This is a genomic window from Nocardia sp. NPDC004151 (assembly GCF_042874235.1).
Classification (GTDB): domain Bacteria; phylum Actinomycetota; class Actinomycetes; order Mycobacteriales; family Mycobacteriaceae; genus Nocardia.
This window is the reverse complement of record NZ_JBIAMR010000022.1, coordinates 1-113,381: the sequence shown is the minus strand read 5'-3', so window position 1 is coordinate 113,381 and position 113,381 is coordinate 1. Positions and strand designations below refer to the sequence as shown.

Below are 113,381 nucleotides of genomic sequence, written 5' to 3'. Positions count from 1 at the left end.
GACCGCGACGGTGGATTCAACCGGGACCGCGGTGACCGCCGCGAGGGCGGTTTCAACCGTGGTGGGGAGCGCCGTGAGGGCGGCTTCGATCGCGGTGGCGAACGCCGTGAGGGCGGGTTCAACCGTGGCGGTGGCGAACGCCGTGAAGGCGGGTTCAACCGTGGCGGTGGTGACCGTCGCGAAGGTGGCTTCAACCGTGGTGGCGGCAGTGGTCGTCGCGAGGGTGGCTTCGATCGTGGTGGGGAGCGCCGCGAGGGCGGTTTCAGCCGCGGAGGAGATCGTCGTGAAGGCGGTTTCGATCGGGGCGGTGACCGCCGTGAGGGTGGTTTCAACCGTGGTGGCGGCGGCGATCGTCGCGAGGGCGGTTTCGATCGCGGTGGTGACCGCCGTGAAGGTGGGTTCAACCGTGGTGGGGAGCGCCGCGAGGGTGGCTTCAGCCGCGGCGGTGGTGACCGTCGTGAAGGTGGCTTCAGCCGTGGTGGCAGTGGTGACCGCCGTGAAGGCGGGTTCAACCGTGGTGGCGAGCGCCGTGAGGGCGGCTTCGATCGTGGTGGGGAGCGCCGTGAGGGTGGCTTCAGCCGTGGCGGTGACCGTCGTGAGGGTGGCTTCAACCGCGGCGAGCGTCGTGAAGGCGGATTCGACCGGGGTCGTGGGGATCGTCGCGAGGGCGGGTTCAACCGCGGCGGCGAGAACCGTGGTGGCGGACGGGGATTCGATCGCGACCGTGGTCCGCGTGAGGAGAAGCGGAGCTTCGCGCGCGACGAGGTCGACGCGACCGGTGGTGAGACCGCCCGCGAGGACAAGGATTTCGAGCAGGCCGGGAGCGGTTCGGGCGAGCGGTCGTTCGATCGCGGTGCGGACCGTCGCCGGGGCGGCGAAGGCGCGCGGGCCGGTGGCGGCCGGCCGGGCGAGCGGCGGTCGGGTCGTCCCGACGAGCCGGGCCTGCCGGACGACGTGCAGCCCTCCGATCTCGAGCCGGCGGTGCGGCGCGATCTGCTGAGCCTGGACAAGAGCAACGCCGAGACGGTCGCCCGGCACCTGGTGATGGTGGCGCAGCTGCTGGACGAGGATCCGGAGCTGGCGCTCGAGCACGCGCGGGCGGCCCGGCAGCGGGCCGGCCGGATCGCCGTGGTGCGCGAGACCGCCGGTGTCGCGGCCTATCACGCGGGTGAGTGGGCCGAGGCGCTGTCGGAGCTGCGGACCGCGCGGCGCATGTCGGGTGGTTCGGGCCTGCTGGCCGTCATGGCGGATTGCGAACGCGGTCTGGGCCGTCCGGAGCGCGCCATCGAGCTGGGCCGCAGTGATGAGGCCCGCGCCCTGCAGGGCGACGAGGCGACCGAGCTGCGCATCGTGGTGGCGGGCGCGCGCATGGACCTGGGGCAGTTCGACCAGGCCGTGGTGACGCTGCAGACCGCGGAGCTGGATCCGGCACGCTCGGGTTCGGCCGCCGCGCGGCTGTTCTACGCCTACGCCGAGGCGCTGCTGGCCGCCGGTCGCGAGGACGAGGCGCTGACCTGGTTCATGAACTCGGCGTCCGCGGACCACGACGGCGAGACCGACGCCGAGGAGCGTGCCGCCGAACTCTCCGGCGAGGGTGACGCCGACGGCGCGGACTGGACCGCGGCCTTCGACGAGGATGTCGAAGACGCCGAGGACGAAGCCGACGACGCCGAGGACGAATCGGATTCGGCTGCGGCGGAGCGGGATTCCGAAGACGATGGACCGGAGAAGTCGGCGAAGCCCGCCGAGGGCTCCGAGAACTAGGACCGGCAAGTGAACTCGACCGTGCGGCAGCGCCACAGCGCAGCCGCACGGTCGTTTCTGTTTCTGTGCACAGTGAGAGGGACGGCGTAATGCGATTGCGGGACCGGTTCGAGGCCTTGCTACTGGATCTGGACGGGACGCTGTTCCGCGGCCACGAGCGGATTCCCGGTGCGCCGGAAGCGCTGTCGGCGGGTGCGCCCGCGCAGCGGCTGATGTATGTCACCAACAATGCGAGCCGTTCGGCGGACGCGGTGGCGCTGCATCTGCGCGAACTGGGTTTCGACGCGCACGAGGACGAGGTGGTGACCAGCGCGCAGGCGGCCGCGCGGCTGCTGGCGCAGCGGATCCCGCCGGGGTCCACCGTGCTCGTGGTCGGCACCGACGACCTGATGTCGGAGGTGGAGAACGTGGGCCTGCAGGCGATCCGTCGCTTCGATGGCGCGTTGCCGAGCGCGGTGGTGCAGGGCCATTCGCCGCAGACGGGCTGGCCGGATCTGGCCGAGGCCGCCTACGCGCTGCGTCAGGGCGCATTATGGGTGGCCGCCAATACCGATGCCACGCTGCCCACCGAACGCGGTCTGGCGCCGGGCAACGGGTCCATGGTGGCGGCGTTGCGGCACGCGTCGGGACTGGAGCCGATTGTGGCGGGCAAACCGTACGCACCATTGATGGAGAACGCGCTGGAACGCGCGGGCACCCGTGATGCGCTGGTGGTCGGCGACCGCCTCGACACCGATATCGACGGCGCGCACACCACCGGGCTGGAGTCGTTCATGGTTCTCACGGGCGTGAGCACGCTGAAGGATCTGCGCACCCAGCCCGCCGATCGCATGCCGACCTATGTCGCCGAATCCCTGGACGCCCTGAACCATCCGGTGGCCGACCTCGAACCGGTGGTGCCGGGGGAGGGCGATATCGCCGAGGTGATCGCCGACCGTCTGGCCAAGGCGCCCGGCCGCGCGATCACCATCCGCTCCATCTAGCACGCCGCGAGGGATACAGCCTCACAACGGTTTTCGCGCCTCGAACAAGGTTCGTGCCGAATGCGCGACGAAGGGGCCGTCGTGCACGATCTGCCGATGCAGGTCGTGCAGACGGTCCCGATACTCGGCGACGGTGAACCCGGGCACCATCCAGATGACCTTGCGCAGGAAGTACACCACCGCGCCGATGTCGTTGAACTCCACGCGAAGTCGTTCCGGCCGGGCCTGCACGATCTCCAGCCCCGCGGCCCGCGCCTCGTCGGCCTCGGTGCCGGGATCACGGAGGCGGCGGGCGTCGGGCTGTGGTCCGAGGAAGTACTCGACGAGCTCGAACACACTCGCCGGGCCGACATGCTGCGCGAAGTAGGCGCCGCCGGGTTGGAGAACGCGCGCGATCTCGCTCCACCAGACGGTGGCGGGGTGCCTGCTCGTCACCAGATCGAAGGCCGCGTCGGCGAACGGCAGGGGCGGTTCGTCCGGGTCGGCGACCACCACCGCGCCGCGCGGATGCAGCAGCCGGGTCGCCCGGTCCAGATTCGGCGGCCACGATTCGGTGGCGACCATGGTCGGCGGGAAGACGGCGGCCTCGGCGAGCACCTCGCCGCCGCCGGTCTGGATATCGAGCGCGGCACGCGCGGCCGCCAGTCGCGTCGCCTGGTGCCGCTGGTATCCCCAGGAGGGCCGCTGTTCGGTGGCGCGCCCGTCGAGCCAGGAGAAATCCCACCCGTCCACCGGGGCCGCGTCGGCCTCGGCGATCAGTTCCTCGAAGTCGCTGTCCATTTGCCTCATCCTGTCAGCCGCCCCCGATGGTGGCCGGCGCGGCCGCCCCGGTCGGCGGTCGGATCGGGATGCGGCGGGGTACGTGTGTTCGAATGCGGGTTCGGGTAGCGTTATCGCCACGATGACTATGCCCACGCCTCGACCGCAGATTCCCGTGCCGGGACAACATCCCGGCACGCCCGGAGCGCACCCCGGTATGCCGGGTCCCCGCCCGGGCGCGCCGCTGCCGGGACAGCATCTGGCGGGCGCGAATCAGGAGTTCGCCGACCCGGATCGGGTCCGGACCGAGGTGGACGCGCTGCTGGCCGAATTGTCGGCGGGCGCGCCGAATCCGGGCTTCCCGGGCGCGCCGAGCGTGCACTCGGAGGGCACCGACATCGTGCGTCGAGCCAAGATTCTGGAGCAGGCGCACGAGGTGCTGGTGCAGGCGCTGGCCACGGTGGACAAGATCTGAGGTGGCCAGGCGCGCGCGGGTGGACGCGGAACTGGTTCGCCGCGGATTGGCGCGGTCGCGGGAACACGCGGTCGAGCTGATCAACGCGGGCCGCGTCCTGATCAATGGGTCGGTCGCCACCAAACCGGCGACCGGAGTCGAAACGAGCACCCCCCTGCTGGTGCGGGAGCAGCCCGACGAGGTGCAGTGGGCCTCGCGGGGTGCGCACAAATTGCTGGGCGCGCTCGAGGCGTTCGAGCCGCAGGGCGTGTCGGTGGACGGCAAGCGTTGTCTGGACGCGGGCGCGTCCACGGGCGGTTTCACCGATGTGCTGCTGTCGAAGGGCGCGAAAGAGGTGGTGGCCGCCGACGTCGGCTACGGCCAGCTGATCTGGCGGCTGCAGAACGACGACCGCGTCCAGGTGCACGATCGCACCAATGTGCGGGCGCTGACGCCCGAACTCATCGGCGGCACCGTCGATCTGGTGGTCACGGACCTGTCGTTCATCTCCCTGGGGCTGGTGCTGCCCGCGCTGGCCGCCTGCTGCGCGCCGGGCGCGGACCTGCTGCCGATGGTGAAGCCGCAGTTCGAGGTGGGCAAGGAACGGGTGGGTTCCGGTGGCGTGGTGCGGGATCCGGCGTTGCGCGCCGAGGTGGTGCGCGAAGTCGCCGCCGCGGCAGCGGCCCTCGGGCTGCGCACGCGCGGCGTGACGGCCAGCCCGCTGCCCGGTCCGTCGGGGAACGTCGAGTATTTCCTGTGGCTGCGCAAGGAGTCCGCGCCGGTCGAGCCGGATGCGGCCGAACCGGTGGCGACCGGCGCCGCCGCGGGCGTCGGAGCGGCCGCCTACGATGCTGACGAGGCGGCGCGTGTGGCGGCGCTGATCGAGCGTGCGGTGCAGGAGGGTCCACAGTGAACGCGGCGAGCCCGGCCAGGGAAGTGCTGCTGGTCGCGCATCCGGGACGCCCGGAGATCACCGATACCGCGCACCGGGTCGCGAAGATCCTGTGCGGGGCCGGGATCGGGCTGCGGGTGCTCGAGGACGAGGCCTACAGCACCCGCTTCGACCTCGACGACGACGGCACCTCCAACGGCTACCCGATGCGGGTGATGACGCACGACCTGGTCGCCGCGGTCGGCACCGAGATGGTGCTCGCGCTCGGCGGCGACGGCACGTTCCTGCGCGCGGCCGAACTCGCGCGCGCCGCATCGGTGCCCGTGCTCGGAATCAACCTGGGCCGCATCGGTTTTCTCACCGAAGCCGAGGCCGAACACCTCGACGAGGCGCTCTCGCAGGTGGTGCGGCGCGACTACACCGTCGAGGAACGGATGACCATCGACGTCTCCGTGCGCGTCGACGACACGGTCGTGGAACGCGGCTGGGCGCTGAACGAGGCCAGCATCGAGAACGCGGCCCGCATGGGCGTGCTCGAAGTGGTGCTCGAGGTCGACGGCCGCCCGGTGTCGGCGTTCGGTTGTGACGGTGTGCTCGTCGCCACGCCGACCGGGTCCACCGCATACGCGTTCTCAGCCGGCGGTCCGGTGGTGTGGCCGGAACTCGAAGCGCTGCTGGTGATTCCGTCCAATGCCCACGCCCTGTTCGCGCGACCCCTGGTGACCAGCCCGGATTCGCTGATCGCGGTGGAAACGGTGGCGACCGGACACGACGCGATTGTTTTTCTCGACGGCCGACGCACCCTCGCACTGCCGCGGGGCGGCCGGGTCGAGACGGTCCGCGGGACCGAACCGGTGCGGTGGGTTCGGCTCGATTCCGCGCCGTTCGCCGATCGGATGGTGCGCAAATTCCAGTTGCCCGTGACAGGCTGGAGAGGCCGACAGCGGACGGAGAGCACGAGTGCTGACAGAGATCAGGATTGACGGGCTGGGCGTAATTTCCACCGCCACCGCACAATTCCACGAAGGTCTGACCGTTTTGACGGGTGAGACGGGTGCGGGCAAGACGATGGTGGTGACTAGCCTGCATTTGCTCAGCGGCGCCCGCGCCGACGCGGGCCGGGTACGCCTGGGCGCGTCGCGAGCCGTGGTGGAGGGGCGTTTCACCGTCGACGAGGTGCACGACGGTGCACTCGGCGAGGTGGAGGAGGTGCTGGAATCCACCGGGGCCGAACGCGATGACGACGGCAGCATCATCGCCGTCCGCACCGTCGGCAGCGACGGCCGCTCCCGCGCCCACCTGGGCGGCCGGTCCGTCCCCGCCTCGGTGCTCTCGGATTTCACCGGTCCGCTGCTGACCGTGCACGGCCAGAACGACCAGCTGCGGTTGCAGCGCCCGGACCAGCAGTTGCACGCGCTGGACCAGTTCGCCTCCGACGCGGTGGCCCCGCTGCTGGCCAAGTACCAGAAGGCGCGAAAGGCCTGGCTGGACAAGCGCAATCAGCTGCTGGAGCGCACCGCGCGCAGCCGCGAGCTGGCGCTGGAAGCCGATCATCTGACCCAGTCGCTGGCCGAGATCGACGCCATCGCACCCGAACCCGGCGAGGACGAGCAACTCGTCGGCGAGGTGCGGCGGCTCTCGGATCTGGACTCGCTGCGCGAGGCCGGTTCCATCGCCCACGACGCGCTGGCCGGTCCGGCGGATTCGCCGGGCGAGGCGGCGGGCGCGCTGGATCTGCTCGGCACCGCCCGCGCGCGCATCGAATCCTCCGACGACCCGAAGCTGACGGCGCTGGCTCCCCGTCTGGGCGAGGCGATTTCGGTGGTGGTGGACCTGACCACCGAACTCAGCTCCTATCTCTCGGATCTGCCGTCGGATCCGGGCGCGCTGGAGTCCATGCTGACCCGGCAGGCCGAGCTCAAGACGCTGACCCGCAAGTACGCGCCCGATATCGACGGCGTCATCAAGTGGGCCGACGAGGCGCGCACCCGGCTGTCCTCATTGGACGTGTCCGAGGAGGCCCTGGCCGCGCTGGCCGCCGATGTGGAGACCGCCGCGGAGAAGGTGCGCGAGACCGCCCGCAAGCTGACCGCCGCGCGTGGCAAGGCCGCCGGCAAGCTGGCCAGTGCGGTGAGCACCGAACTGGGCGGACTCGCCATGGGCCGCGCCCGGCTCGAGGTCGGAGTCGGTCCGATCCTGGCGGGCGTACAGGATTCGGCGCCGCTGGTCATCGATGGCCAGGAACTGCACGCCGGATCGACCGGTGTCGACGAGGTGGAGTTCCGGCTGGCCGCGCACTCCGGTGCGCATCCGCTGCCGTTGAGCCGCAGCGCTTCCGGCGGTGAGCTGTCGCGCATCATGCTGGCGCTGGAAGTGGTGCTGGCCAGTTCCGAGCACGGCACCACCATGGTGTTCGACGAGGTCGACGCCGGTGTGGGTGGTCGTGCGGCGGTCGAGATCGGTCGTCGCCTGGCGCGTTTGGCGCGCACCCATCAGGTCATCGTCGTGACCCACCTGCCGCAGGTGGCGGCCTTCGCCGACACCCACCTGGTGGTCGACAAGCTCGATGACGGTCAGGCCGTGAAGTCGGGTGTGAAGGCGCTGACCCAGGACGAACGGGTCGTGGAGCTGGCTCGGATGCTGGCGGGCATGGGCGACACCGAGACCGGTCGCGCGCACGCGTGGGAGCTGCTGACCACCGCGCACTCCGAGAAGGTCGGCGCGGCCGCCTCCGGCGAATAGCGCGTCCCCGAACAGAAAACCGGCCGAGACCCGACAGGGTCCGGCCGGTTTTTCGTGCGTTCGTCGCGCCGGTCCTACTTCACGGCCTTGCGCACGCCGCCGATGAGGGCGTTGGTGAGGGCGCGCAGGCCGGGCTCGAGGATCTGGGCCGGAAGCGGGAGGCTCGGCTCGGATTCCATGGTGTAGACGACCCGGGTGCCGCCGGGAGCGTCGGAGAAGGCGATGGTGCCGACGTGCCGCTTGACCGGGGCGCCCGCGATGACGCGGTAGACCATGCGCTCACCGGGGACGAGCTCGGTGGTCTCCTCGGTCGGGCCTATGCCGGCGATGCCGAGCTGGTACTGGGCGCCGACGCCGGACGGGCTGCCGATGCCCGGCTTCTTCAGCGAGATCTTGATGGGCAGAAAGGGATTGAGGCTGTCGCGCTCGGAGAAGAGTTTGTACACGACGTCGCGGGGGGCGGGAATGACGGTGTCGACCGTGGTGCTGGCCATGACGGCATTGTCTCCTTTCGTGCCGGTGCTCGGAGCATATCCTTACCGGCCGGTAAGAAGATAGCCGCGAACCGGACAACCTGCGGCCGCCGGGACTCGAGCAACATTTCGGCGATCGAATGACGATGCTGACCGGCGCGCCTCCATCATTGGTTGAGGGTTTGGGGCGATCATCGGTCGCTATGAAGATGATGGGCCTGCTGTCGCGCAATACCGAAACGCTGCCGGGTCTGACCGGGATGGCCCGGGTGGACCGCAATACCAGGCGTTTGCTGCAGCGCGTGGGCCCGGGGGATGTGGTCGTCCTCGACGAGTGCGACCTCGACCGGCTCACCGCCGACCGCTTGGTAGAGGCCCAGGTCGCGGTGGTGGTCAACGCCTCACCCTCGATCTCCGGGAGATACCCGAACCTGGGACCGGAAGTGCTGGTGGCCAACGGCATTCAGTTGCTGGACGCGGTCAGCTCGGACGTGTTCAAGAAGATCAAGGACGGCACCAAGGTGCGCGTCGAGGGCGGTGTGGTCTACGCAGACAAGCTCGCCAAGAAGGAGCCCGAGGCCCTCGTGGAGGGCATCGAACTCACCGAGGCGACCATCGCCGAGCGCATGATCGAGGCCCGCAACGGGCTCGCCGACCACCTGGAAGCGTTCTCCGGCAACACCATAGAGTTCATCCGCACCGAGTCCTCCTTGCTCATCGACGGCATCGGCGTGCCCGATGTCGAGGTCGAGATGAAGAAGCGGCATGTCGTGGTGGTGGCCGACGGTCCCGAGCACATCGAGGACCTCAAGCGCATCAAGCCGTTCATCAAGGAGTACGCCCCGATCCTGATCGGCGTGGGCCGCGGCGCGGACACCCTGACCCGCCACGGGTATCGCCCCGACCTGATCGTCGGCGACCCGGAGGAGATCACCGCCACCACGCTCAAATCCGGCGCGGAGGTGATCCTGCCCGCCGACACCGACGGCCACGCCAAGGGGCTCGAGCGCATCCAGGATCTGGGCATCGGCGCGACCACCTTCCCGTCCTCGGGCGCGCCCTCGGATCTGGCGCTGCTGCTGGCCGACCACCACGGCGCGTCGCTGATCGTGACCGTCGGCGCGGCGGCCTCGCTGGACGACTTCTTCGACCGCGGTCGCCGCGACTCCAATCCGGCGACCTTCCTGACCCGTCTCAAGATGGGCACCAAGCTCATGGACGCCAAGGCCGTGGCCTCGCTGTACCGGCACCAGGGTTCCGGCTGGGCGATCGCGCTGGTGGTGCTGGCCGCGCTGGTTGCCCTGGTGGTCGCGGTGCTGGCCACGCACATGGGCGGCGAAGCGGTGACCTGGATTTCCGATACCTGGGATCGCGGATGGCACTGGGTGGAGCGGCTATTGGACCGGCAGAGGTAGAGGACCGAATGATTTCCTTTCGCCACCACGCGATGTCGATCGCCGCGGTATTCCTGGCCCTGGCGGTGGGCGTGGTGCTGGGCACCCGGGCGCAAGGCAACGGGTTGTTCTCCGGCACGGGCGAGCGGCAGCAGGTCGGCGACCTGCGAGCCGAGAACGGACGGCTGACCGAACAGGTGAAGGCGGCCGACGCCTTCCTGTCCGGCGCGTCCGGCAAGCTGCTGACCGGGGCTCTGGCCAATCGGTCGGTTCTGATCTTCACCACGCCCGACGCGGACAGCGGCGATGTCGACGCGGTCAGCGCGGCGCTCACCACCGCCGGGGCCGCGGTCACCGGGCGGGTCGGGCTCACCGGCGCGTTCACCGACTCCTCCGAAGGCGATCGGTTGCGCACCGCGCTGGTGAACATAGTGCCCGCGGGCGCGCAGCTCGAGGTCGACGCCGTCGACCAGGGCAGCCTCGCGGGCGATCTGCTCGGGCAGGTGCTGCTTCTCGATCCGGGGAGCGGGCAGCCGCGCGGCACCCAGCAGGAGCGCGGCCTCGCTGTGGAGACGCTGCGCGGCGGCGGCTTCCTGAACCCCGCCGGCGACGTGCAGCCCGCCCAGCTGGCCGTGGTGGTCACCGGGGACGGCGCGCGGGCCGAGGAGAACAACCGGGGCACGATCATCGCCCGCTTCGCGGGCGCGCTGCGGTCCCACGGTGGCGGTGTGGTGCTGGCGGGTCGCTACGGGGCCGCCGAGGGGCCGGGCGCGATCGCGGTGGCCCGTTCCGAGCTCGGGCTGGCGGCCGTCACCACCGTCGACAACGCCGATCGTGAGATCGGGCGGATCACCACCGTGCTCGGGCTCACCGAGCAGCTGAACGGCGGTACCGGTCGTTACGGCACGGGTGCGAAGGCGACCTCGCTCACAGTCGCCGCCATGCCGCACTGACCGCGGTGAACACAAAGCCAACGCCGAGCACCGGAAAGGTTGCCCGCGACACGCGGAACCGAGTCGATCGCGGGCAACCGAACACGCGTGGCATGCGATCAGCCTCCACAATCCGTGTTACCGTGAAGACCCGTGGGTAATTCACGGATTCCGGCGCGCGCGGCCACGAAACACATCTTCGTCAGCGGCGGTGTCGCCTCTTCACTCGGTAAGGGTTTGACCGCCTCCAGCCTCGGTCAGCTGCTGACGTCGCGCGGTCTGCGCGTCACGATGCAGAAGCTGGATCCGTACCTGAACGTCGATCCCGGCACCATGAACCCCTTCCAGCACGGTGAGGTGTTCGTGACCGAGGACGGCGCGGAGACGGACCTCGACGTCGGCCACTACGAACGGTTCCTGGACCGCGATCTGTCCGGGGACGCCAATGTCACCACCGGCCAGGTGTACTCGAAGGTGATCGCCAAGGAGCGTCGCGGCGAGTATCTCGGCGACACCGTGCAGGTGATCCCGCACATCACCGACGAGATCAAGAGCCGCATCCTCGCGATGACCGGTCCCGATCTGCACGGGCAGGCGCCCGATGTGGTGATCACCGAAATCGGTGGCACCGTCGGTGATATCGAGTCGCAGCCGTTCCTCGAGGCGGCGCGTCAGATCCGCCACGAGGTGGGTCGCGACAACTGCTTCTTCCTGCACGTCACGCTGGTGCCCTACCTGGGCCCGTCCGGTGAGCTCAAGACCAAGCCGACCCAGCACTCGGTGGCGGCGCTGCGCAATATCGGTATTCAGCCCGACGCGCTGATCCTGCGCTGCGACCGCGATGTGCCGCAGCCGCTGAAGAACAAGATCGCGCTCATGTGCGACGTGGATGTGGACGCCTGCATCTCGACGCCGGACGCGCCGTCGATCTACGACATTCCGAAGGTTCTGCACCGGGAGGGCTTGGACGCGTACGTGGTCCGCAAGCTCGGGCTGCCCTTCCGCGACGTGGACTGGACGGTTTGGGGCGATCTGCTGGACCGCGTGCACAACCCGCGCGAAGAGGTCACCGTCGCGCTGGTCGGCAAGTACGTGGACCTGCCCGACGCCTACCTGTCGGTCACCGAGGCGCTGCGCGCGGGCGGTTTCGCCTCGCGGGCCAAGGTGAACATCCGCTGGGTGCAGTCCGACGAGTGTGAGACCGAGGCCGGCGCCCGCTCGCACCTCGCCGATGTCGACGCGATCCTGATCCCCGGCGGCTTCGGCATCCGCGGCATCGAGGGCAAGGTGGGCGCCATCCGCTTCGCTCGCGAGCACAAGATTCCGCTGCTGGGCCTGTGCCTGGGCCTGCAGTGCGTGGTCATCGAGGCGGCGCGCTCGGTGGGCATGAAGGACGCCAACTCGGCGGAGTTCGAGCCCGACACCAAGTTCCCCGTCATCTCGACCATGGCCGATCAGGAGCAGATCGTGGCCGGTGAGGCCGACCTGGGCGGCACCATGCGTCTCGGCGCGTATCCGGCTGTGCTGCAGAAGGATTCGCTGGTCGCGCAGGCCTACGGTGAGACCGAGGTCTCCGAGCGGCACCGCCACCGTTACGAGGTCAACAACACCTACCGTGACAAGATCGCCAAGAGCGGCCTGAAGTTCAGCGGCACCTCCCCGAACGGCCACCTGGTCGAGTTCGTGGAATACCCGCAGAACCAGCACCCGTTCCTGGTCGCCACCCAGGCGCACCCGGAACTCAAGTCCCGCCCGACCCGCCCGCACCCGCTGTTCGCGGCGCTCATCTCGGCGGCGCTGGATTACAAGGCCGCCGAACGCCTCCCGGTCGAGATCCCGGCCGAGGCCCCCGCACCGGAAGCGGAGAAGGTCTCCAAGTAGTTCTCCGCCGAGGCTGAAAGCCCGAAACCGCCCGAGCGCCCAGCGCGCCGGGCGGTTTCGCATGTCGGCAGCTGCCCGAGATAGGGGAGCGCTGTCCGCCCTGGCACCGGCCCTCCTATTCGGCGTGGTGAGGGCTTGCCGCCTCGTGGACGGGCAGTCCCGCCCGAGAACGGCCGGTCGCACGGCCGCATCGACCTGGTCGGCCACGACTCGACGCCCGTTCGGCGGTGGCGTGCACCCGGCGTCGGGTGTGTGGCGCGCACTGGGGGTGGCGGCCGTCGCCGGGCGGGGTGTGTGGCATGCCGCGTCCGGGCGGTGGTAGTCGCCACGGGGTGGGGGTGTGGCAGGTACCACGGCCGCGTCGGCGGCAGGCCGGGTGTGTCCTGGCGGCACGGTGATTCGCGCTACGGTTCTCGGATGACGTCCTCCGGTCCGGTTCCCGGTTCACACGAATTCGATGTTCTGTCCAGTCGCACCGTGTATTCGGGAGCGATTCTCGCGCTGCGGCTGGACCAGGTGGTCATGCCCGGCGGCAAGGTGGCCGAGCGGGAGGTGATCGAGCACCACGGGGCGGTCGCGGTGGCGGCGCTCGACGAGGACGAGAATCTGGTGCTGATCAATCAGTATCGGCATCCGATCGGGCGGCGGTTGCTGGAATTGCCCGCCGGATTGCTGGACAAGCAGGGGGAGGATCCGCTGGAGGCGGCCAAGCGGGAGCTGGCCGAGGAGACGGGGCTGGCGGCGCGGGAGTGGGCGGTGCTGGTGGATGTGGCGCTGTCGCCGGGGTTCACCGATGAGGCGCTGCGGGTGTATCTCGCCACCGGGCTGTACGAAACCGACCGGCCTGACCCGGAAATGGAGGAGGCCGACCTCCAATTGCTGCGGATGCCCTTGGCGGAGGCCGTGCAGGCCGCGCTGGCGGGGGAGATCACCAATGCCACCGCGGTCGCCGGAGTCACCGCGCTGATGACGGCTCGGGCCACCGGGGCCGTGCTGCGCCCCGCGGACGCGCCGTGGCCCGGCATGCCGACCGCCTTCCTGGACCGTAAGGCACGGGGGCACGCGGAGTAGATCCCGATTAGGAAACTTGTTCTGTTTGCCGGGGTTTGGCTGGGGAGTTCGTCGGTGGCTGCTGCAATGATGTGACCCGTGCTGAAGCGGCAGATCGACGCGTACCTCGACCATCTGGCGGTCGAGCGCGGCGCCGCGCGCAATACGCTCAGCGCCTACCGCCGCGATCTGGGACGATACCGGCACTTCCTGTCCGAGCGCGGGGTGGAAACGCTTGCGCGCGTGGCTGAATCGGACATAGCCGACTACATGGTGTCGCTGCGGTCCGGCGACGCCGAGCATCCGGCGCTGGCGGCGTCCTCGGCGTCGCGGGCCCTGGTCGCGGTGCGTGGGCTGCACCGGTTCGCGACGGCGGAGGGGATCACCGACGCGGATGTGGCGCATCCGGTGAAGCCGCCGACGCCCGCCCGCAGGCTGCCGAAAGCCCTTCCTTACGAACAGATCTCGCGGCTGCTCGACGCGGCCGGCGGCGACATCGCCGACGGTCCGCGCGGGCTGCGGGACCGGGCCCTGCTGGAGTTGCTGTACTCCACGGGCGCGCGCATCTCCGAAATCGTCGGCCTGGACGTGGACGACATCGACACCGCCGAGCGCGCGGTCGTGCTGCGCGGCAAGGGCGGCAAACAGCGCATGGTCCCGATCGGCCGTCCCGCCCTGGCCGCCCTGGACAACTACCTGGTCCGCGGCCGCCCCGATCTCTCCGCGCGTGGCCGCGGCAACAGCGCCCTGTTCCTCAACCACCGCGGCGGCCGGCTGTCCCGCCAGACCGCTTGGCAGGTCCTGCAATCCGCGGCCGAGCGCGCGGGGATCGCGGCGCAGGTGTCGCCGCACACCCTGCGCCACTCGTTCGCGACCCACCTGCTCGACGGCGGCGCGGATGTCCGGGTCGTGCAGGAACTGCTGGGCCACGCCTCGGTGACCACCACGCAGATCTACACCCAGGTCACGGTCGGCACGCTCCACGAGGTCTGGGCGACCGCGCATCCGCGCGCCCGGTGAGAGTGCCGTGGGGTCCCGGAAGCCGTGGGTCTCGAAAGGCATTGTCGCCCCGAGGCTCTCCCGCCCGGTCCGCGGTCCGGGCGCGCCGGCACGCACGGGATGTCACTCGTGGACGCCCACGGGCGCCGGTGAGACCGCGTTGTCCTCAACCGGACTCCACCGACCGGGCTCGCGGCGCAGTTGCGCCATACCCGTATCCTCCAATTCCGCCGATTCCGGTTTATCCGGTGCTTCGGGCGCGGAACATGACCCTGAACCCGTAACCTGCTGTGCCACAGTGCAACGAGACGTCCCGGACCGGTCCTCGGCCTGGGTCGGGCGTCTGCACCGGGTCTGAAGTGCAGGTTTAGGGTGCGTGTCCGAACGTTGGTCTCGCGCGAACAGGCGGTAGCGTCTAGGAGGAACCCGATCGCACACGCGGCCGGGTGCTTCGTCCATTCCAGGCCGGTGGGCGGGGCAAGGGCAGGAACGTCGAAGGAGCAGCGGACGTGACGACTACCGGTGGTGCGGGCCAGCGGATCGAAACCGCCGCGCAAACACTGTGGGAGGCACCCGATGTGGTGTCCGACGGCAAAGAGGTCGGTCCCACCGGACGCCCGCTGCGCGAGATTCCCGAACCGCCCGAACCGGACCACACCGGCCCCGCGCTGATCGTCGCCATGTGCAATCAGAAGGGCGGAGTCGGCAAGACCACCTCGACCATCAATCTCGGTGCGGCGCTGGCGGAATACGGGCGCAAGGTGCTGCTGGTGGACCTGGATCCGCAGGGCGCGCTGTCGGCGGGACTCGGTGTGGCGCATCACGATCTGAACGTGACCGTGCACAACCTGCTGGTCGGTCCCGGCAAGGTGAATCCCGACGACGTGCTGATGAACACCAAGGTCGACGGCATGGATCTGCTGCCCAGCAATATCGACCTCTCGGCCGCGGAGATCCAGCTCGTCAACGAGGTCGGCCGCGAGCAGACCCTGGGTCGCGCCCTGGCGCCGCTGCGCGACCGCTACGACTACATCCTCATCGACTGCCAGCCGTCGCTGGGCCTGCTCACCGTGAACGCCCTGGCCTGCGCCGACGGCGTCATCATCCCGATGGAATGCGAGTACTTCTCGCTGCGCGGACTGGCCCTGCTCAACGACACCGTGGAGAAGGTGCGGGACCGGCTGAACCCGGAGCTGATCCTGTACGGCATCGTGGTCACCATGTTCGATGCCCGCCTATTGCATTCGCGCCAGGTCATGACGCGCGTGGTCGAGGTGTTCGGCGACCTCGTGTACGACACCGTGATCTCGCGGACCGTCCGCTTCCCCGACGCCAGCGTCGCGGGTGAGCCCATCACCACGTGGGCGCCGAAATCCGGTGGCGCGGAAGCCTATCGGGCCATGGCCCGGGAAGTCATCCAGCGGTCGGGCCGTTGAACGATCCTCTCGACTCGGCGTCCGGCCACGACCCCGCGGACGCGGATACGAGCATGCCCGGGGACGGGTCGCCCGTCTTGAGCGATATCGTCGGCGCTGGTGAGGACGTTGCCGGTGCGGACCTCGTCGATGCGGACCTGGCCGGGCAGGACCCGGCCGGTGTCGTCGCGGACATCGCCGGGGCCGGCGCGAACGCCGACAGCGCGACCGCGCCGGGTTCGTCGGTGGTGTCCGATATCGCCGGGTCCGGCGCTGTGGCGGCGGACGTCGCTACGGCATCCGAAAGTTCGGACAATGCGGGCAAATTCCACCTGAAGCTGGCCAACTTCGAGGGCCCCTTCGATCTGCTGCTGCAACTGATCAGTTCGCGACGCCTGGATGTCACCGAGATCTCGCTGCACAAGGTGACCGACGAGTTCATCGCCCACACCAAGGCACTCACCGCCCGTCTGTCCGAGGTGAAGGGCCTGCGGGCGGACAAGGTCCTGGACCAGACCACCGAATTCCTGCTCATCGCCGCCACCCTGCTGGATCTGAAGGCGGCCCGGCTGCTGCCCTCGGGCGAGGTGTCCGACGAGGAAGACCTGGAGTTGCTGGAGGCGCGCGACCTGCTCTTCGCCCGGCTGCTGCAGTACCGCGCGTTCAAGCAGGTCGCGGAACTGCTGGGCGAGCTGGAGGCGGCGGCGCTGCAACGGTATCCGCGCGCGGTGTCGCTGGAGGAGCGGTATCTGGCGCTGTTGCCCGAGGTTACGCTGGGGGTGGACGCCGCGGGATTCGCGGAGGTCGCGGCCACCGTGTTCCGGCCGCGTCCGCGACCGCGGGTGGGGCTGGATCACATCCACGCCCACGCCATCTCGATCGCCGAGCAGGCCGCGCTCGTGCTGGAGATGCTCAAGAACGCGGGCGCGGGCGGCTGGACGACCTTCCACGAACTCTGCGCCGACTGCGAGCTGCCGATTCAGATCGTGGCCCGCTTCCTCGCGCTGCTCGAGCTCTACCGCGGCAAGACCATCGAGTTCGACCAGCCCGACCCGCTGGGCCCGCTGTCCGTCAGCTGGATCGGCGAGCTCGAGGACCAACCCGCCCAACCGGTGACGATTGAAGAGGACTACGGGTGACCGAGGTGCACAACATGGATGACGACGTGCAGGACCAGCTCGCCGGCAGCCAGCCCGCACCCCGGCCGACCCTGGCCGAGCAGATCATCGCCGAAGCGGCCGCGGCCGCCAAGGCCCGCGCGGCCGGACCGGATGCGGCCGGGTCCGAGGCCGCCGCCGAACCCGCGTCCGAGGCTGCCGTCGAGACCACCGAGTCCGCGCCGGACGCCGAAATCACCGCGACAGCGGTCGAAATCACACCGGGCGAGGCCGAAATCACAGCGCCCCGGCATGCGGTCACATCGGCTGCGAACGAAGTCACAGTGCCCGACGCCGAAGCGGCGGATACGGGGGCGGTTGCCGCGCCGCCCGCTCTTGCGGTCGATCCGCAGGAGTTCGACGACGAGGACGAGCTGTCGGAGGCGGAGTTCCGGTCCGCGCTGGAGGCCATGTTGCTGGTGGTCGACGCGCCCGCGCCGACGGAACTGCTGGCCTCGGCATTGCGGGATCACCCGGTCCGGGTCGAGGCGGCGCTGCGGGAGATGTCGGCGGAGTTGACCGCGCGGCGCAGTGGCATGGATCTCAGGTTCGTCGGCGACGGCTGGCGGTACTACACGCGGACGGAATTCGCTCCCTATGTGGAACGTATGCTGTTGGACGGCGCACGATCGAAACTGACTCGCGCGGCTTTGGAAACCATGGCGGTGATCGCGTACCGTCAACCGGTTACCCGAGCACGCGTGAGCGCGGTGCGCGGCGTGAACGTGGATGGCGTGATCAGGACCCTGCTGGCGCGGGGGCTGATCGCGGAGGCCGGAGCGGACCCGGAGACCAACGGCACTCTGTACATCACCACCGAGCTGTTCCTGGAACGGATCGGGCTTGCGTCACTGGCGGATCTGCCGCCGTTGGCCCCGCTGCTCCCGGGCGTCGATCTGATCGACGAGATCAACGAGAGCTTGGAGACCGACCCCCGGTACACCAGGCTGAAGAAACCGGCCGAGGCGGATATCGACCTCGGCACCGAAGACTGAAACTAGGACAACGTGAATACACCCGCTCGCCGAGATGGCACACCGGATCGTAGGAAACGTGGCAGCGAACCGCCCCGCGGCGGTTCCCGCGCCGCCCGAGGCCGGACCGGAGACGACCGGTCCGCTGCCGGCGGCACTTCTTATGACGGAGCCCGTGGCGGCTCCACGTCGCGCGGCTCGCGCGGCGACTCGCCCTCCTGGGGTGGCAATTCCCGCGGTGACTCCCGCGGCGGTTCGGGTTCGTACGGCCGTGACTCGGATCGTTCGCGTGGTGGTGCTGGTTCGTATGGTCGTGATTCCGATCGTTCGCGTGGTGGTGCTGGTTCGTATGGTCGTGATTCCGATCGTTCGCGTGGCGGTTCCGCTCCCCGCGGCGAAAGCCAGTGGGGCGCAAGCGGTTCCCGCGGCGGCGCGCCCGCTCGCGGCGGCTCGGGCTCCGGCGGCCAGAGCGGTAACTCCGCGCGCGGCAACCAGTCTCGCGGTATCGGCGGCGGTCGCCCGCTGGCCCCGCACACCTCGCCGAACACCGCCGGCAAGAAGAAGACCCCCAAGCCGGAGCGCAAGACCGTCGCGCCCGTGCTGATCAGCAATGCCAAGCCCGCCCGGCACCAGCACGTGGACTTCGAGGAGCGGACTCCGAAGAAGCTGCCGTGGGGTGAGGGTGAGCGCCTGCAGAAGGTCCTCGCCAAGGCCGGTGTGGCCTCGCGTCGCGTGGCCGAGGACATGATCGACGCCGGTCGCATCGAGGTGGACGGCAAGATCGTGCGCGAGCAGGGTCTGCGCATCGATCCCGAGACCGCGGTGGTCCGGGTCGACGGCGTGCGCGTGGTGATCCGCTCCGAGCAGGTGTACCTGGCGCTGAACAAGCCCAAGGGCTGGCAGTCGACCATGTCCGACGAGATGGGCCGCCCGTGCGTGGGCGATATCGTGGCCGAGCGGATCGCCGCCGGTCAGCGCCTGTTCCATGTCGGCCGCCTGGACGCCGACACCGAGGGCCTGCTGCTGCTCACCAATGACGGTGATCTGGCGCATCGGCTCATGCACCCCTCCTTCGAGGTGTCCAAGACCTACCTGGCCACCGTGAACGGCGAGGTCCGTAATCGTGAGGTCGGCAAGCAGCTCAAGGACGGCGTCGAGCTCGAGGACGGGCCCGCGTCGGTGGACAAGTTCCAGGTGCTCGAGGTCGGCAACGGCAAGTCGCTGGTGAAGGTGGTGCTGCACGAGGGTCGCAAGCACATCGTGCGCCGCCTGCTGGACGCCGTCGGGCATCCGGTGACCGCGCTGGTGCGCACGCACGTCGGGCCGATCGCGCTCGGTGATCAGCGGCCGGGCACGCTGCGCGTGCTGGGCCGGGACGAGGTCGGGAAGCTCTACGAGGCGGTGTCGTTGTGAACGGTGTGGGATCTCTGATCGATGCGGCCGGCGCCCTGACCGGTTCCGCGAAGCTGGTCGTGGCCATGGACGGTCCGTCGGGCACCGGCAAGTCGAGCGTGTCGCGCATGCTGGCGACCCGGCTCGAGGCCAGCTACCTCGACACCGGCGCCATGTACCGGGTGGCGACGCTGCGCGTGCTGCGCAGCGGCGTGGACCTGGACGACGCCTCCGCGATCGCGATCGCGGTGAAGGAACTGCCGCTGACCATCGGCACCGATCCGAGCCGGGAGGTCATCCTGCTCGACGGTGAGGATGTCTCCGGTGAGATCCGCGGCAATGCGGTCACCCAGGCGGTGTCGGCGGTGTCGGCGGTGCCCGAGGTGCGCGAGCAGCTGGTCGCGCTGCAGCGGGAGCTGTCGGCGGCGGCGGGGCGAATCGTGGTGGAGGGCCGGGACATCGGCACCACCGTGCTGCCCGCCGCGGACGTGAAGATCTACCTGACCGCGTCGGCCGAGGCCCGCGCGCAGCGCCGCAACGCGCAGAACATCGCCGAGGGGCGGGGTGACGATTTCGCGGGTGTGCTGGCCGATGTGCAGCGCCGCGACACCCTGGACTCGACGCGCAAGGTGTCGCCGCTGCGTCCCGCCGAGGACGCGGAGCTGGTCGACACCAGCGATCTGAACAAGGACGAGGTCATCGACGAGCTGTATCGCGTGGTGGCCGCACGGATTTCGGCGGGAGGCGCGCAGTGACGCAGGACACCTTCGCCGGCGATGGGATCTGGTCGGACGAATCCGACTGGGATATCGCCGAATTCGAGGGCGAGCAGGACGCCGAGCACGTTCCGCTGCCGACGGTGGCCATTGTCGGCCGCCCCAATGTCGGCAAGTCGACATTGGTGAACCGGATCCTGGGCCGCCGCGAGGCGGTCGTGGAGGACATTCCGGGCGTGACCCGGGACCGGATCTCGTATGAGGCCACCTGGGCCGGGCGCCGATTCCTGGTGCAGGACACCGGCGGCTGGGAGCCCGACGCCAAGGGCCTGCAGCAGTCGGTGGCGCGGCAGGCGCAGGTCGCCATGAACACCGCGGACGCCATCGTGGTGGTGGTGGACGCCACCGTGGGCGCGACCTCGGCGGACGAGGCGGTCGCGAAGACGCTGCGGCGCAGCAAGACTCCGGTCATCCTGGTCGCCAACAAGGTGGACAACCAGAAGCTCGAGGCCGACGCCGCCGAGCTGTGGTCGATGGGTCTCGGTGAGCCGTACATGATCTCGGCCGCGCACGGCCGCGGTACGGGTGATCTGCTCGACATCATTCTCGAGAAGCTGCCCGAGACGCCGCGCGAGGGCACCGGCCTGTCCGGCGGTCCGCGCCGCGTGGCGCTGGTCGGCAAGCCGAACGTGGGCAAGTCGTCGCTGCTGAACCGGCTCGCCGGCGAGGAGCGCTCGGTGGTCCACAATGTCGCGGGCACCACCGTCGACCCGGTCGACTCGCTGGTCGAATTGGGTGGCAAGCCCTGGCGTTTCGTGGATACCGCGGGTCTGCGCCGCAAGGTGAGCAATGCCTCCGGCCACGAGTTCTACGCCTCGCTGCGCACCAAGGGCGCGATCGAGGCGGCCGAGGTGGCGGTCATGCTGATCGACGCCTCGGAGCCGATCACCGAGCAGGACCTGCGGGTGATCTCCATGGTGGCCGAGACCGGCCGCGCCCTGGTGATCGCCTACAACAAGTGGGATCTGGTCGACGAGGATCGGCGCGAGATGCTCGAGCGCGAGATCGACCGTGAGATGGTCCAGGTCCGCTGGGCCCAGCGCGTCAATATCTCCGCGCACACCGGCCGTGCGGTCCAGAAGCTGGTTCCCGCCATGGAGATCGCGCTGGATTCGTGGGACAAGCGCATCTCCACCGGCCGCCTGAACAACTGGCTCAAGGAGGTCATCGCCGCCACGCCGCCGCCGATGCGCGGCGGCCGCCTCCCGCGAGTCCTGTTCGCCACCCAGGCGTCCACCCGGCCGCCGACGTTCGTGCTCTTCACCACCGGCTTCCTCGAGGCGGGCTACCGCCGCTTCATCGAGCGGAAGCTGCGCGAGGAGTTCAACTTCGACGGTTCTCCGGTCCGGGTCAATGTGCGTGTCCGCGAGAAGCGCGACCGCAAGAAGTAAGCCGACCCACCTCGGCATCGGCCCGGGCGACGGCATCTCCGTCGCCCGGGCCGACTCGTCTGCCTAGAGAGCCATCTTGCCGTTGTCGACGGTGTAGACGGCGCCGTGCACGGCGGAGGCTTCGTCGGAGCAGAGGAAGCTGATGATGTTGGCGACCTGTGCGGGTTCCATGAGGCCGCGGGGGCTGGCGGTCTTCAGGATGAGCTGGTAATCGGGGTCTTCGGGGAAGGTGAAGTTCTCGAGCATCGGCGTGGTCATGCCGCCCGGGCAGACCGCGTTGATGCGGATGCCGGCGCCGTCGAACTCCAGGGCCATGGCCCGGGTGAGGCCGATGAGGCCGTGCTTGGCGGCGCAGTAGCCCGCCGAGTAGGCCTGGCCTTCCACACCCGCGATCGAGGCCACGTTGACGATGCAGCCGGTGCGTTCGAGCAGGTGGGGGAGGGCGGCTCGGGAGAGGAAGAAGGGCGCGCTGAGGTTGACGGCGAGGTCGTGCTGCCATTCGTCGTCGGTGACCTGACCGGTGTGGCGCATGGTGTGCGCGCCCGCGGCGTTGACCAGGATGTCGAGGGCGCCGAAGCGGTCGACGCAGGCTCGCACCACCTGATCGGCCACCGTCGGATCGGCGAGATCGGCGGCGTGCCAGGCGGTTTCGGGTCCGTCGAAGGTGTCCTTCAGGCGCGCCTCGTCTCGGCCGGCGCCCAGCACGCGAGCCCCGCCCGCGATCAGCTGCCGCGCCACGGCCCGGCCCAGGCCGGAGGAGGCTCCGGTCACCACCGCGACCTTGCCGTCGAATCGACCGCCGCCATTGCCCGCCATACCCGTCTCCCATCGATCGCCGGGTGGCCGGAAGCCGCCGCCCGCTGAAACGGGTTCCAAATTAGCCGGGTGGCGCGGCCGGGGCGACCGCGCCATCCGGGGGTGCGGGTCAGACCAGTTCGGGGACGCGGAGGTGGGCGAGGGCCAGTTCGAACTCGGCGACCTCGGTGACGGCGATGCCGGCCTGCTCGGCGGCCCTGGCCCGCATGTCCGCGGCTTCCTGGGCGGTCCGGGCCAAGGCCTCGGCGCTGTCGAAGGTGGCGCAGGAGACGCCGCGCCCGGCGGTGCGATCGACCATCAGGCTGACGCTGCAGAAGCCGTCCATCTGCTCCATGGCGGGCATGGCCATCGAGCGGAAGACATTGATCGCCGAATCGATGCGATCGGCGTCGGCCCGGGTCCAGGTCACGCGGGCGCACGCGCCCTCGTCCGCGTGGTGCAGGCGGTGCAGGGCGACGATCTCCCACTCCTCGATGAGCGGGCCGTCACCGCCGAAGATGTCCCGGGCCCGGTTGCGCAGTTGGCGCACCCGGCTCGCGCTGTCGTGCATCGCGTTCTCGGACTCCCACGCGGTGGTGACGATGCAGCGGCCGGATTCCCGGTCCACCAGCAGCGACAGACCCACCCAGCCGGGCATACCGCCCAACTCGGACATCACTTCATCGCGCATGAAGGCAATCCCGGCATCGATAGAGGACAGCTGCGCCTGAATCGTGTTGGAGCGTGCGTACACGTTCGATCCACCTCCTCGGTTGCGGGGGCGACGCCCGGGGTGACGCCGCCGACGCCTCTCAGCCTGCTCCAGCCCGTTCGCCGTGGCAACACCGGGGCATACCTGGAGCAACCGGACGGGGTGAGGGGCCCCCGCGCCGGGTCGGCTCTCGCGAGGCGCCGGACGGTCGAGTACCCGCGGCCGCGGGCGATGACCCAACCCTCGCGGGGCGGCGTGCGAGCCCGTGCCGAGGAGCTGAGACGGCGGGTCCGAGCGGGTAGGGTTCGGGGGAATGTGCGGGGTGTGAAGGGCCGAATTGTGCGTGCGGGTACGGAATTCGCGGGGTATCTGATCGAGCGGAAGCTCGGTGGGGGCGGGATGGGGGAGGTCTTTCTCGCCCGGCATCCGCGGCTGCCACGGCTGGTGGCGATCAAGGTGCTGGCGCGGGAGCTGGTGACCCAGCTCGAGACTCGGTCCCGATTCGAGCGGGAAGCCGAACTCGTTGCGCGGCTGGATCATCCGAATATCGTGGGCGTGCACGATCGGGGCGTGTCGGGCGGGCGGCTGTGGATCGCCATGCAGTACGTGGACGGCGGCGACGCCTCCGCGCTCGACCCGTTCACCCTGCCCGCCGCCGAGGCCGTGCGGATCATCGGGGAGACGGCCAAGGCGCTGGACTACGCGCATTCGATGGGCGTGATCCATCGGGACGTGAAGCCCGCCAATATCCTGCTCGGTCGCGACGCCGCCGGGCAGGAACGTCGAATTCTGCTGACCGACTTCGGAATCGGGCGGTTGCGCGATGATTCCGCGCAGATCACCCGGACCGGGACACTGGCCGCGACGATCACCTATGCCTCGCCGGAGCAACTGTCGGGGGCCGCGCTGGATCAGCGCTCGGATCAGTATTCGCTGGCCTGCACCCTGTTTCGGCTGTTCACGGGGTCAACGCCGTATCAGGCCGAGACGGCGGCCGCGGTGGTCGCGGGGCATCTGCAGCATCCGGTGCCGAAAGTGACCGATCGGCGGCCCGAGCTGCCCACGGCACTGGACGCGGTGTTCGCGCGGGGACTGGCCAAGCGGCCGGAGGATCGGTTCGATACCTGTCGGGACTTCGCCGACGCTGCGGCGCGGGCGCTTTCGGGTGTCTCGGAGTCGACCGTACCGCCGCTGACGGCGGGAGCGGCGAGGATCGGGCCGACAAGCGCCACCGCCGCGACCGTCGCCATGTCGCCCGGCGGCGACCGCACTGTGCTCGACGACCCGCGACCGCGGCCGGAGCCGGTGACGGCCGCCCGGGTGGGGTCCGGCCGTCGGCTGGCGGTGGGAGTCGGCGCGCTGGTGGTCGCCGTCGCGGCGGCGGCGGGAATCATCTGGGCGGCACAGGGTTCCGGGCGGTCCGGCCTCGCCGGTCCGGCGAGCGTGGCCGGTCCCTACCCGGCCACGTATCCGGGTTTCGTGCCGCTGACCCAGATCGACGGACTCGGCGCCAAGGTGGTCGCGCCGGTGTCGGTGGCCGACCCCGCCAATGACGGCCGTCTGCCGTGCGGCTCGGCGACCATCGCGGCGGCGCTTCCGCTGACCGGCTCGGACGCCGCGCTCGGCCGCACCGTGCTGGGTGCGGTGCGGCTGGCCGTCGATCAGTTCGTGAAGGGCGGAAACCCGCAGGGCGGCAACAAGGTCTGCCCGATCACGGTGCGCGAGTTCGATACCGCCGGGGATCAGGGGAAGGCGGCGCGGGTCGCCGAGCAGATCGCCGCCGACGACTCGGTGGTGGCGGTGATCGGTCCGGCGCTGTCGAAGGAGGTCATGGCCGCCGGGAAGACCTTCGACGCGGCCGGGCTGCCGTTCCTCACCCCGGTCGCGACGAATCCACTGCTGGCGCAGTCGGGGTGGAGCGGTTTCTTCCGCGGCCTGGCCAATGACAATGCCGAGGGCCCGGCGTTGGGTCGATACCTCACCAATACCGCCCGGTTCTCGCGGGTCTGCGTGGTCCGGGACAGCGGAGGTGGGTTCGGGGTGTCGCTGGCGGGCGCGGTGGTGGAGGGCCTCGGCCCGGCCTCGGTGCCGGCCTGCGAGGTCAGCGTCGATCTCGGCGGCGATACCGGGCAGGCCGTGGCCGCCATCGCCGCCGTGAACCCGGACGCGGTGTTCTACGCGGGCTATCCGGCCGCCGCCGCGACCCTGCTGGCGAAGCTTCGGAAAGCCGATGTCACAGCCACTTTCGTACTCGGCGACGGCAGTTACGACCCCGCGTTCAAGTCCGCCGCCGGGTCGGCGGCCACCGGGACCCTGGTGGCGTGTCAGTGCGGGCCCGCCACCCAGCGCTTCCTCGACGAGTATCGCGACGCCACCGGGACCGCCGCGAACCCGTACGCCGTCGAGGCCTACGACCTCACCGCGATCGTGCTGCGGGGCATCGTGTCCGGGCACGGCGGCCGCACCGCATTGCGCGACTACCTGCACGGCTATCACGGCGACGGCCTGGCCCACACGTATGCCTGGTCCACCGGCGGTGAGCCGTCCGAGCCGCGGATCTGGCTGTACCGGGTCGCCTAGTCCGTTCGCTCGGATTCGGGGGCAGGGGGTTTCGGCTGCGACGGCTCGTCGCGTTCCGGCCGCAGGCGGCGCAGCACCAGCATGGCCGCCAGGCATCCGGCGCCCAGGCCGATGGCCGTCCACGCCGCGCGGTCACCGGCCGTGCTGACGCCATCGGGCAGGGACGGCAGCGCGTCGCAGCCCCGGTATTGCAGGGTGAGCGCCGCGGTCGGGACCAGCACGACGCCCAGTGCCAGGACGGTGCTCGCGGCCAGGCGGGTGGTGACCGCGCCGAAGCTGTATCCGGCCAGTCCCGCGTAGAGGCACGCGCCGAGCAGCGCGGCCCACGAATCATGGTGCTGCGCGCCGGAAGCCAGCAGCGCGAAGACCGACAGCCCGATGCTCGCCGCGGCGGCGGCCACCGGCTGCGGGCGGGGCAGCAGGACGCCGGCGAACAGTCCGAGCGCCAGGATCGCGAGCACCGGCGCGAGTTTCCAATGGGCGTGGACGGTCGCGAGGGCGCCGCCGGTCGCGGTGAGCGACACCGCGAGCAGCGTGAGGGTGCCGTCGCGGCCCGGCAGCAACAGGGCCGCGATCAGGGCGGCCGCGACGACCGCGACGAGCCAGGCGGTGATGGCGATCCAGCTGTGGGTGCCCGGGGTGAGGCGTTCGGAGGCCACCGCGATGGTCGTGATCACCACCGCCGCTGCCACGATCGGCGCGAACGGCAGCTGCACCGACGTCGGATGCGTGGTGCTGGTCCGCCCGCAGACCACCGCGCACACCGCGAGCAGCACCGCCGCCAGCACCGCCAGCCAGTCCGGCGGCAGATCCACGAAGGCGCGTTCGAGCACCGACAGGTTCCCGTTCTCGGCGGCGATGGTCTCGATGTGGCGTCCGAGCAGGACACCGGTGAGCCCGCCGAGCAGGTAGCCGACGGCGGGCGGCCGGTACCGCAGTGCCGCCGCCCCGGCCGCGCCGAGCAGCACGCCGCCGGCGAGCGAGTCGAGGAAGTTGGCGGTGGCCAGGGTGGCGGAGCTGGAGGCGACCAGCAGATGGTCGGTGGCGAGGACCAGCGCCGCGCACACGCCGGTGGCCCACGCGGTCCGGTCGCCGAGCATGCGTACGAGCACCGCGGCCACCACGGCGAACACCGCGCCGGTGGCGGTGGCCCGGGGCACGGTGATGGTCAGCACCGTCATCTGCATGACGGACGAGTCGGTGCCGCACCCGGCGTCGTAGGGCACGATCAAGGCCATGCCCGCGACCGCGGCGGCGATGCCTCCGCCCAGTGTGTCGAGGGCCGCGCGATAGCGCTGCACGGGCGGCTCCCTGGAGTCGAAGCGACAGAACAGTTACCGTTCGGCAACCGTAACAGTGCGTGGGCTCGCCGGGACAGTGCGCGGGCTCAGCGGGCGGGGCGGCGAGCCGCCCGGTCCACCGCGAAATCGCGGAACCGGCGTACCGCCTCCGACGGCGTCGCGGTCGCCGACCAGATCAGCCCCACATCGCGTGACGCCCCCGCGTCGGCGAGCGGGACCACGGCCAGGTCCGGCGGCGGCGGTTCCTCGGCGGGCACCAGTGCCACCCCGAGTCCGGCCGCGACCAGTCCGTGCACCGTCACCAGATCACTGGCCTCGAAGGCGATGCGCGGCCGGATCCCGGCCGCCGCGCACAGGTCGTCGAAGATGCGCCGCATCCCGAATCCCGGATGCATGGTGATGAATTCGGCGTCGGCCAGTTCGCTCAGCCGGGTCCGGCGCTGCCCGGCCAGGCGATGATCGGCGGGAACCGCCAGCACCAGCGGCTGATTCAGCAGCATGTGCCACCCGATGCCGGGCTCGCTCGGCCGCGGCGACACCAGCGCCAGATCGGCCTCCCCGTCGAGGACCTGGCGCGTGATCGCCTCGGCCGCGCCCTGGAACAGCCCGAAGTCGACCCGTCCGGCCCCGCGCCGGAATTCGGCGATCAATTCCGGCGCCAGCCGGCTGCCGAAGGAATGCAGGAACGACAGCCGCACCACCCCCTTGGCCGGATTGACCCGGTCGGCGACCGCCTGCTCCCCGGCCCGCAGTTCCGCGCGGGCGCGGCGCGCGTGCTCGTAGTACAGGCGGCCGTACTCGTTGAGCCGGATGCGCTTCCCGTGCCGATCGAACAGGGGAGCGCCCAGCCGCCGCTCCAACCGGGCGAGCATCCGCGACAGCGTCGGCTGGGCCAGATGCAATCGGTCGGCCGCCGCGCTCACGTTCTCGGTTTCGGCGAGTGTCGTGAACCACTCCAGATCCGCGCCGAGCACACCGCCTCCTCGCTATATACCGCCATGGCATGAGCCTGACGACCATCATGCATTTCCGATCTAAGCACCGGTCACGCACCCTGGATCTCGTACCCGATCCATTCTGGGAGGACCCGATGACCAGCGCCGATCAGCGGTTGAGCGCGCGAGGACCGATCGGCGCGCCCACCGGCCCGGCGATCGACGCGCCGGAAGATCCGGAGCTCACGCGTGCGCTCGCTGAGCCGGACGCGCGACTCGCCGCGACGGAACGCGCGGGACTGGCCGCGCCCCCGGCGTCCCATGGCCGCCCACCGGTCCGGCGTGCGACGGACGACGCGGACTCGGCCGGACGGGTGTCCGTGGCGGACCGGGTCGGGGCGGACGGGTCCGCCGAGATCGCCGGAGCCCACGAGAAGCGGGTCACCGTAGCGCTTTTCGCGGCCGGGCTGACCACTTTCGCGGCCATGTACTCCACACAGTCGCTGCTGCCGAGCCTGTCGGCGGCGTTCGGGGTGCCGCCCGCGCACGCGGCGCTGGCGGTGTCGCTGACCACGGGATTCCTTGCGCTGGCGATCATTCCGGTGGGAGTGCTGTCGGCCCGGATCGGCCGCACCCGGGTGCTGATCGGGTCGGCGATGGCGGCCGCGGCGCTCGGGTTGCTGCTGCCGTTGTGCCCGACCATGGACACGCTGCTGGCCGTCCGGGCGGTGCAGGGTGTCGCGCTGGCCGGGGTGCCCGCGGTGGCGATGGCGTATCTGGCCGAGGAGGTCGGCGCGAGCGGGCTGGGTTCGGCGATGGGGGTGTACATCGCGGGGACGAGCATCGGCGGGTTGGCCGGACGCTTGATCCCGTCGCTCACACTCGGGCTGACGTCGTGGCGGTGGGCGGAGCTGACGGTGTCGCTGGCCGTGGCGGCGGGCGCGGTGTGGTTCGCGCGGACCCTGCCCGCCTCACGCGGATTCGCCGCGCGCCCGGCCGGTGTCGGGACCCTGCTCGGCGATCTCGCCCGGCAGGCGCGCGCTCCGCGCCCGGCCGCGCTGTTCGCGCTCGCCTTCCTGCTCATGGGCAGTTTCGTGTCGATCTATAACTACCTCGGCTACCGGCTGACCCACCGCCCCTTCGGTCTGTCCGAGGCGGTGGTCGGACTGGTGTTCGTGCTGTACCTCGCGGGCACCGCGGCCTCGGCCTACGCGGGCCGGCTCGCCGATCGCCGTGGCCACCACCGGATCCTGGTCGTGTCCCTGGCGCTGATGGCGGTCGGCCTGGCCGTGACCATCCCGGATCACCTGAGCACGGTGCTGATCGGCATCCTGCTGCTCACCACGGGATTCTTCGGCGCGCACACCGCGGCCAGCGCCTGGGTCGGCGCGCTGGCCGAGAACCGCGGCGCCGCATCGTCTCTCTACATGTTCGCGTACTACCTGGGCAGTGCGGTGGTCGGCAGCGCGGCCGGGATCGCCTACGCGGCGGGCGGCTGGATCGGCCTGGTGGCCTGTGTGGCAGTGCTTTTCGCGGTCGCCGCGGTGCTCACCGCCACGCTGTCGCCCCGGAGCCCCGCGCGTGCCGGGACCCCGGAGCCGCGGCCGTCAGGGCAGCGGGTTGGCGTTCAGCAGTGACCACATGCGGTTGTTGACGTCGGTCGCGGCCGCCGAGCCCGGGGTGGGCCACAGGTGAGCCTTCGTCGCGTCATCGGTGGTGTGGTACAGCCGGTAGAGCACCTGGGTGCCCGACGCGCACGAGTAGCGCTCGCCCTTCACCACCGCGGTGCCGGTCTCCGAGGCCGGGGTGGCTCCGCAACTGTCCTTGGTGCGCCACAGGTCTCGATGCTGCTCGGCGACGATCTGCCACACGATGGGGTCGTTGTCGTTGAGCATCACGCCGAACGACAGCTTGCGGGTGGTCGGGCAGTCATTGGCGTCCCACGCGCCGCTCGGCCCGGCCCACACCGCGGCCGAGGCGACCAGATCCGAGGCGGAGCACGCCATCCGGGAGGTCATCTGCCCGCCGTTGGAGTGTCCGATGAAGTGCACGCGCTTGGGGTTCACGCAGTAGTCGTCGCCGATGGCGTGGACCAGGCTGCGCAGGAACGGAACGTCGTTGGCGGGGTTGGAGGCGCTGAACTCCCAGGCCCATTTGTCCGCGGCGCCGTCGTTCTTGCCGCCCTGGGGGTAGGCGACGATGAACTTCTTGCTCTGCGCGACCGCGGTCCAGCCGGTGGCGGTTTCGAAGTGCGTCGGGTTGTCCTGGCCGCCGTGCAGCGCGACCACCAGCGGCGCGGCGCCGCTCAGCCCGGACGGCACGAACAGCCGGAAGGGACGGTTGACCCCGTTCTTGTCGGGCAGGGTCAGCGCGAGGGTGCCGCCGGTGGCCGCGCTCGAGCATCCGGCGGGGGAGGGCGGAAGGGGGTCATCACAGGTCAGACCGCACGGGGGCAGGCCGACCGCGTTCGCGGGGGCGGCCGCGACACCGGTCATCGAGAGTGCGAACAGTGCTCCGACCGCGGCCATCGCCAGCGCTCTGAATCCGAGCCTCACTGTAATCACCTGTCTGTCAAGCAGTTTCGTGGGACTGTAGCGACAAGAGATCTTTTCGGTCAGGCTCTCGGGCTGATATAGCTGGAATCTGCTAGGGCGCGGACGTGGGCCGATGGCTTACCGTGCGCCGGTGTTCGCGTCGATGAAGACCTGGTAGCCGTCCAGCAGCCGGTCCAGTGCGAACCCGAAATCGGCTTCCTCCCAGTGCATGTCGTCGCTGTCGAAGGCGCGGTTGGTGAGCGCGCTGGTGACGGCCGGGAAGCGGTCCGGGTCGAGGACGGCGGTGAGGATGCCGGTGTAGTCCTGCTCCTCGGTCTGGCGGATGGCGTCGCGCAGGAACCGGGTGCGGCCGATCACGTAGATCGAGAGATTCACCAGCAGCTGGAGTTTGAGCGACTCGGGGATGCCGACCTCGGTGAGGGCGTTCATGCCGGTCTCGAGCCAGGCCATATTGTTCGGGCCGAGCGGGGGAGTGGTCATGGGGATGTCGAGCCACCAGTCGTGGGCGCGGATGGCGTGGAACTCGGCCCAGGCCCAGGCTTCCAATCCGGCGCGCCAGCCGGCGGGCAGTTCCGGGGTGTGGTCGAAGATCCGGTCGTGCAGCAGCACCACGAGGGTGTCCTTGCTGTCGACGTAGCGGTACAGCGACATGGTCGTGAAGCCGAGCTCCTTCGCGACCCGCGCCATGGACAGCGCCGCGTAGCCCTCGGTGTCGGCGATGGTCATGGCCGTGTCGAGGATCTGCTCGAGGCTCATGCCGCGCCGGGGGCCGCGGCTGCCCGCCTCGTCCAGATCCCAGAGCAGTTTCACCGCTTTGGGCAGGGCTTGCGGCTCGGGCGTCATCGGACCTCCTGTCGTGGTGTCGGTTTCCATCTTGCGGCATCGAAGAAACTGTGTAGCCTATAAACAGAGTATATGGCATACACAGTTTACGAATGGAGCTCTCCATGACCACGTCCGGAACGGGGCCCGCCATCGAGGTGAGCGGCCTGGTCAAAGCCTTCGGCGACCAGCCGGTACTGCGCGGCATCGACGTCACCGTGCCCGTCGGGACGGTGTTCTCTCTGCTCGGCCCCAACGGTGCGGGCAAGACCACCATGGTCCGCATCCTCACCACCCTCGAACGCGCCGATGGGGGAGAGCTGCGGATCGGCGGCCACGACCCGGTGCGCGAGGCCGGCGCCGTGCGCGCGGCCATCGGCGTCACCGGGCAGTTCGCGGCGGTCGACGAGATCCTCACCGGCTCGGAGAACCTGCGGCTCATGGGGCGGCTGCTGCACCTCGGATCACGCGAGACCGCCCGGCGCGCAGCGCGATTGCTGGAGCAGTTCGAGCTCGCCGAGGCCGCCGGGAAGCGCGCGGGCTCCTACTCCGGTGGTATGCGCCGCCGCCTCGACATCGCCATGAGCCTGATGGGGCAGCCCCGCATCGTCTTCCTCGACGAGCCCACCACCGGACTGGACCCGCGCAGCCGCCGCGAACTGTGGCGGGTGATCCGCGGCCTGGTGGCCGACGGTGTCACCATCTTCCTCACCACCCAGTACCTGGAGGAGGCCGACCAGTTGGCCGACCGCATCGCGGTGCTCGACGGCGGACGCATCGTGGCCGAGGGGCGCGCCGAGGAGTTGAAGCGCCTGGTGCCCGGCGGGCACCTGCGGCTGGGCTTCGCCGACGAGCGCGGGCTGGCGGCGGCCGCGCGAGCGCTGCCGGTGGCCGCGATCGACGGCGAGGGGCTGGCATTGCGGGTGCCCTCGGACGGCAGTGTCGGCGATATCCGCAAGCTGCTCGATCATTTCGACGATCACGCCGTGGCCATCGACCACTTGTCCATTCACACACCCGATCTCGACGACGTCTTCTTCGCCCTCACCGGCAATACCGTGAAAGGCGCTGCGTAATGCGTACTCTCGTGCACTCCGCCCAGGACTCCGCCACCATGGTCGGCCGCAATCTGCGCCACACCCTGCGCAGTCCGGACACCATGATCATGACCATCGCCGTGCCGGTCAGCATTCTGGTGATGTTCGTGTACGTATTCGGCGGCGCGATGAATGTCGGCGGCTCCTATATCGACTACGTCGTGCCCGGAATCATTCTGCTGTGTGCGGGATTCGGCTCGGGCGCGACCGCGGTGGCGGTGGCCACCGATACCCACACCGGCATCGTGGACCGGTTCCGCGCGATGGCCGTCTCCCGCAACTCGGTGCTGACCGGGCACGTGCTGGAGAGCGTGCTGCGCAATCTGCTCACCAGTTCACTGGTGGTGCTGGTGGCCGTGGCGCTCGGCTTCCGGCCGACCGCGGACCCGCTGCGCTGGCTGGCCGTGGCGGGCGTGCTGGCCTGCTTCGTGGTGGCGCTGTCCTGGATCGCGGCCGCGCTGGGGCTGCTGGCCTCGAATCCCGAGGCGGCCAACGGTTTCATGTTCTTCTTCATGTTCCTGCCCTACGTGAGCAGCGCGTTCGTGCCCACCGGGACCCTGCCGAGCTGGCTGCGCGGTTTCGCGGCGCACCAACCGGTCACCTCCGTCACCGAGACCGTGCGCGGTCTGCTGATGGGTTCGCCGGTGGGGGATTCCGCGCCGACCGCGCTGGCGTGGTGCGCGGGTCTGGCCCTGGCGGGGTACCTCGCGGCGGGCGCGCTGTCCCGTCGTCGGACGACCTGCTGAGATATGTCTACGCCGATATGCGCATCTACGCATGGCATCTCGGGTGAGCCATCTTAAGGCGAGTGCGGTGTGCGGAACCGGGGCAGTGAGATGAATGTTGGGTTTCGCACACTTCCTAACAAGCAAACGCTTGGGTTGATAACGTCGATAGTGCAGGAGGACGGTGACGGGCATCTGTCGCAACGCAGCGACGTCCGTACGCTGAACCGGACCGCGCATGCGCGGCCGTCGGAGCTAATCAATGGGGATCTGACCCGGGGGCAATTCAATTCGGCTCGACGTTGTTTCAAAAAGCGTCGTGCGATGTCGTTGCGTGCTGCCCGTCCCCGGCAAAGCAATCGACAGGAATGGCTGATGACCGAGAACAAGGTAATCCCCGACCCGAACCACCCGCTGCTGCCGCTCGCGCGGGCCTACACCGACTACTTCACTCCCACCGTGGTCGGCGTGGAGAATCTGCCGACTTCCGGGCCGGCGCTGGTGATCGGCAATCACTCGTCCATCTACTGGGCCCCGGAGGTGTGGATCACCTTCATGGCCATGCTGGAGCACCGCCCCGACGAGCCCAGCTACGGCGTCGCCCACGACATCCTGCTGCGCGCACCGGTTCTCGGTGACAGCCTGCGCCAGTTCGGCGTCATCGCGGCCTCGAAGGAATCCGCCGCCAAGGGGCTCAAGGACGGCGGCGCGGTCATGGTTTACCCCGGCGGCGACTGGGAGGCGTGCCGCCCGTGGACCGATCGCGGCAAGATCGACTTCGCCGATCGCAAGGGCTTCATCCGGCTCGCATTGGAAGCGGGGGTTCCGGTGATTCCCGCGGTCGCCAACGGCGGCCACGACTCGATCTTCGTGCTCAGCCGCGGCGAGCGCACCGCCAAGCTGCTGCAGCTCGACAAGCTGGTGCGCGCCAAGGTGTTTCCGTACACCCTGGGCCTGCCCTTCGGTGTCGCCCCGATCCTGCCGCAGCTGCCGCTGCCCGCCTCGGTGACGGTGAGCTTCCTGCCCGCCCTGGACTGGTCCACCGAGCCCGGCGACCCGGACGACACCGCTCTGGTCGACGACTACTACACCCGTACGGTCTCGACCATGCAGACCGAGCTGGACCGGCTGCGCGCCGAGACCCCGAACCCGGTGGTCGCGGGCCTCAAGAAGCACGCGGCGGGCCTGCCCGGACCGCTGAAGGGTCTCGCCGACCTGCTGTGAGCACGCGGATTCGCTATAGGGGGACAGCGGATTTCGCCGGATGAGCCATCGAGGATGCCGCACGCGGACCGGAGCCGCGGACGGCATCCTCGTTCCGTATCCGGCCCCGATTTCCTTCCGGCGCTGCGGACACGTTCCGGCCGCCCGATGTGGTTAACTCGCGGCAAGCGCCCGGACGGCGACTGCCCGGGCCTCGGGCCGGGTGTCCGGAACGCATCCGCCGTCCCCGGACGTTGCCTCAGGGAGCCGAGAGGGTGGAAGACATGGCGCGCCTTGTGCATTCGGTCGGCCCCGCGCTGGCGGCGGTGGGGGCGCTCGCGGTGGCGCTGGTGGTGCCGCCCCTGGTGTCGGATGCCGTCCCGGCCCGCGTGACCGACCTGGCCGAGGGGACCGGCATCACGCTGACCGCCTCCGGTATCGGCGCGGTGCACAGCGGCGACGATCCCGCCAACGCCGTGTTCTTCCGGGTGCCCGAGCCGATGCGGCGGCAGGCGACCGGCGACGAATCGGTCGTGATCCTGAAATCCGAGGACGGCGAGCGGCGGCTGTCGGTGTCGGTGACCGACGGCATCACCGATTTCCCCACGGCCGCACCCCGCATGCTCCTGCCCCTGCGCGCGGCGGGCGTCGCCGCGCGCTTCGACGGGGGAGTCGTCGACGAAGGCGAATTCCACGGCCTCACCTGCGAATTGCCCGACAAACCCGGGGGCGTGTGCGCGGTGGTCGCGAGCGGCGACGTGGGCGTCACCATCCTGGCCACCGGCCCCACCCGCGAAGCGGGCCTCCAGCTGATCGCCGAGGTGCTGCGGTCGAGCAAGGCGGTGGAGGCATGAGCGGCGCCCACCGGCCGGGTCGGCGGCGTTCCTCGCGGCGCGATCTCCGCTCGTGGCGGCTGGGCGGGCCGGTCGGCGAGTTCGCTCGGCGGGAAGGTGGTGCCGCATGAGCTGGTTCCAGCCGCGTTCGGCGTTGTTCTGGGTGTACTGCGTGGCGGTTGTCGTGGGGCCCTTGCTGTTCCTGACGCAGGCGGCGGGGCAGGTGTGGTTCGCGGGGGCGGCGGCGCTGGCGGCGCTGCCGATCACGGCGCTCACGCTGCTGGTGATCGGGCGGATCCTGTTCGCGCTGGACCCTTTCCGGGCGCGGCGGCATCTGATGGCTCCCCTGGTGATGGGCGCGATCTGGGGTGCGACGGTGTGGACCGGGCTGGCCATGTGGGCCAATGATCATCTGAGCCGGGCGGTCACGAATCTGTTCGGGGACCGGTTCGCGATCAGCTGGAGCGCCGCGATCACCGCGCCGATCGACGAGGAGTACATCAAGGCGATCGGTATCGCCGTGGTGGCATTGCTGTTCCGGTCGCGGCTGACCCGGCCCATGCACGGGCTGCTGCTGGGCGCGGCGGTCGGGTTGGGCGCGCAGATCGCGGAGGACTGCCTCTACAGCACGCAGACCGCGTTGTCGTCGCCGCAGACGCCGGTGGCGGACGTGCTGCTGGTGGCGGTGCTGCGGCTGGTCACCGCGCTCACCTCGCACTGGGCCATGTCGGCGCTGGCCGGGGTCGGGATCGTGATGGCGCTGGTCCGTACGGACCGGTCGTGGCTGTGGCGGTTCGGGGTGTTCGCCCTGTTCTACGGGCTGGCGTTCACCATGCACGTGCTGTTCGACGCCCCGCGCCCGCCGGGCCCGCCCTTGGTCTCGACCTATCTGCCGATCCTGATCGATCTGGTCATCTTCGCCCTCGCATACGCCTGGGTGCTGGCGGGGGAGCGGCGCTGGTTCCGCGGGCTCATCGCCCGCCCGGCGGCGCGCGCGATCGGGTCGGAGGCGGCGCTGGCCCCGCTGCTCACCTACCATCGCCGCCGCGAAGCCCGTGCGGCGCTGCGGCATTCGGCCGGCTGGACCCGCAAGCAGGCCCTCGCCTACGAACGTGATCTGGTGGATCGCGTCACCGATCTGGACATCTCCGGGCAATCCCGGTTGTCGGGTGATCTCGGCCCCGGATCGGGCGGGCTCCCGGAGGGTAGGGTGGTCCGTTACCACTGGTAGGTGATTTAACGCGTGCCGGTGACCTGGGCCGAGATAACTGGACGCTAGCGTGGTTCATTATGAGTGAGGGTCAGACGCCGCCCGCCGACCTCGTGCGTCGGCCGGTGGACGAGTTGCTGGAGCGTCGTCAGCAAGCGCTGTGCAACTACCTCGACGCGAGCGCGGACATCGCCGGTACCCGGATTCGCGCGAACTTGAACGGCTGGCAGAAGTGGCTGGGCAGGCTGCCCGGTTCGCCGATCGCGCGGGCCACCGCTCGCCGCGACGCGCTGATGCGGGATCTGGCCGTGCACGGTGTCGGCGCGGACGATCACCGCTGGGGTGTGCTGTCGGGCGGATTCGTGCGCAGTCTCGGCGCGCCGCTGTGCCTGGAGGACACCCTCGCCGAGGTGACCGAGCGCTACGGCGCCGAGCACCCGCACTGGACGCGCCGCCTGGAGGCGCTGGCGCGCGCGACCGGCGAGGCTCGCCCGATGGCCGCGGTGGGCGATCGCGCCGTGGTCGCCGACCTCACCGAGGATCTGCTCGCCATCACCCGCTCCGCCCCCGATGAGGCCGCGCGGCAACGGCTTTCCGATCACCTGCCCGGCGTCCTGCGGCCGGTGCCGTCCGACATCGAGTCGCTGCGCCGCGACGACAGGCTCGCCGAGGTGGTCTTCGACATCTACGCCGACACCATCAAGCTCGACAACATCACGGTGAACCCGGAGCTGCGCGGCACCGGCCTGGGCACCGCGATCCTGCAGCACCTGTGCCGGGCCGCGGATGCCCATCACCTGTGCATCGTCGGCCAGCTGGTCCCGACCTTCCGCGACGACGACTCCGCCGTGCCGGTGCTGGCGAAATGGTGCCGCCACCACGGGTTCTCGGTCAACGAGCGGCTGGGTGGCCGCATCGTCCGCACGCCGATGAGCGTCCCGGGCGCCGCGGCGATGTAGTCCGTACGACCCCCGGGAACGTGGTCCGGAGGGCCCCCGAAACGCCGAACGCCGCACACCGATCGATGGTGTGCGGCGTTCCGCGTGCGAACGTGGGTCAGATGCCCATGCCCGAGGCCAGCATCGGCCACGAGTCGTGCAGGGCCTCTTCCCAGTACGGCCAGTAGTGGGTGCCCACCGGGTCGTAGCGGAAGGTGGCCGGGATCTGCAGCGAGTCGAGCTTGCCCTGCAGGTTGCGGGTGCAGGCGTTGACCGCGCCCTCGATGATCATGCCCAGCGCCAGGTTCACGTCACCCTGCACGCCCGGGGCGGACTTGGTGTAGAACTCGACGTCGCGCATGAGCGGGATGCCGCTGCCGCTGGAGACGTAGAGCTGGGTGCCGCGCAGCTTCTCGGCATTGATGACCGGGTCGTTGGCGGCCCACAGCGGGCTGTCGGCCGGGCCGTACATATTGGCGGTGTTGCCGCCCGCCCAGGTCTCGACGGCCAGCTTCACGAACTGGCGGCCCATCGGGTCGGCGATCTGCGCGCACCCGCTGTAGGCGGCCACCGACTTGAACAGGCCCGGCTTGGCCTCGGCCAGCTGCAGCACCGAGGTGCCGGAGGTGGACAGGCCCGCGAGCGAGTTCAGGCCGGTGGAGCCGAGGGTGGCGTCCAGCAGCGGCGGCAGTTCCTGGGTGAAGAACGTCGTCCACTTGTTGACGCCCAGCTGCGGGTCGGTCTGGATCCAGTCGGCGTAGTAGCTGCCGCGGCCGCCGATCGGCTGGATGACGTTGACCTGCTTGTCGGACAGGAAGCCCAGCGCGTTGGTCTGCGCGGACCAGCTGGCGGTGCCCTCGCCGGCGTCGAGGCCGTTGAGCAGGTACAGGTTGGGGGCGGGCTGGGACTCGTCGACCGGACGCTGCACGTCGACGGTGATGTCCCTGCCCATGGCCGCCGAGTAGACCTTCAGATGCCAGGTGCGGCCCTCCTTGGTCACCGAGGAGACCGAGGAGGCCTTGTCCTCGGCCGATCCGGTGCCGGCGGCCAGGGCCACGGACAGGACGGCGGTGAGGGCGACCGCGGCGGTGCGCAGGGCGGTCCGGTTACGTAGTGCAGAGAGCTTCATCGAAGAGCTGATCCCAGTTCTCGGGCCGTGCTCGGCCGCATGTAGATCGGTGCCGGGGCCCGGATGTCCCGGTCTCCCCGCACGCTATGTCTTGTGTCAAGGCAAAACTGTTACCTGAGAAATCGTCCGGGCGGTAGTCCCCAATCCGCCGGGCACGCCGTCACGGGGGTGTCGGCCCAGCGTGCGACCATCGAGGGGTGACGAGCAAACCCGACGAGGAGCAGCGCCTACGGGACCTGGCGCGCCTGCGGCGGGTGCGGGACCGGATCGATCGCGAGTACGCGCGGCCGTTGGACGTGGAGGCGCTCGCGCGGGACGCGCACATCTCGGCCGGGCACCTGAGCCGGCAGTTCCGGGCGGCCTACGGCGAGTCGGTGTACGCGTATCTGATGACCCGGCGCATCGAGCGGGCCATGGCGCTGCTGCGGCGCGGGGATCTGAGCGTCACCGAAATCTGTTTCGCGGTGGGCTGTTCGTCGCTGGGCACGTTCAGCACCCGATTCACCGAACTGGTCGGTGTGCCGCCGAGCGTGTACAAGCAGCAGATGGCCGACGCGCCCGAAGGCATGCCGTCGTGCGTGGAGAAACAGGTGACTCGACCGATCAGGAATCGAGAAGCCCAGGCAAGCGGCTCGCAACTAGCCTGATCGACATGGACATCACCATTCTCTCGAGCTTCCTCCCGCACAATGACGCGGACGCGGCGCTCGCGTTCTACCGCGACGCGCTCGGCTTCGAGCTGCGCAAGGATGTCGGCTACAACGGCCTGCGCTGGCTCACCGTGGGCCCGCCCGATCAGCCCGGAACCTCCATCGTGCTGCACCCGCCCGCCGTCGATCCGGGCATCACCGAGGACGAGCGCAAGCTCATCGTCGAGATGATGGCCAAGGGCACCTACGGCAGCGTCCTGCTGGCGTCCAAGGACGTCGACGCGGCCTTCGAGCGGTTGCAGGCGAACGACGCGGTCGAGATCGTTCAGGAGCCGACCGACCAGCCCTACGGCGTGCGCGACTTCGCCGTGCGCGACCCCGCAGGCAATATGGTCCGTATCCAGCAGGTGCCCTAACCGCTTTCCCGCCCGACCGGTCCGCCCTCAGATGGAGACACGCATGGCCCCGAGCAAGTCCACGAAGAACGCCCTGCCCGCCGCCGACGCCCACGATCTGATCCGGGTGGTCGGCGCCCGGGTGAACAACCTCAAGGACGTCTCCGTCGACCTGCCCAAGCGGCGGCTGACCGTGTTCACGGGCGTGTCCGGTTCGGGCAAGAGCTCGCTGGTCTTCGACACCATCGCCGCGGAATCGCAGCGGTTGATCAACGAGACCTACAGCGCGTTCGTGCAGGGCTTCATGCCGAGCCTGTCGCGCCCGGACGTGGACGTGCTTGAGGGCCTGACCACCGCGATCAGCGTGGACCAGCAGCGCATGGGCGGCGATCCGCGCTCCACCGTCGGCACCGCCACCGACGCCATGGCCATGCTGCGCATCCTGTTCAGCCGCCTGGGGCAGCCGCATATCGGCTCGCCGCAGGCGTTCTCGTTCAATGTGGCCTCGATCAGCGGCGCAGGCGCGGTGACCGTGGAGAAGGGCGGCAAGCAGGTCAAGGAGCGGCGCACCTTCTCGGTGACCGGCGGCATGTGCCCGCGCTGTGAGGGCCGCGGTTCGGTCAACGACATCGACCTGACCCAGCTCTACGACGACTCGAAGTCGTTGCGGGAGGGGCCGTTCACGATTCCGGGCTACAGCATGGACGGCTGGTTCGGGCGCATCTTCATGGGCAGCGGATTCTTCGATCCGGACAAGCCGATCAAGAAGTACAACAAGCGCGAGATCGCCGATCTGCTGTACAAGGAACCGACCAAAATCAAGGTCGAGGGCATCAACCTGACCTACGAGGGGCTGATCCCCAAGATCCGGAAGTCGATGCTGTCCAAGGACATCGACTCGCTGCAGCCGCACATCCGCGCCTTCGTCGAGCGCGCGGTCACCTTCCAGATCTGCCCCGACTGCCACGGCACCCGGCTCAGCGAGCTGGCCCGCTCCTCGAAGATCGACAAGATCAGCATCGCCGACGCGTGCGCCATGCAGGTCAGCGATCTGGCCGACTGGGTGCGCGGGCTCCGCGACCCGGGCGTCGCGCCGCTGCTCGAGGCGTTGCGGCAGGTGCTGGACTCGCTGGTGGAGATCGGACTGGGCTACCTGAGCCTGGACCGCGCCTCGGGCACGCTGTCGGGCGGAGAGGCCCAGCGCGTCAAGATGATCCGCCATCTCGGGTCCGCGCTCACCGACGTCACCTACGTGTTCGACGAGCCGACCGTGGGCCTGCACCCGCACGACATCCAGCGCATGAACGATCTGCTGCTGCGCCTGCGCGACAAGGGCAATACCGTGCTGGTGGTCGAGCACAAGCCGGAGACCATCGCCATCGCCGACCACGTCGTCGACATCGGCCCGGCCGCGGGTTCGGGCGGCGGCACCATCTGCTTCGAGGGCACCGTCGATGGACTGCGCGCCAGCGGCACCATCACCGGCCGCCACTTCGACGACCGCGCCGCGCTCAAGGACTCGGTGCGCGAGTCCGCGGGGGCGTTGAAGATTCGCGGCGCGACCGCCAACAACCTGCAGAAGGTCGACGTCGACATCCCACTCGGCGTGCTGGTGGTCATCACCGGTGTCGCGGGCTCGGGCAAGAGCTCGCTGGTGCACGGCTCGATCCCGGCCGGTGAGGGCGTGGTGTCGGTCGATCAGGGCGCGATCAAGGGGTCGCGGCGCAGCAACCCGGCCACCTACACCGGGCTGCTCGAACCGATCCGGAAGGCCTTCGCCAAGGCCAATGGCGTGAAACCCGCACTGTTCAGCGCGAATTCGGAGGGCGCGTGCCCGACCTGCAACGGCGCGGGCGTGATCTACAGCGACCTGGCCATCATGGCCGGGGTCGCCACCGTGTGCGAGGAGTGTGAGGGCAAGCGCTTCCAGGCGGCCGTGCTCGAATACAAGCTGGGCGGGCGTGACATCAGCGAGGTGCTGGCCATGCCGGTCGCCGAGGCCCTGGGCTTCTTCGCCGAGGGTGAGGCGAAGATCCCTGCCGCGCACAAGATCCTGGAACACCTCAACGAGGTCGGACTGGGCTACGTGAGCCTGGGCCAGCCGCTGACCACGCTCTCCGGCGGTGAGCGGCAGCGCCTGAAGCTGGCCACCCACATGGGTGAGAAGGGCGGCGTCTACGTCCTCGACGAGCCGACCACCGGTCTGCACCTGGCCGATGTGGAGAACCTGCTCGGATTGCTGGACCGTCTGGTCGATTCCGGGAAGACGGTCATCGTGATCGAGCATCACCAGGCCGTCATGGCACACGCCGACTGGATCATCGACCTGGGTCCGGGCGCGGGCCACGACGGTGGCCGCATCGTCTTCGAGGGCACCCCCGCGGACCTGGTGGCCGCGCGGTCCACCCTGACCGGCGAGCACCTGGCCGCGTACATCGGCTCCTAGTACACCGTCCCCATCGCCGCGCGCACCTCGTCGAGGGTGCGTTCGGCGATCTCGACGGCGCGCCGATTGCCTTCGCGGACAAGGCCGATCGCGAAGTCCGGGTCGGCGGCCAGTTCGGCGCGGTGAGCGCGGTGGGTGGCGAAGAAGTCGTTGACCGCGTCGGTGGCGAGCTTCTTGAGCGCCGAGCCGCCGCCGTCGCCGAGCTTGTCGGCCAGGGTCACCTCGTCACTGCCCAGGCACAGGGCCGCGGTGGTGAGCAGCGCGGACACGCCGGGGCGGGCGCCGGGATCGAAGGTGATGCGGCGGTCGGCGTCGGTGGGGGCGCGACGGATGAGGGCCGCGGTCTCGTCGGCGGTCATGGACAGCGAGATGGCGTTGCCGTAGCTCTTGCTCATCTTGCGCCCGTCCAGGCCGGGGATCTCCGGGGTGGAGGTGAGCAGCGCCCGAGGTTCCGGGAACACCTGGCCGAAGCGTTCGTTGAAGCGCCGCGCGATGACCCGGGTGAGCTCCAGGTGCGGCAGCTGATCCTTGCCCACCGGCACCAGATTGCCCTTGCAGAACAGGATGTCGGCGGCCTGGTGCACCGGGTAAGTGAGCATCAGCCCGCTCAGGGCCCGCCCCGACGCGGCCAATTCGGCCTTCACCGTCGGATTGCGGTGCAACTCGGCCTCGGTGACCAGACTCAGGAACGGCAGCATCAGCTGGTTGAGGGCCGGCACCGCGGAATGGGTGAACACGGTGGCCCGGCTCGTGTCGATCCCGGCGGCCGCGTAGTCAAGCACCGCGTTCACCACGTTCTCGCGGACCTGGCCGAGGGTGTCGCGGTCGGTGATGACCTGGTAGTCGGCCAGGATCACCCACAGGTCCACGCCCTGCCCCTGCAAGCGCACCCGTTCCCGGATCGTGCCGAAGTAGTGGCCCAGATGCAGCCTGCCCGTGGGCCGTTCACCGGTGAGGACGCGGAAGCGCTCGGGGTGGTCGTCCACCTCGGCGGCCAGGTCGTCGCTGCGCTCGCGGGTGGCGGCGAAGGAATCCGAAGGTGTGGTCACCGTACAACTCCTGGAAGTTCATCGAGGGCTGCACGAGCGGAGGTGTTCCGGTCGGAATCACGGGCCGCGTACAGCCCGTGGACATGGTTCAGCGGGCCGCTACTGCGACCGGCGCCATGTCTGCCGGATGTGAATCACCTGTCCACCATAACAAGTGGGGCGCTGCGCGGCTCAGGGGCGGGCCGGGGTGTCGCCCTTGCGGTAGCGCAGCGGCGGGGTGTCGTAGCGGCGGCGGAACGCGCGGCTGAAGGCGGCCTCGGAGTCGTAGCCGACCTGGTGGGCGACCGCCGTGATGGGAATCGTGGTGGTGCGCAACAGGGTTGCGGCGCGCGCCAGGCGGCGGTCGGCCAGATAGGCGGCGGGCGCGCGGCCCAGCCTGCGGGTGAAGCGGTCGGTGAAGGTGGTACGCGACATCGACGCCAGCGCCGCCAGATCCGAGACCGTCCACGGCGCGGCGGGTGCGCGGTGCACGGCGGTGAGGACGGGGGCGAGTGCCGGGTCGAGGGCGGCGGTCAGCCATCCGGGGGCGGCGGTGTCGGTGGACCAGGCGCGCAGCGCGTGGATGAACAGCAGGTCCAGTATGCGCGAGATCATGGCGGCCGCGCCCGGACGCGGATCGGTGACCTCGACCATCAGCAGATTCAGGCTCAATGGCAGCCAGTCGCGGGCGCGACCGGCGGCGTCGATGTGGATCGCGGGGGCGAGCACGGAAAGCAGTGGGGCGGCTTGGGGTTCGTCGACCAGGAACGAGCCGGTGACCCAGCGGGTGTCGGCGGTCAGCGGCGTCACGGTGTGGCCGTCGCCGCGGGCCAGCACCACCATGTCGCCGGAATGTGCTGTGGTGAGGCCGGATTCGCCGTCCACCCGGATCTCGACGGCGCCCTGCTCGACGACGTGGAGCACCCTTCTCCCGGCCGGAACCCGCACCGGAGCATCGGAGTCGGCGGTGTGCCGGGTGACGGTCTCGCCGCGCAGCCGCACCGTCTCCAGAATCTCCGACAAGGCGTCCGGCCCCGCCAGTTCCGCCGGGTCCGGCAACCCTGTATCCGGTGATTCGGCAAAGTTTTGCGGTGTTTCCGTCATGGTCTTTGCTCCATCATCCGAATAGCGTAGATCCCGCAACCCGGGAAGCACACGAGATCAGTACTTCGAGAGGAGATACGCCATGGCGGACAAACCTGCGATCGTTCTGGTACACGGATTCTGGGGTGGTGCGGCGCACTGGGCCAAGGTCATCGTGGAATTGCGGCGGCGCGGCTACGAGTCGCTGCACGCGGTGGAGAATCCGCTCACCGGGCTGGCCGACGATGCCGCCCGGACCCAGAAGATGGTGCGCCAGATCGCCGGGCCGGTCCTGCTGGTGGGTCATTCGTACGGTGGCGCGGTCATCACCGAGGCCGGTGACCTGCCCAATGTCGAGGGCCTGGTCTATGTCGCGGCCTTCGCGCCGGATGCGGGGGAGAGTCCCGGTCGGATCACCGAGCAGCTGCCTCCGGCGGCGGTCGCGGCCATCGCGCCGGATTCGGACGGCTACCTGTGGATCGCGCAGGACAAGTTCCGTGACAGCTTCTGCCAGGACCTGACCGAGGACGAGGCCCTGGTCATGGCCGTCACCCAGAAGGCCCCGGTGGGTTCGGCCTTCGGTGACCCGGTCACCGCGCCGGCCTGGAAGGCCAAGCCGACCTGGTATCAGGTATCCACCGAGGACCGCATGATCAACCCGGACAACGAGCGGCGGATGGCCGAGCGTATGGGTCCGCGCCGCATCGTGGAGCTGCCCGCGAGCCACGCCTCGCTGGCCTCGCAGCCGGGCGCGATCGCGGATCTGATCGATGCCGCGGTGGCGGATCTGGGGTACAGCTAGCCCCCAAACTGACGCGCGGTGCATTCTGTTGTTCGGGGATGCACCGCGGAGTCTTGACTTTCCTGCTCCGCGCCCGCATCGTAGGAATACTTAGCGAAGCTAAGTGATTGGGAGAAATCCCGGCGACCGAACCGGATTCGGGGCGTGCGGTCACTGGAGATCCAGGGAGGCAGTGATGGTCGAGGACGTCGCGCGTGCGGAGCTGACCCAGCGATTGGCGGATCGGCTCGCCCGCGCCGAGGCCGCCCGGCGCTTCGAGGCGCTGCTGGTCGACGATCAGGTCCGCGCGCTGGCGCCCTCGCCCGAGATCGCGGCCGCCGCTCAGGCGCCCGGACTGGCGATGGCCGAGGTCGTGGCGATCCTCATGGACGGGTACGCGGACCGTCCGGCCATCGCCGAGCGGGCCGGCGAGATCGTCACCGGCCCGGATGGCCGGCGCACTCGGCGACTGCTGCCCGAGTACCGCGCCATCACCTACCGCGAATTGTGGTCGCGTGCGGGCGCACTCGCCGCCGCCTGGCAGGCGGACACGCGGAATCCCTTGCGCTCCGGCGATTTCCTGTGCTCGCTCGGCCTGGTCAGCGGCGACCTCACCGCGGTCGAGCTGGCGACCGTCCGGCTCGGCCTGGTGAGCGTGCCGTTGCAGGCGAATGCCCCGGCCGCGCAATGGCATTCGATCATCGCCGAGACCGGCGCGCGGGTGTTGGCGGTGAGCCTGGAACTACTCGCTCCCGCCCTCGACTGCGTCCTCGACGGCACCCCGGTGGAATCGCTGGTGGTCTTCGAATTCGATCCCGGCGACGACGGCCAGGCCGAGACCTATGCCGCCGCGCGCCGCCGCATCGCCGAGTCGGGCGTTGCGCTGACGCTGGAAACCCTTGCCGCCGTGATCGATCGGGGCCGCGACCTGCCGCCGGTCCCGCCGTACGTGCCCGACGACCCCGACGAGCCCGCGCTGCTCATCTACACCTCGGGCAGCACCGGCACCCCCAAGGGCGCGATCTACACCCATCGCCTGGTGACCGGAATGTGGCAGGGCCCGGCCCAGATCCCGGTCCCGGTGCTGAACTTCTGCTACATGCCGCTGAGCCACGTTGCCGGGCGCATGGTGGTGAACGGCACCTTCTCCCGCGGCGGCACCGCCTACTGCACCGCCTCGGGCGATATGTCGACCCTGTTCGAGGATTTCCGGCTGGCCCAGCCCACCGAGGCGTTCTTCGTGCCGCGCGTGTGCGAGATGGTGTTCCAGCGCTACCAGAGCGAATCGCAGCGCCGCCTGGCCGCGGGCGCGTCCGCCGAGGAGGCCGCGGCGGCCGCGAAAACCGCTTTGCGGCAGGACTTCCTGGGTGAGCGCCTGGCCCGCGTCATGGTCGGCAGCGCACCCATCTCCGCGGAGATGAAGGAGTTCATGAACGCGGTGCTCGATCAGCCGCTCATCGACGGCTACGGCTCCACCGAGGCGGGCGGCGGCCTGCTCATCGACAACGAGATCCGCCGGCCTCCGGTGCTCGACTACAAGCTGGTCGACGTGCCCGAACTCGGCTACTTCGCCACCGACAAGCCGTACCCGCGCGGCGAGTTCCTGGTGAAGTCGATCCTGCAGGTTCCCGGCTATTTCAAGCGGCCCGAGCTGACCGCGGAGATGTTCGACGAGGACGGCTTCTACCGCACCGGCGATATCGTCGCCGAGGTCCGCCCCGACCACCTGGTCTACGTCGACCGCCGCAACAATGTGCTCAAGCTGTCGCAGGGCGAGTTCGTGACGGTGGCCAAGCTGGAGGCGGTCTACGCCACCAGCCCGCTCATCGCCCAGATCTTCGTGCACGGCTCCAGCGAACGCTCGCATCTGCTGGCGGTCATCGTGCCCGCCGACGCGGCCCGCGCGCTCGAACCCGCCGAACGGACCGCCGCCATCGCCGAGTCGCTGCGGCAGCTGGCCAGGGACGCCGACCTGGAGTCCTACGAGATCCCGCGCGAGTTCCTGCTCGAATCCGAGCCCTTCACCCAGGACAACGGGCTGCTGTCGGGGATCGGAAAACTGTTGCGGCCCAAGCTGCGAGAACGCTACGGCGACCGGCTCGAGGAGCTCTACCGGGCCCAGGCCCGGCGGCGGGAGGACGAGCTGGCCGCGCTGCGCGTCGCGGCCACCGACCGGCCGGTGCTCGAGACGGTGCGCAAGGCGGCGTGCGCGATCCTCGGCGGCGGTGAGCCCGCGGCGGACGAGCACTTCACCGATCTGGGCGGCGATTCGCTGTCGGCGCTGTCGTATTCGACGCTGCTGCGGGATATCTTCGGCGTCGAGGTGCCGGTCGGCGTCATCGTCAGCCCCGCCAACGACTTCACCGGGCTGGCCGCCTACATCGAGGCCGCGCGCGCCGGTGACATCCGCCCGACCGCTGCGACGGTGCACGGCGGCACCGAGATCCGCGCCGCCGACCTCACCCTCGACAAGTTCCTCGACGCGCCGACCCTCGCGGCCGCCCCCGATCTGCGGCTCGCCCCGCAGCCGCCGCGTACGGTGCTGCTCACCGGCGCCAACGGCTACCTGGGCCGGTTCCTGTGCCTGGAATGGCTGGAGCGCCTGGACGATTCGGACGGCACCCTGATCTGCGTGATCCGCGGCCGCGATGCCGAGTCCGCGCGAGCGCGGCTCGACGAGGTCTTCGACAGCGGTGATCCGGCGCTTCTCGCGCGCTACCGCGAGCTCGCCGCGCGCCGCCTGCGCGTGCTGGCCGGTGACATCGCCGACCCGTATTTCGGCCTGGATCATCAGGTGTGGCAGGACCTGGCCGCCACCGTCGATCTGATCGTGCACCCCGCCGCCCTGGTCAATCATGTGCTGCCCTACGACCAGCTGTTCGCCCCCAATGTGGTGGGCACCGCCGAGGTGATCCGGCTGGCCCTGACCACGATCCGCAAGCCGGTGACCTACCTGTCCACGGTCGCGGTGGCCGCGCAGATCGATCCCGCGGTCTTCACCGAGGACGGCGATATCCGTGAGATCAGCCCCGTGCGTTCCCTCGACGACGGCTACGCCAACGGCTACGGCAACAGCAAGTGGGCCGGTGAGGTCCTGCTGCGCGAGGCCCATGAGCTGTGCGGGCTGCCGGTGGCGGTGTTCCGCTCCGACATGATCCTGGCGCACACCACCTTCGCCGGTCAGCTGAACCTGCCCGACATGTTCACCCGCCTGCTGCTCAGCGTGCTCGCCACCGGCCTGGCCCCGAAGTCGTTCTACGCCTTGGACGCTCGCGGCGAACGGCAGCGCGCCCACTACGACGGCCTGCCCGCCGACTTCACCGCCGCCGCCATCACCGCTCTCGGCGCCCGCGTCACCGAGGGTTTCGACAGCTACGACGTGCTCAACCCGCACGACGACGGCATCTCCCTCGACGACTTCGTCGACTGGCTCATCGACGCCGGCCATCCCATCGACCGCATCGACTCGCACCGCGACTGGTTCACCCGTTTCGAAACCGCCCTGCGCGCGCTCCCGGAGAAGCAACGCTCCTACTCGTTGCTCCCGCTGCTGCACGCCTACCGTCACCCCGCGCCACCAATTCCGGGCGCGGCCCTCCCGGCCAAGCACTTCCAGGCCGCGGTGCAACAGGCGAAACTCGGCCCGAGCGGCGATATCCCGCATCTGGGCCGGTCGCTCATCGACAAGTACGCGGCCGATCTGAGGCTGCGCGGCCTGCTGCGCTGAGCGGCGGCTACCGCTCGGATCCGCGTGCCGCCGCGGGGATCTCGAGCCCGTGCTGGATCGCGGCGACGGCGTCGTCGAGGATCTCGTAGAGGCTGCGCAGCGACGGGTCCGCGCCGGCCACCCAATGGTCGAGCCCGACGCCGAAGGCCGCGAAGCAGGTCGCGGCGGCCAGTTTCGCCCGCAGGTCGTCGGCGCTGAGCCCGGCCCGGCGGGCGAAACTGCGAGCCAGGGCGTCGCGGCGGCCGAAGGCTCCGGTGAAATTCTCCTGGCGCAGCTGCGGATTGGCGATCAGCACCAGCCGCGCCCGCCGCGCCGTGTCGGCTTGGCGGCGGCGCAGGTCGAGTTCGGCGTCGTCGAGCAGGAAGTCGCGCAGCGCCGCGCGCAATGCGACGAATACCGCCTCGTCGGGCGGCCGGCGGTCCAGGGCTGCCAGCAGGTAGGACATGACGTCCTCCTCGTGGCTGAAGACCACGGCCGTCTTTCCGGGGAAGTGGCGGTGGAAGGTGCGCCGCGAGACCTGCGCGGCATCGGCGATCTCCTGCACGGTGGTCGCCTCGAAGCCACGCCGTTCGAACAGCAGCAGCGCGGCATCGATCAGCTCGCGCCGTACCCTGGCCTTCTCGCGTTCCCGCATCCCGGTGGCTGCCGTCATCCCGACCTTTCGTGCCGTGTCACCCCCTGGTGTCTCAAAGTGACACTTCTCAGGATAGTCTCGCGGAAGTGTCTCACTGTGACACCAGAGCGAGACGAGTACGAGAGGACTCCTCGATGACGCGATGTGCCTGGCCCCGCCGCGGTGGCGCCATGATCACCCTGGTCTCGGCGGCCGTGCTGGCCTCCGGGCCGCTCGCCGCCACCGCCGTGGCCGCCCCGCCCGCTCAGGCCGAGAGCGCGTCCCCGGGCGCGGTCGTCGCGGATGCGGCGCTGCCGCAGCAGCTGTGGCTCGACGGCACCGCATCGGCCCGCAAACTCACCTACTGGACCCGCGATTCGGCGGATCAGCCCGCGCTGTCCACCGGCGTCGTGTTCACCCCGGCGGGCACCCCGCCGCCCGGCGGCTGGCCGGTGCTGTCGTGGGAGCACGGCACGGTCGGCATCGGCGACGACTGCGCGCCCTCGGTGACCGGTCGCTCCGAGCGCGACAACGGCTTCCTGGCCACCTGGCTGCGGCAGGGCTACGCCATCGTCGCCACCGACTACATCGGGCTGGGCACCCCCGGCGTGCACGCCTACCTCGATGGCCGCGCCGAGGCGCACGCCGCCATCGACATGGTGCGCGCCGCGCGTGCGGTGGACCGGTCGCTGGCCTCGAAGTGGGTGGCGATCGGTCAGTCGCAGGGCGGCGGGGCCGCGGTGTTCACCGCCTCGCTCGCGACTCGCTATGCGCCCGAACTGGATTACCGCGGCGCGGTCGCCACCGGCCCGGCTTCCAATATCGTCGACGCGGCCACGCTGATCGGCCCGGGCACCGCCCTCGGGTCCCCGCACATCACCGCCTACGCCACCTACGTCCTCAACGGCCTGAAGGCGGCCCGCCCGGACTTCGACCTGGACAGCTACCTCAGCCCGGAGGGCAAGGACCTGGTCGAGGACGCCAAGACGCTGTGCTTCACGCCGCTGGCCGAACGCGCCGACGGGCTGACGCTGGGCCGGCTGCTGTCGCGTCCGCTGGCCCAGGGTGATTTCGTGCCCACCGCGCGCTCGGTCATGGATGTGCCGCTGACCGGCTACGACCGGCCGCTGTTCATCGGCCAGGGCACCAACGACACCGACGTCCCCGCGCCGCTGACCGCCAAGCTGGTCGCCGACATGGCGCTGGCGGGCACCTTCCCGGAGGTGCACGTCTACGCGGGCAAGGACCACAGTGGCGCGATGCTGGCCTCGCTGGCCGACAGCGTGCCCTTCGTGGCCCGGCTCTTCGCCTGACGCGAACCGCTCCGAACAGGCGAAAGGCCGAGTGGCGCACTGCCACTCGGCCCTTGCGCTCGGCTCGGCGTCAGCCGCTGGTGACGGTGGTATCGATGAGGCCGAACACCTCACCCTGCGGCCCGGACACGATGCCCATGCGTCCGAAGGGGCTGTCCGAGGGACCCATGAGGACGGTCGCGCCGAGTGAGTTCGCCTTGTCCAGCGCGGCGTCGGCGCCCGCGACCTGGAACCAGGTCAGCCAGTAGTTGGGTGCGCCGCTGGGCTGTCCGCTGCTGTCGGCCATGCCGCCCATCGGCCGTCCGTCCGGACCGGCGAAGGTGGAGTACGGCATCTGCTCGTTGCCGATCTCGTCGAAGGACCAGCCGAAGACGGATGTGTAGAAGTCCTGTGACGGCTTGTAGCCGGTGGTCTGCAGGTCGTTCCAGCAGTACGCGCCGGGCTCGTTGTAGATCTGGGCGCCGGTGTGCGCCTTGGCTTCCCAGACGCCGAACACCGCGTTCGCGGTGTCGGCGGCGATGAACATGCGCCCGACGTCCATGACGTCGAAGGGCGGCATGAAGACCGCGCCGCCGGCCTCGGTCACCGCGCCCGCGATCTTGTCGGCGCTGTCGGCGGCGAAGTAGGTGGTCCACACCGAGGGCATGGGGTCGGGGCCCATCTTGGGTCCGATGCCGGCGGCGGGTTTGCCGTTGAGCATGGCCATCAGATAGCCGCCGGCCTCGGGCGGGCTGTCGAGGACTTCCCAGCCGAGCAGCTGGGAGTAGAAGTCCCGCGCGGCGGCGGGATCGTCGACCGAGCAGTCGACCCAACACGGAGTTCCTTGCGGCCAAACCTTGTCTGTCGTGGGCATCCGGATCCTCCCGATAACGGTCGGTGGCGGCCGGCCGCTGCGGTCGGCCGGACCCAGAATACCGATTGGTCCGCCGTGATCGGTGCGATCCATCCAGGTCAGACGTCCAACGCCCCGACCACGTCGTCGAAGGTGTCACGGGCCAGCAGCTCCGCGTAGAACCCATTGCGCTCGACCAGTTCCCGATGCGTCCCGCGCTCCACCACGCGGCCGCGGTCGAGCACCACGATCTGATCGGCGTCGCGGATGGTCGACAATCGGTGCGCGATCGTGATGGTGGTCCGATTCGCCGACAGCGTGTCGATGGCGGCCTGCACCTCCCGCTCGGTGCGGGTGTCCAATGCGCTGGTCGCCTCGTCGAGCACCATGATCGGGGGATTGCGCAGGATCGCCCGCGCCACCGCCAGCCGCTGCTTCTCGCCGCCGGAGAACCGGTAGCCGCGCTCGCCGACCAGGGTGTCGTAGCCGTCGGGCAGGCTCATGATGTGGTCGTGGATCTGCGCCGCGCGCGCCGCGGCGTGCAGTTCGGCCTCGGTGGCATCGGGTTTGGCGAAGCGCAGGTTGTCGGCGACCGAGGAGTGGAACAGGTAGGTCTCCTGCGACACCACGCCCACCACCGCGGACAGGTCGGCGAACGACAGGTCCCGCACGTCGATCCCGTCGACGGTGACCCGTCCGGCCGTCACGTCGTAGAGCCGCGCCACCAGGTAGCCGAGAGTCGTCTTGCCCGAACCGGTTTCGCCGACGATGGCCAGGCTGGTCCCGGCGGGCACATCGATGTCGACGTCGCTGAGCACGTCCCGGTCCGCGTCGTAGGCGAAGCCGACCCGGTCGAACCGCACCGCACCGGTCACCCGCTCGGGCAACGGGGTGGGTCGCACGGGCTCCTCGATATCGGGTCGCAGATTCAGGTATTCGAAGATCCGCCCGAACAACGCCAGGGAGCTCTGGATGTCCACGCCGGTCGACAGCAGCATCACCGATGGCCGCAGCAAGCCGCTCTGCAGCGTGGTGAACGCGACCAGGGTGCCGATCGACACCAGCGGATGCCCCGAGGCCACGGTCATGCCCGCCGCCCAGTAGACCACCGCGGGCATGGCCGCCATCACGATGGAGATGGTGGACTGCCGCCACCGCCCGGCCATGCTGGCGCGGATCTCGAGATCCACCAGCCCGCGCGATTCCCGGGTGAAGTCCTCGACCAGCGCGGGGGAGCGGCCCATGGTGCGCGCCAACAGGATTCCGCTCACCGACAGCGATTCCTCCACGATCGCCGACATGCCCGCCAGCTTGCGCTGCTTCTCCCCGGTGATGCGCCGGCGCTCGGAGCCGACCCGGCGGCTGATCCACACGAACAGCGGCAGCATGGCCAGTGAGACCAGGGTGAGCCGCCAGTCGAGCGCGAACATGGCGATGACCGCCGCGACGACGGAGGTGAAGTTGGAGACCAGGGAGGTGAGCGTCGAGGTGACGGTGGACTGCATGCCGCCGATGTCGTTGGCGATGCGCGACTGCACCTCGCCGGTGCGGGTGGCGGTGAAGAACGACAGCGGCATGGATTGCAGCCGCGCGTAGACCGCCGAGCGCAGATCGTGCATGACGTCCTGGCCGACGCCGGTGGAGATGTAGGTCTGCAGCACGCCGAACACACTGTTCAGCGCGGCCACGGCGATCATGCCCGCGGCCAGCAGGGTGAGCAGGCCGGTGCGGCCGCCGGGCAGGGCGTCGTCGATGATGCCGCGCAGCAGGAACGGGGAGGCCAGACCGGCCAGCGAGGCCAGGCCGACCAGGGCCGCGACCAGGGCCAGGCGTCCCCGGTAGGGGTGGAAGAGCCGGACGATCCGGCGAAGTTCTGTTTCCGAAGTCTGATTCGCTTTCGAAGTCACAGCGCCTCCTTTCGCAGGGAGTCACACGCTGTAACTGAGTCTGACTCATTATTGTTCCGAGGACAATGAGTTATGCTCTGAATCATGTCGAGCACGCCCGCGGACCAGCCGCGCGCCGCCGGGGAACCCCGCGAGGACGACCTCGCCGAACTGTTCCTGCGCGCGACCAAACGCCTGCACCGCACCCAGTCCGCGCGGCTGTCCCCGCTCGGCCTGACCCCCGCCCAGGCCCGCGCGCTGCGCATCATCGGCCGCGCGGCCGAGCACGCGGACGAACCACTGCGCATGTCCGCGCTCGCCGAGCACCTGGGCATCGTGCCGCGCTCGGCCACCACCGTGGTCGACGCGCTGGTCGCCGCGGGTCTGGTTGCCCGCGAAGCGGATCCGGCCAATCGCCGCGCCACCCTGGTGACCTTGACCGCGGCCGGTCGCGACGCGCTCGACCGCATGTTCGCGGCCCGGCGCGACGCCGCCGAGGAGATGTTCGCCGCCCTCACGCCGGAGCAGCGCTATACCCTGCGCGATCTGCTCGCCGCACTGACCTCCGGCGAATCCGCGCCGCGCTGACGGGCATACAGTCGGGCGTGTTCGCCGATCCGAGCTCGTCATCGTCATTAGCAAGGAGCCCGATAATGCCGCGTGAGCTGGCCGACCTGCCCTTCGCCCGTTTCCTGGAGCCGCAGGACGCGCTGCGCGACGAAGGCGCGTACGACTGCGCGCATTTCGACGGCCTGTCCCTGGACGACCCGCAGCTGCGCGGGGTCACCTTCACCGAGTGCGCCATCTCGGCCACCACCGTGAACGGCGGCTTCTTCCGGTATTCGCGCTTCAACGACGTCTGGCTCAACAGCACCCGCTGGATCCGCACCGATCTGTCCGAAACCAATTGGATGGACGCGGAATTCGTGATGGCCGCGCTGTCGGGGGTGGAGGCGTTCGGTTCGGTGCTGCGCCGGGTGAGCTTCCACAACTGCAAGTTCGATTCGGTGAATCTGCGCGGCGCGACGCTCACCGACGTCTCGTTCGTGGACTGCGTGCTGCGCGATGTGGACATCAGCGAGGCCAAGGCGACCTCGGTGAGCTTCCCGGGCTCGGAGATCTCCGGGTTGTCGCTGCGCAACGCGAAGCTGAAGCAGGTGGATCTGCGCCAGGCCCGGTCGATCGGCGTCTCCAGCGGTGTCGAGTCGCTGTCGGGCGCGCTGGTCACCAATACTCAGCTGCTCGAGCTGGCCCCGGTGTTCGCGCATGCGTTCGGGATCGTGGTCAAGGATCTCTGAGTTAGTAGCGCTAGTGAACTGACTCGAGTTACGCTGCTCACATGACGGAGTGGCGGCCCACGGCCTGCATCCTGTGCGAGTGCAACTGCGGCATCCAGGTGCTGCTCGGCCCGGACGGCCGGTCCTTCGAGAAGATCCGCGGAGACAAGCTGCATCCCGCCTCGGAGGGCTACACCTGCAACAAGGCTCTGCAGCTGGACCGCTACCAGAACGGCCGCACCGGCCGCCTGACCTCGCCGCTGCGCCGACGCGCAGACGGCAGCTTCGAGGAAATCGATTGGGACACCGCGATTTCCGAGATCTCGGCTCGGCTGCTCGAGATCGGCCACCACTTCGGCGGGGAGTCGATCTTCTACTACGGCGGCGGCGGTCAGGGCAATCACCTGGGCGGCGCGTACGCCCCGGCGACCATGGCCGCCTTCGGCATGAAGTACCGCTCCAGCGCGCTGGCGCAGGAGAAGACCGGCGACTTCTGGGTGGGCGCGCGCATGACGGGCTACCCGATGCGCGCCGATGTCGAGCACGCCGAGGTGGCGTTCTTCATCGGCAAGAATCCCTATCAGTCGCACGGCTTCCCGCGAGCGCGCACCGTGCTCAAGGAGATCGCCAAGGATCCCGCCCGGTCCATGATCGTGCTGGATCCGGTCCGCACCGAGACCGCGGAACTGGCCGACTTCCACCTGCAGCTCAAGCCCGGCACCGATGTGTACCTGCTCACGGCCATGGCCGCGATCCTGGTGCGCGACAACCTCCTCGACGGCGAGTGGCTGGCCGCCCACACCACCGGACTCGACGCCGTCCTCGAGGTGCTGCGGGCGGTGCCGATCGAGAAGTACTGCGCTATCGCCGATGTCGACCCGGAGCTGGTGACCGCGGCGACGCACCGGCTGGCGGCGGCCGAATCGGTGGCGGCGCTCGAGGACCTCGGCGTGCAGATGAACCGGTACTCGACCGTGGTCAGTTATGTCGAGAAGCTGGTGTGGCTGCTCACCGGCAATGTCGGAAAGCCCGGCACCCAATACGCCTTCACCGGACTGAGCAATCTCGGCCACGACCGCGGCCATCCGGCCGGCGAGGGCCCCCAGAGCCCGGTGGCGGGCGCGCAGATCGTGAGCGGGCTGGTGCCGTGCAATGTGATCAGCGAGGAGATCCTCACCGACCACCCCGCGCGCTACCGGGCCATGTTCATCGAGAGCGCCAATCCCGCGCACTCTCTGGCCGATTCGGCCCGCATGCGCGAGGCGCTGCGGGCGCTGGAACTGGTGGTCGTCATCGACGTCGCCATGACCGAGACCGCCCGCGAGGCCGACTACGTGCTGCCCGCGCCCACCCAGTTCGAGAAGTTCGAGGCCACCTTCTTCAACTTCGACTTCCCGCGCAATATCTTCCACCTGCGCCACCCGGTGCTGACCGCCCCGGAGGGCGTGCTGCCCGAACCCGAGATCCACGCCCGCCTGGTCGAGGCCGCGGGCGTGCTGGGCGAGGCCGATTACGCGCCGCTACGGGCCGCGCTGGCCCAGGGCCGGGAGGCGTTCGCCATGGCCTTCCTGGGCATTCTGGGCGATCCGGCCCGCTCGAAACTGGCTCCCGTGCTGCTGTACCGGACGCTGGGGGAGACCCTGCCCGATGGCGCGGCGTCGGCGGCGCTGCTGTGGGCGGCCGCCTACAACATGGTCCGCAAGTTCCCGGCCAGCGTCGAGCGTGCCGGGTACGGCACCGGATTGGCCGCCGGGGAGCGGCTGTTCGAGGCGATCCTGACGGGCAAGCACGGCATCGTGATCTCCGAGGACGACTACGAGGAGACCTGGAACCGGGTGCGCGACAAGGTGATCCGGCTGGAGGTGCCCGAGCTGCTGGAGGTGGTCGCCACCCTGCCCGAGCCCGCCGCCGACGACCCCGCCGCCTGGCCGTTCGTCCTCTCCGCCGGGGAGCGGCGGGCCTTCACCGCCAACACCATCTTCCGCGACCCGGCCTGGCGCAAGCGCGATGCGGCCGGAACCCTGCGCATCAGCACCGGCGACGCCGAACGGCTCGGGCTCACCGCCGGGGACCTGGTGCAGGTCACCACCCGCCGCGGCACCGCGCGCGTGCCCGTCGAACCCACCGACCGGATGCGCTCGGGCCACCTGTCGCTGCCCAACGGTTTCGGGCTCTCGGTCGCCGACGCCGACGGCACCCCGGTCACCACCGGGACCGCGCCCAACGAGCTCACCTCGGTCGAGGATCGCGACGAATGGGTCGGCACCCCCTGGCACAAGTACGTTCCCGCCCGCCTGGATACCGTGACCACATGAAACGTACGAGTTTCGCGAACTGGCCGTGCACCGTCGCCCGCACCGTCGACCTGCTGGGCGACTGGTGGACGCCGCTGATCCTGCGCGAAGCTTTCTACGGCGCCAAGCGTTTCGACGATTTCGAGTCCACCCTCGGGCTCAGCCGCAATGTCCTCACCCAGCGGCTGACCCGCCTGGTGGAGGCGGGCCTGCTCGACAAGGTCCCCTACCAGGACCGTCCGGTGCGCCACGAGTACCGGCTCACCACCCAGGGCCGCGACTTCTTTCCGGTGATCGCGGCCATGATGGCCTGGGGCGACCGCTATCTGGCCCCCGAATCCGGGGAGCCGGTGCTGCTCCACCACACCGCCTGCGACCACGACACCCACGCCGAGGTGGTGTGCGCGCACTGCCGCGAACCGCTGCGTCACGAGGACATCTCCGCACGGCTGGGCCCGGGCTTCCCGGCGCGGCTGCGCGACACGGCCCTGGCGACGGGCCGGTTCACCGACGAGCCCTGAACCGGGGGTGTTCTAAGCTGCAAGCACTATGGCCCTGAACGCGACTCTCCATACCTTCGCCGTGCAACTGTCCGACATCGATCGGGGGGTGTACGAGGAGTTGGATCTGCGGGTCGCCCAGCATCCTTCGGAGACGGCCGAATACATGCTGACCCGGGTGCTGGCCTACTGCCTCGAGTACGAGGAGGGCATCGCGTTCAGTGTCGGCGGCGTCTCCTCGACCGATGAGCCGCCGGTGATGATCCGCGATCTCACCACCCGCATGACCGCCTGGATCGATGTGGGCGCGCCCGACGCCGCCCGCATCCACCGGGGCAGCAAACTGGCCGACCGCGTGGTCATCTACACCCACCGGGATCCGGTCAAGGTACTGGCGCAGCTCCCGGCCAAGCGGATCCACCACGCTTCGGAGATCCGCGTCTACTCGTTCGACCCCACCTTCATCGAGGACGCGACCCCGTTCCTGCAGCGCCGCAACGCGCTCACGCTCTCGATCACCGACCGGCACCTGTATCTGGAGTTGAACGGCAACACGCTGTCGACCGACATCGAAGAGCACCGCCTGTCCTGATGGCCGCCTCCCATCGACGCCTGCTCAGCGCGGCCGCGGTCACCGTGGCCCTGCTGACCGTGACGGTCGGCTGCGGCGGGCGGCACTCCGAGACCGACGATCAACCCGATTACAGCGGCCCGGCCGGGCAGGTCATCACCGTGATCTCCGAGTCGGCCGACGCGACCACGGCCACCCTCAGCGCATGGGATCGGGTTGGGGCGCAGTGGGTTCGGGCGATCGGACCGCTGCGGGCCGATGTCGGCGCGCAGGGCATCGGCCCCGCCGGCGAATCGGCGACCCGCTCACCCGCCGGAATCTGGTCGCTGACAGAGGCTTTCGGCATCGCCGCCGACAATGGCACGCGGCTGCCGTACCGGCGGGTGACGACCTCGGACTGGTGGGTGTCGGACACCGCGTCGCGGTACTACAACACGCATTACAGTTGTGCGCCGGGTAGCTGCCCGTTCGACGAATCGGCCGGTGAGGATCTGGGGAGCGCGGGCCCGGCCTACGATCACGCCGTCGTCATCGACTACAACCGCGCCCCCGTGGTCGCGGGGGCCGGATCGGCCTATTTCCTGCACGTCGGCGACGGCCACCCGACCGCGGGCTGCGTCGCGGTTCCCGCCGCCGACCTGGACCGACTCATGCGCTGGCTGGATCCGGCGCGCGGCCCGGTCATCGATATCGCCGTCCGGTAATAGGCCCGAAAACCACGATTTCGCATTCGAAACACCTTGTGCCTGTTCTCACAATGTCGCACATGCGACCTGCGGGTTACTGGACCGGGTGAATAGCCGCGCCTTCCTCCGGAGTCGCACGAAAAGCATGTTTGACGTGTGGCAATTCCATCATTGCGCGCCAGCTATCGCGCGCACACCGCAAAAGCCAGCATGTTTCGGGCAACTAAGGTTCGGGTATTCGACTTTGTCGAACGCGAAAAGGAATTGAAACATGGGTGCGAGCCTGATGATCGTGGGGGACGACTACGGGGTCCGCGGCTCCTTGCGGGCGGCGATGGAAGAGGAAGGATACGAGGTCGCCGAGGCAAGCGCGGGTGAGGCTGCGCTGGAACAGCTGCGTGTGAACGGCGCGCCGGACGTGATGGTCGTGGACCTCTTGTCCGGTGAAATGGACGCCTTCACCTGTATTCGTGAGGTCCGGCGCGCGCACGAGGTGCCGATCATGGTGGTCAGCGCCAGCAACGACACCCATGACGTGGTCGCCGCCCTGGAAGCGGGGGCCGACGACTTCGTCACCAAGCCGTTCGAGATCAAGGAGATCAGCGCGCGCATGCGGGCGCTGCGGCGGCGCCCGCACCTGGGTGGACTGCCCGACGAATCGGTGACCGAACCGCTCACCGAGATCGTGCTCGACACCGACGAGGCTGCGCCGCTGGTGCTTTCGCCCGAGGGTGGCGCCGTGCGGCGGGGCGAGGAGCAGATTCCGTTGACCATCACAGAATTCCGGCTGCTGTGCGAGCTGGCCGCGAATCCGGGCCGCGTGCTCACCCGCACCCTGCTGCTCGAAAGAGCCTGGGACGAGGGCTTCTTCGGCGACGAACGACTCGTCGACGTCCATGTGCGGCGCTTGCGCACGAAGATCGAGGTCGATCCCTCCGATCCGCGCATCGTGGTGACGGTGCGCGGGCTCGGCTACCGCCTCGACATGCCGCGTTGACGCCGCCCTGACGCTTTGATCCCGCGCGGAGTCATCGGATCGTCATGAGATCGCAATGAGTTCGCATGGAAGACCTCAACGTTGCTTGGTCAGGCTGAGATGGTCATGCAGATCTCAATCAGCAAATTTGACGCGATATCCCAGCAAACCATCCAGATCCGGGAACCCGAGCTCGCCGACGGCGCGCACATGTGGCAGATCGCCGAGAACTCCCGGGTACTCGACACCAACTCCAGCTACGCCTATCTGCTGTGGTGCCGCGATTTCCCGGCCACCTCGATGGTCGCCGAGATCGACGGCGAGGTAGCCGGTTTCGTCATCGGCTACACCCGGCCGGCGTGGCCCAACGTCCTGTTCGTCTGGCAGGTGGCCGTGGACCAGCCGCACCGCGGGCACGGACTCGGCGTGGACATGCTCGACGCCCTGCTGGAACGCGCCACCGCGCACGGCATCACCCAGCTCGAAACCACCATCTCGCCGGACAATCCGGCGTCGGTGGCCATGTTCGCCGCCCTGGCCCGCCGCCGGGGCGCGGCTCTGACCCGCACGACCTTGTTCTCGGCGGATCAATTCCCCGGCGGGCATCAGCCGGAGGATCTCTACCGCATCGCACCGGTGACCACTCAGGAGGAACCGCGATGATCACCACCACCCCCGACCTGTCCGTGTTCGCGGATCTGGAATCGAATGTGCGCGGCTACTGCCGCTCCTGGCCGACGGTGTTCGACACCGCCTCGGGAGCCTGGCTGCGCGACGAGACCGGCCGCGAATACCTGGACTTCTTCGCCGGCGCGGGCGCGCTCAACTACGGCCACAACAACCCGGTGCTCAAGCAGTCGCTGCTCGACTACATCGCGGGCGACGGCCTGACCCACGGCCTGGACATGTCCACCGTCGCCAAACGCGAACTGCTGGAATCGCTGCGTGAGCACATCCTGCGGCCGCGCGGCCTGGACTACAAGGTGCAGTTCCCCGGACCCACCGGTGCGAACGCGGTCGAGGCGGCGCTCAAACTGGCCCGCAAGGTGACCGGCCGCACCGAGATCCTCAACTTCACCAACGCTTTTCACGGCATGACGCTGGGCGCGCTGTCGGTCACCGGCAATGCGGCCAAGCGGGCGGGCGCGGGCGTGCCGTTGCAGCACGCCACCTCGATGCCTTTCGACGGTTACCTGTCCGGCGCCGAGGGCGACTCCTTCGAATGGATGGAGCGGGTCCTCGACGACGCCTCCTCCGGCCTGGACAGTCCGGCCGCCGTCATCGTCGAGACCGTGCAGGGCGAGGGCGGGGTCAATATCGCCAGCGTGGAATGGCTGCGCAAGCTGGCCGGATTGTGCTCCGCGCGTGAGATTCTGCTGATCGTGGACGACGTGCAGATGGGCTGCGGCCGCACCGGCCCGTTCTTCTCCTTCGAGAGCGCCGGCATCACACCGGATATCGTCACGCTGTCCAAGTCGATCGGCGGCTACGGCCTGCCGATGGCGCTGGTGTTGTTCAAACCCGAACTGGACCAGTGGAAGCCGGGTGAGCACAACGGCACTTTCCGCGGCAACAACCCGGCCTTCGTGACCGCTCGCACCGCCATCGAGCACTACTGGTCCGACGACGGCCTGGAGTCGGCCACCCGGGCCAAGGGCGCGCGCATCGATCGCGCCCTGACCGGCATGGCCGCCGCCTTCGACGGCGTGAGCGCCCGCGGGCGCGGGCTGGTGCACGGCCTGGTCTTCGACGACGCCTCGCAGGCGGAGAAGGTGTGCGCCGCCGCCTTCCAGCGCGGACTGCTGGTCGAGACCTCCGGCCCCGAGGACGAGGTGGTGAAACTGCTTCCGCCGCTGACCATTTCCGAGTACGAGCTCGATCACGGACTGGAACTGCTGGCCTCCTCGCTGGATGTCGTCGGCAGCGGACGGGGGCGCTGACATGATCGTGCGCACCACCGCCGAGATCACCGGCACCGACCGCGACGTCGCGGGTCCGGGCTGGCGCAGCAAGCGGATCGTGCTGGGCGGCGACCTGGTCGGGTTCTCGTTCCACGAGACCACCATCGACGCCGAGTCCGTCCACGAATTCCACTATCGGAATCACGTCGAGGCCGTCTGGCTGGTCGAGGGTGACGGCACCCTGGTCGATCTCGACCATGGCGTCACCTACGAGCTGGGCCCCGGCTCCATGTATCTGCTCGACGGCCATGAACGCCATCGCCTGTTCGCCCGCACCCGGATGCGCATGCTGTGCGTGTTCAATCCGCCGGTGACCGGGCAGGAGGTTCACGACGAGAACGGTGTCTACCCGCTGGTCGCCGTCGACTAGGAGATTCGAATGACCCTGTCCGACTACGGATTGATCGACCGCTACCGCACCCGCACGGTCGCCGGGACGCCGCCCATCGAGCGCGACGACCCGACGGTCTGGGGCCCGATCGACTCCCACGGCCTGGCCGAGTTCGACGACAACGGCTACGCCGTGCTGGACATGCTGCTCGACCCGGACGAGGTGCGGGCGGTGGCGACCGAGATGCAGCACCTGACCAGCGATCCCGAGCTGCTGCTCGACGAGCGCGTGATCATCGAGCGGGCCTCGCATCGGGTGCGCTCGGTCTTCGACGTGCACCGGTTCAGCCCGATGATCGGGGAGCTGGTGCGCCAGGACCGGATCGCGGGTCTGGCCCGCCAGATCCTCGGCTCGGACGTCTACCTGCACCAGGCCCGGGTGAACTACATGCCCGGGTTCACCGGCGCCGGGTTCTACTGGCACTCCGACTTCGAGACCTGGCACGCCGAGGACGGCATGTCCGCCCCGCGCGCGGTGAGCCTGTCGATCGCCCTGACCGACAACTACCCGTTCAACGGCAGCCTGATGGTCATGCCCGGCTCGCACCGCACCTTCGTGCCGTGTCAGGGCGAGACGCCCACCGACCATCACCGGGTGTCGTTGCGGGAACAGCAGATCGGCGTGCCGTCCCAGGAGGCGCTCACCGACCTGGCGGGCAAGCACGGCATCACCCAGTTCACCGGTCCGGCGGGCTCGGCGTTGCTGTTCGACTCGAACCTGATGCACGGGTCCTCGGGCAACATCACGCCGTTCCCGCGCTCGAATCTGTTCCTGGTGTTCAACAGCGTCGAGAACACCCTGCGCGACCCGTATTCCGCACCGGGTCCGCGGCCGGAATACCTGGCCGCCCGCGACTTCACACCGCTGATCTGAGCCGGATCAGCTTGCGGCGGTGACGGTCCGATGCCCGCGCGTCCCGTAGCGGCGGCGGGCATCGGCCGGGGTCACCGTTTCCAGCCGCGCGGGCAGTTCGCCCTTGATGTGCTGTTCGAGGATCCGCCCGGCCATCGGCGCGATGATCGGCGCGGCCATGATCAGGCCCTTCTTGTCGAAAAGGGTGAACAGCCACACCAGGATCCGGCCCGCCGGGCGCACCAGGAGATCCACGAAGCCGGGCCGGTCGAACCGGCCCAGCTTGCGCTGCCACTTCGGCAAGGTCGCGATCGAGGCGAACGACAGTAGCCGCGCGCCGAGCGCGTAGGTCCAGCCCGCGCCGTTCTTGGGCGAGGTGAACAGCAGCTGCCGCATACCGTCCTGGGCGGCTTCCGAAGTGCACAGGCGCGCACGGACATCCGCGTAGTACTGGCGTACGCCCTCGCGGGTGATCGGCACGTCCTCGGGCTTGCAGGTCTGCAGCTCGGCGGCGATGCGGCACTCGCGCCAGTACTGCGCCTCCTCCTCGGGAGTCAGTCCGGGCCCGAACATCTCGTAGGCCTTGAGCACCGACTGCCAGCCGGTGATGTGGATCCACAGCTGGGTCTCGGGGGAGTTGGCGCTGTAGCGCTGGCCGCTGATCGGCTCGATGCCGGTGTTCTTCGCGTGCACCGTCATCAGATGCTCCGAGGCCTGGATGGCGGTGCGGGAATCGCCGATGGCCACGATCAGGAAGTAGGCGAAGGTGGCGTCGAGGCGGTCGCGCGGCTCGGAGTAGATCTTGCCGGTGTCGGCGACGGCCGCGGTCAGGAACGGATCGAAGTGCTCGAGGGTGACCGCGCGCTGGAATCCGATGACGGCGGTGGGGGAGGTCCACACCTTCCAGCTCGGGGAATCCGGGCCGAAGAAGCCGTAGTCGTCGCGGCGGAGGGTGGTCGGATCGAAGGTCACTGGGGGCTCCTCTGCAGGTTCGATCCCATGGAATACAACGCCACCGTAGCAATTGCGTGGAATGAATACAACGGTGGCGTAGCTTTACTCTGGACGGGCGAGTGACCTCGCGATCCCGGATGACAGAATGGGGCCGATGAAGGTGCAGGCAGGGGATGAGGGCATGACGGCCGACCGGCCGCGCCGGCGCTACGCGCCCCGGCTGCCGCCCGAGGAACGCCGCGCGCAATTGCTCGACGCCGCCTTCGCGGTCCTGGAGAAAGTCGAACTCCACGAGCTCGGCATGGAGGCCGTCGCCGCCGAGGCCGGCGTGGGAAAGCCCGTGCTGTACACCGTCTTCAAGACCCGCGCCGAACTCGTCGCCGCCCTGCTCGAACGCGAACGCGAACGCGCCCTCGAGCAGGTCGCCGACACCCTGCCCACCGACCTGCTCGGCGCGGATCCGGTGGTCGCGGCCTCCGCTTCGGTCCGCGCGTTCGTCGATGTGGCCCTGGACAATCCGACCCGGTGGCGGCTGCTGCTCTCGGGTCCCGGCAATGCCCCCGACGAATACCGCGAGGCCATCCGCAGCTCCCGCGCGGGCATCTTCGACCAGGCCGAGGCGCTGGTCCGCATGGGCCTCATCACCGATTCCCGCTGGGCCGGAATCGATTCCGGCCTGCTCACCAACTCGCTGCTGACCATCGCCGAGATGCTGGGCCGGATGGCGGTCAGTGAACCGGATGTATACCCCCGTGAACGCATCGAGGGATTCGTCCAGGCCATCGTCGCGCTGCTCGTCGGCACCGGCCAGTAACCGAAAACGTCACCCCATCGCCCCTGACGTCGCGAAAGTGACCCTTGCCACACCCTGGTACACGGGCGTACCGTCGCGCTGGTACGCAGAGGTACCACGCTGGGAGATGGCGCATGACCACAGTGACACTGCCCGACGGACCGACGACGCCGGGCTTCGTGCAGGGCATCGAGATCCTGGCCGGGCGCACCCGCGCCTGGCGGCGGCTGCATCAGCGCTACGGGTCGGCGTTCGTGGTGTCGATGCCGCGTTTCGGTCCCACCGTCGTGCTGTCCGACCCCGCCGAGGTGAAGGCGCTGTTCACCACCCACACCGATCTGGTCGACAACCTCGACATCAACCTCGGCCAATTCCTGGGCCCCGGTTCGCTGTTCGCGCGACGCGGTGAGGAGCACCGCAAGGAGCGCAAACTGCTCACCCCGCCCTTCCACGGGCGGCGGCTGGCGGTCTACGAATCGCTGATCGAGGAGGAGGCCGTCCGCGAGATGGCCACCTGGCCGTCGGGACGCGAATTCGCGACCATGGATTCGATGATGCGCATCACGCTCAATGTGATCCTGCGCGCCGTATTCGGCGCGGAGGGAGCGGAATTCGAGCAATTGCGCGAGGTGATCCCGAAACTGGTGCTGGTCGCCTCCGCACTCGCGGCGCTGCCGGTGCCGCCGGGATTGTTCGGGCGCTTCGGGCCGTGGGCGCGGTTCCAGGCCCACCGCGCGAGCTACGACGAGATCGTGGGACGGCTCATCCGCCGCGCCGCCGCCGACCCGCACCTGGCCGACCGTGACGACGTACTGGCCATGCTGCTGCAGGCCCGCTACGACGACGGCTCGGCCATGACGCAGAGCGAGATCGCCGACGAACTGCTCACCCTGCTCACCGCGGGCCACGAGACCACCGCCACCTCGCTGGCCTGGACCGTCGAACGGCTGCGCCGGCACCCGCACATCCTGGCGCGCCTGGTCGAGGAGACCGACGCGGGCGGCTCCGCGCTGCGGGAGGCGACGCTGCTCGAGGTCCAGCGGGTGCGCCCGGTCATCGACGCCACCGCCCGCAAGGTGCGGGTGGACGATTTCCGGCTGGGCCGCTGGACGCTGCCGCGCGGCCAGCACCTCCTGGTCAGCATCCGGCTCATGCACGACAATCCGGAATTGTTCACCAACCCGCGCGATTTCGACCCGGACCGGTTCGTCGACGCGCGGCCGGGGACGTTCAACTGGATTCCGTTCGGCGGCGGCGCGCGCCGCTGCATCGGGGCGGCGTTCGCGACCATGGAGATGAACGTGGTGCTGCGGGTGCTGCTGCGCGACTTCACCCTCGCGCCCACCGACGCGCCCGACGAGCGCACCCATTTCCGCGGCGTCGCGCTGGCTCCCGCGAAGAAGGGGCGTGCGGTCGTGTACCGCAGGGCGCCGCGGCCGACCGTCGACCTGGAATCCGGCGACACCGGCGCGGTGCCGGGCGAATCCAGCACTGTCACCGACGAATCCGCCGCCGCGCGGGACGCACGCGGCGAGCAGGTGACCGCATGAGCGAGCGGGTCGCCGAGGTCGGGCGGGGTATCACCCTCACCTACGAGCGGCAGGGCGCGGGCGTGCCGCTGCTGCTCATCGCCGGACTCGGGCAGCAGAAACACGAATGGCACGACGGTCTGGTCGCGCAGCTGGTGGTCCGCGGCTATGACGTGGTGCGATTCGACAATCGCGACGCCGGCACCTCCACCCACGCCGGGTTCCGGCCGCCGGGCGGTCTCGCCATGGCCCGCAAGCGCTGGGACGCACAGCAATACGATCTCGGGGACATGGCAGCCGACACCGCCGGACTGCTCGACATCCTCGGCTGGCGGTCGGCGCATCTGGTCGGCATGTCGATGGGCGGAATGATCGCCCAGACCGTGGCCGCCCGCCATCCCGAGCGGGTGTCCTCGCTGACGTCGATCTTCTCCACCACGGGTGCGCCGCGCGTCGGGCGGCCCGCGCCGTCCACCTGGATTCGCATGTTCGCCAAGCCCGCCCGCACGCGGGAGGAGCATGTCGAGGCGGCGGTGCGCATGTACCGGCACATCGGGTCGGCCGGATATCCCCTCGACGAGCCGCGCATCCGGGCCACGGCGGGCCTCACCTGGGATCGCGATCCGCGCCCGGCGGCGGGCGTGGGCCGTCAGCTCGCCGGAATCCTCAAGTCCGGGGACCGGACTCGCGAGGTGCGGACCATCACCGCGCCGACGCTGGTGGTGCACGGCGACCGCGACCAGATGGTGAACCCCACCGGCGGCGCGGTGACCGCCGCCGCGATCGCGGGCGCGCGCCTGCACACGGTGCCGGGCATGGGCCACGATCTGCCGGTCGCGCTCTGGCCCACCTTCGCCGACCTCATCGACACCCACATCCGCACCGCCGAATCCAGGAGTTCCGATGCCCCGAACCTCTAGGCCGCTGTCCGGCCACCCGGTCATGATCACCGGCGCGGCCTCGGGAATCGGGCGGGGACTGGCCCAATTGCTGTCCCGCCGTGGGTCGCCGGTCGCCATCGCCGATATCGACGCCGACGGGTTGAAGCAGACCGCGGCCGGACTGAACGGGCCGGTGCTGACCCGCGTGCTGGACGTGCGCGACGCCGCCGACCAGCTGGCCTTCGCCGAGGAAGTGAAGGCGTGGCTGACCGCACCCCTGGCCGCGGTCTTCAACAACGCCGGTGTGGCCGTGTCCTCCTCGGTGCTCGACACCGTGCCCGAGGACGACGAGTGGCTGCGGCAGATCAACTTCGACGGCGTCGTGAACGGGACGCGGGCCTTCCTGCCGATCCTGGTCGACCAGGGCAGCGGCGCGATCGTCAACACCTCCAGCGTGTTCGGGCTGGCGGGCATGCCGTACCAGAGCGCCTACTGCGCGGCGAAATTCGCGGTGCGCGGATTCACCGACGCGCTGCGCCAGGAACTGCGAGGGACCGGCGTCTCGGCGGTGACCGTGCACCCCGGCGGCATTCGCACCAATATCGCCCGCAACGGACGCGTCCGCCAGGACCCGGAGGGCCGGGGCCGCAGCCACGAGCAGATGGCCGCCGAATTCGAGGCCATGACCATGACCAGCCCGGAGAAAGCGGCCGAGATCATCTGCCGCGGAGTCGAACGCGGCAAGGCGCGCATCCTCGTCGGACCCGACGCGTATCTGTTCGACACCCTCACCCGGGTGACCCCGACACACTACTTCGACGTGCTGTCGGTCGTGATGGGCCTGGCGCGGACCCGGGCCGCGAAGGGAGCGGGACGATGACCGAACACGTGGACGTACTGATCGTCGGGGCCGGACTGTCGGGCATCGGGGCGGCGCATCATCTCCAGGACGCCTTCCCGGACCGCAGCTACGCCATCCTCGAGGCTCGCGAGGCCATGGGCGGGACCTGGGACCTGTTCCGCTATCCGGGCGTGCGGTCGGACTCCGACATGCACACCCTCGGGTACCGGTTCCGCCCGTGGGTGGCGGCCGAGGCCATCGCCGACGGGCCCGCCATCCTGTCCTACATTCGCGACACCGCCGCCGAGGCGGGCATCGACCAGCGAATCCGCTACGGGCACAGCGTGACCGGGGCCTCCTGGGACTCGGAGGAAGCGCGCTGGACCGTCGGATACGAGCACGCCGGCAGGGCCTCGACCATCACCTGCGACTTCCTCTACCTGTGCAGCGGCTACTACCGCTACGACGAGGGCTACGTCCCGGAGTTCGCCGGTCTGGCCGACTTCCGCGGACAGGTCGTGCATCCGCAGCACTGGCCCGCCGAACTCGACTACGCCGGAAAGCGGGTCGTGGTGATCGGCAGCGGCGCGACCGCGGTGACGCTGGTGCCCGCCATGGCCGAGACCGCCGCGCACGTCACCATGTTGCAGCGCTCGCCCACCTACATCATGTCCGCGCCGACCGTCGACGCCGTCGCCACCAAGCTGCGGCAATGGCTGGGGGAGCGGCGCGCCTACGCCGTCACCCGCTGGAAGAACGTGGCCATCGGCACCGTCATCTACCAGCTCAGCCAGCGGCGACCGGCCATGATGCGCAAGTTCTTCCGGAACCTCACCATCAAGCAGCTGCCCGACGGATACGACGTCGACACGCATTTCAATCCCAGCTACAACCCGTGGGATCAGCGGCTGTGCCTGGTGCCCGACGGGGATCTGTTCCAGGCCATCAGCGCCGGACGCGCCTCGGTGGCCACCGACCGCATCGAGCGGTTCACCGCGGACGGCATCCGCCTCGAGTCCGGGACCGAACTGCCCGCCGACATCGTGGTGACCGCGACCGGACTGGATCTGCTGGCGCTGGGCGGCATCGCGCTCACCGTCGACGGCCGCGAGATCGCGGCGTCCGACACCATGGCCTACAAGGGCATGATGCTCAGCGGCGTCCCGAATTTCGCCTTCACCATCGGCTACACCAACGCCTCCTGGACGCTCAAGGCCGACCTGGTCGCCGAATTCGTCTGCCGGCTGCTGCGGCACCTCGACGAGCACGGGTACAGCCAGGCCACGCCGTGGCCGGACCCGGCAGTGACCACCACGCCGCTGCTCGACTTCCAGGCGGGCTACGTGCTGCGGTCGATGGATCGCTTCCCCAAGGCCGGATCGCGCCCGCCGTGGCGGCTCGGCATGAATTACGCGCAGGACGTGATCACCTTGCGGCACGGGCGAATCGAGGACGGCACCATCCGCTTCGGCCGCCGTTCGGTGCGCGCCGCGAGCGCCGATCGCGGGCCCGAACCGGTGACCGCCTGACCTCGGTGACCAGCGTCGCGGCGAACACACCGACCGCCGCGGCGCCCACCGAGATCCGGGCAAACTACGCTGATGCTCGTGACCCGCGCCGACCCCGCCACCAGCGCCGACACCGCCGCCGAGTCCGGCTTCCGGCGTCGGCTGCTCGATGCCATGGCCGACGCGATCCGCGAACGCGGCTACCGCGACACCACGGTCGCCGATATCGTGCGCCTGGCCAAGACCTCGCGACGCACCTTCTACGAGCATTTCGACGACAAGCAGGACTGCTTCGTGGCGCTGCTGACCGAACGCAACAACGACACCATCGCGCAGATCTACGCCGCCGTGGACGTGGCCGCGCCGTGGGACACCCAGATCCATCAGGCGATCGAGGCGTGGATCGGGGCCTCGCGCGAGGACACCCCCATCACGCTGGCCTGGATCCGTGACATCCCGGCGCTGGGGGAGCGGGCCCGGGACCTGCAGCGCGACGCCGCGGACGCGTTCATCACGCTGATCCAAACCCTGGCCGGCACAACGGAATTCCAGGGCGCGGGCCTGCACCCGCCGACCCGTCGGATGGCGACCATCCTCTACGGCGGCTTCCGTGAGCTCATCGCCTCCACGGTGGAGGACGGGCGCGACATCACCGAGATCATTCCGGTGGCGGTGGAAACCGCGCTGGCGCTGATCGGTCCGCGCTACCCGGCCTGATCAGAAACCGCTACCGGGCCTGATCAGTCCTTGCGGGGCCGGGCGCGGAAGTGGGCGCGCTCGCCCTGTTTGCCGAACAGGCTGAGGAATTCGACCGGCTGATCGTCGGCCGCGCCGAACCAGTGCGGTTCGCGGGTATCGAATTCGGCGGCCTCGCCGGGTTGCAGGATCAGGTCGTGCGCGCCGAGGATCATCCGCAACCGGCCGTTGAGGACGTACAGCCACTCGTAGCCCTCATGGGTCTGCGGATTCGGTTCGGCGCGACCGATTTTCGGGTCCATGATGATCTTGAATGCCTGGATGCCGCCCGCCCGCCGGGTCAACGGCAGCATCTGCATCCCGCCGCGCGTGATGGGCCGCAGGTGGACTCGCGGATCCCCGGTGTCGGGCGCGTTCACCAGCTCGTCGAGGGTGACGCCGTGGGCGCGCGCCAGCGGCAGCAGCTGCTCCAGGGTGGGCCGTCGCGCCCCGGATTCCAGTCGCGACAGTGTGCTCACCGAGATCCCCGTCTCCGTGGACAGCTCGGCCAGTGTGGTTTCCCGTTGTTTACGCAGCTCGCGGAGTCGTAGGCCCACCCCTTCCAGGGCTGCGTCGATATCCTCGGTCATCACCCCAGTTTGCCACATCGGCAAAGAAGGTTGCCGATATGCCCGCGCGGTCCGCATGGTCGTAGGCAGGAGGTGGTCATCAATGACCGATCAGCTGAACGACAGCTACGACGTGGTGGTGGTGGGCGGCGGACCCGCGGGCCTGAACGGAGCCCTCATGCTCGCCCGCGCCCGCCGCACGGTGGCGGTGATCGACGCGGGCGCCCCGCGCAACGCCCCCGCAGACCGGGTGCACGGCCTGTTCGCCCGCGAGGGCGTCCCGCCCGCCGAACTACTGACCCGCGGCCGCGCGGAGGTCCGCGACTACGGCGGCCACATCGTCTCCGGTAAGGTGACCGGAATCCGCAGGGACGGTGACGATTTCGTCGTCGCTCTCGCCGACGCCCGCACTGTCCGGGCCCGCCGTCTGCTCGTCACCACCGGCCTGGTCGACGAACTCCCCGCCATTCCGGGCCTGCGCGACCGCTGGGGTCACGACGTCATCCACTGCCCCTACTGCCACGGCTGGGAGGTCCGCGACCGCCCCATCGGCGTCCTGGGCCTGGGCCCCATGGCCATCCACCTGTCCCTGCTCTTCCGCCAGTGGAGCGACGACATCGTCTACTTCGCCCACACCAACACCCCGCCCACCGAGGAGGAATCGGAACAACTGGCCGCCAGGGGAATCCGCGTCGTCTCCGGCGAAATCGCGTCGGTCGAAGTCACCGCCGACCACCTGTCCGGCGTCCGCCTCACCGACGGCACCGTCATCCCCCGTGAAATCCTCGCCGCCCCCACCCACATGCGAGCCCGAGCCGCCTTCCTCACCGACCTCGGCCTCACCCCAACACTCCACCCCTCGGGCGCAGGCGAATACATCCCCGCCGACGCCACCGGCCGCACCGAAGTCCCCGGCGTCTGGGCGGCGGGAAACGTCACCGACCTCTCCGCCCAGGTAGGCAACTCCGCCGCCGCCGGCGCCACGTCAGGCGCCCACATCAACGCCGACCTGGTCACCGAGGAAGCCCGCCAAGCCGTCGAGGCGCATCGAGCTCGCGCCCTCGTTTAGTCAGGATCAAGACGAGACCAAAGACAAAGACCAAAGACAAAGACGCCTGGAGAAGGAAGAGAGGTGGCCGAGCTTGCGAGGCCGCCTCACCTACCAGCCCCCGCACGGCTCGGCCGCGCGTCGTCCCGGTGCAAGGGCAAGGGAGCTTTGGGTGTTGTCTCGAGAAGGTGATGCGTGCGGTCCGTGGGCTGGGGTCGGCGGGTGGCGGATCTCAGCCCGGCGTCAGCCCCGGTCCGGCAGGGCAGGCGAGGCGACCACACTCCCCGTCGCTTTGCGCACGCCAGCAGGGCACGAGCAGCCGGGTGTCACGCTGCCCGTGAGCGCCACGTTCGGCAACTGGAATCGACGGCAGCGGCGATCGCCTGCCCCACGTGATGACGATCGTTCACACGTGGCGTGCCGGTGGGATCAAGACTCTTCGGAGCAATCCACCCCGTCCGGCCGGGGGACGGCGAATCTTTACCCATCACAACGGTTTTCCAACCATCCTGGCCGTCATTGATCAACGCGTGGCAGTGATCGCACGCCAACGTCAGGTTGGTGATGTCGGTGGGCCCGCCCTTGGCCCAATCGTTGATGTGGTGGGCGGCGCACATGTTGGCGGGTTGTTCACAACCCGGGCGAGTACAACCCTTGTCCCGAGCCAGGAGCGCCAATCGTTGGGCGCGGTTCGCGGTGCGTCGGGAGCGCCGCAGGTAGAGCGGCATCCCGTCGCCGTCGAGGACCGCGATCACCGGGCGGGTTCCTTCGGCCATCTTCAGGGCTTCGTTGATCGAGATCTGGGTGCCCGACGCGGTGGTCGCGACCCCGGTCCCGTTCTCCAGGTCGGTCAGGCTCATGGTGAGCACGACCTCGACCGGCAGCCCACGGTGCATGCCCAGAGTCCGCATGTTCACACCCGGCTGCACCAACGCCAGCAACGCGTCATGGGTCCGCTGCCCGGCGTCACGACGATCCCGACGCGCGGCAGCATCGAGAACACTGTCGGCGATGAACCCACCCGTGGCCGAAGGGCTTTCCGGATCTTCGACATTGCACATGCCCGGCCGCGCGAGCTTGGCGAACACCGCATCCAGGCAGGCACGCAGTTCCGGGGTGATCCATCCTTCGATGCGTGTCATGCCATCCACGCCGGGGCGGCACAGGGTGATCCCGCGACGGCGACGACGGTCCGCGTCGGAGACGACTTTCCCATCGGGATCCAGGCGCGCGAGGATGTCACGCCCGATCTTCAACAGATCATCCGGCCACCCATGACGCGAGTAGTCGACCAGGATCTGCTCGGCCTCCGCCCGCGCCTCGTCCGGAACATCAAGAGGGAGATGGTTCATCACATCCAGGATGTGGCGCACGTGATCACGCGAGATCTCCCCGGCGGCAAACGCTTCGGCGGTCACTGGCAGCACCGGCGGGGCGATGTGCCCTGTCTGCTGGACGAATTCCCCGCAATGGTGGGTGATCTTCACCCGCACCGACGCGTCATATCGCGACAGGCCCAGAGTGTGCCGCAGGAACGGCACCATCTTCCCCGCCTCACTGCGCGAATGCAGAGAACGCTCTCCCGCTTCGATGATCAAACGGGTATCGAGTGCGGCGAGTTGACGCTTGCAGGTTTCGAGCTGCCGCATCAACGACACAACATCCTCGTTGGAAAAGTCCGCCATCTTCCCACCCTGCACGGATTCGGTCAGGGTCGAGACCGCGGCCGCCAGTTCGGCGATACCGCAGTCGTCGAGTGTCACCCCATCCGAATCCATGCCTCCATTTTACGCCCGCCTGATCACCCTCGGAACCCGAAATGTCCAGTATTGCAACATATTTCGATACGATCCAAGATCGGCGCGGGTCTCGCCCAGTCCACATCGTGTCATCGTTCGCATGGTCACTGTGGGGATGACCGTCGGGTTGGCATTCGTCGGCTATATGGCCACGTATGAACGGACTTCGTCTGGGCCAACGGCAGGCCCGACTTGTGCGAATCAATCAGCAGCTGAGCGAGTTCTATGGCCCGCTTCTCGCGCTGATGGAGGCGAATCAACGGACCTTCGATGCCTTCTATTCGGACTTCGCGCTGGCGGAGCCCAGCCCGTGAATTGCACGAGTACACCAGAGATCGGTTCGCCCACCCGAAGGTCGAGCAGGCGAAACTGCTCGGTAGGCAGCGCATCCAGAAGCGGAATGTGTTTCCACCCTGAGTGTTCGGCGCTGTCAGGGGTTGGTCAGTAGGCCGTTCACCAGTGCTCGGATCCCTGGCTCGGGGTCGAATTTCGGTTCCGGCCAGGTGATTTGGTGGAGGATGTGGCCGTCTAGGTGGTCGAGGAGGGTGCGGCAGTGGGGTGCGGGGGTGGTGGAGCCGAGGCGTTCGAGCGAGGGGGTGAGCCACGTGGTGATGGTGGTGCGGGCGATCGCCAGGGGTTCGAGGAGGTCGGGGTTGGCGACGGCTTCGAGGAAGAGGGTGTAGCGGGCCAGGGTTCGGCTGCGGGCCGGGCCCAGGGCGTGGCGGGTGATGGCGGTGAGGGCTTCGACGAGGGCGGCGGGGGTGTCGGGGCGGAGTAGGCCGCTGACGACTTCCCAGTCGTGGCGGTCGAGTTCGACGAGGTGGGTGACGATGCCCAGGAGGAGGGCGTCGCGGGTGCGGAAGGAGTTGGAGGCGGTGCCGGCGGGGACGGCGGCGGCCTTGTCGGCGGCCTGGAAGGTGAGCCCTCGGGGGCCTTCGGTCGCGAGGACCTCGATCGCCGCGTTCAGTACCTGCTCCCGGCGGGACATCACTCCTCCTTGCACTATGTCTGTAGTGTCCGACACTATGAATGTAGTGTAGCGTCGGGACGTGGCGTCACTGCCACACGTCGAGGAGCCATCATGCCCGTGTCATCCGTTGCCGGTCTGCCCCGAGGTCACAAGACCATGCTCTTGGCCCACCGGGCCATGATTCGAGATCTGGATCGGGTCCAGCGGACAGCCCTGGACCTGGCGACGACGCCGAATCCGGCGCGCGCCAAGGCGCTGGCTGCTTACATGGGCAAGCTTGCCGCGGTGATCCATCATCACCACGAGGGCGAGGACGAGTTCCTGTGGCCGCGCCTGCGTGACGCCGGCGCCGATGAACGGGCCCTGGAAATCCTTGCTGCGGAACACTCCGAGCTCGCCACCCTGCTGAGCGCGTGGCAGGAGTTCGGCGCGACGCCGGTCTCCGACTCCGCGGCGGCCAACCGCCTGTCCGAGCTCACCACCGCCGTCCGCGGTCAACTCGCCGCGCACGCCGCGGACGAGGAACGCGAACTGCTCGGCCGCCTCGCCCCCGTCCTCGACGAGCCCACGTGGAAGGGCTTCGAGAACCACATGCGAAGTACGGCCCCGCTGTGGACCCTGCGCTTCATGCCCGCCTGGCTGCTGTCGGTCGCCGGTCCGGACGATGCCGCAGGCGTCCCGGTTCCCTTGCTGGGCAGGCTGTTCGGCGGCTGGCTGGAACGCGCCCAGCGGGCCGCTTTCGGCGACAACTATTGAGCCGGTGCGTGTCGTGCTCCGGAGGGGAGACCACGGCACCACCGTTATTGCATAGCCCGCCTACTGCGGAAACGGCAGTGAGGACTGGGCCGCGTCTCGGCCGGAGCGCTTGAGGAATTCGCGGGCCAGCTCGCGGTATTGCTCGGCGCCTTTGGATTTGGGGTCCAGGGTGGTGAGGGGTTCGCCGGCGATGGTGGAGTCGGGGAAGCGAACGGTGCGCGAGATCATGGTGTCGTAGAGGCGTTCGCCGAAGGTGTCGGCGACTCGGTCGAGGACCTGGCGCGAGTGCAGCAGCCGGGAGTCGAACATGGTGACCACGATTCCCGACAGCTCGAGGCGCGGGTTGAGGCGTTCGCGCACCTTTTCCATGGTGTCGTTGAGCAGGGCCAGGCCGCGCAGTGAGAAGAACTCGCACTCCATGGGGATGATGACGCCGTCGGCGCAGGCCAGGGCATTGACGGTGAGCAGGCTCAACGACGGCTGGCAGTCGATGAGGATGTAGTCGTAGCGGTCGCGGACGGGGTCCAGCACCCGGCTCACGGAGTGTTCGCGGCCGACTTCGTTGACCAGCTGGATCTCCGCGGCGGAGAGGTCGATATTGCTGGGCAGCAGATGCAGATTGGTGACGGCGGTCTTGATCAGGACATCGTCGATGGGCGGGGCGTTGCGGCCGAGTAGGTCGTAGACGGTCAGTTCCAGGTTGTGGTGGGCCACGCCGAGGGCCGCCGAGAGCGCGCCCTGCGGGTCGAGATCGACCAGCAGCACCCGCAGTCCGCACTCGGCAAGCGCGGCACCTAAATTGACCGTCGAGGTGGTCTTTCCGACGCCGCCCTTCTGATTGCACAGGGCAATCACCTGGGCCTCGCCCGTGCTAGCCACGTCCTCCCCAACAGCATTGTTTGCCGACATTTCGCCAGAATAACCTGTCACGTGGCGGAACTGGCGGACCCGCTCCGGGGCGCTTTGTCGCGAAATCGCTGGACGTTAGCCAATCCCGGTGTGGAGGGCCCCAACCCATGTCGCCCTCCACCCCCGGATCGGACGGAATCGGCAGCTCAGCGGCCCGGAAGCACCAGGATCTTCACGTGCTCCTCCGGGTCCCGCAGCGCGGTGAACGCCGCGGCCACGCCGTCGAGCCCGACGCGGCCGGTGATGATCGCCTCGGCGTCGATCTGCCCCGCCGCCAGTCGCTCCAGGGTGATCTCGTAGGCGTTCTCGTACGGCCCGTGCCCGAAATTGATGGCGATCCGCCGGAACTGACCCACCACCGGAATGATCGGCTCGTCCGCGAACGGCGCGGCCACCACCTGGATGCGGGAATTGAACGGCATGGTCCGCATGAGCGTGCCGAGGATCCCGGCGCGCCCGCTGCATTCGAAGGCGATGAGAATGCCGGTGCCGGACTGGCCGACGACCGAATCCTGCTGCGCCACCGCCGTCATCCAGGCCGCGATCGGATCCTGCTCGTTCGGATCGACCACGATGTCCGCCCCGACCGCCCGCGCCAGCTCGCGGCGCTTGGGCGAGGGTTCGGAGGCGACCACCAGCCGCGCCCCGCGCGCCTTGGCCGCGATGATGGCCCCGAGCCCGATTGTCCCGCAGCCGATCACCAGCGCCGAGTCCTCGGGCGTCAGCCCCGACTGCTGCACATGCATCTCGCCCACGTGCAGCGGCTCGGCCAAGGTGGCGTGCTCGAGCGACAACCCGTCGGGCACGTGCCGCACCCACCACGAGTCCACCACGATGCTCTCGCCGAACGCCCCGTGATAGTCGTTGGAGTAGCCGATGATCGTCGGAATCCCGGTGACGGTCTCGGTGGCCAGCCCGATCCCGGCGACCCGGTCCCCGACCGCGAAATCGGTGACACCGGAACCGATCTCGCTGACGGTCCCCGCGTACTCGTGCCCTAGCACCACCGGCCGCTCGGTGTCGAAGGTCGCCAGCGGATACCCGCTGTCGGTGGCCACCTGCACGAATCGGCAGGGGTCCTTGGACATCGACAGGTCGCTGCCGCAGATGCCGCACGCGGCGACCGCGATGCGCAGCTGGCCGGGTCCGAGGGCGGGCGGCTCGGCCACCTCGGTGGCGGTGAACTCGCCGTTCAGAAACTGTGTGGCGCGCATGGTGTCAGGCTCCCGTCGCGGCGGCTTCGCCGTAGTAGTCGGTGTGGGCCTTGGTGATCGCGGTGACCAGCTGCCCGATCAGCAGTTCCCGGTTGTCGGCGGCGTACTGCAGGCTGTCCTCGCGGCGGCGGTTGCGATTCTTGAAGTGCGGGATCACCTCCGAGGCGAACAGCTCGTAGCTGCGCTTGGTGTCCTCCCAGCTCGCCATGTCCACGTGCAGCACGAGCATGGTGCCGAAGCCGCCGGTCTTCTCGATCAGCTTCTCGATCCGCTCGATCGCCTCGTCGGGCGTGCCGATGATGGCCTGCCCGAATTCGCCGAGGTTGTCATTGCGCCACTGGTCGATGATTCCCTTGGGCGTGTCGGCCCAGGCCGGGTTCTCGCCGGTCTGCCGGTTCACGTAGGCGGCCATGGATCCGATGCGCCGGCTCACCGCGCGCTCGGCCTCCGCGCGGGTCTCGGCCAGGAAGATCGGGTTGACCAGCCGCCACCGCGACCGGTCGGCGACGTGCCCGTGTTCGGCGCACGCCTTCTCGTAGACGCCCCAATTGCGGTCCAGCACTTCGAATCCCATGGGCGAGCTGGCGGCCAGCGACAGCAGCGACAGCCCGTGGGTGCCGGCCAGCACCGACCCGTTGGGGGAGATGGTGGAGGCGGTGGCGACCTCGATCCCGGCCGGATCGTAGGTGGGCAGCTGGGCGCGCGCGTCGCGCAGGGTGAACCAGTCGGTGGTCATATTGACGACCTCGCCGCGCAGCAGCGCCAGGATCGCCTCGAGCGCCTCGCCCTGGCGGCGGCGCTGATCGGAGGGGTTGATGCCCATCATGTGCGCGTCGAGCGGGATCTTGCCGGGCCCGGTGCCGAAGATGAGGCGTCCGCGGGTCTGCAGGTCGAGCTGGGTGATGCGGTCCACGGTGACCAGCGGGTGGTGGTAGGGCAGCGACATGACGCCGGTGCCGAAGCGCAGGCGTTCGGTGCGTTCGGCGGCGGCGGCGATGAAAACGTCGGGCGCGGGCACGATCTCGGCGCCGGTGGAGTGGTGCTCGCCCATCCAGGCCTCGTCGAAGCCGAGGTGGTCGAGGTGTTCCATGAGATCGATGTCGCGCCGCAGCTGGAGGGCCGGGTCGGCGTCGAGGGGGTGGTAGGGGGCCAGGAACGCCCCGAACTTCATCGATTCAGCGGTCCACATGCGGGATCTCCTTACCCAGTGCGCCGGGCTTCGTCGCCCGGAGCGGTTCCCCGAGTAAACCTGGATCAACTGATCCAGAAATGATGTCGTCCCGGTGAGTGGGCATGATTCGAAAACTGAGGTGGAAGTACTGATCACATCCCGATAATGGGCGGTTTCGGCGTCCGGAAATCGGCCTGTCGATCCACTTGTGTACCCCGTGCTGACGGGCCCGCCCCGTCGATGTGCGAAGCTCGTGGCGTGACCGTCCCGATGCAGAACCGCCAGGGCAATGCGACCCGCACCCGGCTGGTGAAGACCGCCGAGCGCCTGTTCGCCGCCCAGGGTGTGGACGCGGTGTCGGTGCGCGCGGTCAATGCCGCGGCCGGTCTGGGTCCGTCGTCGGTCAACTACCACTTCGGCACCAAGGACGATCTGATCGCCGCCGTGCTGCTGGATCTGGGCGCCGTGGTGCGTGACCGCATTCGCGCCAATGCCGACGCGCTGGCGGCCCGCCCGGAGCCGCCGACCGCGGAGACGCTGGTGCGCGCGGTCACCGAGCCGTATCGAGACCTGCTGCTGGCGCATCGGACTCGCGGCATGCGCTGGATCAAGATCGTCACCCAGCTCTCGCTGCTCTCGCATCCGGCGTTGACGACCGCCGAGCAGGATCTGCCCGATCAGCTGCACGTCCAGCTGCGCCGCGCCTTCCCGGCTTCGGATCCCGATCGGCTGGAAGCTCGCTGGGCTATTGCCCTCATGGGTTTCCTGCAGGCCCTCAGCCGAGCCGACGACTGGCATCCGGGTGCGACTCCGCCGCCCGCGCAGGAGCTCTCCGACTTATACGAAGACCAGGTCGTTTTCCTGATCGGTGGGCTCGATCGTCTACTGAGTGGGACTGTCGGCTGACACTTCATGCCTCGTTTGTCCGCATGCCTGGACGCTGGACCAGGTTAGCTGTAGCGTCACTGTACGATTCGCGAGAGGCTTGCTGTCTGTCCTCTCCCGGTTCATGGGCGCGGCTGTGCCGCATGCCAATCCGTTGCTTGTTGGTCGACCGTTCGTTCACGTGCAGTCGGGGGCGCGAGACTCGAACGGCTGAAGTGTGAGGGAACGTCGTTGTTCGCAGTATCCGCCAGGGCGGTGGTCCTGGCCTTGAGCATCCTGACCGCGGGGGCGGTGTGTGCCCCCGTATCGGCTCAACCCCTTTATCCCACACAGGATTCCGATCCTTTCTACAACCCGCCCGCCGATCTGGGCAGTTTCGCGCCCGGTGACGTGGTCCGCACCCGCAGCATCGACCCGGGCCTGTACGTGGGCACCGACGGCTGGCAGGTCGCCTTCCGTTCCACCAATTCCCAGGGTCAGCCGATCCTGGGCATGACCACGGTGCTGATGCCCAAGGGCGTCAAGAACCCGCCGCTGGTCTCCTATCAGGCCCTGATCAATTCCCTGGGCTCGCAGTGCAACCCGTCGCGCTCGCTGTTCAACGGCGAACTGCAGGACGGCGCGGGCGCCATGCTGCCGATCGGGCGCGGCTGGGCCATCTCCATGCCGGACTACCTGGGCCCCAACGTGGCCTACGGTGCGGCGAAGCTGAGCGGCATGGTCACCCTGGACAGTGTGAAGGCGGTCCGCAAGGTCGCAGAGCTGGGTCTGGGCAATTCGCGGGTGGCGCTGGCCGGGTACTCCGGCGGCGGCATGGCGACCGCGTGGGCCGGCGCCCTGCAGCCGGAGTACGCCCCCGATCTGAAGCTGGACGCCGTGGTGGCGGGCGGCATTCCGGCCGACCTGGAGCAGATGGCGCTGTCGCTGGGCTTCGCCCCGCACCCGGGCTTCGGCCTGGCCTTCGCCGCGGCCATGGGGCTGGAGCGCGAGTATCCGGACCGTCTGCCCATCTCGGATCAGCTCAACGAGAACGGCCTGTGGTTTCGGGAATTCACCCATGATGCCTGCCGCCGCTTCCTGTTGTTCCACGGCGCCTTCCGCAGCGCCGATCAGATGGCCGCGTCCAAGAGTCTGATGGACTCTCCGGTGGCGCACGAGGTGCTGCGGGAGAACAGCCTGCGTTATCACCCCGGCAACCCGACTGCCCCGACCTACTTCTGGCAGGGGCGTTTCGACGAGCTGACGGCCTTCGATCCGGTTGGCGAGGTGGCCGACCACTACTGCAAGGCGGGCGTGCCGGTGGTGTTCCGGCCCTTCGAGATCGCCGAGCACATGACCACGGCGGTCGCGGGTTTCCCGGACGCCTGGAACTACGTGGAGTCGCGTTTCCGCGGGGATCCGGTCCCGACCAGCTGCTGATTCGATAACCAATTGTGTGCTGTGCCACCCTGGTCGCATCGATACGCCAGCAGAGACAGAGTGCTTCCGTTCTGAATTTCCTTTGGTAACAGCTTGATCCCGAAACTTGTCAAGCGCTGATTCGTCCATTATTCCTAGATGGAAGTAGTTAGCTGGTTCAACGCTGAGCCGTGTTTCAAGGGGAGAAGTCCGATGCGAATCCTGCTCGTGGCCGGCGCCTTCGACAGCCTGACGCAGCGCATCCGGATCGAGCTGGCCGAGCGGGGTCATCTCATCGGGGTGGAACTGGCGCTCGGTGACGACGCGATCAGGGCCGGGGCGGCGGCCTTCGGGCCCGACCTCATCGTCGGGCTCATGCTCGCCGAACCGGTCCCGGCGGACCTGCGCGCCCGGCACGTGGTGCTGGTCGTGCGGCCGGGGCCGGAAGGCGATCACGGCCCGTCGTCACTGGATTGGGCGATCGGCACCGATGCCGCGTCGTGGAGCGTCACCGTGCAGCGCGCCGGTGACGCGCCCGGTCCGGCCTGGGCATCGGAATCGTTCCCGATGCGCATGTGCTCCAAGAGCGAGCTGTACCGGACCGAGGTCGCCGACGCCGCGGTGGCGGCCCTGCTGCGCGCGCTGGACCGATTCGAACAGCACGGCGCCGCACCGATCGACCCGCGTACCGAGGTGACCGCGCCGCCGCACCCGTGCTACGCCCAGAACTTCCGCCGCATCGACTGGGCCCACGACAGCACCACCACCGTGCTGCGCAAACTCCGTGCCGCCGACTCGAATCCGGGCGTGCTCGACGAGCTGTACGGCGGCGAGTACTTCCTCTACGGCGGTCATCTGGAGGACCGGCTGCGCGGCGTGCCGGGCCGGGTGATCGCCACCCGCGACGGCGCGATCTGCCGGGCCACCGTGGATGGCGCGGTGTGGATCCCGCAGCTGCGGGCCTGCCCGCGCCCGGATGGCCCGCCCACCTTCAAACTGCCCGCCACCGACGTGCTCGGCCCCGAAGCGCTCGCCGGCATTCCTGACGTACCGGTGAGTCCCTGCGAGGCGGCCGTGCGCGTCACCTGGTCGGAGCTGCGTTATTACGAATACGACGAGGTCGGCTACCTCGGATTCACCTATGCCGGTGGCGCTCTGAGCACCCGCCAGTGCGAACGCCTGCTGGAGGCCTACCGCCTGGCCTGCACCCGTGCGGTGAAGGTGCTGGTGCTGGGTCCGGCTCGCGACTTCTTCTGTAATGGCATCCAGCTCAATGTGATCGAGGCGGCCCCCGATCCGGCCGCCGAATCCTGGCGCAATATCAACGCTTTCAACGACCTGGTCGAGGCCATTCTCACCACGACCGACAAGCTCGTGATCTCCGCGCTGCCCGGCAATGCCGCCGCGGGCGGGGTGATGCTGGCCCTGGCCGCCGACGAGGTGTGGTGCCGCGAATCGGTGGTCCTGAACCCGCATTACCGGGTGTCGGGCCTGCGCGGGTCGAAGTACTGGACCTACACCCTGCCGCGCCGGGTGGGCGCGGAGTGCGCGGATCGCCTGACGGGGGAGGCGCTCCCGATCGGCGCCCGCGCCGCCGCGGCGCTGGGCCTGGTGGATCACGTGGTGCCCGGCGATCCCGCCGAGTTCCGCACCTGGGTCCGGCACACGGCCGCCGCCCTGGCCACCGACCCCGGCCTGCCCGTCCGCATCCGGGAGAAGCAACGTCGCCGCGCGGCCGACGAGGCGGTGAAACCGTTGGCGGCGTACCGCTCCGAGGAGCTCGAACACCTCACCGAGGAGGTGTTCGATCCCGCCTCGCCGTTCCACCGCCTGCGCCACGAGTTCGTGACCAAGTCCGGCCCACCGAGCACCCCGGTCTACCTGCTCGGGTAGGTCAGGCGGCCAGCCGCAGGACCAGCGCCCCGGCGATGATGGATCCGAAGGCGATCACCTTGGGCGCATTGATCTTCTCGTGGTAGATCAGCGCACCCAGGACGACGGTGCCGATCGAGCCGAGGCCCGTCCAGATCGTGTACCCCACCCCGACATCGAGGGTGCGCAAGGCGAGACTGAGCGTGTAGATCCCCGCCGCGGCGGCGGCCAGGGTGAACACCGACGGCCACAGGCGCGTGAACCCCTTGGTGGCATTCGTGCCGAGCGCGAAGGCGACCTCGAAGACGGCGGCGATGAGCAGGTATACCCAGGACATGACGGTTTCTCCTCGAAAAGGGTGGAAGGGGAACGTGAGTCGTCGAATCAGGCGGGAGCGCCGGTGAGCTTGTCGGCGATCTTCAAGCCCAGGACGCCGCCGATGATGAGTACGAAGGCCAGGACCTTGGCCGGGGTGAACTCCTCGCCGAACACCACCGCCCCGAACAGCACGGTGCCGACCGACCCGATGCCGGTCCACACCGTGTAGCCGACGCCGACGTCGAGGGATTTCAGGGCCAGACCGAGGAAGAAGATCCCGCCCGCGGCGGCCGCTGCGGTGAGCAGGGACGGGCCCAGGACGGTGAACCCGTGGGTGGCGTTGGTCGCCAGCGCGAAGACGATTTCGAACACGGACGCGATCAGCAGATAGACCCAAGCCATGGGAGCTGCACCCTTCATGTGATTGTATGTACGTGCAAGTAAATGCTCGCGAAGAAGAGAATGCATGTACATGTAAACTTGTGTCAAGCCCCGGTGGCCGACGTCTCGTCCGGACACCGCCAGATCGAGGGAGTGAGTCGATGCCGTCGCAGGCGAAAAGCGTGAAAACCGGTGCGGATACCCAACTCTGGAACCGCGTGCTGATCCTGCACGCACAGGTGGAGAGCCGCCTCGCGACGGCCCTGCAGCGTCGTCACGGGCTCGGATTGTCGGAGTATCGGGCGCTGAGCTTCCTCGAACAGGCCCCTGACAGCGAACTGCGCATGCAGGAACTCGCCGACAAGCTGGGCCTGAACCAGAGTTCGGTGACCCGGCTGGTCGGCCGCCTGAACGCGGCCGACTTCACCTACCGCGACCTGTGTCCCGACGACAAGCGCGGCGTGTACACCGTGCTCGCCGACGCCGGACGCGACCGCTACCGCGAGGCCCGCACCACCTACGAGGACACCCTCGCCGCGGCGTTCGCCGAGGTCGCGACGGGCGACCCGGCGATCGCCGCGATCCTGGCCGCTGCCCGCGCCGCGCACTGAGCGGGGCGCGGCGCGCGATGTGCGGGCTGCGTCAGAGCGCTTCCAGGATCATGGCATTGGCCTGACCGCCGGATTCGCACATGGTCTGCAGGCCGTAGCGGCCGCCGCGTTCGTGCAGTGCGTGCACCAGGGTGGCGGTGAGCCGCACCCCGCTGGCCCCGAGCGGATGCCCGAGCGAGATCGCGCCGCCGTGGACGTTGACCCGGTCGAGGTCGGCCCCGGTTTCGCGCGCCCATGCGAGGACGACGCTGGCGTACGCCTCGTTGATCTCGATGAGATCGATGTCGTCCAGCGTCAATCCCGTTTGCTTGAGCACCTTTTCGGTGGCGGGCACCACGGCGGTCAGCATGAGGAACGGGTCGTCGCCGACCGCGATGTGACTGCGGATCCGGGCCAGCGGAGTGAGCCCGAGTCGCTTGGCGTGTTCGCTGGTGGTGACCAGCACCGCCGCGCTGCCGTCGCCGAGCTGGCTGGCATTGCCCGCGGTGATGTGCCAGGCGATCTCCGGGAACCGCTGGGCGATGGCCTCGTTGTAGAACGACGGCGACAGCGCGGCGAGTCCGGCCGCGGAGGCGTCGAATCGGATGGTCTCGTCGCGGGCCAGGCCGTTGATCGGCGGGGTCAGTTCGGCGTCGAATCCACCCCGCTTCGTGGCCTCGGCGGCGCGGCGGTGGCTCTCGAGCGCGTACTCGTCGAGCTGGCCGCGCCCGAATCCCCAACGCGCGGTGATGAGTTCGGCGCTGATGCCCTGCCACGGCACGCCCTGCGGATAGCGTTCCAGGAACGCCGATCCGGTGAGGTTGTCCACGTCGAGCAGGCTGGTGCCCATCGGAATCCGGCTCACCGACTCCACGCCGGTGGCCACCACCACGTCGCAGTCTCCGGCGATGACCGCGTGCGCGGCGAAGCGCAGCGCCTGCTGGCTGGCGCTGCACTGCCGGTCGATGGTGCTGGCGGGCACCGATTCCGGGAACCCGGCCGCGAGCGAGGCGCGCCGGGTGACATTGGTGGCCTGTTCGCCGACCTGGCTGACCACGCCGCCGATGACCTCGTCGATCAGCGCCGGATCGATGCCGGCCTGTTCGACCACGGCGCGCAGGCTGTGCGCCATCAGGTCCACCGGGTGCACGCCGTCGAGCGCGCCGCCTTGTTTTCCCCGTCCGATCGGCGTGCGTACCGCCGCGACGATGACCGCGTCACGCATCACGGGATCCCCAGCACCCGGCGCATGGTCGCCAGCTTGGCCGAGGTCTCGGCGAACTCGGTGTCGATCCGGCTGCGCGACACCACGCCGCCGCCGGTGCGCAGCGTGAGATCGCTGCGGTGCGAATCCAATTCGAGTCCGCGCAGCGCCATGTGGAACTCGCAGTCGCCGGTGCTGTCGATCCAGCCGACCAGGCCGCCGTAGTAGGCGCGGGCAGGTTCGTAGTCGGCGATCATGCGCCGCGATACGGCCTGCGGCACCCCGCACACCGCGGGGGAGGGGTGCAGTGCGGCGACCAGGTCGGTCACCGGGACGTCCGGGTCGAGCAGGCGAGCGGTGATGGGAGTTCCCAAGTGCCACAGGCCCGGAGCGGTCACCAGTTCGGGATCGTCGGGATAGTCGAGGTCCGGGCAGAACGCGGACAGGCCCTTCACCATGAAGTCGACCAGGTGCCGATGCTCGGTCAGGTACTTGTCGTCGAACAGCAGGGCGCGGGCGCGTTCGCGGTCCGCGGATTCGGGCAGCCGGGTGTCGCGCAGCACCGTTCCGGCCAGCGGCGTCATGGTGAGGGTGGCGCCGGACTTCGCGAGGAACAGCTCCGGGCTCGCGCCCATCGTGTACACGCCCGGGTGGTCGAGGTGCTCGACGAAGTAGCTGCGCGCGTTCGGGTACAGCTCGGTGATCCGATCGAAGAGGGCGAGCGGATCGACCACGCCGTCGTAGAAGTAGCGCTCGCAGCGCGAGATGACGATCTTCTCCAGCTCGGGCTCGGTGGCGCGCAACAGTGCCAGCGCGTCGTCGATGTGGCGCAGATAGTCCGCGATCGCGGCGTCGTTGAACTCGACATCGGCGCGGAACTCCGGACGCGGGCCGGGACGCCGCGGGCTCCGGTCCGGCGTGGTGGTCCGCCAGCCCAGGTACAGCGAGGACTCGGCGAGCTCGGTGTCGAAGGGGATCGCGCCGGCCACCACATTGCCGTACGCGCCCGCCCGCACCGCGGCCTCCGCCTCGGCGAGATTGTGATAGCAGATCAGCGGCCCGTCCAGGCCTACCGGGCCGTTCGCGCCGGCCAGGCGGAATCGCACGGGATCATGCATGGGAGTGCTCCGATTCGGTGGTGGTCAGTCGGTCGCGCACGGCGCGGCGGTCGATCTTCTGGTTCGCCAGCAACGGCAGCTCGGCGCCGAGGACGAAGCGCTTGGGCACCGCGGCCCGGCCCAGCCGCTGCCGCACCCGCTCGCGCAGCGGCTCCAGGTCGTGGTCGGGAATCGAGTGGCGCGTCACCAGATACGCGCCCACGAGCTCGCCCCACTCGCGGTCGGGCACGCCCATGACCACCGCGGACTCGATCCACGGCACGCCGGTCAGAGCCTGTTCGATCGCGACCGCGGATACCTTCACGCCGCCGGTGTTGATCAGGTCGTCGACGCGGCCGGTGGGCACCAGCAGCTCCTGCGACCAGTGCCCGCGGTCCGAGGTGCGGTACCAGCGGGTGCCGCCCTCGCGGTAGAAGGGCTGCTCGCCGGCGACATCGAGATAGCCGTCGGCGACCACGCTGCCGCCGAGATGGATTATGCCGTCGATGATCTCGACCCGCACACCGCGTAACGGCGTGCCGTCGTAGACACAGCCCCCGCATGTCTCGGTCATGCCGTAGGTGACCACGGCGTCGGTCAGCTCGCGCAGCACACGGCCGGTCTCGTCGTCGAGGCGCGCGCCGCCGATCAGGATCTTGTCGAAAACCGCCAGGGCGGTCCGGGATTCGGCGTCGGAGAGCAGCCGGGTGACCTGGGTGGGGACCAGCGAGGTGTAGCGGCGGCCGGCGGGCAGCCGCCGGGCCGCGGCCGCGAACGCGGCGGGATCGAAGTGGCCGCCGGGCAGCGTCGTCACCCGGGTGCCGCCGAGCGTGGCTCGCGAGATCACCTGGAAGCCCGCGACGAATCCGGCCGGCAGGCACAGCAGCCAGTCGCCCGCGCCGCCGAGCCGCTCCGAACTCGCCTCCGCCGAGGCGGCCAAGGCGATGCGGGACAACAGGGTTCGCTTCGGGACGCCACTGGAACCGGAGGTGGACAGCACCACCGCGGTGGTGGCGGGCACGGTCGGCGGAAGCCCCTGCGCCTGCACGGGATCGGTGATCGGGGCGATGGCCTCGCCACCGCGGTACGCGAGCTCGATGGCGCGGCGGACGGTGTCGACCGCGGCGTCGGGATCCTCGGGAACGAGTAGGGGAGTCAGTGGTATGGAGTCGGATGGGTGTGGCATCAGGAGTGCAGCTCCAGCTCGAGATTCAGCGCCGAGACGGCGGTCGCGTCGAACGCCGCCTCCACCGCCTGGCGGGTGCGCGCGTGCACATCACGCAGATCGGTTCGGGCGACCGGGATTTCGAGCACCGACAGTCGGCTGGACCGGCGGGCGAGGCCCAGTGACGCGGCCAGATCGTCGATCTCGACCGTGGTGTGCGCGACGTCGTAGGCGCGGCACAGGTGGGCGATGTCGATGTTCTGCGGCGTCCCGTAGATCCGTTCGAAGGTGTCGCCGTAGGGCTCGCGCTTGTAGCGGGCGTCGCCCTGCTCGAGCAGTTCGAAGATGCCACCGCCGGCGTCGTTGGACACCACGATGGTCAGGTTCGCGGGCATGCGTTCCAGCCGCCCGGTCTGCAATCCGGACGCGTCGTAGGCGAAGGTCAGGTCGCCCAGCAGTGCGACGACCTGCCGGTCGGGGTGGGCCAGCGCGGCTCCGGTTGCGGCACTGACGTTTCCGTCGATGCCCGCGACGCCGCGATTGGACAGCACGTCCACGCCGGGCGGGATCAGGCCGGTCAGCGAGACGTCGCGGATCGGGTTGGACGCGCCGAGCCACAGCAGGTCGCCGGGGCGCAGGGCCCCGAGCACCGCGTGCGCCACACCGACGCCGGTGCGGCGGTTGGCGGGCTCGGCCATCGTCCGCGACCAGGCGTCGCGCACGGTCTCGTCGGCGTGTTCGAGTTCCTCGATCCACACCGGCACCGGATCGCCGGTGAAGCGCGGATTCCGGGACAGCAGCTCGATATCCGGCGCGGCGTAGAGCCAGTCGCCGCCCCCGGAGACGAGCACGGTGCGCACGCCCGGCCGGGCCAACAGGCGGCCGACATTGCGGTGCAGGGTCGGACGGCCGTAGACCACGACCTGCTCGGGCCGCACCTGGTCGAGAACCCAGGGGTGCAGGCGTTTCCGGTCACCGACCGCCACGGTCGGCTCGGCCATCACCGGCAGCGGCGGCAGGTCGGCCGGGTCCGCGCCGTCACCGGCGATGACCAGGGTGGGCCGGCGCAGGTCGAGCTCGACCGCATCCGGGTGCGCCGCACCCGGGATCTCGGGCATGGCGATCCACGGGGCGCCGCCGGGACGTCCTGCGGGAGAACAGGTTTCGGGCTTCGGCGGTAGTCCCGACGACAGCGGCACGTCGATCTGCACCGGGCCGGGACGGCCGACCAGCTTGCCGGTTCCGATGCCCAGGGTGCGGCAAACCTGTGACCGCAGTACGCCATTGGCGGTCGCGTCGACCGCGCCGCCGGACCAGGTCTGCTGCACGTGCCGCGTCTGCGAGGCGAGCAGCGCGGTCTGGTCCACCGTCTGCGACGCGCCGGTGCCCAGCACGTCGGGCGGGCGATTCGCGGTCACCAGCACCAGCGGCAGATCCGAGTAGTTGGCCTCGGTGACCGCGGGCAGCAGGTTCGACACCGCGGTGCCGGAGGTGGTCACCACGACCGCCGGACGGCCGGTCGCCTTCGTGATGCCCAGTGCCACAAAGGCTGCCGAGCGTTCGTCCAGCCGGACCTGGAATTCGATCTCCCCGGCCCGGGCGCGCCGCGCCAATTCGAAGCCGATCGGACCGTTCCGAGAGCCGGGACAATACACGAACCATTGCACGCCATTGCGAATGAGTTCATCGATGACTACGGCCGAGATCACCGATGGCATAGTGTATTTCCAAACTGAAATGATGTCATTCCGCGCAAATGCGAAACCCATTGAAAAATAGTCACAAATCAATCCCCACAGCGCGTCCCCGACAATTATCCGCTGTTGGTCATCTGACCCGCAACGCCATGGCAACACGCTATCGGGACGTGGCTGATGCTGTCAATGTGAGCCGTCACTCTCAACAGCCTTGCAGCTCAGAGCGATTCAGTCACGGTGTGGGGGTGTGATCTGGGCGGGTGGACAGACTGGTCTGTCAATGCCGTTGTCGCGCTGGGATAAGTCGGATTTGTTGTATTGGTCAGCGCGTATTCACTTGGCTACCAGGCCACCGGAAGCGCCTTCGGGCCACGCAACAGCATGCCTGTTTTCCATTCGATAGCGTCCGCCGGAACCGCCAAGCGCAATTGTGGATATCGGTGTAGCATCGCGGTGAGCGTGACATCCAATTCGAGTCGGGCCAGCTGCGCGCCGACGCAGTGATGGAATCCGTGGCCGAAAGTCAAGTGCGAGTTGTGATGCCGGGTCAGATCCAGGGTGTCGGGATCGGGGAATACCGTCTCGTCGCGATTGGCGGCCTGCAGATCGACGAAGACCGATTCCCCGGCGCGGATCAGCGTGCCCGAGAGTTCGATGTCCTCGGTGGCGATGCGGGGGAACGCGCCGCCGTTGCCGACCTGGATGTAGCGCAGCAGCTCCTCGATGGCGGTCGGAACCAGCCCGGGATCGGCGTGCAGCCGGTCCCATTCGCTCGGTTCGGTGAGCAGCACGTAGGTGAAGTTGGCGATCTGGTTCGCCGTGGTCTCGTGCCCGGCGACCAGCAGGGTGATGCCGAGGGTGATCAGCTCCTCCTCGCTGAGCCGGTCCTCGTTGTCTCGTGCCGCCACCAGCGCGCCGAGCAGGTCGTCGGCCGGTCGTTCGCGGCGTACGGCGATCTGCTCGGTCAGATACCCCGCGACGGCGGCGTACGCCATCGCGCGCTCCATGTCGCTGACCGCGGTGGTGGACATGATCGCGTCGGAGAAATCGCGGAAGCGATGCTGGTCTTGTGGTGGGACGCCGAGCATTTCGCAGATGACGGTGACCGGCAGCGGCAACGCCAGCGCTTCGACGAGATCGGCGGGCGAGCCCGCGGCCTCCATGGCGGAGAGCAGCTCGTCGACGATGCGTTCGGCGCGCGGGCGCAGCTGCTGGACCCGGCGCGAGGTGAACGCGGTCATGGTGAGTTTGCGGAGCCGGGTCAGCTCCGGTGGGTCCATGCTGGTCGGAATGTTCGGCAGCGCAGGGGTTTCCCGCACCCGCGGCACATCCATCCGGCCCACGGTGGCGGCGCGGCTGAAGCGGGGGTCGCTGAGCACCGAGCGCACATCCGCGTAACGGGTGACGAGCCAGGCCTCGCCGCCAAACGGCAGCAGGATGCGCGAAATCGGTTCCTCACGTTGGAGTTTCGCCGCGAGCGGCGGCGGATCGAGCCGGACCGGCTCCCCGAACGGGTAGGGGCGGGCTTCGGTGTGTGTGGTCACGCGGTACTCCCTGTTTTTGGGACGTGACCTTAGTTGTCCGCGCACCCGCGCGCCTCGCCGAACGACATCTCGCTGCGCGATCGGCTCCGGCCGCGGCCATAGACTCGGCCACGGCGCGAACCGCGGCCGCGCGGTCGTCCCCTGCGAAGGAGTGTCGCTCGTGAACATCGACCTGACCGGCAAGACCGCACTCGTCACCGGCTCCACCCAGGGCATCGGGCTGGCCATCGCCGCCGGACTGGCCCGCAGCGGAGCGCGCGTCGCCGTCAACGGTCGCACCGCCGACCGGGTCGAGTCCGCGGTCGCCGAACTGCGGGTCACCGGGGCCGACGCGCACGGCGTCACCGCCGACGTCGCCACCGCCGAGGGTGTGGATCGACTGCTGAACGAACTGCCCGCCGTCGACATCCTGGTGAACAACCTCGGGATCTTCGGGGCCGTGCCCGCGCGGGAGATCACCGATGCGCAGTGGCGCACCTACTTCGAGGTCAATGTGCTGGCCGCGGCCCGGCTGATCCGCACCTATCTGCCGGGCATGATCGACCGGGGCTGGGGTCGCGCGCTGCAGATCGCCAGCGACTCGGCCATCGTGATTCCCGAGGAGATGATCCACTACGGCGTGTCCAAGACGGCGCTGCTGGCGCTGTCGCGCGGATTCGCGAAAGACGCTGCCGGAACCGGGGTTACGGTCAACTCGGTCATCGCCGGGCCGACGCACACCGCCGGGGTGGAGGACTTCGTCTACCAGCTGGTGGACCCCGCGCTGCCGTGGGATCAGGCGCAGCGCGAGTTCATGCGCGCCCACCGCCCGCAATCGCTGATCCAGCGCCTCATCGAGCCCGAGGAGATCGCGAACATGGTGGTCTACCTCAGCTCCCCGCTCGCCTCGGCCACCACGGGCGGCGCCTTGCGGGTCGACGGCGGCTACGTCGACTCGATCCTGCCGTAGACCCCGCGCCGCTAGCCCGTCAGCGCCGCGAGGTACGGGGCCACCAGCTCCCGCGCCCGCGCGTCGACCACCGTCGGTTCGGTGCCGGCCTCGACCATCCGGGTCGCGGCATGCACGATCGCGTTCACCAGCTCGGCCGTCAGCTCCGGATCGGCCGCGCCCAGCTCCGCCAACGCGGCCGTGAGCGGTGTGGTGAGCCCATCGTGCAACTGCCGTGCGCGCCCGGCCATGTCGTTGTTCGGCAGGGCGGATGCCAGCGCCCGCGCCACGGCGTGCTCGCCCTCCATGACGAGATCGATATTGGCGGTGATGTATTCGAGCACCCGCTCCGCCGGATTCGCGGCCCGGCCCATCTGCTCGGCGATGCGCGCGCTCCAGCGCGGGAACGCGTCCTCCAGCACCGCGATCAGCAGGTCGTCGCGTGACTTGAAGTACTGGTAGACGCTTGGCCGCGCGAGTCCGGTCCGTGTCGCCACCTCGGTCAGCGTGGGCACCTGCCCGGCCGTCAGCACATCCCGCGCCGCGTCGAGCAGCGCGCGCCGCTGGGCCGCGTGGTGTTCGGCGACGGTCGCCGCCCGGATCTTCGGCACAGCGCCGGGTCCTCCTCGCCGGATCGGGTGAATGGTCCCGACAGTGTCCCATCCACCCGATCGGTCAGCGGCAGGTGACCGGCAGTTCGCTGAGACCGTGGATGACCAGGCTCGGCCGCCAGCGCAACCGCTCGCGCTCCCTGACGGTGAGCGCGGGGAACCGGGCGAGCAGCCGGGCCAGGGCGATATCGGCCTCGAGCCGCGCCAGCGACGCGCCCAGGCAGAAGTGGGCTCCGTAGCCGAAGGCGATGTGGTGATTGTCGATTCGGTCGGCGTGGAAGGTGTGGGGCTCGTCGAAGCGGGTGTGGTCGCGATTGCCCGCTCCGAGGGACACCATGAGCAACTCGCCGGGCTCGATGCGGACCTCACCGAGGGTGAGCGGCGCGGTCGTGTAGCGGAAGGTCGCGATATTGACCGGGCTGTGGAACCGCAGGACCTCTTCCCGGAAAGTCTTGGCGGCCAACGGATCCGTGGCGATCCGGGCCCGGGCTCCGGGATCGTCGGGCAGTTCGAGAACACAGCCGCCGATGAGGTTCACCGTCGTCTCGTGTCCGGCGACGAGCAGCAACAGGGCATTGGATCGGAGCTCGTCGGAGGTGAGCCGGTCGCCCTCCTCGGTGGCGCGGATCAATGCCGACAGCACATCGGTCCCGCCCTCGGCCCGGTGCCCGGCGATCAGATCGTCGAGGTATTTCGCCAATTGGGCATTGGCATCGGCCTTCGACTCGTGACTCCGCGCACTGACCAGTTCGCTCGACCAGCGCTGGAAGTCGGAGCGGTCGGCGGCGGGCACGCCGAGCAGTTCGCAGATGACGGTGATCGGCAGCGGGAAGGCGAACTCCCGCAGCAGATCCACCGTCGTACCGGGCGTGATGGCGTCGAGCAGCTCGTCGGCGATCTCGGTGATCCGCGGCGCCAGGGCGGCGACGGCGGCCGGGGTGAACGCCCGATCGACCAGCTTGCGCATCCGGGTGTGGAGCGGCGGATCGGCATTGAGCATGTGCCGTCTGTTGCCCGGATCCGCGACGGTCGCACCCGCCACCAGCCGATCGTCGTCGGCCACCGCGTGCAGGTTCTTACTGACCGTCGGGTCGCACAGCACCTGCCGCGCGGTGGTGTAATCCGTGACGAGCCAACCGATCACGCCGTGCGGGAACCGCACGTGATGGACCGGCCCGAGCTCGCGTAGCCGTTCGTAGGTCGCGTGCGGGTCCTGGAAGAACTCATCGGTCAACACGATCGGCCGCTCGTCGATCAAGACAACCCCCGGAGGTGAATGCGTCCGCAGCGGAGAGCCGGTCCGCGCCAGGGACGGACCTGTGACTCAGGATAGGCGCTGGTCGGCCGTCCTGTCGGCGGTTGTGGCGCGTTGCGGCGGGAATCGGACGCGCATGAGGCACGATGACGAGAATCGGTGATTGCCTGGCTGTTGCCAGTCTGTTCGTGGGAAGGCGGGATCGCTGTGATCAGTGCGGCCTCGGAGGCGGTTTCGGGGAACCCGGCCCCATTCACCTGGGTGACCGCGGTGTCCATGCTCGTGTTCTGCGCGATCCTCTGGGTGATCGTCGATTACATGCGGTTGCACCCGCGTCCGGCGACCTGGGTGTGGGGGCTGTCGCTGCTGACGTTCCCGCTGTGGATCTGGGGGCCCGGACGCGATATCGGGCTGGTGAACTGGTTCTCGTGGGCCAAGATCCTGTCGGTGCTGATTCCGCTGACCATCGTCGGGTTGATGCGCGTCGCGGTGGCCGAACAGCGGGTGGGGCGGTTCTGGGACATCCTGCGCAATCCGCGGTTCCTGTGGTTTCCGTACGCGATCCTGTTCCTCAATATCGCCGAGGCCACGCTGCGGGACGCCGAGATCGGGAACTATTGGAACGCGGCGGTGGGACTGGGCCTGTGCCTGACGATCCCGTACTCGCCACGGTTCTGGGAGATCCTGCCGGGGCGCAATGCCGAGCTCGTCGCCTACACCACCATGGCGTGGAACTTCCTCTACACCACCTGGAATCTGTGCTTCACCTTCGGCGGATACCCGCCCGAGGAGGAGCACTTCGCGGCGAGCGTCTGCATTCTCGCGGTCGCGGAGATCTATCCGCTGGTGAAGCGGCGGCCCGAGCTCTACATCATGGCGCGCATCTACACGCTGCCGGTGCTGATGCTGGTGATCGCCATCTACAACATCTTCCCGAAGGTGATGCCCTCGGACGGCTGGTTCGACAACGACGTCTGGATCGTGTGGGGCATAGTCAATTTCGTGCTCACCGTGCCGTATCTGTTCTGGTACACCTGGCAGCTCGAATCCGACCGGTCGTTCATCTCCTTCCGTCGCGGCAGGGCCCGCGAGGAGTTCGTCCGGCTGCACGGCGACACCATCGACCAGCTGATGGACATCAACCTCTCGCTCGACGCCGCCGTCGACGCCCACGGCCGGACCCGCACGCGCGGACCGCAACCCGCGCGGCCCGCCCCGCCGCCCGAGGTCGGTGATCGATGACCGCCGCCGATCCGGCCGCCCGCATGCCCGCCGCGTTCCTCGGCCACGGCAGCCCGATGAACGCGCTGGAGCGCAACCGGTACACCCAGGCGTGGGAGGCGTTCGGCCGCAGCGTGCCCCGCCCGCGCGCCATCCTCATCGTGTCCGCGCACTGGTACATCAACGCGACCGCGGTGACGGTGATGCCGCACCCGCGCACCATCCACGACTTCTACGGTTTTCCGCCCGAACTGTTCGCCGTCCAGTACCCCGCGCCCGGGCTGCCCGCGCTGTTCGAGGAGGTCAGCGAGGCGGTCAAACCGAACTGGGTCGGCGCGGACACCGACAGCTGGGGCATCGACCACGGTTCCTGGTCGGTGCTGCGGCACGCCTTCCCCGACGCCGACATCCCGGTCGTGCAGCTGAGCATCAATGCCGACAAGCCCCTCGAATACCATCTCGAGCTCGGCATCCGGCTGCACGCGTTGCGCGAGAGCGGAATTCTCATCGTCGGCAGCGGCAATGTGGTGCACAATCTGCGCGGCATCGACCCCAGCCGTCCCGACACCGGCTTCGACTGGGCCCGCCGCTTCGACGAGGCCGCCCAGAACCTCATGCTGAACCGGCCCGCGGACATTCTGGCGCTGACCGATCAGCGTGACTACTCCCTCGCGGTGCCGACCCCCGACCACTTCATCCCGCTGCTGTATCTCGCGGGATTGGCCGCCGCCGCGTCCGAGGATACCGAGACACTGGTCGACGGTTACAGCTACGGCTCGCTGTCGATGACGGCCTATTCGCTCGGGATCTCCTGCCCGGGAGCCGATTCCGGTTCGGGCGCGGCCGCCGAACTACCCGACGGCATTCCGGCCGACGGCACCAACAGCTGAACGGCCTCAAGCCAGCCGGGCGCGCGTCCGCAACGGGGGTTCGAGCGGCTCGGCCCCCATCGACCCGTCGGCGAACATCTCCGCGGCGGTGCGGCGGGCGGCGGTGAACACCAGCGGCGCGATCCGCCGCAGTTCGAGCTCACCCCGGGTGGCCAGCGAGATCGCGGCGACCGGCCCGTCCGGACCCAGCACCGGCACGGCGACCGCGCTGATCCCCATCTCACACGTGGTCCCGAGCGAGATCGCCAGCCCATTGCGCTGCCGCACCCGATACAGATCGGCCTGGACCGCCCGCCGGCGCGCGATCGGCCGAACAGTGGAGCTGCGCAACGGAAGTCGCAACACCCGGTCCGCGTCCTCGGGATCCATCGAGGCCAGCAGTGCCAGTCCACACACCGTCTGCGTCGCGTCCAGCCGCGCCCCGACCCGTGACGGAATGGATGCCGCGTGTGGTCCGCCCACCTTGTCCAGATAGTGGACGGCATTGCCCTCGAGCACCGCCAGATGCGCGACGGCCCCCGTCGCCACGTGCAGATCCGACAAGGCCGCCGACGCCGCGGCTCGAATGTCCTCGAAGTCGGTGATCCGCGCGAGCCGCCGCGTTCGAGCCCCCAGGCGATACCCCTGCTCGTCGTGCACGAGCCACTGCAGTTCGGTCAACTGGCACGCGAGCCGGAAGGTGGTGGATCGCGGCAGCCCGGTCCGATCGGTGATGTCCTCGAGCCGCAGGCATTCCCGCCCACTGTCGAACGCGTCCAAGATGGCCGACATCCGCTCGATGACCCCGGAACGCGATTCCCGAATGGCGGTGTCGCCGCCGACGGGCGGCTGGTCCGTCACCGTCATGCACAGTCCTCTCACCAAGCTTCGTTCCACCGCAGCGTACGACGCGGGCGAGCCGGGCGGAATACGAGCCGACCGATTGGTTCGGGCGAGCGATCAGTCGTGCGCGGTCGGCGCCGGAGCCTCCACGTCGTAGCGGCGGACATAGGCGGACAGGAAGGCCTGGGCGGTGGCCGTGACCGGGATCGCCAGCAGGGCGCCGGTCGCGCCGAACAGGGCCGCGCCCGCCAGGACCGCGCCGAAGGCGACGGCGGGGTGCATGTCGAGGGTGGTGGCGGTGATGCGGGGCTGCAGGACGTAGTTCTCGAATTGCTGGTAGACGACGATGAATCCGAGGATCCACAGCGCCGTGCGCGGCTCGTGGGCGAGGGCGACCAGGACCGGGAGCGCGCCCGCGAGGTAGGTGCCGACGGTCGGAATGAACTGGGAGACGACGCCGACCCACAGTGCCAGGGCGAAGGCGGACGGGATGCCGAGGACTCGCATCGCCGCGTAATGGGCCAGCGCCGAGCAGGCCGCGAGCAGGGCGCGGGAGTACAGGTAGCCGCCGGTCTTGTCGACCGCGATGTCCCACGCGCGCAACACGTGCCGCTGGCGTTGCGGCGGCAGCAGCGAGCAGACGGCGTTGCGGAAGCGCGGGCCGTCGGCGGCGAAGTAGAAGGTGAACAGCAGCACGCCCAGGCCTTGGAACAGCACGCCGAGCGCGGTGGTGCCGATGCCCCACACATCGTCGGCGAGGTCCAGCGCCCAGGTCTGGAGTTTGGTGCTGAGCTCCGAGGTGCGGTCGGTGATGTCGGCGACCGAGAGGTCGGTGTGGAAGGTGTCGTTGATCCAGGTGACCACACTCTGGGTATCGTGCGGCAGATTCTTGATCAGGGACGACACCTGCCCGACCACCAATTCGCCCATGGTCCAGACGAATCCGACCAGCACCACGGTCACGATCGCGAAGACCGCGCCGGTCGCCGCTCCGCGTTTCCAGCCGCGCGCGGCCAGCCAGTTCACCGCGGGCTCGATGGCGAAGGCCAGGAACAGCGACACCACCAGCACGGTCAGCAGTCCCTGCAGACGGGTCAGCGCCCAGAAGGTCACCACGATGCCCGCGACCGTGGCCGCCGCCAGCAGGTACGCGCGCGGCAGCCAGGCGGGAATCACCGAGGCCACCAGGGCGTCGGGCCGGATGCCCACATCTTCGGTGTCCTGGGCTTTTCGATTGCTGTCCTGGGCTTTCGGTTCGCCGTCTCCGGCGGGGGATTTCTCAGCGGCCACCCCGCCAACCTAGCGGCGACCCGCCCCGCGGGCCCGGCCGCGCCGCCGCGTGTTGCCCGGGCGATCAGCCCGGACAGCTGGACTATCGATCAGGCTTATCTGGGAACCAATCTCCGATGCCCCCGGCAAGTAGATCGAAGGCGCGTTCTGCCTCGGCGACTGCCACAGGATGCCGCTGGGCTGCGCTCTGGCCGTTGACCAGTGCGTGCCAGTTGGCCTGGCTGAGGTTGCGTTGCACAGCGATGATCGCGCTGGCAGCTAGCCGCGCGTCCAGTTCCTTTGGTGGCCCGAGTGTCTGGGCGAGCGCAACCTCTCCGCTGGTGAGGAAGTGAGCAAGGCGAGCGGTCAGCGCTGGGGTATCCAGTACCAATCGATAGCAGGCCAGCACTTCGGGCGCGTCGCACAGGCCGGTGCTGGGTTCGTGATTGTCCAGGCCGGCGTGGAAGGCGGCTCGCAGGGCAGTCAGGGGCGTCTGCCCGTGTGCCCGGTTTCGTACCGCGCGGGCAGCCTCATCGGCGTGGTCGGCGAACCGGTGCACGACGAGGTCCTCCTTGGAGGGAAAGTATTTGAACAGCGTGCGCTTGGACACCTCCGCGGCGGCTGCGATGTCCACAACCGACACCGCGTCGAACCCGTCGGCGACAAACAGCCGGAGGGCGGCGTCGGAGATAGCTGCGCGGGTGTGCTGCCTCTTGCGCTCGCGCAGGCCCGGTCCAGAGGTCATGCCGGATAGTCTAACCAAAATGTAAACCGAGTGCATAAGTAAACTGGGTGTACCTTTGTTGGTATGCGAATCGGCGTATCCCTGCCCACCGACTACTACAACCAGCTCACTTCGGGCGTGAATCCCGTCGACTACCTGCTCGACCAGGCCCGCAAACTGGCCGGGCTCGGCGTTCCCGCGGTCTGGCTGACCCAGCGGTTCGACTACGACGCACTGGCGGTCGCCGCGCTGATCGGGCGCGAGTTGCCGGACATCACAGTCGGAACGGCGGTCGTCCCGATCCACCCACGCCACCCCAACGCACTGGCCATGCAGGCGCAAACAGCGCAGGCGGCCAGCGCCGGCCGCTTCGAACTCGGTCTCGGCTTGTCACTGCCGGAGATCGCCGCAGGCTACGGCAACACCCACCCACGCATCCGCTATCTACGCGAATACCTCACCGCCCTACGCGATCTGCTCCACACCGGCACCGTCGACCACACCGGCGAGACGCTGGTGGCCAAATCGCCGACACGCAGCATGATGCCGACGGTCCACTCGCCGGTGCCCGTACTGCTGGCCACTTCGGGCCCGCTGACCCTGCAGGTCGCAGCCGAACTCGCCGACGGTGCCCTCCCGCTGCTCACCGGTCCCGATACCCTGGCCGACTTCACGATCCCCACACTTGCTCGACACGCTGCCGCTGCCGGTCGGCCGATGCCCCGTGTGATCGCAACGGTGGGCGGCGTAGTCACCGCTGACGTCGCCGCCGCACGCGATCGCGCGGCGCGGCAGATGGACAGATACGGCCAGATGCCGACCTACCGTGCGTTGCTGGACCGTGAGAAGGTTTCCGATCCAGTGGAATTGGCCGTCATCGGCGACGAGCGGACCATGGCCGACGCGGTAGCTAGTTACGCCCAGGCCGGTGCCGACGAGTTGATCTTCGCGCTGACCGCGATAGGGTCGACACGCGACGAGGAGCGAACCTGGGCGTTACTCGGCGAATTGAGCGGAACCAGCCGCGCCTGAAGGCGAGCTGACCTGGACCAGTCAGCGGGCGTTGTCGATACTCGACACCGGTGACGGCAATGGCATGAACCATGCGGAGGTTCCACCAACTCGAACGTGCTCGAACGGTACGGCGTTCTGCCCCGCCGACAGTTCTCCTGGTGGCTGTACCGGGGGGGATTCACTTGTGGCACGAGCCGGGAGATACCGCAGAATCGCTTCTCGTAGTCGAAAACGCGGAACAGGAGAGTGGAGTGCGAGTGATGGACACCGACGTGATCATCGTCGGCGCCGGGCCTACCGGGCTGATGCTGGCCGGTGAACTGCGGCTGGCCGGTGTGCGGCCGCTGGTGTTGGAGCGGCAACCGCAACTCTGGGATGTTCCGAAGGCCAGTGGAATCGGGGGGCGGATTCTGGATCTGCTGCGCTATCGCGGGTTGCTGGAGCGGTTCGAGGCTGCGAGCGCGGACCCTTATCCGCCGTTGCGGTTGCCGTTCGGCGGAATGCATTTGGACTTCACGCGGATCGGGGAGGCGCCGATGAAGGTGCTGCCCATGCCGCAGATGGAGATCGAGCGGCTGCTGGCCGAGCGGGCGGATGAACTCGGTGCGGAAGTTCGCCGGGGGCATCAGGTGAATGGGGTGCGGCAGGACGAGGATTCGGTGACCGCGGAGGTGAGCGGGCCGGAGGGGGCCTACACCGTGACCGCGCAGTATCTGGTGGCTTGCGATGGCGGGCGCAGCCGGATTCGGGATATGGCTGGGATCGTGTTCTCGGGCACGACTTATCCGGATGTGGTGCGGCTGGCACAGGTTTCGGTGGGCGACGAGGTGACCGTGCACGAGAACGGTGATCTCGAGGTGCCCGGATTCGGCAGGGTCGCGGCGGGATTCACCCGGACCGACAACGGTCAGCTGGCGTTCGCGGTGACACCTGATGGGGTGCTGCATTTGTCGACCACCGAGGACGAGACCGTCGAATACGACGATGACGTGCCGATGGATATGGATGAACTGCAGGCCAGTATCCGCCGGGTGCTGGGCGCCGAGATCCCGATGAAGGACGCGAAGCGGTTGTCGCGGTTCACGTTCAAGGATCGCCAGGCCGAGCAGTATCGGGCCGGGCGGATTCTGGTGGCGGGGGATGCGGCGCACCTGTTCCCGGCCACGGGTATCGCGCTGAACGCGGGCATGCTCGACACCGTGAACCTGGCGTGGAAGCTGGGCGCCGAGATCGGTGGCTGGGCGCCGGAGGGGCTGCTGGACACCTATCACGACGAGCGGCACTTCGCGGGTTCGCGGGCGCGTCTGCACGCCCGGGCGCAGGTGGCGTTGCGGCGCGGGCTGGATGCGGCGGCCGAAGCGCTGCGGGCGTTGTTCCAGGAATTGGCCGCCGACGAGCAGCCACTGCGGCGGGTGGGCGACCTGATTGCGGCCAATGACACCCGGTACCCGGGGGCCGGTGACCATGCGCTGATCGGTACGTTCGCACCGGATTTCGCACTGGACACCGAACGGGGTGCGAGCAGCGTCGCCCAGCTCATGCACACCGCCCGCCCGATCCTGCTGGTGCTCACCGATCGTCCGGAACTACGCGAGATCGCCCAAGGCTGGCACGATCGGGTCGAGATCCGCACCGCCACAACGGATCAGCGGCCCGCCGACGCGCTGCTGATCCGCCCGGACGGGCATATCGCCTGGGTCGCGGCCATCGACGGACCCGCCGAGGACGCCGCGTCCACGCTGCGCGAAGCGCTCGCCGCTTGGTTCGGCGCACCCCTGACGGCCGCCGTCGGGTAGTCCCGACGCCTGCTGGTCAGCCCGCAACGGCTGACCAGCAGGCGATTCCTGGCCCTGCACAGCGGATTCCGGTGCCAGCAAGTCAGCCGACCGGCGAGCCTGCCGGTATCCGGCGGTCTCCGGAGACGAGTCCGCAAAAGAATCCTGTTGAGCGACTGAGCATCTGGTCCGAACCGCCGAGGGTCACGAGGTAGTCCGCCCGGTGGTCGCGCTGGACGCCGTAGCCCGATGACTTCGCTGGGACCTTACCGGCGGATGGCCGAAGCCGGCGTGGCGTTCGTGACCGAGCCTCGCTCCGAGACCTACGGCCAAGTCGCTGTCTTCAACGACATCTCGGGAAATCGATGGGACCTTCTCGGCCCGCCTGATTCAGCCGAGCTGTGGCTCCCGCGTGCCTGGCTTCTCGCGCTGGCCGGTTCGGTCAGCGCGGTATGCACCACATCCACGTCTTGACCTACAGGGGCGCCATGAGCGGATGGTTCGGTAGCAACTGAGGTTGCCTGTGCCAGTGACGGACTCACCCGCTCAGCCCGACCCACGGCGTCAGCTGGCAAGGGAGCTGTCCGCTCCGCCGATGCCCTTCGTGGACTCGGGGTGGGGTCCGCGTCTGTATTCCTCGAGATATGTGATGCGCCACTGTTGCCAATCCAGATACTTGTCACCGGCCTTTTCCCGGTAGCGCCGATACTGGTACCGCTTTGTTCTTACCAGGGACTTCCGCGCGTCGCGGGCCGCTTGCCGAGCTGCCCGCTCGCCTCGTCTGCGTTCCGCGTCTGTGAGTTCCACCGGCGGATCAGCGAAGACTCTCGATCGCATCCAGCGCATAGTGGACCATCCTCGGTTCGAGATGCTGGGAATGTCTGCCCGGCGACCGACTCGATGGTAGCGATCAAGGAAATCAGCCGCTATCGGCCACTTGCCCTAATCATGTTGTGGGGCAATGCGGAACGCGGGAAGGGGCCCGTTGCGGCTGACCAAGGGCAGTAGCCGTTGTGACTGGTGACGGCGACGGCATTTCGGGGATCGGCACACGTTCTGCGCCGCACCAGGTTCCGGGCGCCGGCGCGACCTGAGGGTGCGACAACACCGCCATCTACCGCTGCGAGTCACACTTTTCGGCGCACGTCGGAGCGCGGTGCTGGGGTGTGTACCCCCGACCTCCAGCTGTTCGGGCTCGTGGAGAGTCCGGTTTTGCGCGCGGAAATGTTCTCCGGACCAGATGAGTGATTCCAAGGGGTGTGTGGATCTCCAGTTGCCAGTCAGGACAGCGGCCGTTGAGGCAGTTGGGACCTGTTCGCGGTGGTGTTCGTCATGGACTACGTACAGCTGTGCTTCGACTCGGACGCTTCCGCGGACGTGCCGATACTCACCTGCGTTGCATTCCCCGTGGTTCATACGGAAATCGGCCAGCTTCGAGAGGGGCAGATCGGTTACGGGGATGCGCTGCGGGCGTTCATCCCTGGGCACGTCGTGGCAACGGCCGAAGCGTTCGAGGCGGGGCTGCGCGTGGAATTCCCGAACGGCGCGATCGTGCTGCGCCCCAGCGACGACGAACTCGTCGGGCCTGAGATCGCTACTCTGTCTGGGTTTGTCGATAGGGCGTGGATGTGCTGGCGACCGGGTGAGGATGCCTTCGAATATCTTCACTGATCCTTCGGATCGCCCGGGTCGCGGCGTTGCAGTGCGTTCATCTTGTATTGGGTGGCACGGGTCCCAGTGTGCTGGTGTCTGCCAGCGCAGCTACGTGGATGCATCTGCCGCGTGGAATCGCAGTGGCACCGTGGGTGATTGGAACAAATAGATCGCACCCGTGTAGACCCCGCCGTCCTCGATCTCGTCTTCTGCTCGAAAGAACCGGACAAATGCCAAATCGACCGCAATGTCGACCACACTGCGAGGATCGAACGGGAATCGGTAGTCCTCTTCCCGATCCGACCACCAGCCGAGGTTCGCTGCGGGAAGAAGATAGAGCCCAGGCGGCTCATGGCGATCGAGATGCTCCCTCAGGAAATTGATCCCGGCACGAAGGGATTGCGGCGAAGGCAGAGTATCCCTTACCTCCAGAGGGAGAACCAAGCCGGCGACAACACCCGTCCGATTCGACCAATCGACGCCTTCGCAGAGCGCATGAAATGCGCTCGCGCTGTCCGCGAGCAACCGCGTCGAGTCCATCATGTGCTCGGGGCGGAACCCGAAATCATCGATGTGCCGGGAAAACACACTGTGTTCTGCTTCGTCAGCAACCCGTGAAGCCCACCGTCTGATCGCATCTTGATCAAGGTCCACCGAAAGTGTCCGTCCGTCCGTTCTGCCCCTGTAACCGCGTGGATCATTCCATCGGCTGCGCAGGCCGACTACTCATTTTCGGTCCGCCCGAACGACCGCTGGGCAGCCTCGGACCGACAATCGACCCCGTCGACCAGCGGGCGCTTCACACGACGCCGTGCTCGGTCATCGGCAGTAGCGGACATTCTGCAGCGCACCAGGTTCCGGCCGCCGACACGCCTGCCCGATCGCGGCTTTGCCAGGTCAGCTCGCGGCGAGCCGCGACTTCTTGACCTTGTTGCCGCACGTGTTCATGGAGCACCAGCGGCGGTTGGCTCCGCGGCTGGTATCGAGGAAGAGCCCCGCGCATCCGGGGCCTTCGCAGTTCTTGACGCGGCTGCGGTCGGGGCCCCCGAGGATATGGATGGCGCTCGTGGCCAGGACCCCGAGGGCGTCCCTGACAGGGGCTGTCTCCGTAAGATGCCATCCCGCGCGTTCGTGTTGCAGGGCGGCTTTCGCGTGCCCAGCCGCGGCGACCGCGTTGAGGGTTCGGACATCCCCGGAATCTGGCTGTTCACCTGCGGCGATCGCCGACCCGATCCCGTAAATCGCCTCGCGCAGTTCGACGGCGTCTTCCAGATCTGTCGAAGACACGTCAGCGACGTCGAACTCTGCGGCGAGCAGCCACAGCTTCAGTCGTGCGGGGGTACCCAGTCGCTCTCGCGGCGCCATGCTGGCGCGATCGCTGACGGTGGCGGTGAAACGGAACGCCAGGACTCCGTTGTCCATTCGAAACACCTGATGTATGTCCTCGGTCATTCCAGCCTCCACAGTGAGCAACAGAGCAACAGCAGCCTCGCGAACCGCCTTGGTCGGTTCGACACGAGGGTAACCCCATGACATTCTTGAACCGCCTTAGATGGTTCAACGAAAGGGTGCGCCCATGAGCAGCATCGCGGTCATCGGTCTCGGAGCAATGGGAAGACCCATCGCACGCAATCTCCTGAAAGCCGGCCACGACGTCATGGTGTGGAACCGCTCCGACGGGCCTGCGGATGAACTCGTCGCGGCGGGTGCGCGTCGTGCCGATTCGGTCGCAGAAGCCATGCATATGCCGGTGGTCTTCTCGGTCCTGTCCGACGACCAGGCCGTCGCCGAGACCTTCATCGACTCCGGCGCCCTCGCTCGGACCGCAGACGGGACCGTTCACGTCAACCTCGCGACAGTTCGCGCCGGCCTGGCTCGCAGGGCGAGTGCAGCGCATGCCGAGCATGGTGTCGGGTACATCGCGGCACCGGTCTTCGGTCGTGTTCCGGTCGCCGAAGCCGGAGCACTCAACATCCTCGCGGCCGGTGAACCCGCGCTGATCGACCGCGTGCAGCCCCTTTTCGACGTGATCGGCTCGAGAACCTGGCGACTCGGCGACCGTCCGGAGCAGGCCAATATCGTGAAGATCCTCGGGAACTACCTGATCGCCTGCGCGGTCCAATCGCTGGGCGAGGCTGTCAGCGTCGCCGAACGCGCCGGTGTCGACTCCGGACAGTTCGTCGACCTGCTGACGTCAACGCTCTTCCCGGGAGCCGTTTACTCCGGCTACGGCTCGATGATCGCCGAACGGCGCTACCAGCCAGCGGGATTCACCACGGTGCTGGGCCGCAAGGATCTCCACCTCGCACTCCAGGCAGCGGCAGACCACGACATTCCCCTCCCGATCGGTCAACTGCTGCGAGCTGTCTTCGAGCAGGCCATCGCCGACGGGCGCGGGTCGGACGACTGGGCGGTCATCGCGGAACAACAGCCACGGTGACTATCGACGAGCAATGTCCGCGAGTGCGACCTGGCGTACAACTACCGCCAGGCAGACTTGCTGCTCCCGCCGGGCACAATGGATCACGAGCTCTGCACAGCCGTCCGGGAAGCCTTGGACGCCAACGGATACTGACCGCTGCGAGGACACCCCCGACGCGCGGCATCGGCACTACTGTGCATTGACGACATCCGGTCGGCGGGCTCGGATGCCCCCTGCCCGTTGATCTTCCACGCACCCGCGCTGGCCGGTCCGGTCAGCGTTACGCGGCAGAATCAGCCCTGCCGGTGGCCTACAACGCCCGAACCTGACGATGACGGCACCGTGGTGCGCTTACCAGCACCACACCCAGATCATCGTGTCATCGGCAGGAGTGCACTCGGGCTCACCGGAGCCAGCTGCGCTGAGCTGCACGGGAGGCGGGACCGGCCGTGGTTCGACCGGTGGACCCTGCGCGGAGGTCATCTGCGCCCTGCGCTGACCCAGCTCCGCGAGATGGGTGTCTAGGTCGGCATAGTCGGCAACCAGACAGTACGGTCTGGTCGGATTCTGCGGAGCCTGGACTTGCCGACAGGCTTCGTCCTAGAAGGACCCGAGCCTGGCGATTTCGACGCGGCTGGTCACGCCGAGTTTCGGGAAGGCCCGATACAGATGGTGGCCCACGGTCTTCGGACTGATGAAAAGCTTGGCGGCGATCTCCTTGTTGGTTGCGCCGGTGGCGGCCAGACGTGCCACCTGGAGCTCTTGCGGGGTCAGGGTCGAGGCGGCGGTCAACGGCCCTGGCTCCGCCCGCAGTGCGCTATCGCCCGCGGCGCGGAGTTCGGCGCGAGCATGTGCGGCCCAGGGGGCAGCGCCCAGCCGATCGAAGGTTTCGACGGCCGACCGCAGCTGGGTGCGTGCTTCGCCGCTACGGCGCTGACGGCGCAGCCATTCGCCGTATAGCAGTGCGGTGCGGGCGTGGTCGTACCAAAGACCTTCGGCGGCTTGCAGTTTCAATGCTCGCGCATAGGCGTCGCCGTCGGAGTCCAGCATGGCCCGCGACCGCAGCATGATCGCTTCGGCGAATGGAGAACCCAGTGCGGCGGACCAGCGTTCGATCTCCTCGACCGCCCGCGCGGCGCGTTCCGGCAGGCCCGCTCGTACCGCGGCTTCCACCAGATCGCGCAGCAGGTGCACCCAGTGACCGCGAATTCGGTTGGGGATGCGATGCAATGTGTCCAGGCGGTCCAGTGCCGACTCGTAGCGCCCGTGGCCGAGATCGAGCAGGCTGACGGCCCATTCGCGGTGGACGTACTCGACGAAGCTGTCCTGCCCGGCGGTCACGGAGGGCAGCGCGAGCAATTCCCGGCACCGCTGTTCGTCGCCGCGGATCGCGGCAATCAGGGCCAGATAGTTCTCGCTGATCGAAATGGTGTTGAGCTGCCCGATATCCCGCGACACCCGCGCGGCCATGGTCGCGAGGTCCTCGGCTTCCTGCACCCGGCCCAGCATGATCTCCGCGCTCGCGGCGAACACCGCCGCCAGCGCCGACCTGCCGATCATGCCGTGGTTCTGGGCGTAGTCCAGCACCCGCAGCGCGAGGGTGCGGGCGTCCTCGACGTCGCCGATCAGCATCGCCTGCCCGGTGACGGTGAGCGCCAGGTCGTGACCGGCTTGCGCTTCGGCGACCGTGCGCCGGATCATGGCGATTCCCCCGGCCAGGTCGTCCGATCGCAGCTTCAATGCCCCGTCGATGGCTTCGAGCAGCGCCGTTCGCTGATCGTTCGGTATCGGCAACGCCACCAGACTGTTCCGCGTGGTGTCGGCGACGGAGGCGTCGCCCAGATACCAGGACGCGCGGGCTGCCTCGATGAACATCGGCCCGGCCCGCTCGGGCTCTACGGCGGCGACCTCCTCGGCGGCCGCGAGCAGCGAGTCCCGCGATTTGCGCAGGTGTCCCGGTTCGAACTCGATCATCGCTTCCACCCAGCCGAGTCGCGCCCGGAACTCAGGACCCAGCGGCAGTTGCCGGGCCTGGCGCGCGAGCTCGCTGGCATTCTGGTAACAACCGGCCGCCGCGGCCCACTCTGTGGCGAATATTGTTCGGCGGCTGCGATTCTCGGGATCGGGGGTCAGCAATGCCGCGCGTTTCATCGCGGCCGCGGCCGCCGAAAAGCCGGCGCGATTCACCGCACGGAACGCCGCGGCTTCCAGCAGCGCGGCGACCTCTTCGTCCTGCCCGACCGTCGCGGCCGCCAGATGCCAGGCCCGATGGTCGGGGTCGTGTTCGGAGCAAGCCGCCAGCGCAGCGTGCACGGCCTGCCGTTCGCTGAACGCCGCGCCGTGATAGACCGCCGCGCGCACCAGCGGATGCCGGAACCGAATCCGTTGCGCCGTGACCTCTATCAGGCCCGCGACTTCGGCCTCGGTGATCCCGCCCCGATCGATCCCGAGCACGTCGAGCGCCCGCAGCACCAGCCCCAGATCGCCCCCCGATTCGGCGGCGGCCACCAGCATCGCGGTGCGCGAAGCCTCGGATCGGTCGTTCACCTGCTGTCGGTACCCGCTGGACAAACGGAAGGGCAGCGGTAACGGGCCGATCGGCAGCGAATCCAGGTCCATGCGCGGAAATTCCAACAGCGCCAGTGGATTTCCCGCCGCTTCGCGCAAAATACGTTCCCGCGCATCGCGGCTCAAGTCAGGCCATCGACTCGTGAGCAGCTCGGCGGCGGCGGAACCGTCCAGCGGCGCCAGCGGCAGTGTCGGCACACCGGGCAGGCCGACCTCGTTGCGGCTGGCGAACAACAGTACGACGCCTTCCGCGCCGAGCCGCCGCGCCGCGAACCGCAGGGCCGCCGTGGATGCCGGATCGAGCCATTGCACGTCGTCGATCACGCACAGCACCGGAGCCTGGTCCGCCAGTTCCGCCAGCAGCGACAGGGTGGCCAAGCCGACCAGGAAGTTGTCGACCTGCCCGGCCGTGGCGCCCAGTCCGATCACCGCGCGCAGCGCATCGGACTGCGGTTGCGGCAGGGCATCCAACGGCAGCGCGTCGAGGTGCCACCCGGCTGTGAGCAATTCCTGCAGGCCGGCGAAGGGCAGCTCGGACTCGCATTCGACTCCTGCGCAACGCAGGATTCGCCAGGTTCCGCCGGTGAGTTCGACGGCGCGGTCCAGCAGTGCGGTCTTGCCCGCGCCCGCTTCCGCGATGATCTCCAGAGCGGCGCTCTGACCGGAACCGGCCTGATCCAAGAGCGTGCTGATCCGGCGTTCTTCGAGGTCTCGGCCGTACAGCATGGCCGTAGCCTACGGGCGGTCGAAATTGGCAAGCAAATCGACAGATGTCCTAGGGCGAATGCCTGATTGTGTGCCGCGCAGGCGCTTCCTAGCCTCGATAACCGGGACCTGGAGGCCGGACGTTCGTGTGAATGCCGGTGCCCTGCCGACACCTTCTCGTAGTGCCCGGACCGTCGATGGCACAGATCCAGGCCCGGTGTTGTCGATCCAGCAGTAATACGACCAACGAAGAGAACGAGGCTGAGTATGGCTGCAGAGAATCTGCGCACCGCCGTCCGTGGTGGTGTGCTGCTGCCGGGTGACCAGGGTTTCGATCGCGCGGCGCAGCCGTGGAACACGGCGGTTGCACAGTCGGTGGCGGCCGTCGTCGAAGTGGCCGACGCTCAGGATGTGGCGGCGGTCCTGGCCCACGCGAGGGCGGCGGGGCGCGTGGTGGTCGCCCAGCCGACCGGGCACGGTGCGACCGGTGATATCGATGACGCGATCCTGTTGCGTACCAACCGTTTCGACGGCGTCGACATCGATCCCGAGCACCGGATCGCGCGCATCGGCAGCGGGGTGCAGTGGGGACGGGTACAGGCCGCGGCGGCCGCGCACGGGCTGACCGGGCTGGCCGGAAGCAACCCGGTCGTGGGCGTCACCGGCTACACCCTGGGTGGCGGATTCGGCTGGTTCGCAAGGAAATACGGCTGGGCTTCCGACGCGGTGCGCGCGATCGAGATCATCGATGCGGACGGGCGCGCGCAGCGCGTCACCGCGGATTCCGATCCAGATCTGTTCTGGGCGTTGCGGGGCGGCGGCGGCGATTTCGGGATCGTCACGGCGCTGGAATTCGAACTGTTCCCGCTTCCGCAGCTCTACGGCGGCCGCGTGATGTGGCCCGCCGAGCGCGCCCGGGAGGTCTTCGACCTGTTCACCGAACTCACCACCGGCGCGCCGGACGAACTGTCGGTGTGGTTGCAGCGCTATCAGATTCCCGGCGCGGCCCCGACCATCGCCCTCGACTTCGCCTTCCTGGGCGATCCGGCGGAGGGCCGTCACCGCACGGCCCGGATCGATTCCCTGGACGGCGTCATCGCCGACACCCGCGGACCGCTCACCCCCGCCGAGATCGGGCGGATCACCACCGAGCCCACCGACCCCAGCCCGTCCCTGTCGCGGGGCGAACTGCTCACCGATGTGGACGACGCGGTGGTCAAGACGCTCGTCGAGGAGCCGGTCGCGCCGCTGCTCAATATCCAGATCCGCCGCCTGGGCGGCGCGCTCGCCAGGAATCCGGCCGACGGCGGCGCACGTGGCCCGGTCACCGAGCCGTACGCGCTCCACCTGCTGGGCCTCGGTCTGCCCCACCTGCTCGGCGATATCGAGAAGCGGTTCGGCGAGCTCATCGATGCGCTGGGTTCTCACCTCGCCGGCACCAAGCCGTATACCTTCCTCGTGCCCGGAGAGTCCGCCGCCGCGGCCTTCGATCCGCAGACGCTGGCCCGGCTGCGGGCGATCAAGCGAGTTCGCGATCCGCACAACGTCATTCGCGCCAACTTCCCGGTGCTTCCTTGACCTTGGGTGCTCGATCGCTCCGGGCAAAGTAGGCGCATCGAACACAACGGCCCGGACCCGATTCCGGATCCGGGCCACTGCCACACCAGATTTCGAAGGAGCGCATCATGTCCGCCGCCCTCACCCTGACCGACCAGGACAAGGCCACCATCCGCTCAGCCGGCTACGGTGCCGTCTCCCTGGTCGCCGCCGCCTCCGCCGAGCCCCACAAAGCCGCCATCGCCGGTTCTATCGCGCTGTCGTCGGCCACCGGTCAGATCGGACACGTCCTCAACGCGAAGTCCAAGGACATCCACCTGTCGGGCAAGACCGTCGCCGACCTCGCCGACCAGGTCCTTCCGGCCCTGACCGCCGCGACGGCCCTGCTCGAGCGGCAGAATCCCGACGAGGCCGACAACTTCCGCACCACCGTGCTGGTCGCGGTCGGGGCGGCCGCCCAGGCGAGCCGCAACGGTCAGCCCGATCCGGTCGTCAACGACATGACCCGCAAGGTGACCGCGGCTCTGCACACCGCGTGAAGTCAGAGCCCACACGCTGCCGGTCACCGAGGACACCCTGAGATCACCCCGGCCCGTTGCTCCTTGCAGAATACCGCGCTGACCGCTCCGGTCAACGCAGTATTCGGCAAGAGCGGATGTTCCGCACGCGCGGGGGCGGATCGCAACAATCGCTTGTCCCAGCACGAGATTCCGTCCTAGGGGAACGACCCATGTTCAGGAAATCCGGTATCAAGACCGATCCATCGGTCGAACTGACTGCCGCCCAAATGCGCTCAGCACTCGCAGCAGCCCGCCGAGCCGCGCGCGAATCCCTCCGATCACTGCGAACAGCAGGCGGCCAATACCGGCGCTACCGAAGGGACGCGGGTGCAGCCTACCTGGATTGGCCTCGCTGGCATGCGGAGTACCTGCGCGAGTACCGCCGGGGATCAGATTGGATCAGGCCCGACAACCCCGGCGACGTGGGAAGCGCGGGCTTCTTCAGCGGAGCGCCTTAGTGCTGGTCGTGGTATGTCATGAATCTCAGCACATCCATCGTTCGCGACCGATCGTGTCCGGAACGGGCGCACCGCATTCGGCTAGGCCACCATCGAAGCCATCGAAGCCATCGACCCGATCGGCAAGGTTCTGGCCCGCCGGCCGATACGGCACTGACACCAACGGCTACGCAGAAATGCTCACTGCCGGGCGACGATTCACCGATCTTGTGTGGGCGGTCGAGGGTTGCAACGGTATCGGCCGACATCTGGAGCACCGGCTGGTCCAAGTTCGAATGCGCCGCATGGAAGGATTGAGGTGGGCCATATGGCACATTGCGTCGCCGACACGATCGAGCGGGGGGCGCGGGACCCCGAAATCATGACCACGGCCGTGGCGATACTGCGGCCATCGGCTTCGGTTCTACCAGGCCTCGGTCCGAACCTCGCCAACTTGCTACGGTTACGGGCGCTGGCCCTGTCCACAGCAGGTCGGTACGACGAAGCCCTGATCGACGTCGAGGAGGCGCTGCGAATCTGCCTCCGCGCGACGATCGTTCGGCGCACGACCGCCAAGGTTGCATTCGCCGCGGCGCTGAGCGTGCGCGCGCACGTGCTGCAGTGCTTGGGCCGGGAGCGGGAGGCGGTGGACGACGCACGGCAAGCTCTCGCCCTGTGCCGAGGGCGGCTGTCCCACGCTCCGCATCGGTACGGCCCTGTTCTACTGACCGCTCTGGACGAATTGGCCCGGGCCCTCAACAAGACCGGTGAACCCCGACAAGCGCTACCCCTCGGCGAGGAACTCGTCCACATCCTGCGCCGCCTTGCCCCACGCCGACCGCGCTACGACCGCTTTCTGGCCGGGGCCCTGCATCAACTCGGTGTCTATATCTCCGATGTCGGAGATCTCACCGACGCGTTACGTGCCGCCAATGAATCCCTGCAGCTGTATCTACGTCTCGATCGCGAGCAGCCGGAATCCTATGCGCTCCAGGTGGAGCTGGCAACACATAATCGGGATCTGTTCCTGGACCGGCTAAAACGTCAGGGATAGCCGGTGCTGGGCCCGTATCCTCTTTGCTCGCGCTGTGGACATGCCAACGGCGGCCTGGGGGTCGCGCGGCATCGGCAACGGCACGTGAGGGCGGGCGGCAGGCAGGGTCAGCTCGACCCCCTCAATGGAATAGCCATTGGGCAGAACACGTAGAAAAAGAACGACACAGGAGTGGGATGCCCGAGAACAACGCGCTGCGGGCCGTGGTCATCGACAGCGGGACCGATTCGATCAAGGCCGGATTCAGTGGGGACGCTGCGCCCCGAGTGGTCTTCCCCAACCTCGTCGGCTGGCCGAAACAGTCGGCGGTCATGGCCGGGACCGCTCGCAAGGGCGTGTATGTCGGTGCCGAAGCCCTCGCCGAGAGCGACATCTTGACGCTGTCATACCCGATCGCGCGCGGCCCGATCTTCGACTGGGACGATTTGACGACGGTATGGCGGCACACCTTCGCCGACCAACTGCGGATCAACCCGCAGGAACATCCGGTCCTGCTGACCGAACCACCACTGATCACGAAGCACAACCGGGAACAGATGGCCCGGGTAATGTTCGAAACCTTCCGGGTGCCAGCCCTCTTCATCGCCGACTCGAGCGTGGCGGCCATGCACGCCTTCGGACGCGGCACCGGTCTCGTGGTCGACATCGGCTCTGTCGCCACGACCGTGACACCGATCCATGAGGGCAACAGCATCGACCACGCGGTCCGCCGCCTGAACGTCGGCGGAACTCTTTTGACGTTCTACCTTTCGCAGCTGCTTCTGGAAATTGGCCTCGATCTCCAGAAATCTATCGCAGATCTGGATTTCGTCCGTGAAATCAAAGAAAGACTCTGCTACGTAGCCGAGAACTACGACAAGGAACTCGAACGAACCCAGTCCAACCCTGATCTCATGAGCATCCCCAAACTGTCCAAGGGCAAACCCATCGAAATCCGCTCCGAACGCTTCACCTGCCCCGAACAACTATTCCGCCCCTCATACCTCGGTGAGCACGGCCCCGGGCTGCCCGCAGTCATCGACGAGTCGATCAGAACCTGCGACCCGGACCTGTGGAAAACCCTGTATGGCAATATCATCCTGTCCGGCGGCACCAGCCTACTGACCGGCCTGCCAGAGCGACTCACCGCCGAACTCACCCGCCTCGCCCCGCCCGACCATCCGATCAACGTCGTAACCCCACCCAGCCGTCAATACTCCAGCTGGATCGGCGCCTCGAGACTGTCGGCCCGACCAACCTTCTCGCACCGATGGATCACCAAGGCCGCCTACGACGAAAACGGCCCCACCCTCCTCTGGCCTGAGCACCGTTTTTAGCGATCAAGAGGCTGTCGGCCAAATCGGCTCACGGCGACCTAGTGCCGCGTCAGGCAACGTTGGATAGGTAATCCGGTCGGCGGATCTTGGATCCGACTGCGAAGTCGCGGACGGGTCTGGCGTGCTGGTTGCGCCAGCGGACGTAGGTACCTATCGCGTCGTCTTGTTCGTCGTGGCTGCGGTGATCGGTGCCATTGAGCGCGAAGTACCGCAGCGCGGCGAACTCGCACTCGATCCGGTTCAGCCA

General features: G+C 68.9%; 103 protein-coding genes and 1 pseudogene (1 of these 104 running past the window's edge). 67 read left to right on the top strand and 37 right to left on the bottom strand.

The window, feature by feature from the left end:
- From ACFYTS_RS33975 to ACFYTS_RS33965, 3 genes are all read left to right on the top strand, one after another.
- Positions 1-1,000 carry the 3' portion of a hypothetical protein gene (locus ACFYTS_RS33975; protein ID WP_387309398.1) on the top strand. The gene continues 281 nt to the left of window position 1, outside the view, so the window shows 1,000 of its 1,281 coding nt (coding positions 282-1,281); the start codon falls outside the window, past its left edge; its stop codon occupies positions 998-1,000.
- Entirely contained in the window at positions 982-1,764 is a 783-nt protein-coding gene (locus ACFYTS_RS33970; protein WP_387309397.1) for a hypothetical protein, read from the top strand. The genes ACFYTS_RS33975 and ACFYTS_RS33970 overlap by 19 nt, the downstream gene beginning before the upstream one ends.
- A gap of 89 nt (positions 1,765-1,853) precedes the next feature.
- Positions 1,854-2,747 (top strand): HAD-IIA family hydrolase, encoded by an 894-nt coding sequence (locus ACFYTS_RS33965; RefSeq protein ID WP_387309396.1) that lies wholly within the window; start codon positions 1,854-1,856, stop codon positions 2,745-2,747.
- 21 nt (positions 2,748-2,768) lie between these two features.
- Here ACFYTS_RS33965 and ACFYTS_RS33960 read toward each other — a convergent pair whose 3' ends face one another.
- Complete coding sequence (locus tag ACFYTS_RS33960) at positions 2,769-3,527, bottom strand: class I SAM-dependent methyltransferase (RefSeq protein ID WP_387309395.1); 759 nt, start codon at positions 3,525-3,527, stop codon at positions 2,769-2,771.
- A 196-nt stretch (positions 3,528-3,723) separates the two neighbouring features.
- Between ACFYTS_RS33960 and ACFYTS_RS33955 the strand changes: the two genes are divergently transcribed.
- From ACFYTS_RS33955 to recN, 4 genes are read left to right on the top strand one after another with little or no spacing between them, the layout of a single operon-like run.
- Positions 3,724-3,981: a hypothetical protein gene (locus ACFYTS_RS33955; RefSeq protein ID WP_357095750.1), complete on the top strand. Its 258-nt coding sequence runs from the start codon at positions 3,724-3,726 to the stop codon at positions 3,979-3,981.
- A 1-nt stretch (position 3,982) separates the two neighbouring features.
- Entirely contained in the window at positions 3,983-4,873 is an 891-nt protein-coding gene (locus ACFYTS_RS33950; RefSeq protein ID WP_387309394.1) for a TlyA family RNA methyltransferase, read from the top strand.
- On the top strand, positions 4,870-5,835 hold the full coding sequence (locus ACFYTS_RS33945) for an NAD kinase (protein ID WP_357287021.1): 966 nt from the start codon (positions 4,870-4,872) through the stop codon (positions 5,833-5,835). The genes ACFYTS_RS33950 and ACFYTS_RS33945 overlap by 4 nt, the downstream gene beginning before the upstream one ends.
- Positions 5,813-7,594, top strand: a complete 1,782-nt coding sequence (gene recN, locus ACFYTS_RS33940) for a DNA repair protein RecN (RefSeq protein WP_387309393.1) — start codon at positions 5,813-5,815, stop codon at positions 7,592-7,594. Before ACFYTS_RS33945 ends, recN begins: the two co-directional genes overlap by 23 nt.
- Positions 7,595-7,668: 74 nt before the next feature.
- Here the strand turns inward: recN and ACFYTS_RS33935 are convergent, their stop codons facing one another.
- On the bottom strand, positions 7,669-8,088 hold the full coding sequence (locus ACFYTS_RS33935; protein WP_357287026.1) for an SRPBCC family protein: 420 nt from the start codon (positions 8,086-8,088) through the stop codon (positions 7,669-7,671).
- Positions 8,089-8,270: 182 nt separating this feature from the next.
- Between ACFYTS_RS33935 and steA the strand changes: the two genes are divergently transcribed.
- The 11 genes from steA (at position 8,271) to der (ending at position 21,428) form a co-directional block, all read left to right on the top strand.
- Complete coding sequence (steA, locus tag ACFYTS_RS33930; RefSeq protein WP_387309392.1) at positions 8,271-9,482, top strand: putative cytokinetic ring protein SteA; 1,212 nt, start codon at positions 8,271-8,273, stop codon at positions 9,480-9,482.
- Positions 9,483-9,490: 8 nt separating this feature from the next.
- On the top strand, positions 9,491-10,414 hold the full coding sequence (locus ACFYTS_RS33925; protein ID WP_387309391.1) for a copper transporter: 924 nt from the start codon (positions 9,491-9,493) through the stop codon (positions 10,412-10,414).
- 132 nt (positions 10,415-10,546) lie between these two features.
- On the top strand, positions 10,547-12,274 hold the full coding sequence (locus ACFYTS_RS33920; protein WP_357287034.1) for a CTP synthase: 1,728 nt from the start codon (positions 10,547-10,549) through the stop codon (positions 12,272-12,274).
- A 417-nt stretch (positions 12,275-12,691) separates the two neighbouring features.
- The gene (locus ACFYTS_RS33915) at positions 12,692-13,345 is read left to right on the top strand and encodes an NUDIX hydrolase (RefSeq protein ID WP_357287036.1); all 654 of its coding nucleotides are present in this window, start codon (positions 12,692-12,694) and stop codon (positions 13,343-13,345) included.
- 78 nt (positions 13,346-13,423) lie between these two features.
- Positions 13,424-14,344: a site-specific tyrosine recombinase XerD gene (xerD, locus tag ACFYTS_RS33910; RefSeq protein WP_387309390.1), complete on the top strand. Its 921-nt coding sequence runs from the start codon at positions 13,424-13,426 to the stop codon at positions 14,342-14,344.
- Positions 14,345-14,862: 518 nt separating this feature from the next.
- Positions 14,863-15,759 (top strand): ParA family protein, encoded by an 897-nt coding sequence (locus ACFYTS_RS33905; RefSeq protein ID WP_357287237.1) that lies wholly within the window; start codon positions 14,863-14,865, stop codon positions 15,757-15,759.
- A 254-nt stretch (positions 15,760-16,013) separates the two neighbouring features.
- Positions 16,014-16,877 carry a segregation/condensation protein A gene (locus ACFYTS_RS33900; protein WP_357287240.1) on the top strand — a complete coding sequence of 288 codons (864 nt, stop codon included), beginning with the start codon at positions 16,014-16,016 and terminating at the stop codon, positions 16,875-16,877.
- Positions 16,878-17,269: 392 nt separating this feature from the next.
- Positions 17,270-17,890 (top strand): SMC-Scp complex subunit ScpB, encoded by a 621-nt coding sequence (gene scpB, locus ACFYTS_RS33895; protein WP_357287243.1) that lies wholly within the window; start codon positions 17,270-17,272, stop codon positions 17,888-17,890.
- Positions 17,891-18,466: 576 nt separating this feature from the next.
- Positions 18,467-19,282: a pseudouridine synthase gene (locus ACFYTS_RS33890; protein WP_357287042.1), complete on the top strand. Its 816-nt coding sequence runs from the start codon at positions 18,467-18,469 to the stop codon at positions 19,280-19,282.
- Positions 19,283-19,287: 5 nt separating this feature from the next.
- On the top strand, positions 19,288-20,016 hold the full coding sequence (gene cmk / locus ACFYTS_RS33885; RefSeq protein ID WP_357287045.1) for a (d)CMP kinase: 729 nt from the start codon (positions 19,288-19,290) through the stop codon (positions 20,014-20,016).
- Positions 20,013-21,428, top strand: coding sequence for a ribosome biogenesis GTPase Der (gene der / locus ACFYTS_RS33880; RefSeq protein WP_357287047.1), 1,416 nt, complete (start codon positions 20,013-20,015; stop codon positions 21,426-21,428). The genes cmk and der overlap by 4 nt, the downstream gene beginning before the upstream one ends.
- 63 nt (positions 21,429-21,491) lie before the next feature.
- Here der and ACFYTS_RS33875 read toward each other — a convergent pair whose 3' ends face one another.
- Both ACFYTS_RS33875 and ACFYTS_RS33870 read right to left on the bottom strand, forming a co-directional pair.
- A complete protein-coding gene (locus ACFYTS_RS33875; protein WP_357287050.1) occupies positions 21,492-22,244 on the bottom strand; it encodes an SDR family oxidoreductase in 753 nt (250 codons plus the stop codon).
- 109 nt (positions 22,245-22,353) lie between these two features.
- Entirely contained in the window at positions 22,354-22,977 is a 624-nt protein-coding gene (locus tag ACFYTS_RS33870; RefSeq protein ID WP_357287052.1) for a hypothetical protein, read from the bottom strand.
- 282 nt (positions 22,978-23,259) lie between these two features.
- On the opposite strand from ACFYTS_RS33870, the gene ACFYTS_RS33865 reads away from it, so the two are divergent.
- The gene (locus ACFYTS_RS33865) at positions 23,260-25,515 is read left to right on the top strand and encodes a bifunctional serine/threonine-protein kinase/ABC transporter substrate-binding protein (RefSeq protein WP_387309389.1); all 2,256 of its coding nucleotides are present in this window, start codon (positions 23,260-23,262) and stop codon (positions 25,513-25,515) included.
- On the opposite strand, the gene ACFYTS_RS33860 is transcribed toward ACFYTS_RS33865, so the two are convergent.
- Positions 25,512-26,816: a hypothetical protein gene (locus ACFYTS_RS33860; protein WP_387309388.1), complete on the bottom strand. Its 1,305-nt coding sequence runs from the start codon at positions 26,814-26,816 to the stop codon at positions 25,512-25,514. The two genes, ACFYTS_RS33865 and ACFYTS_RS33860, sit on opposite strands and share 4 nt — an antisense overlap.
- Positions 26,817-26,902: 86 nt before the next feature.
- A complete protein-coding gene (locus ACFYTS_RS33855) occupies positions 26,903-27,790 on the bottom strand; it encodes a LysR family transcriptional regulator (protein WP_357287061.1) in 888 nt (295 codons plus the stop codon).
- Positions 27,791-28,125: 335 nt separating this feature from the next.
- Here ACFYTS_RS33855 and ACFYTS_RS33850 point away from each other — a divergent pair, with 335 nt between their 5' ends.
- Positions 28,126-29,388 (top strand): MFS transporter, encoded by a 1,263-nt coding sequence (locus ACFYTS_RS33850; RefSeq protein WP_387309400.1) that lies wholly within the window; start codon positions 28,126-28,128, stop codon positions 29,386-29,388.
- Here the strand turns inward: ACFYTS_RS33850 and ACFYTS_RS33845 are convergent.
- Together ACFYTS_RS33845 and ACFYTS_RS33840 are read right to left on the bottom strand one after the other, a co-directional pair.
- Positions 29,359-30,306 carry an alpha/beta hydrolase family esterase gene (locus tag ACFYTS_RS33845; protein WP_387309387.1) on the bottom strand — a complete coding sequence of 316 codons (948 nt, stop codon included), beginning with the start codon at positions 30,304-30,306 and terminating at the stop codon, positions 29,359-29,361. The genes ACFYTS_RS33850 and ACFYTS_RS33845 overlap by 30 nt on opposite strands.
- Positions 30,307-30,423: 117 nt before the next feature.
- Entirely contained in the window at positions 30,424-31,149 is a 726-nt protein-coding gene (locus ACFYTS_RS33840) for a TetR/AcrR family transcriptional regulator (protein ID WP_357287069.1), read from the bottom strand.
- Positions 31,150-31,253: 104 nt separating this feature from the next.
- On the opposite strand from ACFYTS_RS33840, the gene ACFYTS_RS33835 reads away from it, so the two are divergent.
- The 6 genes from ACFYTS_RS33835 (at position 31,254) to ACFYTS_RS33810 (ending at position 37,155) form a co-directional block, all read left to right on the top strand.
- Positions 31,254-32,204 (top strand): ATP-binding cassette domain-containing protein, encoded by a 951-nt coding sequence (locus ACFYTS_RS33835; RefSeq protein ID WP_387309386.1) that lies wholly within the window; start codon positions 31,254-31,256, stop codon positions 32,202-32,204.
- On the top strand, positions 32,204-32,971 hold the full coding sequence (locus ACFYTS_RS33830; protein WP_387309385.1) for an ABC transporter permease: 768 nt from the start codon (positions 32,204-32,206) through the stop codon (positions 32,969-32,971). The genes ACFYTS_RS33835 and ACFYTS_RS33830 overlap by 1 nt, the downstream gene beginning before the upstream one ends.
- Positions 32,972-33,325: 354 nt before the next feature.
- Positions 33,326-34,174 carry a lysophospholipid acyltransferase family protein gene (locus tag ACFYTS_RS33825; protein WP_387309384.1) on the top strand — a complete coding sequence of 283 codons (849 nt, stop codon included), beginning with the start codon at positions 33,326-33,328 and terminating at the stop codon, positions 34,172-34,174.
- Between the two features lie 263 nt (positions 34,175-34,437).
- Entirely contained in the window at positions 34,438-35,007 is a 570-nt protein-coding gene (locus tag ACFYTS_RS33820; protein WP_387309383.1) for a hypothetical protein, read from the top strand.
- Between the two features lie 106 nt (positions 35,008-35,113).
- Positions 35,114-36,217 carry a PrsW family glutamic-type intramembrane protease gene (locus tag ACFYTS_RS33815; protein ID WP_387309382.1) on the top strand — a complete coding sequence of 368 codons (1,104 nt, stop codon included), beginning with the start codon at positions 35,114-35,116 and terminating at the stop codon, positions 36,215-36,217.
- A gap of 59 nt (positions 36,218-36,276) precedes the next feature.
- Positions 36,277-37,155 carry a GNAT family N-acetyltransferase gene (locus tag ACFYTS_RS33810; RefSeq protein ID WP_387309381.1) on the top strand — a complete coding sequence of 293 codons (879 nt, stop codon included), beginning with the start codon at positions 36,277-36,279 and terminating at the stop codon, positions 37,153-37,155.
- Between the two features lie 97 nt (positions 37,156-37,252).
- Here the strand turns inward: ACFYTS_RS33810 and ACFYTS_RS33805 are convergent, their stop codons facing one another.
- Complete coding sequence (locus tag ACFYTS_RS33805; RefSeq protein WP_387309380.1) at positions 37,253-38,263, bottom strand: alpha/beta hydrolase; 1,011 nt, start codon at positions 38,261-38,263, stop codon at positions 37,253-37,255.
- Positions 38,264-38,460: 197 nt separating this feature from the next.
- Here ACFYTS_RS33805 and ACFYTS_RS33800 point away from each other — a divergent pair, with 197 nt between their 5' ends.
- Genes ACFYTS_RS33800 through ACFYTS_RS33790 form a run of 3 tightly spaced genes read left to right on the top strand, consistent with a single transcriptional unit; the run spans position 38,461 to position 41,754 of the window.
- Entirely contained in the window at positions 38,461-38,910 is a 450-nt protein-coding gene (locus ACFYTS_RS33800) for a helix-turn-helix transcriptional regulator (protein WP_357287092.1), read from the top strand.
- A 5-nt stretch (positions 38,911-38,915) separates the two neighbouring features.
- Positions 38,916-39,329, top strand: coding sequence for a VOC family protein (locus ACFYTS_RS33795; RefSeq protein WP_357287094.1), 414 nt, complete (start codon positions 38,916-38,918; stop codon positions 39,327-39,329).
- Positions 39,330-39,372: 43 nt separating this feature from the next.
- Positions 39,373-41,754 (top strand): ATP-binding cassette domain-containing protein, encoded by a 2,382-nt coding sequence (locus ACFYTS_RS33790; RefSeq protein ID WP_387309379.1) that lies wholly within the window; start codon positions 39,373-39,375, stop codon positions 41,752-41,754.
- Here ACFYTS_RS33790 and trpS read toward each other — a convergent pair.
- Positions 41,751-42,803: a tryptophan--tRNA ligase gene (trpS, locus tag ACFYTS_RS33785; protein ID WP_357287100.1), complete on the bottom strand. Its 1,053-nt coding sequence runs from the start codon at positions 42,801-42,803 to the stop codon at positions 41,751-41,753. The two genes, ACFYTS_RS33790 and trpS, sit on opposite strands and share 4 nt — an antisense overlap.
- 171 nt (positions 42,804-42,974) lie before the next feature.
- Complete coding sequence (locus ACFYTS_RS33780; protein ID WP_387309378.1) at positions 42,975-43,886, bottom strand: AraC family transcriptional regulator; 912 nt, start codon at positions 43,884-43,886, stop codon at positions 42,975-42,977.
- An 82-nt stretch (positions 43,887-43,968) separates the two neighbouring features.
- Between ACFYTS_RS33780 and ACFYTS_RS33775 the strand changes: the two genes are divergently transcribed.
- Both ACFYTS_RS33775 and car read left to right on the top strand, forming a co-directional pair.
- The gene (locus ACFYTS_RS33775) at positions 43,969-44,667 is read left to right on the top strand and encodes an alpha/beta hydrolase (protein WP_387309377.1); all 699 of its coding nucleotides are present in this window, start codon (positions 43,969-43,971) and stop codon (positions 44,665-44,667) included.
- Between the two features lie 175 nt (positions 44,668-44,842).
- A complete protein-coding gene (gene car / locus ACFYTS_RS33770; RefSeq protein WP_387309376.1) occupies positions 44,843-48,373 on the top strand; it encodes a carboxylic acid reductase in 3,531 nt (1,176 codons plus the stop codon).
- A gap of 7 nt (positions 48,374-48,380) precedes the next feature.
- Here the strand turns inward: car and ACFYTS_RS33765 are convergent, their stop codons facing one another.
- Entirely contained in the window at positions 48,381-49,025 is a 645-nt protein-coding gene (locus ACFYTS_RS33765) for a TetR family transcriptional regulator (RefSeq protein ID WP_357287111.1), read from the bottom strand.
- Between the two features lie 116 nt (positions 49,026-49,141).
- On the opposite strand from ACFYTS_RS33765, the gene ACFYTS_RS33760 reads away from it, so the two are divergent.
- Positions 49,142-50,299 carry a lipase family protein gene (locus ACFYTS_RS33760; RefSeq protein ID WP_387309375.1) on the top strand — a complete coding sequence of 386 codons (1,158 nt, stop codon included), beginning with the start codon at positions 49,142-49,144 and terminating at the stop codon, positions 50,297-50,299.
- Between the two features lie 70 nt (positions 50,300-50,369).
- On the opposite strand, the gene ACFYTS_RS33755 is transcribed toward ACFYTS_RS33760, so the two are convergent.
- Together ACFYTS_RS33755 and ACFYTS_RS33750 are read right to left on the bottom strand one after the other, a co-directional pair.
- On the bottom strand, positions 50,370-51,152 hold the full coding sequence (locus ACFYTS_RS33755) for a VOC family protein (protein WP_387309374.1): 783 nt from the start codon (positions 51,150-51,152) through the stop codon (positions 50,370-50,372).
- Between the two features lie 98 nt (positions 51,153-51,250).
- Positions 51,251-53,038 (bottom strand): ABC transporter ATP-binding protein, encoded by a 1,788-nt coding sequence (locus ACFYTS_RS33750; protein WP_387309373.1) that lies wholly within the window; start codon positions 53,036-53,038, stop codon positions 51,251-51,253.
- Positions 53,039-53,122: 84 nt separating this feature from the next.
- Between ACFYTS_RS33750 and ACFYTS_RS33745 the strand changes: the two genes are divergently transcribed.
- The 11 genes from ACFYTS_RS33745 (at position 53,123) to thpD (ending at position 62,546) form a co-directional block, all read left to right on the top strand.
- A complete protein-coding gene (locus ACFYTS_RS33745; RefSeq protein ID WP_387309372.1) occupies positions 53,123-53,605 on the top strand; it encodes a MarR family winged helix-turn-helix transcriptional regulator in 483 nt (160 codons plus the stop codon).
- Between the two features lie 65 nt (positions 53,606-53,670).
- Positions 53,671-54,315, top strand: a complete 645-nt coding sequence (locus tag ACFYTS_RS33740) for a pentapeptide repeat-containing protein (protein WP_387309371.1) — start codon at positions 53,671-53,673, stop codon at positions 54,313-54,315.
- A 41-nt stretch (positions 54,316-54,356) separates the two neighbouring features.
- Positions 54,357-56,609 (top strand): molybdopterin-dependent oxidoreductase, encoded by a 2,253-nt coding sequence (locus tag ACFYTS_RS33735; RefSeq protein ID WP_387309370.1) that lies wholly within the window; start codon positions 54,357-54,359, stop codon positions 56,607-56,609.
- On the top strand, positions 56,606-57,109 hold the full coding sequence (locus tag ACFYTS_RS33730) for a helix-turn-helix domain-containing protein (protein ID WP_357287130.1): 504 nt from the start codon (positions 56,606-56,608) through the stop codon (positions 57,107-57,109). Before ACFYTS_RS33735 ends, ACFYTS_RS33730 begins: the two co-directional genes overlap by 4 nt.
- Before the next feature lie 28 nt (positions 57,110-57,137).
- Complete coding sequence (locus ACFYTS_RS33725; protein ID WP_357287133.1) at positions 57,138-57,680, top strand: YaeQ family protein; 543 nt, start codon at positions 57,138-57,140, stop codon at positions 57,678-57,680.
- Positions 57,680-58,363: a L,D-transpeptidase gene (locus ACFYTS_RS33720; RefSeq protein WP_387309369.1), complete on the top strand. Its 684-nt coding sequence runs from the start codon at positions 57,680-57,682 to the stop codon at positions 58,361-58,363. The genes ACFYTS_RS33725 and ACFYTS_RS33720 overlap by 1 nt, the downstream gene beginning before the upstream one ends.
- Positions 58,364-58,616: 253 nt before the next feature.
- Complete coding sequence (locus ACFYTS_RS33715; protein WP_357287137.1) at positions 58,617-59,342, top strand: response regulator transcription factor; 726 nt, start codon at positions 58,617-58,619, stop codon at positions 59,340-59,342.
- Between the two features lie 105 nt (positions 59,343-59,447).
- Entirely contained in the window at positions 59,448-59,984 is a 537-nt protein-coding gene (ectA, locus tag ACFYTS_RS33710) for a diaminobutyrate acetyltransferase (protein WP_357287140.1), read from the top strand.
- Positions 59,981-61,261 carry a diaminobutyrate--2-oxoglutarate transaminase gene (gene ectB / locus ACFYTS_RS33705; RefSeq protein ID WP_387309368.1) on the top strand — a complete coding sequence of 427 codons (1,281 nt, stop codon included), beginning with the start codon at positions 59,981-59,983 and terminating at the stop codon, positions 61,259-61,261. Before ectA ends, ectB begins: the two co-directional genes overlap by 4 nt.
- Before the next feature lies 1 nt (position 61,262).
- Complete coding sequence (locus ACFYTS_RS33700; RefSeq protein WP_357287145.1) at positions 61,263-61,652, top strand: ectoine synthase; 390 nt, start codon at positions 61,263-61,265, stop codon at positions 61,650-61,652.
- 9 nt (positions 61,653-61,661) lie between these two features.
- Positions 61,662-62,546 carry an ectoine hydroxylase gene (gene thpD, locus ACFYTS_RS33695; protein ID WP_387309367.1) on the top strand — a complete coding sequence of 295 codons (885 nt, stop codon included), beginning with the start codon at positions 61,662-61,664 and terminating at the stop codon, positions 62,544-62,546.
- A gap of 6 nt (positions 62,547-62,552) precedes the next feature.
- Here the strand turns inward: thpD and ACFYTS_RS33690 are convergent, their stop codons facing one another.
- On the bottom strand, positions 62,553-63,497 hold the full coding sequence (locus ACFYTS_RS33690) for an oxygenase MpaB family protein (RefSeq protein WP_387309366.1): 945 nt from the start codon (positions 63,495-63,497) through the stop codon (positions 62,553-62,555).
- 136 nt (positions 63,498-63,633) lie between these two features.
- On the opposite strand from ACFYTS_RS33690, the gene ACFYTS_RS33685 reads away from it, so the two are divergent.
- From ACFYTS_RS33685 to ACFYTS_RS33660, 6 genes are all read left to right on the top strand, one after another.
- Complete coding sequence (locus tag ACFYTS_RS33685; protein ID WP_387309365.1) at positions 63,634-64,293, top strand: TetR/AcrR family transcriptional regulator; 660 nt, start codon at positions 63,634-63,636, stop codon at positions 64,291-64,293.
- A 113-nt stretch (positions 64,294-64,406) separates the two neighbouring features.
- Positions 64,407-65,822 carry a cytochrome P450 gene (locus ACFYTS_RS33680; protein WP_387309364.1) on the top strand — a complete coding sequence of 472 codons (1,416 nt, stop codon included), beginning with the start codon at positions 64,407-64,409 and terminating at the stop codon, positions 65,820-65,822.
- Positions 65,819-66,721 (top strand): alpha/beta hydrolase, encoded by a 903-nt coding sequence (locus tag ACFYTS_RS33675; RefSeq protein WP_357287156.1) that lies wholly within the window; start codon positions 65,819-65,821, stop codon positions 66,719-66,721. Before ACFYTS_RS33680 ends, ACFYTS_RS33675 begins: the two co-directional genes overlap by 4 nt.
- A complete protein-coding gene (locus ACFYTS_RS33670; RefSeq protein WP_387309363.1) occupies positions 66,705-67,562 on the top strand; it encodes an SDR family NAD(P)-dependent oxidoreductase in 858 nt (285 codons plus the stop codon). The genes ACFYTS_RS33675 and ACFYTS_RS33670 overlap by 17 nt, the downstream gene beginning before the upstream one ends.
- A complete protein-coding gene (locus ACFYTS_RS33665; protein WP_387309362.1) occupies positions 67,559-69,052 on the top strand; it encodes a flavin-containing monooxygenase in 1,494 nt (497 codons plus the stop codon). Before ACFYTS_RS33670 ends, ACFYTS_RS33665 begins: the two co-directional genes overlap by 4 nt.
- Positions 69,053-69,130: 78 nt before the next feature.
- The gene (locus tag ACFYTS_RS33660; protein WP_357287162.1) at positions 69,131-69,748 is read left to right on the top strand and encodes a TetR/AcrR family transcriptional regulator; all 618 of its coding nucleotides are present in this window, start codon (positions 69,131-69,133) and stop codon (positions 69,746-69,748) included.
- Between the two features lie 23 nt (positions 69,749-69,771).
- Here the strand turns inward: ACFYTS_RS33660 and ACFYTS_RS33655 are convergent, their stop codons facing one another.
- Positions 69,772-70,356 carry an XRE family transcriptional regulator gene (locus ACFYTS_RS33655; protein WP_357287164.1) on the bottom strand — a complete coding sequence of 195 codons (585 nt, stop codon included), beginning with the start codon at positions 70,354-70,356 and terminating at the stop codon, positions 69,772-69,774.
- Positions 70,357-70,438: 82 nt separating this feature from the next.
- Between ACFYTS_RS33655 and ACFYTS_RS33650 the strand changes: the two genes are divergently transcribed.
- Positions 70,439-71,404, top strand: a complete 966-nt coding sequence (locus ACFYTS_RS33650; RefSeq protein WP_387309361.1) for an NAD(P)/FAD-dependent oxidoreductase — start codon at positions 70,439-70,441, stop codon at positions 71,402-71,404.
- A gap of 305 nt (positions 71,405-71,709) precedes the next feature.
- Here ACFYTS_RS33650 and ACFYTS_RS33645 read toward each other — a convergent pair whose 3' ends face one another.
- A complete protein-coding gene (locus ACFYTS_RS33645) occupies positions 71,710-73,161 on the bottom strand; it encodes a DUF222 domain-containing protein (RefSeq protein ID WP_387309360.1) in 1,452 nt (483 codons plus the stop codon).
- Between the two features lie 176 nt (positions 73,162-73,337).
- Here ACFYTS_RS33645 and ACFYTS_RS33640 point away from each other — a divergent pair, with 176 nt between their 5' ends.
- Positions 73,338-73,496, top strand: coding sequence for a hypothetical protein (locus ACFYTS_RS33640; RefSeq protein WP_387309359.1), 159 nt, complete (start codon positions 73,338-73,340; stop codon positions 73,494-73,496).
- 116 nt (positions 73,497-73,612) lie between these two features.
- Here the strand turns inward: ACFYTS_RS33640 and ACFYTS_RS33635 are convergent, their stop codons facing one another.
- Positions 73,613-74,170, bottom strand: a complete 558-nt coding sequence (locus ACFYTS_RS33635) for a TetR/AcrR family transcriptional regulator (RefSeq protein WP_387309358.1) — start codon at positions 74,168-74,170, stop codon at positions 73,613-73,615.
- A gap of 93 nt (positions 74,171-74,263) precedes the next feature.
- Between ACFYTS_RS33635 and ACFYTS_RS33630 the strand changes: the two genes are divergently transcribed.
- Positions 74,264-74,908: a hemerythrin domain-containing protein gene (locus ACFYTS_RS33630; protein WP_387309357.1), complete on the top strand. Its 645-nt coding sequence runs from the start codon at positions 74,264-74,266 to the stop codon at positions 74,906-74,908.
- Between the two features lie 60 nt (positions 74,909-74,968).
- Here ACFYTS_RS33630 and ACFYTS_RS33625 read toward each other — a convergent pair whose 3' ends face one another.
- The 3 genes from ACFYTS_RS33625 to ACFYTS_RS33615 all read right to left on the bottom strand — a co-directional run bounded on the left by ACFYTS_RS33625 (position 74,969) and on the right by ACFYTS_RS33615 (position 78,220).
- Positions 74,969-75,817, bottom strand: a complete 849-nt coding sequence (locus ACFYTS_RS33625) for a ParA family protein (protein WP_387309356.1) — start codon at positions 75,815-75,817, stop codon at positions 74,969-74,971.
- A 146-nt stretch (positions 75,818-75,963) separates the two neighbouring features.
- On the bottom strand, positions 75,964-77,031 hold the full coding sequence (locus ACFYTS_RS33620; RefSeq protein WP_387309355.1) for an alcohol dehydrogenase catalytic domain-containing protein: 1,068 nt from the start codon (positions 77,029-77,031) through the stop codon (positions 75,964-75,966).
- Between the two features lie 4 nt (positions 77,032-77,035).
- Positions 77,036-78,220: an LLM class flavin-dependent oxidoreductase gene (locus ACFYTS_RS33615; protein ID WP_357287178.1), complete on the bottom strand. Its 1,185-nt coding sequence runs from the start codon at positions 78,218-78,220 to the stop codon at positions 77,036-77,038.
- 240 nt (positions 78,221-78,460) lie between these two features.
- Here ACFYTS_RS33615 and ACFYTS_RS33610 point away from each other — a divergent pair, with 240 nt between their 5' ends.
- The 3 genes from ACFYTS_RS33610 to ACFYTS_RS33600 all read left to right on the top strand — a co-directional run bounded on the left by ACFYTS_RS33610 (position 78,461) and on the right by ACFYTS_RS33600 (position 82,378).
- Positions 78,461-79,108 carry a TetR/AcrR family transcriptional regulator gene (locus tag ACFYTS_RS33610; RefSeq protein WP_357287180.1) on the top strand — a complete coding sequence of 216 codons (648 nt, stop codon included), beginning with the start codon at positions 78,461-78,463 and terminating at the stop codon, positions 79,106-79,108.
- A gap of 210 nt (positions 79,109-79,318) precedes the next feature.
- Complete coding sequence (locus tag ACFYTS_RS33605) at positions 79,319-80,506, top strand: lipase family protein (RefSeq protein WP_387309354.1); 1,188 nt, start codon at positions 79,319-79,321, stop codon at positions 80,504-80,506.
- Between the two features lie 192 nt (positions 80,507-80,698).
- Positions 80,699-82,378: an enoyl-CoA hydratase-related protein gene (locus tag ACFYTS_RS33600; protein WP_387309353.1), complete on the top strand. Its 1,680-nt coding sequence runs from the start codon at positions 80,699-80,701 to the stop codon at positions 82,376-82,378.
- Between the two features lies 1 nt (position 82,379).
- Here ACFYTS_RS33600 and ACFYTS_RS33595 read toward each other — a convergent pair whose 3' ends face one another.
- On the bottom strand, positions 82,380-82,694 hold the full coding sequence (locus tag ACFYTS_RS33595) for a multidrug efflux SMR transporter (RefSeq protein ID WP_357287184.1): 315 nt from the start codon (positions 82,692-82,694) through the stop codon (positions 82,380-82,382).
- A gap of 47 nt (positions 82,695-82,741) precedes the next feature.
- Positions 82,742-83,077: a multidrug efflux SMR transporter gene (locus tag ACFYTS_RS33590; protein ID WP_357287186.1), complete on the bottom strand. Its 336-nt coding sequence runs from the start codon at positions 83,075-83,077 to the stop codon at positions 82,742-82,744.
- A 140-nt stretch (positions 83,078-83,217) separates the two neighbouring features.
- On the opposite strand from ACFYTS_RS33590, the gene ACFYTS_RS33585 reads away from it, so the two are divergent.
- A complete protein-coding gene (locus ACFYTS_RS33585; RefSeq protein ID WP_387309352.1) occupies positions 83,218-83,667 on the top strand; it encodes a MarR family winged helix-turn-helix transcriptional regulator in 450 nt (149 codons plus the stop codon).
- 31 nt (positions 83,668-83,698) lie between these two features.
- Here the strand turns inward: ACFYTS_RS33585 and ACFYTS_RS33580 are convergent, their stop codons facing one another.
- From ACFYTS_RS33580 to ACFYTS_RS33560, 5 genes are all read right to left on the bottom strand, one after another.
- The gene (locus ACFYTS_RS33580) at positions 83,699-84,871 is read right to left on the bottom strand and encodes a thiolase family protein (protein WP_387309351.1); all 1,173 of its coding nucleotides are present in this window, start codon (positions 84,869-84,871) and stop codon (positions 83,699-83,701) included.
- The gene (locus tag ACFYTS_RS33575) at positions 84,871-85,968 is read right to left on the bottom strand and encodes a chorismate-binding protein (protein WP_387309350.1); all 1,098 of its coding nucleotides are present in this window, start codon (positions 85,966-85,968) and stop codon (positions 84,871-84,873) included. The genes ACFYTS_RS33580 and ACFYTS_RS33575 overlap by 1 nt, the downstream gene beginning before the upstream one ends.
- Positions 85,961-87,133, bottom strand: coding sequence for an AMP-binding protein (locus ACFYTS_RS33570; protein WP_387309349.1), 1,173 nt, complete (start codon positions 87,131-87,133; stop codon positions 85,961-85,963). Before ACFYTS_RS33570 ends, ACFYTS_RS33575 begins: the two co-directional genes overlap by 8 nt.
- Positions 87,133-88,821 (bottom strand): 2-succinyl-5-enolpyruvyl-6-hydroxy-3-cyclohexene-1-carboxylic-acid synthase, encoded by a 1,689-nt coding sequence (menD, locus tag ACFYTS_RS33565; protein ID WP_387309348.1) that lies wholly within the window; start codon positions 88,819-88,821, stop codon positions 87,133-87,135. Before menD ends, ACFYTS_RS33570 begins: the two co-directional genes overlap by 1 nt.
- 329 nt (positions 88,822-89,150) lie before the next feature.
- A complete protein-coding gene (locus ACFYTS_RS33560; protein ID WP_387309347.1) occupies positions 89,151-90,353 on the bottom strand; it encodes a cytochrome P450 in 1,203 nt (400 codons plus the stop codon).
- A gap of 160 nt (positions 90,354-90,513) precedes the next feature.
- On the opposite strand from ACFYTS_RS33560, the gene ACFYTS_RS33555 reads away from it, so the two are divergent.
- Entirely contained in the window at positions 90,514-91,302 is a 789-nt protein-coding gene (locus ACFYTS_RS33555; protein WP_387309346.1) for an SDR family NAD(P)-dependent oxidoreductase, read from the top strand.
- 11 nt (positions 91,303-91,313) lie between these two features.
- Here ACFYTS_RS33555 and ACFYTS_RS33550 read toward each other — a convergent pair whose 3' ends face one another.
- On the bottom strand, positions 91,314-91,892 hold the full coding sequence (locus ACFYTS_RS33550; RefSeq protein WP_387309345.1) for a TetR/AcrR family transcriptional regulator: 579 nt from the start codon (positions 91,890-91,892) through the stop codon (positions 91,314-91,316).
- A 64-nt stretch (positions 91,893-91,956) separates the two neighbouring features.
- A complete protein-coding gene (locus tag ACFYTS_RS33545) occupies positions 91,957-93,129 on the bottom strand; it encodes a cytochrome P450 (protein WP_387309344.1) in 1,173 nt (390 codons plus the stop codon).
- Positions 93,130-93,417: 288 nt separating this feature from the next.
- Between ACFYTS_RS33545 and ACFYTS_RS33540 the strand changes: the two genes are divergently transcribed.
- Both ACFYTS_RS33540 and ygiD read left to right on the top strand, forming a co-directional pair.
- Entirely contained in the window at positions 93,418-94,389 is a 972-nt protein-coding gene (locus ACFYTS_RS33540) for a hypothetical protein (RefSeq protein ID WP_387309343.1), read from the top strand.
- Between the two features lie 23 nt (positions 94,390-94,412).
- Positions 94,413-95,258: a 4,5-DOPA dioxygenase extradiol gene (ygiD, locus tag ACFYTS_RS33535; protein ID WP_357287249.1), complete on the top strand. Its 846-nt coding sequence runs from the start codon at positions 94,413-94,415 to the stop codon at positions 95,256-95,258.
- Positions 95,259-95,264: 6 nt separating this feature from the next.
- Here ygiD and ACFYTS_RS33530 read toward each other — a convergent pair whose 3' ends face one another.
- The 3 genes from ACFYTS_RS33530 to ACFYTS_RS33520 all read right to left on the bottom strand — a co-directional run bounded on the left by ACFYTS_RS33530 (position 95,265) and on the right by ACFYTS_RS33520 (position 98,094).
- Positions 95,265-96,104: an IclR family transcriptional regulator gene (locus ACFYTS_RS33530; protein WP_387309342.1), complete on the bottom strand. Its 840-nt coding sequence runs from the start codon at positions 96,102-96,104 to the stop codon at positions 95,265-95,267.
- 93 nt (positions 96,105-96,197) lie between these two features.
- Positions 96,198-97,370: an AI-2E family transporter gene (locus tag ACFYTS_RS33525; protein WP_387309341.1), complete on the bottom strand. Its 1,173-nt coding sequence runs from the start codon at positions 97,368-97,370 to the stop codon at positions 96,198-96,200.
- Positions 97,371-97,452: 82 nt separating this feature from the next.
- Positions 97,453-98,094 (bottom strand): TetR/AcrR family transcriptional regulator, encoded by a 642-nt coding sequence (locus ACFYTS_RS33520; protein WP_387309340.1) that lies wholly within the window; start codon positions 98,092-98,094, stop codon positions 97,453-97,455.
- A gap of 63 nt (positions 98,095-98,157) precedes the next feature.
- Between ACFYTS_RS33520 and ACFYTS_RS33515 the strand changes: the two genes are divergently transcribed.
- The 3 genes from ACFYTS_RS33515 (at position 98,158) to ACFYTS_RS33505 (ending at position 102,533) form a co-directional block, all read left to right on the top strand.
- Positions 98,158-99,105 carry a TIGR03564 family F420-dependent LLM class oxidoreductase gene (locus ACFYTS_RS33515; RefSeq protein WP_387309339.1) on the top strand — a complete coding sequence of 316 codons (948 nt, stop codon included), beginning with the start codon at positions 98,158-98,160 and terminating at the stop codon, positions 99,103-99,105.
- Between the two features lie 242 nt (positions 99,106-99,347).
- Entirely contained in the window at positions 99,348-100,883 is a 1,536-nt protein-coding gene (locus tag ACFYTS_RS33510) for an FAD-dependent monooxygenase (protein ID WP_387309338.1), read from the top strand.
- 1,311 nt (positions 100,884-102,194) lie between these two features.
- Positions 102,195-102,533, top strand: a complete 339-nt coding sequence (locus tag ACFYTS_RS33505; RefSeq protein WP_387309337.1) for a hypothetical protein — start codon at positions 102,195-102,197, stop codon at positions 102,531-102,533.
- 90 nt (positions 102,534-102,623) lie between these two features.
- On the opposite strand, the gene ACFYTS_RS33500 is transcribed toward ACFYTS_RS33505, so the two are convergent.
- Positions 102,624-103,169: a hypothetical protein gene (locus ACFYTS_RS33500; RefSeq protein WP_387309336.1), complete on the bottom strand. Its 546-nt coding sequence runs from the start codon at positions 103,167-103,169 to the stop codon at positions 102,624-102,626.
- Positions 103,170-103,412: 243 nt separating this feature from the next.
- Positions 103,413-103,967, bottom strand: a complete 555-nt coding sequence (locus ACFYTS_RS33495) for a CGNR zinc finger domain-containing protein (protein ID WP_387309335.1) — start codon at positions 103,965-103,967, stop codon at positions 103,413-103,415.
- Positions 103,968-104,091: 124 nt separating this feature from the next.
- Between ACFYTS_RS33495 and ACFYTS_RS33490 the strand changes: the two genes are divergently transcribed.
- A complete protein-coding gene (locus ACFYTS_RS33490; RefSeq protein WP_387309334.1) occupies positions 104,092-104,955 on the top strand; it encodes an NAD(P)-dependent oxidoreductase in 864 nt (287 codons plus the stop codon).
- A 582-nt stretch (positions 104,956-105,537) separates the two neighbouring features.
- Here the strand turns inward: ACFYTS_RS33490 and ACFYTS_RS33485 are convergent.
- Positions 105,538-108,231, bottom strand: coding sequence for a LuxR C-terminal-related transcriptional regulator (locus ACFYTS_RS33485; RefSeq protein ID WP_387309333.1), 2,694 nt, complete (start codon positions 108,229-108,231; stop codon positions 105,538-105,540).
- 246 nt (positions 108,232-108,477) lie between these two features.
- Here ACFYTS_RS33485 and ACFYTS_RS33480 point away from each other — a divergent pair, with 246 nt between their 5' ends.
- The 4 genes from ACFYTS_RS33480 to ACFYTS_RS33465 all read left to right on the top strand — a co-directional run bounded on the left by ACFYTS_RS33480 (position 108,478) and on the right by ACFYTS_RS33465 (position 113,134).
- Complete coding sequence (locus ACFYTS_RS33480; protein WP_387309332.1) at positions 108,478-109,788, top strand: FAD-binding oxidoreductase; 1,311 nt, start codon at positions 108,478-108,480, stop codon at positions 109,786-109,788.
- Positions 109,789-109,895: 107 nt separating this feature from the next.
- Positions 109,896-110,306, top strand: a complete 411-nt coding sequence (locus ACFYTS_RS33475) for a hypothetical protein (RefSeq protein ID WP_387309331.1) — start codon at positions 109,896-109,898, stop codon at positions 110,304-110,306.
- 786 nt (positions 110,307-111,092) lie between these two features.
- Positions 111,093-111,818: a tetratricopeptide repeat protein gene (locus ACFYTS_RS33470; protein ID WP_387309399.1), complete on the top strand. Its 726-nt coding sequence runs from the start codon at positions 111,093-111,095 to the stop codon at positions 111,816-111,818.
- A 176-nt stretch (positions 111,819-111,994) separates the two neighbouring features.
- Positions 111,995-113,134 (top strand): actin, cytoplasmic 2, encoded by a 1,140-nt coding sequence (locus tag ACFYTS_RS33465; RefSeq protein WP_387309330.1) that lies wholly within the window; start codon positions 111,995-111,997, stop codon positions 113,132-113,134.
- A 49-nt stretch (positions 113,135-113,183) separates the two neighbouring features.
- On the opposite strand, the pseudogene ACFYTS_RS33460 reads toward ACFYTS_RS33465, so the two are convergent.
- Positions 113,184-113,381, bottom strand: a pseudogene (locus ACFYTS_RS33460) (IS630 family transposase); the annotation flags it as partial.

What these genes read in the sequence shown, in the direction of transcription:
- ACFYTS_RS33825 (WP_387309384.1), top strand. Translation starts at nt 33,326, where the DNA reads ATGACCGAGAACAAGGTAATCCCCGACCCGAACCACCCGCTGCTGCCG.
- ACFYTS_RS33570 (WP_387309349.1), bottom strand. Translation starts at nt 87,133, where the DNA reads ATGCCACACCCATCCGACTCCATACCACTGACTCCCCTACTCGTTCCC.
- ACFYTS_RS33720 (WP_387309369.1), top strand. Translation starts at nt 57,680, where the DNA reads ATGGCCGCCTCCCATCGACGCCTGCTCAGCGCGGCCGCGGTCACCGTG.
- ACFYTS_RS33925 (WP_387309391.1), top strand. Translation starts at nt 9,491, where the DNA reads ATGATTTCCTTTCGCCACCACGCGATGTCGATCGCCGCGGTATTCCTG.
- ACFYTS_RS33515 (WP_387309339.1), top strand. Translation starts at nt 98,158, where the DNA reads ATGCGAATCGGCGTATCCCTGCCCACCGACTACTACAACCAGCTCACT.
- ACFYTS_RS33685 (WP_387309365.1), top strand. Translation starts at nt 63,634, where the DNA reads ATGAAGGTGCAGGCAGGGGATGAGGGCATGACGGCCGACCGGCCGCGC.
- ACFYTS_RS33495 (WP_387309335.1), bottom strand. Translation starts at nt 103,967, where the DNA reads ATGACCGAGGACATACATCAGGTGTTTCGAATGGACAACGGAGTCCTG.
- ACFYTS_RS33625 (WP_387309356.1), bottom strand. Translation starts at nt 75,817, where the DNA reads ATGTCGGCAAACAATGCTGTTGGGGAGGACGTGGCTAGCACGGGCGAG.
- ACFYTS_RS33715 (WP_357287137.1), top strand. Translation starts at nt 58,617, where the DNA reads ATGGGTGCGAGCCTGATGATCGTGGGGGACGACTACGGGGTCCGCGGC.
- ACFYTS_RS33700 (WP_357287145.1), top strand. Translation starts at nt 61,263, where the DNA reads ATGATCGTGCGCACCACCGCCGAGATCACCGGCACCGACCGCGACGTC.
- ACFYTS_RS33575 (WP_387309350.1), bottom strand. Translation starts at nt 85,968, where the DNA reads ATGCATGATCCCGTGCGATTCCGCCTGGCCGGCGCGAACGGCCCGGTA.
- ACFYTS_RS33775 (WP_387309377.1), top strand. Translation starts at nt 43,969, where the DNA reads ATGGCGGACAAACCTGCGATCGTTCTGGTACACGGATTCTGGGGTGGT.
- ACFYTS_RS33680 (WP_387309364.1), top strand. Translation starts at nt 64,407, where the DNA reads ATGACCACAGTGACACTGCCCGACGGACCGACGACGCCGGGCTTCGTG.
- ACFYTS_RS33960 (WP_387309395.1), bottom strand. Translation starts at nt 3,527, where the DNA reads ATGGACAGCGACTTCGAGGAACTGATCGCCGAGGCCGACGCGGCCCCG.
- thpD (WP_387309367.1), top strand. Translation starts at nt 61,662, where the DNA reads ATGACCCTGTCCGACTACGGATTGATCGACCGCTACCGCACCCGCACG.
- ACFYTS_RS33585 (WP_387309352.1), top strand. Translation starts at nt 83,218, where the DNA reads ATGCCGTCGCAGGCGAAAAGCGTGAAAACCGGTGCGGATACCCAACTC.
- ACFYTS_RS33620 (WP_387309355.1), bottom strand. Translation starts at nt 77,031, where the DNA reads ATGCGCGCCACACAGTTTCTGAACGGCGAGTTCACCGCCACCGAGGTG.
- ACFYTS_RS33635 (WP_387309358.1), bottom strand. Translation starts at nt 74,170, where the DNA reads ATGTCCCGCCGGGAGCAGGTACTGAACGCGGCGATCGAGGTCCTCGCG.
- ACFYTS_RS33790 (WP_387309379.1), top strand. Translation starts at nt 39,373, where the DNA reads ATGGCCCCGAGCAAGTCCACGAAGAACGCCCTGCCCGCCGCCGACGCC.
- ACFYTS_RS33475 (WP_387309331.1), top strand. Translation starts at nt 109,896, where the DNA reads ATGTCCGCCGCCCTCACCCTGACCGACCAGGACAAGGCCACCATCCGC.
- ACFYTS_RS33915 (WP_357287036.1), top strand. Translation starts at nt 12,692, where the DNA reads ATGACGTCCTCCGGTCCGGTTCCCGGTTCACACGAATTCGATGTTCTG.
- ACFYTS_RS33840 (WP_357287069.1), bottom strand. Translation starts at nt 31,149, where the DNA reads ATGACGCCCGAGCCGCAAGCCCTGCCCAAAGCGGTGAAACTGCTCTGG.
- ACFYTS_RS33675 (WP_357287156.1), top strand. Translation starts at nt 65,819, where the DNA reads ATGAGCGAGCGGGTCGCCGAGGTCGGGCGGGGTATCACCCTCACCTAC.
- ygiD (WP_357287249.1), top strand. Translation starts at nt 94,413, where the DNA reads ATGCCCGCCGCGTTCCTCGGCCACGGCAGCCCGATGAACGCGCTGGAG.
- ACFYTS_RS33600 (WP_387309353.1), top strand. Translation starts at nt 80,699, where the DNA reads ATGCGAATCCTGCTCGTGGCCGGCGCCTTCGACAGCCTGACGCAGCGC.
- ACFYTS_RS33965 (WP_387309396.1), top strand. Translation starts at nt 1,854, where the DNA reads ATGCGATTGCGGGACCGGTTCGAGGCCTTGCTACTGGATCTGGACGGG.
- ACFYTS_RS33810 (WP_387309381.1), top strand. Translation starts at nt 36,277, where the DNA reads ATGAGTGAGGGTCAGACGCCGCCCGCCGACCTCGTGCGTCGGCCGGTG.
- ACFYTS_RS33630 (WP_387309357.1), top strand. Translation starts at nt 74,264, where the DNA reads ATGCCCGTGTCATCCGTTGCCGGTCTGCCCCGAGGTCACAAGACCATG.
- ACFYTS_RS33665 (WP_387309362.1), top strand. Translation starts at nt 67,559, where the DNA reads ATGACCGAACACGTGGACGTACTGATCGTCGGGGCCGGACTGTCGGGC.
- ACFYTS_RS33765 (WP_357287111.1), bottom strand. Translation starts at nt 49,025, where the DNA reads ATGACGGCAGCCACCGGGATGCGGGAACGCGAGAAGGCCAGGGTACGG.
- ACFYTS_RS33875 (WP_357287050.1), bottom strand. Translation starts at nt 22,244, where the DNA reads ATGGCGGGCAATGGCGGCGGTCGATTCGACGGCAAGGTCGCGGTGGTG.
- ACFYTS_RS33655 (WP_357287164.1), bottom strand. Translation starts at nt 70,356, where the DNA reads ATGACCGAGGATATCGACGCAGCCCTGGAAGGGGTGGGCCTACGACTC.
- ACFYTS_RS33820 (WP_387309383.1), top strand. Translation starts at nt 34,438, where the DNA reads ATGGCGCGCCTTGTGCATTCGGTCGGCCCCGCGCTGGCGGCGGTGGGG.
- ACFYTS_RS33470 (WP_387309399.1), top strand. Translation starts at nt 111,093, where the DNA reads ATGGCACATTGCGTCGCCGACACGATCGAGCGGGGGGCGCGGGACCCC.
- car (WP_387309376.1), top strand. Translation starts at nt 44,843, where the DNA reads ATGGTCGAGGACGTCGCGCGTGCGGAGCTGACCCAGCGATTGGCGGAT.
- ACFYTS_RS33725 (WP_357287133.1), top strand. Translation starts at nt 57,138, where the DNA reads ATGGCCCTGAACGCGACTCTCCATACCTTCGCCGTGCAACTGTCCGAC.
- ACFYTS_RS33520 (WP_387309340.1), bottom strand. Translation starts at nt 98,094, where the DNA reads ATGACCTCTGGACCGGGCCTGCGCGAGCGCAAGAGGCAGCACACCCGC.
- ACFYTS_RS33670 (WP_387309363.1), top strand. Translation starts at nt 66,705, where the DNA reads ATGCCCCGAACCTCTAGGCCGCTGTCCGGCCACCCGGTCATGATCACC.
- ACFYTS_RS33740 (WP_387309371.1), top strand. Translation starts at nt 53,671, where the DNA reads ATGCCGCGTGAGCTGGCCGACCTGCCCTTCGCCCGTTTCCTGGAGCCG.
- ACFYTS_RS33745 (WP_387309372.1), top strand. Translation starts at nt 53,123, where the DNA reads ATGTCGAGCACGCCCGCGGACCAGCCGCGCGCCGCCGGGGAACCCCGC.
- ACFYTS_RS33480 (WP_387309332.1), top strand. Translation starts at nt 108,478, where the DNA reads ATGGCTGCAGAGAATCTGCGCACCGCCGTCCGTGGTGGTGTGCTGCTG.
- ACFYTS_RS33955 (WP_357095750.1), top strand. Translation starts at nt 3,724, where the DNA reads ATGCCGGGTCCCCGCCCGGGCGCGCCGCTGCCGGGACAGCATCTGGCG.
- ACFYTS_RS33645 (WP_387309360.1), bottom strand. Translation starts at nt 73,161, where the DNA reads ATGGATTCGGATGGGGTGACACTCGACGACTGCGGTATCGCCGAACTG.
- ACFYTS_RS33465 (WP_387309330.1), top strand. Translation starts at nt 111,995, where the DNA reads ATGCCCGAGAACAACGCGCTGCGGGCCGTGGTCATCGACAGCGGGACC.
- steA (WP_387309392.1), top strand. Translation starts at nt 8,271, where the DNA reads ATGAAGATGATGGGCCTGCTGTCGCGCAATACCGAAACGCTGCCGGGT.
- ACFYTS_RS33830 (WP_387309385.1), top strand. Translation starts at nt 32,204, where the DNA reads ATGCGTACTCTCGTGCACTCCGCCCAGGACTCCGCCACCATGGTCGGC.
- ACFYTS_RS33935 (WP_357287026.1), bottom strand. Translation starts at nt 8,088, where the DNA reads ATGGCCAGCACCACGGTCGACACCGTCATTCCCGCCCCCCGCGACGTC.
- ACFYTS_RS33730 (WP_357287130.1), top strand. Translation starts at nt 56,606, where the DNA reads ATGAAACGTACGAGTTTCGCGAACTGGCCGTGCACCGTCGCCCGCACC.
- ACFYTS_RS33640 (WP_387309359.1), top strand. Translation starts at nt 73,338, where the DNA reads ATGAACGGACTTCGTCTGGGCCAACGGCAGGCCCGACTTGTGCGAATC.
- ACFYTS_RS33595 (WP_357287184.1), bottom strand. Translation starts at nt 82,694, where the DNA reads ATGTCCTGGGTATACCTGCTCATCGCCGCCGTCTTCGAGGTCGCCTTC.
- ACFYTS_RS33650 (WP_387309361.1), top strand. Translation starts at nt 70,439, where the DNA reads ATGACCGATCAGCTGAACGACAGCTACGACGTGGTGGTGGTGGGCGGC.
- ACFYTS_RS33615 (WP_357287178.1), bottom strand. Translation starts at nt 78,220, where the DNA reads ATGTGGACCGCTGAATCGATGAAGTTCGGGGCGTTCCTGGCCCCCTAC.
- ACFYTS_RS33780 (WP_387309378.1), bottom strand. Translation starts at nt 43,886, where the DNA reads ATGACGGAAACACCGCAAAACTTTGCCGAATCACCGGATACAGGGTTG.
- ACFYTS_RS33505 (WP_387309337.1), top strand. Translation starts at nt 102,195, where the DNA reads ATGGACTACGTACAGCTGTGCTTCGACTCGGACGCTTCCGCGGACGTG.
- ACFYTS_RS33760 (WP_387309375.1), top strand. Translation starts at nt 49,142, where the DNA reads ATGACGCGATGTGCCTGGCCCCGCCGCGGTGGCGCCATGATCACCCTG.
- ACFYTS_RS33510 (WP_387309338.1), top strand. Translation starts at nt 99,348, where the DNA reads ATGGACACCGACGTGATCATCGTCGGCGCCGGGCCTACCGGGCTGATG.
- ACFYTS_RS33805 (WP_387309380.1), bottom strand. Translation starts at nt 38,263, where the DNA reads ATGAAGCTCTCTGCACTACGTAACCGGACCGCCCTGCGCACCGCCGCG.
- ACFYTS_RS33795 (WP_357287094.1), top strand. Translation starts at nt 38,916, where the DNA reads ATGGACATCACCATTCTCTCGAGCTTCCTCCCGCACAATGACGCGGAC.
- ACFYTS_RS33490 (WP_387309334.1), top strand. Translation starts at nt 104,092, where the DNA reads ATGAGCAGCATCGCGGTCATCGGTCTCGGAGCAATGGGAAGACCCATC.
- ectA (WP_357287140.1), top strand. Translation starts at nt 59,448, where the DNA reads ATGCAGATCTCAATCAGCAAATTTGACGCGATATCCCAGCAAACCATC.
- ACFYTS_RS33530 (WP_387309342.1), bottom strand. Translation starts at nt 96,104, where the DNA reads ATGACGGTGACGGACCAGCCGCCCGTCGGCGGCGACACCGCCATTCGG.
- ACFYTS_RS33815 (WP_387309382.1), top strand. Translation starts at nt 35,114, where the DNA reads ATGAGCTGGTTCCAGCCGCGTTCGGCGTTGTTCTGGGTGTACTGCGTG.
- ACFYTS_RS33735 (WP_387309370.1), top strand. Translation starts at nt 54,357, where the DNA reads ATGACGGAGTGGCGGCCCACGGCCTGCATCCTGTGCGAGTGCAACTGC.
- ACFYTS_RS33580 (WP_387309351.1), bottom strand. Translation starts at nt 84,871, where the DNA reads ATGCGTGACGCGGTCATCGTCGCGGCGGTACGCACGCCGATCGGACGG.
- ACFYTS_RS33485 (WP_387309333.1), bottom strand. Translation starts at nt 108,231, where the DNA reads ATGCTGTACGGCCGAGACCTCGAAGAACGCCGGATCAGCACGCTCTTG.
- ACFYTS_RS33755 (WP_387309374.1), bottom strand. Translation starts at nt 51,152, where the DNA reads ATGCCCACGACAGACAAGGTTTGGCCGCAAGGAACTCCGTGTTGGGTC.
- ACFYTS_RS33835 (WP_387309386.1), top strand. Translation starts at nt 31,254, where the DNA reads ATGACCACGTCCGGAACGGGGCCCGCCATCGAGGTGAGCGGCCTGGTC.
- ACFYTS_RS33590 (WP_357287186.1), bottom strand. Translation starts at nt 83,077, where the DNA reads ATGGCTTGGGTCTATCTGCTGATCGCGTCCGTGTTCGAAATCGTCTTC.
- ectB (WP_387309368.1), top strand. Translation starts at nt 59,981, where the DNA reads ATGATCACCACCACCCCCGACCTGTCCGTGTTCGCGGATCTGGAATCG.